Origin of the sequence: Francisella opportunistica (assembly GCF_003347135.1) — a bacterium.
GTDB classification, from domain to species: Bacteria; Pseudomonadota; Gammaproteobacteria; order Francisellales; family Francisellaceae; genus Francisella; species Francisella opportunistica.
In genome coordinates this window covers 1,672,475-1,787,817 of the sequence record NZ_CP022377.1, presented here as the reverse complement: position 1 = coordinate 1,787,817, position 115,343 = coordinate 1,672,475, and the positions used below count along the sequence as shown (strand labels likewise).

The window sequence follows — 115,343 nt, the reverse complement described above, 5'->3', positions numbered from 1 at the left end:
TTTTCTACAAAGATAAATCCTCCATATACAGCCCCAGCATTGTAAGCTTTTTGCGCATTTTCTACAGATGTAAGACCACAAACTTTATTAAATCCATAAACTATCTTTCTAACAGCAAGTTCTAGATTACGCTCAGCCATAATAGAACTACCTATAAGAAAACCATTTACATAATTTCTAAGCTCACGAACTTCCTGATTCTTATAAATACCTGACTCTGAAATAATAATTACTCCTTTAGGTATTTTTGGCGCTAAAAGACGAGTAGTATTTAGATCTATAGATAAATCTCTAAGATTGCGATTATTAATGCCGATAACTTTTGCTTTTAACTTTATCGCTCTTTGAAGTTCTTCTTCATTACTAACCTCTGTGAGTATTCCCATCTCAAGGCGATTAGCTAATTTTGCTAAATTTTTATACTCTTGATCATCAAGTACTGAAAGCATCAGTAATACTGCATCAGCTTGATAATGCCTTGCTAAATATATTTGATACTCATCTATTATAAAATCTTTACAAAGTATAGGTTGTGCAACCTGTTTTCTAACAATTTCTAGATTTGCAAAACTACCCATAAAAAACTCTTCATCTGTAAGTACAGATATAACATTTGCATAGTTTTTGTATACAGTTGCAATTTCATTTAGATCAAAATTTTTACGGATAATCCCTTTAGAAGGTGAGCCTTTTTTACATTCTAAAATAAATACTGCTCTATCAGATTCCAAAGCTTCATAGAAGTTACGGTCTGTTTTAACAATTTCTTTTTTAAAAACATCTAGTGGGAATATTCTTTTCTTGGCAAAAAGCCACTTTCTTTTTGCTTCAACAATTTTTGCTAATATAGTTTCCATTTTGTTAGGGATTTTTTGATTTTATCTAGTATTTTAAACGAAAAAGTACTAAAAGTTGAATTTTTCTGTGTTTTAAACAGCTATATAGTATTACCTAAGATATTCGACATTAACTTCAGCATAATCATTTATTGGATTATACCTATCAAAATCTGCTCTATAAGCTCTCTTTTTAGAGTTATCAGCCCACACTTCTTGCCATTTATCTATTATTGCATCAGGAAGCTCACCAGCTACTCTATATACCTCATGATTAAGCTCAATAATGACAGAATCTAAACCTGTTGGTACCTCAAAAGTTTCTGTTACCTCATAGCCTATCAAAAGAGTATACGGCGCTGTATGATCACCTTCATAATCATAGTAAACAGAGATTATATCTTGAGATAAGTTTTGTTTATTAAGGTATTCTAAAACTTCACTATTAAAGAAGAGCTCCCAAGCCTGCTCAAGTAGGTCTTCTCTATCATTAGAAACCTTTGTTGCCACACCAACTACTTTCATATTTTTATCTTATTAAATAATCTGGTTAGCTAGATGGTATAACAAAAGGCACTATATTACTATATTTCAGATCTATATTTTGCCAAACTTTATTTACCGTTTTATCACGACTACATCTTGTAAGATGGTAACAATATCTTTTAGGGTTTTTATAATGATAATTTTCAGCTTTATGGAAATGTGTAGATGGTAAAATTTGAGTATATATTTTTTATCATACTCTTTAAATACTGTTTGTAGCTCTTTGGTTATTTTCTCAGTAGTCTGTTTCTGCACATCGTTATTAGAGTAAATTGCTGATTAATATTGCTTACCTTTATCACAAATTTGTCCTCTAGAATCAGAGTAGGATCTATGTGACGATAAAAATACTCTACAAGCACTTGATAACTATTTTTTATAGGATCATATATAACTTCAACTAATTCTTTATAGTTTATAATTGCTGCTGCTATTGTTTCCAACCAGCTTATTTCTATTAAAACAATGATTAAATCAACAATCTTAATAAGGCTTTAACAGCTTTCTCAATTATTTTTTATTGTAAATGAGTTTGAAGTTACAAATTGTTACACACCGTAAATATTTTAGATAAATTCGTCTATTAATATTCTAAACATTAAAAGGTTAAAGTTTTTGCCACTAGGCGGTAAATAAGATGATATTAGATGTCGTAAATCAATTAAGTGAAGAAAAAGATAAAAGTTACAAAGTTTTACAAATCCTTAATATTTTAGTTACATCTAGCAATTATCTTATTGCATAGAAACTTCAAAAGAGTTTTTAAACTTAAATATTAACATAAATAAGGGGAGTTAAAATGAAAGTTAACCAAGCAATTCCTAAATCGCGTATTACAATCACGTATGATATGGAGGTTGAGGGAACTAAGAAGAAAAAAGAATTACCTTTTAGACAGTTGTTGGTAGGAGATCTTTCTCTAGGTAATTCAAAAGAAAGAAAACAAGAGCTACCTAATCGCAAGATTTATGAATTAAATAGCCCAAACTTATCTGAAGTAATGGATTCTATGGGTATTAAACTGAATATTAGTGTACCAAACCATATCAAAGAAGGTGGTGAAGATATTCAAGTAGATTTAGATGTAAATTCTATGAAAGTATTTGATCCAAATACGATCGCTCAGCTTATTCCTGAATTAGCATCATTGCTTCAAGCTAAGAAGTTAATTCAAGAGTTTGGCTCTACTATCGACAATAATAGAAAGCTTAGAAACTTACTAAACAATGGTATCAATAATGTACAGGCGTTAGAAAAAATTCAAGAAGAACTTCCTCTTCTTGAAACATATAAATTTAATAAAGATCTTTGATAAATGGGGGATTTTATAATGAGTGAATTTAACGAAACTACATATAAGTGTGCTGATATCCTCTCAGCAGCAGGGTTTGAGCAGAGTGATACTTTTGAGCTTATAACTCAAGATCAATTAAGTAACGATAAATTACAAGCAAGTTATGAATCAAGATTAATGACTGCTTTATCGATATTACTTAGTAATAAAAAAGATGAATCTGTTATTGATAAAAACTTAATTCATCGAGTAACTGAGATGATTGACCGTATGATTAATAAACAAGTATCAGAAGTATTAGCACATCCAGACTTTAGAAAGTTAGAAACTAGTTGGAGATCTGTTCAAGAAGTTGCTAATAGTGTTGATTTCAAAAAGACACACTTATCTATTATCGATGTAGACAAAGATGAGTTAGCAGAAGATTTTGAAAATAATAGTGTAGATGTTTCTGGTAGTGATTTCTTTAAAAAAGTTTATGTAGCTGAATATGATCAATTTGGTGGTGAGCCATATGGTGCTTTGATTGGTTTGTATGATTTTGATAAAACTCAAGAAGATATTGAGTGGCTTACTGTTATGGGTAAGATTGCAGAAGCTTCTCATGCACCATTTATTGCAGCTGCTTCACCGAAATTATTTGGTTGTGAGACATATAATGATTTAAGTGAGATCAAAGATATTGATGGTTTGATGGCACATCCTAGATTTGGGCGCTGGAATGCTTTTCGTAAAACTAGAGCAGCTGGGTATATAGGTCTGACATTGCCTAACTTTATGTTAAGAGCACCTTATGACCCTGTTAATAATCCTGCAGGTAAGGGACCTCTAAATAACTTTAAAGAAGAAGTAAGTTTACTTGCTCCAGATCAAAGTTGTTTATGGGGTAATGCCGCAGTATTATTTGCTAAAAATCTAGCTAGATCATTTGAGATTACAGGTTGGTGCCAATCAATTTGTGGTCCAACAAGTGGTGGAAAAGTTGAGGGATTGCCGATTTATAACTTTAATGAGCGCGATAGTAATGCTTTTGTATTACCTGTGAATTTGTTAATTCCAGACCATAAAGAGTATAGCTTAGCTAAAGCAGGTTTTATTGGTTTGGTTTATGAAAAGAAAACATCAAATGCTTGCTTCTTTAGTGCTCAATCACTAAAAGCTAGCGAAGAATTTGAAGATCATAGTGATAGTGAGAATAGTCAGCTAATTACAAAGCTACCATATACATTTTCGGTTTGTAAGATAGCTCACTATGTTAAATGTATAGCTCGTGATGATATTGGTTCAGAGACAGATGAAACTATTATGAGTAATAAGTTAAATACTTGGATTAGTAAATATGTAACAACTGTGCCAAATCCAAATGCTTTAACAACCTCTTACTATCCATTTAAAGCAGCTAGAGTCAATGTCAGCAAATCTCCTGGGATGGCTGGTTGGTTTAACTGCAATATCGAAGTTCTACCTCATATTAAATTTGAAGGTATGGATGTAACCCTTAAGCTAGACACGAGACTAGCTTAAGAAAAATTAATAATCAAAAAGGAGAATAACTTATGAGACAAGTTGATGATTATGTTGCGATTGATAACGATAGATTAAGTGTTAATCTTAGCTCACTACAGAATGCACAATCTATCAGTCCAGATATAGCAATGGAACCTAAGATACTTCTAGGAAGTAGCTTTGCTGTTAAAGTAGCAGGCAAGAGTATTACATTAACAAAATTTGCAGCAATGTACCCAGGAGGAGCTACAGAACCTAATAAAGATATAGTAGCGACACTTGAGCATCTTTCTGTTGCTAGTGCTACTATTGGTACAATTGGATCTAACTCTATAACTTTTGCTGTGACAGCAGATAGTTATGAGGCTATCACCTCAGCATATAAACAAGCTAGAGCAGGACGTCAAATGTTAACAGTTGAAGTAACAATTGCCACTGATTCTTTGGTTACTGGACAGTTTTATTTTAAACCAGCTTCAGGAAACACTGAGGGTAAGTGGGGAGATATCTTAACTTTCCAAACTGAGGTGACGTTTGTATCCACAAGTGAGCCTGTAATCCAGCTAATAGGTGGAGGTAGTGATAGTTCAAATGCAGTTGGATTAATTACTTTAAATAACATACGTGCTAGCAACAATTTTGATGTTTCACTAACTACAGAAAACTCTAGTGATAGTGCTAAAGTTGTGACATCTATTTTGGCTAATAATACAAGTAATTAAGGATTTTATAATGAGTCAAGTACACTGGAGTATGGGGCAAGTTTTATTGCCTGAACATTTCATCTTACAACAAAAATATATGTATCAATTAAATGGTCATGTAAATAGCGTAATTCATGGTTATGATGACGGTGTACTTGATATTGTTATAGATGAAAAAGCTTTGTCATATAATGTTTTTAAAATAACCGACCTAGCTATATTTATGCCTGGTCCAACCTTTATATCATTAGGATTTAATGCAATATGCAATGCTTATGAATTAGATCCAGAGCAAACCAATGATGGTAAATTAAGCTTATATCTGACCCTAAAAGATAAACCAGATATACAGTTTAAAAATATTAATAATCATGATATTGAGATAGAATATTATGAATTTTTTTTAACTAATACTTTAGTAACTAAAGCAGACTACTCAGTAAAATTATTTGAGTTGATTTATATCGAAGATGAGCAAAAATGGCAAATTGATTCGTATATACCGAAATGTATACTTTTACCACAGATTTTTGCTAACTCATTTTTAGATTCTGCAGCAAATAAGTTATCTAATATGAGAGAAAAGCTTCAGTCAATTTGTATAAACAAGAATTTATATGACAGGTATCAGTCTGTGTATCTCAAATTATCAGAGATAGAGTTTTGGCTCAGTTTACAACAACTTGATAATAAACCTATCAATATACAAAATTTACGAAATTATTTACATCAACTATACCAATGTGTTTTATTGGTATGGCATAACAAAACATCTTTTTATAAAAGCTGTAGACAACCACTGCAAGATTGTAGTAGGCTTTTAGAATTAATAGATAAATATTCAACAATAGAACCAAAAAGACCAAATGTATATACTTTGAGCTATAAGCAAGGTATATATCAAACAGGAATATTAGATGATGAGTTTTTTACATCTGAATCTAAATATCTAATATATCATAGTAATTCAACTGCTATATCGGATAAAAAATTATTAGTTAAAGGTTTTGCACCTTCGAAAGCTGAAAATATCTTATTAAAAGCACTACCTGGTATTGAGTTAAAGGCTGTTGATTCAAAAGTAATCTTGGATAACTTTCCAAATGCTGAGCAAGTTTTTGAAATTATACCATTAGGAGATCAATGGCAAGCTGTAGTTGATGAGAAAGTCTTGTGTCTTAAAGTTAATTTGTTGAACGATGATACATACCAGTTATATTTGAGTTGTATATAAACAAATGAGATTTAATTAGATAAAGTAGCTGAAATTATTATTCTATAAATTGTTAGGTTTTTCCGAGATAAGATTATGTATTTATAATAGGTTACAAGAGAGCTATTCAAAATTAATTCTATTTATTTTTATCACTATTAACCCAGTAGTCATCGATGTTTTCATTTGAAGTAACTAGGGTTGGGAATCCATATAATTTACCATCACTCTCTATGTAAATTAATATCGGATCATTTTCCATATAACACAGAAGTACTTGATATGTTGCTTCATCCTGACCAATTTTTCTTTGTAGATCAAAGTTTAAAGCATTTAGAAGACCTGATTGTTCTATACTTTTAAACTTTATTGTTCCTTGACTTTTTAATGGAGCTTTATAAGATACAGTAAACATAAATATTTTATCTTCATCAACTATTTTCTGTTCTATATTTTTTCCTTCATATTCGATTAAGGCGTCAATAATTGTTTTTTCATTTTCTCTTTTAAGGTATTGAGTTTTAAAAACTGATATTTCACCTTTAGTATAAATACACTTTTCATTATTAAACATCTCAAAATTTAGTTGATTTTCTCCTTTGCTAAAGCAACATAATGGGGTCACTAATAATAAGCTTAGGAAAATATTTCTCATGGATATTATTTTTAATTAAATTTATTTTTTAAATTAAACTAATAAGTTATCTTTGTAAAGAATACGTCTGTTGCGAAATGATAATTTATAATCAACTTGACTAATCTTGTTTTAATAAGCATAGATTTAAGTGGAAATATATTGCTTAAAGAAGTAATGTTAAAAGTTTTATTTGTGTACTGAATTATTCGATTTACTTATCACATGTATATTATATATTATTAGACAGGTTAAAGTTTTTTAGAGATGAATTTTGAAATATCTTTTTAATATTCCTTTTTATAATTAGATTAGTTTTTAGTAATTTATTGCTAATTTGAACAAAATGACTTATTTTTAAAATTAATATATAATTATTTTACGAGGTGTAGGAAACAGAGTAGCATTCAATTTTTACATGTAAACATCTAACTTTTTAATTTAACTTAAAAAACTTTTGATCATCATGATCAGAAATAAAAATAGTAATGATGTTTCTCTAGCAAAGAATAACTGTAGGAATGTATTAAAAGGAAAAAATATGCACATTTTAATAGTTGATGATGACGAAAAAATTTGTTCCATGCTTGAACTTTTTTTTAATAAATATAATTATCAAATACATATAGTACACTCAGGTGAAGATGCTGTAGATCTTTTAAGTACTAGCCATGATAAGTTTGATGTTGTTATCTTAGACATCCATATGCAAGGAATATGCGGTATAGAGACATGTAAGAGAATTAGAACATTCTCTGAGATTCCTGTCTTGATGTTAACCTCGTCTCAGGAGGATATTAATACTATAATTGCATTAGAGGTAGGTGCGGATGACTATATGATTAAGCCTTTTAATCCTATGGTGCTATACTCAAGAATTAAAAACATTATTAAAAGGTCTCATAAACAAGTACCAGCAACAATAAATAAAAAATTCATTAGCTACACCTTTGGTGATTGTATACTTGATACAAGTACACAAACATTAAAACATAAAGCAAAAATGATACCCATAACAACTGGAGTTTACCGGGTTCTTAAATATTTTCTCGAAAACCCAAATATTATTCTTTCGAGAGATATTCTAATGGAGCAAACACAAAATAGATCATTAGAAAATTTTGACAGATCAATTGATATACAGGTCTCAAGATTGAGAAAAATACTTAAGGATATCGGTATAAATGATGTTATAAAGACTATACATGGCTCGGGCTACATGTGGACACTAGCAGTACATCAGAAGAATAGTTAATGAAATCAACTATAAGAATAATATTAAAAAATAAAATTTTCAGGCTATTAATTCTATTAATATTAATATTACTTATCGCACAGATTATTGTAGCAACTTATTCGATAGCAGACCAAAATAGGTTAAATCCTGATAAAACTATCACTAGTATCTCTAGAAATAATATTAGTATGATCAAAATGCTTTCGAATTACCAAGGTGAACTTTTAAATGGAAACATATTTTTTAATTTTAAATTTAATGCTGCTGTAGCATCATTTACACAAAAACCGCTATGTAAAACACAATTAAATCAAAAAGAACTTGAGGAATATTATAATAATAGTGAAAATATTAAGTTTCGTTTATGGTATTGTATCTCTGTTAAGAGTTATAAAGGTAAATGGCTAAACTATATTATTAGGTCAACTTTACCTGAAGAAAAAGTGCTATTATTTGCCAACTTAATAACAGCAATGGTAATAGTTATCATAAGCATATTTTGCTGGGCGCTATTAAAAATAATTATCCCTACTAGAAAGCTAGAAGATAATGTATATGAAGTTGGCATGTCGTTAGTAAAAAAAGAAGTTAGGGCAAGTGGTATCAAAGTGCTAGGTCGGTTTGCTAATTCAATAAATTTTATACAAGAGAGATTATTCAAAGCACTAAATATAAGAACAAAGATGTTATCGATGATTGCTCATGATCTTAAGGCGCCTATTGCACGTTTAAAACTTAGGTATGAGTTAGGTTTGGTCGATTACAAAGATAATTTAGAGGACGTTGAGCTGTTAGAAAAGTTATGTTATCAAATATTATTAGAAGCAAAAGATGACATGTTTGGTCATGAAGTAATCGAAGATATAAATATTAGCTCTTTACTAAAGAATATAATAAATAAATATAACAACATAGATATAAATATAGATGATGATATTTGCTTAAAGGGTCGAAAGCTATCTTTATATAGGGCTTTTGAAAATTTAATTTCAAATGCAAAAAAATATAGTGATAAAGTATCAGTCAATATTGCAAAAAATGATTATTTTGTAGAAATAAATATTAAAGATTATGGAAAAGGAATAAAGGAAAGTGAAATTAAAAATATATTTAGGCCATTTTATCAGGTTAATAGTATGAAAGAAGGCAATGGCCTTGGACTGACTATAGTTCAAGAAATTATCACTAATCATAATGGCTTTATAAGTATAAGCAATCATTATGAGCCTCACGGAGTAATCGTTAATGTTAAACTACCAGTTTAAGAACTTTATTTTAGTATTGATAATAATAACCTTAGAAGTTATATTAGCTATGATTCCTGAACTAATGAATTATCAAAATCTAACTTCTGCAAATACTTATAGGTATTTTAGGTTTTTCTACCTAATCGGTGCTTTATTACCTGTTTTAATATTAATATCATCTATATTGTGTTTTTTTTCTCATAAAAAATTAAATCAGGTTATAAAAACAAGTTTTTTGATCGGTTTCTTTGTTTATTTTATATATGCTGTATCTTTTCATTCCAATTCAGTATTGAAGTTATTTTTTATTGTTTTGGGATTTTCGATATTATATACAAATATGTTTATGCTTTTGTATAAGCTTATTTTAAGAGTAAAAAATAAATTTTTTGCTGCTGGGTTATTCTGTGGCTTTTTCCCTTTATTAAAGCTAGTAATGCTACTGACATCCTCTTTATTAGCTCAAGAAACAGCTTTAAGAGGAAAGATAATATCATACTGTACATCAATTTTATTTATTGGACTATTTATATTATATTCTTTTATCACAAAAGATGAATTAACGGAAAAGCAAGTAAATTATAAAAACTTTTCTATTAGGTTTTTTGTATATTTGATAAATATCTTTAAAAAATATTCTATAGTAAAAATATTTTTTTATTTATTAATCTGTGGAACTATAGACGGGCTTATACAACAGTACCTTTTATATTATGTAGTATTTAGTGATAACGCATATTTTAATGTTTTTTACTTTTTTCAAATTGTAGTGTATGCCATATTATTTTTATCAATAATATTAATATCAGCTTATGTAAATAAGAATAAATATATCTTTATATTTTCATGTTCTAGTATATTACTATTTGTGAACATTATATTTATATTAATTTTTGGAGAAGCCTACTTTTTAAATGAATTTCTTGTTGCTAACTTTACTTGGTATTACTCATTTTTCTTTTTTTTCGTTATTGCTGTATATATAAGTAAACATAATTATTATAAATTTAATATAGTTTTAACTTTAGGATTCGTATCATTTTTATTTGGACTTATTATCTCTGAGTGGGTAAATGTTTGGTTTACAAGTAATTATATAACATTATTATTAGTACTATGTTTAATAACATTCTTGTATATAAGAATAAGAGATAATAGGGAAGAATAAATTATTTAATTAGCTACCATCTATTTATCATATCTAGTTTAAAATCGTCATTATTGCAAACTTTTACAAATAAGAAATATTTCAGTTACCTTTTTGAGTTATTTTCTATACAAGTCTCTAGCTGTGATGCCATGCAGTGAGTAATCCTAAATAAGCTATAGCAAAACAGTTAAGTAGTAATAAATTATAAATCAAAAGATAAGAGGTAAATGTAAAATGGCAGTAGAATTTATAAATCCTAGTGTAGATGTTATTCAACAAGCTATTGATTCATATATATTAAATCAAAACAAAGCAAAACTATCTAACTGGCAATTGCTCCATCACCATGGTGAATCAGGCATAGAAAGAGCGAAAATACTCTCAAAATGGGTATATAGAGCTGCATATTCGGAAGAACAATTACATATTCTTTTATATAATTTCATATATACTAAGTCAACATCTGCAATATCAAATCAGCTATTAAGTATCGCTTATAAAACTCAGCCTAAATCAGTAGATATAAGCACTATTAAAAAAGAAGCAAAAAAACTAACTGAAGGCAATAATACAACTAGTTCACTTAGAACTTATGTGAAAAATGCTCGCGACTCTATCAGTGCAGGTTATAGATATATAAAAGGAACTGGATTTGATAAATTATTTGAAAATAATGATCTAAAAGATAGTCTTTTTACTATAGAAGAATGTGATCTAGGGCAACCACCAACTAAGACGTCTAAAACTTCTGCTCATGATATTAGAATTTATAAGAGTCCTGGCAATTTATTTTTTATGAAACCTTTCGAACTCTCTTCTAAAGAGTATCAAAAGAATATAGATAATGGTATAGCTGAGGTGGTTTATGCACAAATATGGCGTTATTTAATTGGTGAAAGAGCTTCAGAATCAAGGCTTGTTACTAAAAATGATCAAATAATAGGAATTTGTTCAAGAGGTTTAAAGGGCTTTAAAGAATATGGAAAAATGACAGATGATGAGAAACTTAAAACCAAGGGTCTAATATCTATTTTAGTTTTTGTTTACCTACTCATGGAAGATGATTTTCATATTTTTAACTATGGTCAAGCTAATTTTGATGGTGAAACTTATTTTGCAAAAATAGATCACGACTACATAGTTGATAAATGGGATATGCTGAGTAAAGATAGTACTAAATTTCGTATAGCTGAACTATCACGAGTTTTAAGAAGCAAAAATCTAACGGCATTAATTAATTTATTAGCGGCTAATTCTAGGTTTAGTCCAGGTAGTAGTAATACATTTTTGTTAAGAGCCGCACATACAGGCAGAGCAAGTCTAAGTGATCGCAAAAAGACAACAACATCTAATTCTCAGAGTGCTTTTTTTAGGTCTAACTTAGCAACACTTAATAACATTAATGAGTTTAAAAGTATTATTGATACTATTAATCAGCGTTGTAATAATTTACAAGCTAGTTTATTTGTTCCACTTCAAACACAATTAAGTAGTTTTGAAAATTCAAAAGTCAATAATAACAAATCAAAAGTCAGTATTAAAAAAGCTGAAGCAATATTAAATCATTTTATTGAGAGAATGCAAAAATTAAAAAATAGCTTAGATCAGAAAGTAAATAAGTAAGGAATTAAGATGTTAATAAAAGAATATGAATTTGGAACAAAAGAAGATAAGTTTTATTTAGAAACAAATCAAGCTGCTGCCGAGAATATAGATACTAAATATTTATATAAGGATAAAAGTGAAAAGCAAGCAATAGGTGGAAAGAATATGAGAGGGAATACTAATCCTCTTCCTGGTTTATATAAGGACATTAAAGGTAATAGACATTACATTAAGATACCAGGCGATCCTAAAGAAATGTTTTGCGAAATGTTCCATGGAGCACTGGCAAATAATCTTAGATTTAATGGTTATTTGGATGTGGAGAATCCTTATATATCAGCAGCTGATGGAATTGTAGTAAACATAGAAAATAAATCAATGCTAGCATTAAGCGTACCTATTTTATCAGATTTTAAAGAACTTTTTAGATATCTAGGAACTGCAAAAAGTAGCGGAAAAGAAAGAGATAATTGGAAAGAAATAACAAATAGAAGTATTTATAGTAAATTTGTAGAAGAAAGTAAATTATTTCAAAAACCAACTTATAAAGAAGATATGAAAATAACTTTAGCCAAATGTGTGTTACAATCAGTAGCGTTCTTTGGAGATTATAGCCTCCATTCAAGTAACGTTGCATTGTATGGTGAAGAAGGTGCTAAAAAAGTTGCAAAAATCGATGGAGGTGCGGCTTTTAGAAGTTTTGCAAAGAATTCACCTATTAACATTCTATTTCCTTATGAATATGAAGGGCGAGGAGCCCATAATGCTATTCATAAAAATTATGTAGATTATTATATTCGTATTCCAGGATTGAAAGAATATTTACCCATTATAGCCTCTGATTATATCAATACGATTAATGCAAAATTTGGAAAATCAATATCTGAGATAGTTTGTGAAAGCATTCAACAAGTAAAAGAGACATATAAAATGGCAATGGGCCAAAAAGCAGATCCTTTTCAAAATAAAGCTTTCTCTAACTATTTTGGTATGGATTTAAGCATCGATGAAAGGGTTCTATCAAAGCAGATAGAAGGGATAATATACCGTAATATTGAGGGTTTCCAAAGAATAATAAAGGGTAAAAATCATTCCTATTTAGTCAAGAATTATCAAGTTAAAGATATGAATAATTTTTATAGTATTCAACTTACTATTTTGCAATTTATCCTTTCTAGAGGAGCTGATGTAAAATCAAAATCTGGCAAACCTTCAAAAAAAGATAAAATTAAAGACTATTTAATAAATCAATTTAAAATTCCTGGAAATTTTTTACCAAAAGGAGTATTTTTATCTAAATTAGAGTCACTGTGTGCCCCTAGTAACTTGATATCATTTTCTTCAAAAACTGCTGATATCTTATCTTTTAGATTAAGTAGGTTATCTAATAATGATCCTATTAGAATCTATCTTGGGATACCACCAATTAAACAAAAAATCTCTAGCGCAGAATTAATTAGATACATAAAAAAAAGTTTGGGTGAATTAAATAAAAATAAGTTAAATTGTAAAAACTTTAGATAAGTAAAATATATAATTTATAAATAGATATATAATTATAATTTTACCTGTTCAAATTTATACAAATATTTAGTTTATAGATGGAATTTTTGATATAAAGTTATAGTTGTAAATAAGAGTTAGCAAAAATTTATTAGGTTTATGGAAATGAAGCTAGCAGTGTAAATACTAGGGCTTGGCTTTTTATCAGCAACTTTCTGATTTATGAGTACTTATTGAAATAGCAATCTTCAAAATTACAAAATTTTACAAATAGGAAATATCTTAGCTATTTTTAGAGAATATTATCTTCTATAAAGTAACTTTATTGATGTGATCTAGTAATTAAATTTATTTGGCTTGTTGTAAAAGGAAAAAAGAATAAAAAAACAGATCTAAATAGAAATGAATTTTAAAAGATAGTTATTAAATTATGAAAGAAAAATAATGTAACTAGGGAGAATACTTATTATGTTAATTCAATCTGTACCATTATATTGTATTGTTGGAAGCATATTCTTTGGCTCATTTATAGTAATAATAGCAGTTCTTGAATTAAAAAATATCATTCAAGGAATAGTAACTAAATTATCTAATAAGATAATTAAGAAATAGATAAAAGACTAAGAATACCAAAAGTTCTAAAGAAGTAAAAAGAGAAACTATTTCTCTAAATATTTTAACTTATCTGGAACAGATGCCCAATTATCAGCATCTTCACAAGGTTCACACTTTTCTACGATATTTGGCCAAATACCAGCTAGCTCTTTGTTAAGTTCAAGCATTTGCTCTTCATTTTCACTTAAATCATCACTAGATTTTATCGCATTAACAGGACACTCAGGCTCACAAAGAGCGCAGTCAATACACTCATCTGGGTTGATTACTAGCATATTTGGTCCTTCATAGAAACAGTCCACTGGACAAACTTCTACGCAATCACCGTATTTACATTTAATACAACTTTCAGTAACTACAAATGGCATTTTGTTAAATCCTTTCGTTTTTTACTATTTTTTTAAAGAAACCAACAAATTATAGCATAGTTATAAAAAAGGTAAATATTATTCGTTTTGAATAACTTTTATAAACTCTTTATTAGTTTGAAAATTATGTAATCAAGTTTTACGCTTAAATTGATTAGCTAAAATTAGAAATATTTATTAACAAGTGATACTATAAGCTTAATATTTCACTAACTTTTGGGTTAAAAGAATGAAAGCTGAAATTGATCCAAGAAAACTTATTGCTGCAATGACCATATCGGTAGCTATTTTGTTTTTTGCCACATATCTTGTATCTATAGCTGATGGACATAATACATTATGTAATCCTTTCATTTCAGGTTGCTCTGATATTACTCATGCTGGGTTTACTTCATATGAGAAATATATGCTCAAGGCAGTATTAATACCAACAGCAACACTGATGGCGGTGATATTTTTCTTTATCCAGCAATTACTTGTACAAATAAGTGACTATAGCAAAGCAGTAATCAAGCAAGGAAAAGCAATATTATTTTTAGCATCAGTTGGCTGTATTGGCTTGATAATAGGTACTGCTGTGATTGACGGTCAAGATACCCCCATGAATGTACATCTAAAAGCTGTTGCGGTATTTTTTGTGTTGATGAGTGTTTGCCAGGTGTGGTATACGATTATTGAATATAAATACTCAGCTAAGTTAAATAAAATTCCACTGATTTTACGCAGAATAGCAATTTTAATAACAATCGCATTTTCAATATGGTCAGTATTTATGGATCAAACGACAATTAATCATAATATTGTTGAATGGTGGGGTGTTTACGCACTTATTTTTTGGTTTTGGACTTTTTCTATAACTAAAGTTAAGTAGCATTCTCGCTAGCAAATTTAGACTTTTTTGGTTATCTAAATTTATAAATAAAGCATAAGCATGTAAGGTATTTTTTATGTCTATCAAATCATTATTTAATAGTGCTAATCTTGATCAATATATCGATGCTAATTCAGTTAAGTTAGATGCTATTGCCAAAAAACTTTTTGATAAAGCAAATAATGATGAATTAAATCATATGCTTAGTTCACCAAACCAGTTGCAGTTGCTTAGTGTTTTGCTAAAAATAATTAATGCTAAAAGGGTTTTAGAAATAGGAGTTTTTCGCAGTTTTTCTACTTTAGTAATGGCTCAAGCTTTAGCTGATGATGCTAAGATTGAGGCATGTGATATTAGTTATGAGTATCTCAAGCCATATAAGCACTTTTGGCAACAGGCTAGAGTTGAGCATAAAATTAACCTAAATATTGCTCCGGCACTTGAGGCACTAGATAGATTTTTACACCAACAGCAAAAATTTGATTTTGTTTACATCGATGCTGATAAACCAAATTACATAAATTACTATGAAAAAACTTTAGAGTTGATTGATTCCGGGGGAGTATTATTGTGGTAGATAACGTTTTGTGGTCAGTTCGAGTTGCTGATGGGCAAAACAACGAAGAAAGTACACTAGCTATAAGGAAATTAAATAAGTTAATTCATAATGATAAGCGCGTAGAAGCTTGTATAATACCGATTGGAGATGGCATAAATTTGCTTAGAAAGCGCTAGCTTATTTAATAAGTTGAATATGTGCTAGAGCTCGCTTAGAACTTTCTAAAGCTTTGTGAGTATTTTGTGCTTTTGCCAATACAACTCCCATACGGCGTTTACCATGTATTTCTTTTTTGCCAAATATTCTTATATCTACATTTGAGTCAGCTAATGCTTTATCAATGCCGCAAATACTTGCATTAGTTGTATCTCCTTCAAGCAGTATTGCTGCAGAAGCAGACGGCTGTAATGTCTTTATATCAGGTATAGGTAGTCCAAGTATTGCACGAAGATGTAGCTCAAATTCGTTGATATTTTGAGATATAAGTGTCACCATACCTGTATCATGAGGGCGTGGCGAGACTTCATTAAAAAATACTTCATCGCCTTTTATAAACAACTCAACACCAAAAACTCCATAACCGCCCAAGGCATCAGTAATTTCTTTAGCAATTTTTTGTGATTTTGCTAAAGCTGCATCTGACATTGCATGTGGTTGCCAAGAGAAGCGATAATCACCATCTTGTTGAATATGGCCAATAGGATCACAAAATAAAGTAGCAGCTTTATGTCTAACAGTCAAAAGAGTAATTTCATAGTCAAAATCAATAAATTGCTCGATAATGACCCCTTTTGCATGGCCGCGTGAACCACTTTGAGCATAATCCCAAGCTTTTTTAATACTTTTAGAGTCTTTGACTATCGATTGCCCCTTGCCAGATGAGCTCATTACAGGCTTTATTACAAACGGGATTCCAATGGATTGTGTTGCAGATAGATATTGTTGTTCACTATTTGCAAATGCAAACTTTGAAGTTGGCAAATTAAGCTCTTTGGCAGCTAAAGCTCTAATCCCTTGGCGATCCATAGTTAGTTTGGCCGCTTTTGCACATGGAACAATATTAAATCCTTGCGACTCAAGCTTAATTAGACTATCAGTATTTATAGCTTCTATTTCTGGGACAATATATGTTGGAGACTTTGCTAGAACTAGTTTTTCCAGTGCATCAGCATTGAGCATATCTATAACATAACTCTTATCAGCTACTTGCATTGCTGGAGCATTTTTATAGCGATCAACAGCAATAGTCTCGATACCTAGTCTTTGTGCAGCTATAATGAATTCTTTGCCTAGCTCACCTGAGCCAAGCAGCATAATTTTGATATTAGAAATATTCATATTGATGGTTAAAAGAGAATTTGAAGTTAAGAAATATATTAGCAGAAAAAGGCAGTTTATTTATCATTTATAGGATAGAACTCGGCAATTTGTTTACCAAAATCAACTGCATCTATCGTTGTTGGATTCTGGCCAAGAGCCCAAACCATAAAGCCTGAGAAGTTATTATAACTATTAAGCGCAGGACCTTCACTATCACCTGTAGTATATGCTGTTTGTAGCTCTTCTGGTGATACATAGCTATTTTCTGAAGGAGCAAAATCATCACCAATAACTATTTTAGTTTTAGTATTATTAGCAGCTTTTAATGTATCTGCAGCTATCTTCATCGATAATGTTGGAGCCTGATTTGGCCAGCCTGATGCCCTGCGGTTGTTATAGTTTTGTATTAACAAAGCATCAAAGCAGATGCTGCCACCACAAGCATTCATTGGCAGCATATCTTTGAAGATATTGTATCTTCCGCCGGTTGATGTCCAATATATAGAAGCAGGAACTCCAGTGTCAACATATGTTTGTGGAGCAGCTGTTATAAAGAAACCTCTCGGGAATTTGTCTTTCATTTTATCACTATTAGCATATTCACGCATTTTTGCTATTAAGTCTTGCATCTCTTTAGTCCAGCTATCTGTACCTTTAATTGCATCACCCTCAAGGTCAAAATCAAAACCATCCATATTGTTTTCTGCAAGATAATTGACAATATTTTTAGCTAATTCATTATTATCACTTGACAATGAAGGTTGCCAAGTATTATTTGCGCCACCTGTAGATGCTATAACTAAACCATCTTTAGCATGGATTCTTTTAACTGCTTCTGCAAAGTACTCTAGATTAACAGGGTCAAAAAAGCCTGTTACTTGATTTCCAGAGACGCTAACAAATCCTGGAACTATTACATTATAGTAATCAGCAAAATCACTCATTTTCTCTGGTAGTTCAGAGCTTTGCCCCCAAGTCCAAGTACCCCAGTATCCGACCACAGACTTTTCTGGCCAAGCACCAGCTGGTGTATAGCTTACACTGTTACCATCCTTAAACTTACCATCAACGACAGTTAGAGTATTTGCTTCGTAGTTAGTATCATTAAATTTGTAACTATCAGGCTTGATTGTAAACTCACCCTTTGAAGGAAGGCTGATAGTATTACTACCAGCTGTTAATTGTACAGTTTCTTTGTATCCATTAGCATTTGATACTGTAGCTGTAGTTGCGGCTGGATTAGTCCCTTCAGCATAGCTAACATTAAAGTTAACTTGAGTAGGTTTAACAGCTTCAGCTTTGAAATTTATATTTAAATCAATATCATGAGTTTCTTTACTAACTATGATAGGATTAGGTATAATATTATCCGCAATATAAATTTCTGAAGCATCAGAACTTAAAACTTTTTCAGCTGAGACATCATAACTTCCTTTGCCTAGAGTTATAAGCTCAGGGTTAGTTGGATTTACGCTATATAATTCTGAGCCAAGTTTGATATTTAGCTTATTAATAGTTTGAGGTAAGCCTGTTGTTTTAACATGAACATTAGCCTGTACCACAGCTTCACATAGTACCCAACCAGAGTCATCAGCAGGAGATGCACTAGTCCACCAGCTATTAATAAGTTCATAAATGTTTCCATCAAACTTAACAAAAGCCCCCTTACTATAACCTGACCAGAATCCCTCTTGTCCATTAGGAATAAAATCCTTAGTATCAGTTGGTATGGTATCACAGTTTCCAGGTGCTGGTACTGGTTTACTTTTATAAGTTAGATTAATCGAGGTTGTATCTTTTGTCATTGCAAAAGAGTTTGGTGAGATTGGGCCAGTATCTTTACCACTTATACTGATTGTGTAGTTAATAGCCTGAGTATTAGAATATGGTAGAGTTACCTGATTATTATTAACAGTATAAACTTTACTATTACTTGAGAACTCAATTTTTGCATCAGTAGGTAAACTATCGCCAGCTAGATTTACAGAAATAGTTTTTTCAGCTACAGGCTGTGGGCTAGGACCAGGATCTTCACATCCTTCTGTCCAAGCTTCTTGCCATGCTGTACCTTTACCAGGCTCATAAGCCCAAGCTGCTGAAGAAGAGCACCATCCTGGGATATTACACACATAACAAGATCCAGCATTATTGACTTCTTGTCCTTGCTGATAAGTAGTTCCAGCCTTATAATCTAATGCTGAAGCGTAGCTTGTAGCTCCACATGCTGTCATTAATGTAGTTAATAATAACTTTCTATACTTCATATTAATATCTCTAATTAAACATTATGATAATTTGTGATGACTAGCTTATCAGTAGTTAATATCAGAGTAAATTATGAAAAAATAATAGCAGCTATTAATTTTTCATAACTGACTTGTTTATTAATTTTACTTAGAGAATGTAATATTGTCATTAGTGTCAACATCAACAACTATTTTATCTTCAGCCTTAAACTCACCATCTAGAAGCTTAAGAGCTAGAGGGTTTTCTAAGTTGTTTTGGATAGCACGCTTAAGTGGTCTAGCTCCAAATATAGGGTCAAAACCAGCATCAGCTAGTTTATCCATAGCTTTAGATGTAACTTCTAAGCCAATATCTAAATCGGCTAAGCGTTTTTCTAAGCGCTTGATTTGTATCTTAGCTATTTCAGTTATCATTTCTTTATTTAGTGGTTCAAAGACTATAGCGTCATCAACCCTATTTACAAATTCAGGTCTAAAGTGGCTAAGTACCATTTCCATTACAGCAGATTTTACTGTTTCATAGTCTTGACCTTGCATTTCTTGGATTCGATGCGAACCAAGATTTGAGGTCATCACGATTACAGTATTTTTAAAATCTACTGTTCTACCTTGTCCATCAGTCAAGCGACCATCATCAAGCACCTGTAGTAAGATGTTAAATACATCTGCATGAGCTTTCTCAACCTCATCAAGTAGGATTACAGAGTAAGGTCTTCTTCTTACATGCTCTGTCATATAGCCGCCTTGTTCATAACCGACATATCCTGGAGGCGCACCAATTAACCTAGCCACAGAGTGTTTTTCCATAAACTCTGACATATCTACTCTAAGCATTGCATCTTGATCATCAAACAAAAATTCTGCTAAAGCTTTTGTTAGCTCGGTTTTACCTACACCTGTTGGGCCTAAGAACATAAATGAGCCTATAGGTCTATTAGGATCTGATAAGCCAGAGCGAGATCTTCTCACAGCATTAGATACTGCTTTTATCGCTTGATCTTGGCCAATCACTCTCTTATGTAAGAAGCTTTCCATATTTAGTAGTTTTTCTTTTTCACCTTCCATCATCTTAGATACAGGTATACCAGTAGCTTTTGATACTACATCAGCAATTTCATTTTCTGTAACAGATGTTCTTACTAGTTTATTTTCAGAAGATTCAGCCGTTGTAGCTTCTATTTGCTTAATTTGTGCTTCTAACTCTGGTATTTTACCGTACTGTAATTCTGCCATTTTGCTTAAATCACCAGCTCTTTGATATTTTTCAAGCTCAAATTTTGCTTTTTCAAGTTGCTCTTTAAGCTTGCTAGCACCTTGCATTTTAAGCTTCTCAGCTTTCCAAAGCTCTTCTAGTCCTTTATACTCAGAATCTAGTCCTTTTATTTCTTGTTCAAGTATTTCTAAACGTTTTTTAGTAGCCTCATCTTTTTCTTTTTTCAGCTGTTCACGTTGCATTTTAAGCTGAATGATTCTACGGTATAAGCTTTCCATTTTCTCTGGCTTAGAATCAATTTCCATACGAATTAAACTTGCAGCTTCATCAACTAAATCAATAGCTTTATCTGGTAGTTGTCTATCAGTTATATATCGATGTGATAGAGTTGCAGCACTTACGATAGCAGAGTCAGTGATATTTACACCATGATGTAGTTCATATCTTTCTTTTAAGCCTCTAAGTATAGCTATAGTATCTTCAACTGTTGGCTCATCAATTAACACTTTTTGGAATCTTCTTTCTAGTGCTGGATCTTTCTCAACATACTCACGATATTCATCTAAAGTTGTTGCACCAACACATTTTAGTTCGCCTCTAGCTAGAGCAGGCTTAAGCATATTACCAGCATCCATAGAGCCTTCAGATTTACCAGCACCAACCATAGTATGTAATTCATCGATAAATAAAATTACGTTGCCTTCTTGTTTCGCTAGTTCTTTTAGTACAGATTTTAATCTTTCCTCAAAATCACCTCTAAACTTAGCACCTGCTAGTAATGCACCCATATCTAGAGATAGTACCTTTTTACCTTTGATTCCTTCTGGTACTTCATTATTTATGATTCTTTGTGCAAGTCCTTCAACTATAGCTGTTTTACCAACGCCTGGTTCACCAATTAGCACAGGATTGTTCTTTGTTCTTCTTTGCAATACTTGTATAGTTCTGCGAATCTCACTATCCCTACCGATAATTGGATCTATCTTTCCTTTTTTCGCAAGTTCTGTTAGATCTACTGTATATTTGTCTAATGCACCTTTCATATCTTCTTGATTTTGACTACTCACTTTTTCTCCCCCGCGATAATCATCAACTGCTTTAGTAATTTTGTCTTTTGTAATATTAAATTTACTATACAGTCTGGTTAAACTTTTATCCTCTAATGAAGCTAATAAGAAAAGCTCACTTGAGATAAACTCATCTTTATTTTTATTAGCAATTTCTTGCATTTTATGTAGTGTTGCAATTAGCTCTCGAGATGGAGCTATTTTGGGATTACCTTCACCTGCTAATACAGCAACACCATCAACAAGATCATTGACAGCCTTTATAAAGCTTTGGATATTAACTCCGCAAACACTTAATATAGCTGTGGCGACACTATCATTTTGCTCTAATAACGCTTTTAATAAATGGGCTGTGGTAAACTCTGTAGCTTTTTGTTGAAAAGCATAAGATTGAGCTTCAGCTAAAGCTTCTTGTAGTTTTATTGTAAATTTATTTATATCCATTATTTCCCCTTAAGAAAAATTATCTGCTTATATATCTAGGGCCGCTTAATTATTTTTCAAGAAGTTATATAAAAGATTTTAGCCAAATTATATCTTCTTAGAAGATTATTGTTGCAGCACAGCTATAACACACTTAAAATAACTAATCTAAATATTTTTTAAATTTATCAATGAATTTATTAGAAAATACTCTTAGTGGTTGGAGCAAAAAAGAAGTTACATGGCTGTTTAGCTGTATCATGCTAACTACACTAGCGGCTTATTTGAGTGGTAGTAGTTCTTTTATATTGATATATTCTATTGTTGGTATTACAAACTTGATCCTCGCAGCTAAAGGAAAAGTTTTTAATTATGTTTTAGGATTAATTGGTGCACTTATGTATGCGCTTATTTCCTACCAAAATCAAGTTTATGGACAGTTACTTTTAGCACTATTTTTCTTATGTCCGATTCAATTTTATGGTTGGTATAATTGGACTAGACCACATAACAATACCAAAGGGCAACAAATAAAGATAAAAAAACTCACGCAAGCACAGTTTATAAAAATTATCTTTAGCATAGCTGTAGTATCTGCCGTTTATGGTTATTTTGTGCTGCACTTGTATTTTGGTCAGAGCGTTGGCTTATTTGCTGATGCGATCGTAGAAGTCACATCAATAGTTGCATTTATTTTGACTGTTCTTATATATCGTGAGCATTGGCTTTTGTGGTTGACGATAGATGTTTTAACTATTTCAATCTGGATTGATGGAATTGTTGATTCAGTTATAACGATAGCAATTATCCCAGTTATTATTACAAAATTAGTAGCTTTTATAAATGCCATATATGGTTATATTAGTTGGAGGAAAATCTATAAACTTCAAAAAACATCTTAGAAAACCTTTTTAATCAGCTGGAGTAACTTTTTGTACATTTATACTAGTTTGATAAAATATAGTTACAAAACCCTCAAAAGGAACCAATATGTCACTTATAAACATTAGAAAAAAAGAGAAAAAGAATAGGGTGGCTGTACATTTAGAAGTTGATAAAAGTGTACTTGATGAAATGCTGGAGTATTTGAAATGGGCAGAGATAGAGGATGAAGCCCAATTCATAGAAGAGGCTTGCAAATATATATTTCAAGTAGATAAAGACTGGAAAAAATTTAAAAAAGATCATTTTGAAAACACAGGAATAAAGCTTGTAGATAAAAAAGAAACTGAACTTGACGTCGTTAACCAAATGGTTGGTGAAGGTGAAGGTATGGTTAATTTAAAAGATGATAAAAATCTAGGAAAAAAGCTGCAAAGAAAGCTACAAAAGAGTGATAAGTAAACTCTCTATCAGCTTGTTTATATTAATTTGTCATATACTAAAAAAAACCCTTAAGCTAAATTCGTGTGTTGTAGATTTTAATAAGCTTTATACAGCTAACTACATATAAAAATGTCATGCTGAATTTATTTCAGCATCTCATTATAAGTATTGATTTTATTGAGATCCTGAAACGAGTTCAGGATTGTGACAGAATGTACTACTTTTATGCCTAGTAGGTTATATAAGGAGATAAATTTATTTTTCTTTAAGTTAGATTATAGTGGCTGCTTTCATTGCTTTGACAAAATTCTTAAGTTCACTAAGCATTTTAGTCTTATCAGCTAAATTATTTTGAATAATTTTAACAGTAGCAGAGCCTGAGATTGCGCCTGTTGCTCCAGCTTTTATTGCCTGTTGGACTTGGGCAGGTTTAGAAATTCCAAAGCCTAATATCGGTTTAGGAGCATTATATTGTTTGAGTTTCACCAGTACTTCTTCGACCGGCATGTTTGCCGCAGTTTCCGTACCAGTTACTCCAACTCTTGAAAGTAAATAAGTATAGCCACTACCAATTTTAGCTATTTGTTCTAATGTTATTTCATTTGCATCTGGTGGCGCTATGAATATTTGTGCTATACCAACTTTCTCAGCAACCTCACGGAAATCTTTTGACTCATGAGCTGGTATATCAGCTATTAGTATTGAGTCTACACCAGCAGCAAAACACTTATTATAAAATTTCTCTATACCATTTGCATAGACAAGGTTTGCATATAAAAGTAGTCCTATTGGGATAACAGGGTATTTATGTCTAATTTTAGCTAAAATCTCAAAACAATCATCTGGTGTAATACCACTATTTAAAGCTCTAATATTAGCTTCTTGTATAGTTGGTCCATCAGCTAAAGGATCGGAAAAAGGTATGCCTAGCTCTAAAGCATCAGCACCTGATTGAATCAAGGCCTCGATAATCTCAAAAGATAAATCTTTGTTAGGATCACCAATAGTTACAAAAGGGATAAAAGCGCCTTGATTTTTCTTTGCTAAACTTTCAAAAAGGGTTGTGTACCTACTAGTCATTATTAAATCTCTCCCTTTTCTTTTAAAACATCATGCACAGTAAAAATATCTTTGTCACCACGCCCAGAAAGGTTTACTACAAGTATTTGTTGCTTATCAGGGTTATCATAAGCAAGTTTTAAAGCATATGCTAAAGCATGAGATGACTCTAAAGCAGGGATAATTCCTTCTTTTCTACACAAAAGTTTGAAAGCCTCTAAAGCTTCATCATCTGTAGCAGAAACATACTCTGCACGACCTATTGATTGTAGGTAGGCATGTTGTGGGCCAACAGAAGGAAAATCTAAGCCTGCAGATATTGAGTATGATTCTTGTATTTGACCATTATCATCCTGCATTAATGGCGCTTTCATACCAAAAAATATCCCTAGTTTACCATGTTTTAGTGGAGCACCATGTTCACCTGTTTCTATACCTTTACCAGCAGGTTCGACACCTATAAGTTTGACATCTTTTTCAGCGATAAAATCAGCAAACATGCCGATAGCGTTTGAGCCACCGCCAACACAAGCAATTACAGCATCAGGTAATCTGCCTTCTTTAGCAAGGATTTGCGCTTTTGTTTCTTCACCAATCATTCTTTGGAACTCTCTAACAATCGTAGGGAAAGGATGAGGGCCTGCTGCAGTTCCTAATAAATAGTGAGCTTTGCTGTAGTTTGCTGACCAGTCTCTTAGAGCTTCATTACATGCGTCTTTTAGTGTTGCAGAACCACTATGTACTGCAACGACTTCTGCACCCATTAACTTCATTCGAAAGACATTTGGACTTTGACGCGCAACATCTTTAGCACCCATATAAACTCTGCATTTTAGATCTAGCAGTGCACAAGCTAGAGCGGTTGCTACTCCATGCTGTCCAGCACCTGTTTCAGCAATTATCTCTTTTTTGCCCATTCTCTTAGCTAGTAGAGCTTGACCAAGTACTTGGTTAGTTTTGTGAGCCCCACCATGGAGTAGATCTTCGCGTTTTAGGTATAATTTAGTTTTTGTATTTTTGACTATATTTCTTGTTTTTGTAAGAGCAGTGGGGCGGCCAGCATATTCTCCCAAAAGTTCTTTAAACTCTTGCTTAAAAGACTCGTCATTTTGTGCTTTTATAAACTCTTGCTCGAGTTGTTCAAGAGCTGGAACAAGAATTTGAGGAACAAATTGACCACCAAATTCGCCAAAGTATGCATTTAGTTTTGACATTTAAATACTATAATTAAATTTTAATGCATATATTATCGCTAATATTTAACTTAAAGGCTAGGGTAGAAGAGTAGTTGATATCGATATTATTTTAATTCATAAATTTTAGAAAACTTATTTTCTAAATAATCAACATAATATTTAGCATTTAGATATTCACCACAGATATTATTGATAATCTCATCAGCAGGCTTTAGACTACCAAATTGGTGGATATGTTTAGTTAAGAAGTTCAGTATAAGCTCTAGCTTGTTGTGCTTAATAGTATCATTAACATCAAATTCTTTATTCATATAGTGAAATATCTGTGAAGCATACGCGCTTCCAAGAGCATAAGTTGGAAAATATCCAAAAAGTCCCGCTGACCAGTGAACATCTTGTAAGATTCCATTGGAAAAATCACTAGGAATAATGCCTAAATATTGCTGATATTTATCATTCCATAATTTTGGTAAATCATCGATAGCAATATCCTTTTCGAAGATTTCTTTCTCTAACTCAAAGCGTACTAATATATGTAAAGAATATGTCAACTCATCTGCTTCTACACGGATTAAGCTTGGGCTAACTTTGTTTATCGCTTTATAAAACTCTTCTGCACTAGTATCAGCTAAATTTTCTAAGAACAAGCTTTGTAGTTCACTATAGTTGCTATCCCAAAAAGCTTTATTTTTGCCAACTAGGTTTTCATAAAATCTAGATTGTGATTCGTGTATTCCTAAACTAACACCTGTACCCAGAATAGTATCATAGATATTATCGCCTATATTTTGTTCATACATTGCATGACCTGTTTCATGAATAGTACCAAACAAAGAAGATGTGAAAAGATTCTCGATATAGCGCGTAGTCATTCTAACATCATATTTGTTAAAGTTTAAAGTGAAAGGATGAGCACTTTCTTTTAGAACACCGCTATCAAGGTTAAATCCTAGTTGTTTGGCTATTTTATGAGAATATTGCTTTTGTTTACCGATATTATATGGTTTATCAATACAGCTAGTATCAACTTGCTGGGCATTTTTTATTTTTTCTAGAAGTGGAACGATTTTTTCTTTTAAAGAATTAAAAAAAGGCTCTAATTTAGCCACAGTCATACCTTCTTCATAATCATCAAGTACTACATCATATGGATGCTCGTTATAGCCGATTCGCTTGACATACTTCTTCTGGTATTGAATAATTTTATCTAGATATGGTGCAAATTTCTCGAAGTCATTATCATTACGCGCCTCAGTCCAAACATTTTGAGCTTGAGACAAAAGTTTATTATACGCAACATATTCATCTTTAGGTATTTTACTAAGCTTATCTTTTTGTTTGGTTGTCAAATAAACTATCCTTTTATTTATATCACCTAGCTCAGTAAAGTTTTTATTTAAATAATCTAAGCTGGTATTTAGTTCATCACTATTAGTTATTTCATAAACCTTTTCACTAAAAAAGCCAATAACTTCAGATGTTGTATTGATTGAGTTTTTAGGAGCCTGTGTTTCTAGGTCCCAATGCATTAGGGAGATCGCGTGGTTATATTTCTTCTTTTGTGATAGTTTGTCCTGGAGTATCTGAAGCTGTTTTTTGATTTCGCTCATTTTTTATCCTTGCTTGTTGCTTTCTTTCATTAGAAATAGTTCGTCTTAATAGAGTATCATAAATTGGTTTTTGATGATGAATATATGTCAACATAGACGCACTAAAGCAAGTTATCATTAATGGCAGCAATAGATGAAAATTCCAAGTCATTTCCATAACTAAGACAATGCCTGTTAATGGCGCACCTACAGTTGCTGTAAATAGAGCACTCATTCCAGCAACTGCAAAAACCCCAGCTTCAATATGGTACTCAGGAAATAGTTGAGCTACTGATAAACCATAAGCTAGACCAAAAACAGTACCAAGAGCGATCATTGGTGCAAATATTCCACCGGTAACCCCTGTACCATATGAGAAAATAACTCCAGCAAAACGTAATGCAAAAAGCACTAAAAGCATCTTGATTGATAAGTTATAATCAAGAGTATTTGCTATAACAATATAACCACCACCAACCGCATTTGGTGACAGGACAACACCTGTACCAAAAATTATGCAAACAATTATAACTAAAGTCCAATATCTTTTTCTTGGACCTTCAGAGAAGAAGTTAGCAACTTTAATTAGTGATTTATTAAATAGCAGCCCAAAATAACCAAATATAATCCCCAAAACCATGAAAAGCCAAAGAGTATTTTGTGGTACTGAGCTAAAAGTCTCTACACGTATTGCAGGTGGATTGCCCAGGATAGTTCTAGAGATAACAGTACTCATGATACATGCTACAAGAACGCATTTTATCGCTGAGACACTAAATCTAAATTTTCTGTTCATCTCTTCAATTACAAAGATAATCCCAGATAGTGGAGTATTAAAAGCAGCAGCTAGTCCAGCACCAGCACCTGCAGAAATAACCGCATTTGCATACTTTGTAGTGAGCTTGAATCTATCAATAAAAAACTGTGCTAAAGCTGCTGCCATATGAATTGAAGGACCTTCTTTACCTAAACTTAAACCTGAACCTAAAGAAAAAAGCCCACTTACAAACTTTACAGGAACAACTCTTTTACGTAGCTTGCGACAACCTTTTAAAGCACCTTCAACTTCTTGGATACCACTACCACCAGCTTCTTTCGCAAATCTGCTAACGATAAAAATCGAAATCAGCATCATTACTATAGTTAACGTTATCGACAGAGCTATTTCAATAAAAATATTACCATCACTGAAAGAAAAAATAATTTCCTTTATCCTAAAAATGGAATCTAAAAGTAGTTGAAATGCTGTGGCTAAAAGACCAATCATTGTACCTAAAACAGCACCAGATAATACCAACACCCAAATATGTCGATTGTTCTTATAATATGTATCTAATACCTTATTACTCATTATAGATATAAGGGTAGGTTGCAAATTAACACAAATTATACATTTTTGGAAGTTTTAAAAAAGAAAAAGTTAACCAAATTTAGATAAATATTGCTTAAGTGATATTTTTTGTTATCGAGTTTGCTAAATCAGCGGATTTTTTCTCATCACCAAGCGCACCTATACGAATTTTTATCTCTGTAGAGTGGCTATCAACATTACTTAAATCAACACTAATACTTTCACCTTTTTGTGAAGCTTTAATTGTAGCATTTTTAGTATGGTAAGTTTGGCTTATTAGGGTATACTGACTATTCATCTGTATAGTTTTAATTGTTGCATTATATACACTTCTAATATCTCTAGGGACTTTAATTATATAATTACCATTTATATAATATACTGTACCTCCAGCTACCACAGCTGTACCTATCAGAACAGCAGCAACAACACAGCTATTAAGGGAGATAGCAATAATTATAGGTATTATAATTAAAAAGAGTTTTTTGTACATTTCTAAGAAGTTTTGTATACAACGGCTTGGATTTGGTCCATTAATGTTGATGACATTGCTTGGTCACCAAAAGTACCAAACTTGATTGTTACTTTGGTTGCTTGATCTGTTAGTCTTTCAATTTTGACACTAAAGCTTGTGCTATCAATTTTGGTAGCGCCTTCAATATCAGCGTTTTGATTTGTTTGATCAAAACTTTTTGAGACTAAAACAAAATCGTTATTGTCATCAATAGCTTTAAGAGCTGCTTTATAAACAGTCTTATAGTTACCTTTTATATTCATTGAATAATTTCCATCAATATAGGCAACTGTTCCGCCACCCACTGCTACCGCTGCAACAATACAACTATTTAGAATTAGTGCCGAAAAAGAAATTGCAACAGTAGCAAAAGCTTTTTTTAGAAAAGTCATTATAAAACACCTATTTGATTAAACATTTTTCTGAATTTGATCCATTAATGTTGCTGACATTGCTTGGTCACCAAAAGTACCAAACTTAATTGTAACTTTTGAAGCGTTGTCAGTAAGCTTTTCTATTTTAACATAGAAGCTTGTTGAGTCTACTTTAGTACTACCATAAACAACGGCATCTACTGAAGTGATAGATTTTTTAGTAATTACAAAATCATCATTGCTTTGAACTGATTTTAAAGTGGCATTGTAAATATCTTTTACACTACCACTCATATTCATTGAATACTCACCAGAAATATATGCCGCAGTTCCGCCACCTACAGCTGCACCAACAAGTAGCCAACAACTACTTAAAGATAAAGCTGATACTGCTAGCATTAAGACCGTTAATGTTTTTTTGATTTTCATATAATTTCCTCATTACATATCAATATATATGGGTTGATACCATAAGCCATAATATACAGCCTTTAAAACATAGTCAATTACAACACTGAAAAATTTGTTGTAAGAAAATATCAAGTTATTTATAGCCTGAATATGTTCTTAGAATTGTAATTCGATAAACAATAGCTAAAAAGAGGTTATAAGATCATACTTGTATAATTTTTATGATTTTTAAACTATTTTAAATTGTTCGAAGTACTTGGTGTTATCACTTATTACAAAGTATAATGGGATTATGAAACTAAACTTATTATTTAATCACAGATAAAATATGAGTAATATAAACAATGTTTGTTTAGTTGGATATACTATATTGATGATATATATAAATAAAAACTTGCAAAAAGAGGTCTAATATGCCGTTATATCCAGCAGTTGAACCATATAATCGAGAGTTTTTGAAAGTCTCAGATATTCATACTATATACTTTGAAGAATGTGGTAATCCAAATGGTAAGCCGGTTGTATTTATCCATGGGGGTCCAGGTGGAGGCATACAACCAAGCTACCGACAATATTTTAATCCAGAGAGATATAGAATTATTCTTGTAGATCAGCGTGGATGTGGTAAAAGTACTCCATTTGCAGAGCTAAGAGAGAACACAACTTGGCATTTGATTGAAGATTTTGAGCAGATCCGTAAAAGGCTTAGTATTGATAAATGGATGATTTTTGGTGGTTCATGGGGTAGCACGCTAGGATTAGCGTATGCTCAAACCTACCCAGAGGTTGTAACCGAACTTATTCTTAGAGGAATATTTTTAGGTCGTAAGAAAGAAATATCGTGGTTATACCAGTATGGTGCATGTGAGGTCTTTCCAGATAGATGGGAAGATTATATAAGACCTATCGATGAAGAACAAAGAAAAGATTTTATATCAGCATACTATAATATATTAACTGGCAGTGATGAAGAGTTAAAGCAACAAGCAGCTAAGGCTTGGAGTATGTGGGAGGCATCAACTAGTAAACTATATATAGATGAGAAATCTATAGCAAGATATGGCGAAGATAATTTTAGTTTGGCATTTGCAAGGATAGGGTGCCACTATTTCAAAAATAAATTATTCCTAGAAGAAAGCCAATTACTTAAAAACGTAGATAAAATCAAAAACATTCCTGGCATGATAGTCCAAGGACGGTATGATATGGTTTGCCCAGCGACTAGTGCTTGGGATTTACATAAAGTTTGGCCAACAGCAAAACTAGAGATTGTTGCCGATGCTGGACACTCGATAATGGAGCCAGGCATATTAGAAGCTTTAGTTAAAGCAACTGATAAATACGCTGAGTAGTTACAATCAAATCAGCCGATATTTAACTTTGTATTTATATTTTTCACTTATATTTTTGTATTGAGACTTAATTTTTTATTTATTTTTACTTGTTATTGATATGGTTGTGAAGATGATTGCGAAAAACGCGTAAAAAAGTTCAAAAAACTTCAATTTTTTTCGAAAAAGTACTTGCGTTGTTGATAGGTGATGTGTATTATATGTCTTCACCGGCTGACGGATGATGTTAGTTGTTGAGAGGCGAGAGTTTCTAGTTGATATTTAAGAGATATATTATATACAAACACTTTGTTAAAGAATTTGAGTAACAGTAGTTAGAGTCAGAAATTGATTTAAACTGAAGAGTTTGATCCTGGCTCAGATTGAACGCTGGTGGCATGCTTAACACATGCAAGTCGAACGGTAGCAGGACTAGCTTGCTAGTTGCTGACGAGTGGCGGACGGGTGAGTAACGCGTAGGAATCTACCCATTTGAGGGGGATACCAGTTGGAAACGACTGTTAATACCGCATAATATCTGTGGATTAAAGGTGGCCTTTGTGCTGTCGCAGATGGATGAGCCTGCGTTGGATTAGCTAGTTGGTAGGGTAAGGGCCTACCAAGGCTACGATCCATAGCTGATTTGAGAGGATGATCAGCCACATTGGGACTGAGACACGGCCCAAACTCCTACGGGAGGCAGCAGTGGGGAATATTGGACAATGGGGGCAACCCTGATCCAGCAATGCCATGTGTGTGAAGAAGGCTCTAGGGTTGTAAAGCACTTTAGTTGGGGAGGAAAGCCTATGGGTTAATAGCCTGTGGGGAGGACGTTACCCAAAGAATAAGCACCGGCTAACTCCGTGCCAGCAGCCGCGGTAATACGGGGGGTGCAAGCGTTAATCGGAATTACTGGGCGTAAAGGGTCTGTAGGTGGTTTGTTAAGTCAGATGTGAAAGCCCAGGGCTCAACCTTGGAACTGCATTTGATACTGGCAAACTAGAGTATGGTAGAGGAATGGGGAATTTCTGGTGTAGCGGTGAAATGCGTAGAGATCAGAAGGAACACCGATGGCGAAGGCAACATTCTGGACTGATACTGACACTGAGGGACGAAAGCGTGGGGATCAAACAGGATTAGATACCCTGGTAGTCCACGCTGTAAACGATGAGTACTAGCTGTTGGAGTCGGTGTAAAGGCTCTAGTGGCGCAGCTAACGCGATAAGTACTCCGCCTGGGGACTACGGCCGCAAGGCTAAAACTCAAAGGAATTGACGGGGACCCGCACAAGCGGTGGAGCATGTGGTTTAATTCGATGCAACGCGAAGAACCTTACCTGGTCTTGACATCCACAGAACTTTTCAGAGATGAATTGGTGCCTTCGGGAACTGTGTGACAGGTGCTGCACGGCTGTCGTCAGCTCGTGTTGTGAAATGTTGGGTTAAGTCCCGCAACGAGCGCAACCCCTATTGATAGTTACCATCATTAAGTTGGGTACTCTATTGAGACTGCCGCTGACAAGGCGGAGGAAGGTGGGGACGACGTCAAGTCATCATGGCCCTTACGACCAGGGCTACACACGTGCTACAATGGGTATTACAGAGGGCTGCGAAGGAGCGATCTGGAGCGAAACTCAAAAAGGTACTCTTAGTCCGGATTGCAGTCTGCAACTCGACTGCATGAAGTCGGAATCGCTAGTAATCGCAGGTCAGAATACTGCGGTGAATACGTTCCCGGGTCTTGTACACACCGCCCGTCACACCATGGGAGTGGGTTGCTCCAGAAGTAGATAGCTTAACGAAAGGGCGTTTACCACGGAGTGATTCATGACTGGGGTGAAGTCGTAACAAGGTAGCCGTAGGGGAACCTGCGGCTGGATCACCTCCTTAACGGAAATACGAAGAATAAGAAAAAAGCTTTAATTGCTGATCAAGTGATTTAGCATGGTGTTTGTAGATAATATATTTTAGTGTGAATAAGATACGGGTCTGTAGCTCAGTTGGTTAGAGCGCACCCCTGATAAGGGTGAGGTCGGTAGTTCAAGTCTACTCAGACCCACCATTTCAGAAGACTGATGACGGATGACAGAAGACGGAAGTTGATTTATTAAACATATTATGCGTTAAAGCGATTGTGTTTAAAGATTAGCTAGAGTTTTAAGTTTTGACGTTTTAAGTTGGAAGAAATTATTTAAGTTTTAGGAGAGTAGTTGTTCGAAGGATATGAGACGTTTCTGTCATCAGTCCTCCGTCTTCTGTTCTCCGGACACGGGGCCATAGCTCAGCTGGGAGAGCACCTGCTTTGCACGCAGGGGGTCAGCGGTTCGATCCCGCTTGGCTCCACCAATATTTTATTTACATGAAGATAGAGATATTTAACAATTTAGTATAGAAATAGACTTAAGAAAATAAGTGCAAGCGGTGGATGCCTTGGCATTCAGAGGCGATGAAGGACGTGATAATCTGCGATAAGCTTCGGTTAGCTGGTAAATGAGCTATGACCCGGAGATTTCCGAATGGGGGAACCCGGCTAGGATAACCTAGTCACTCACTCGATATAGGGTGTAGGGCGAACGAGGGGAACTGAAACATCTAAGTACCCTTAGGAAGAGAAATCAATTGAGATTCCCGTAGTAGTGGCGAGCGAAGTGGGAAGAGCCTGGTATGATATAGTCTTAATTATAGTAGAACAAGTTGGGAAGCTTGACGATAGAGGGTGATAGTCCCGTATACGAAATAATCGAGATGGAACTAAGCATACGAACAAGTAGGACGGGGCACGTGGAACCTTGTCTGAATATGGGGGGACCATCCTCCAAGGCTAAATACTCCTGAATGACCGATAGTGAACTAGTACCGTGAGGGAAAGGTGAAAAGAACCCTTATAAAGGGAGTGAAATAGAATCTGAAACCGCTTGCATACAAGCAGTAGGAGCATGATTTAGACATGTGACTGCGTACCTTTTGTATAATGGGTCAGCGAGTTACTTTTAGTGGCGAGGATAACTGAATAAGGGATCCGTAGCGAAAGCGAGTTTTAATAGGGCGACTAGTCGCTAGGAGTAGACCCGAAACCGGCGCGATCTATCCATGGCCAGGTTGAAGGTTAGGTAGTACTAACTGGAGGACCGAACCCAATACTGTTGCAAAAGTATGGGATGAGCTGTGGATCGGAGTGAAAGGCTAATCAAGCACGGAGATAGCTGGTTCTCCCCGAAAACTATTTAGGTAGTGCCTCGTGTATAACTCATTGGGGTAAAGCACTGTTTCGACGATGGGGGTTTTACGACCTTACTGACTCGATGCAAACTCAGAATACGATGAAGTTTAATCACGGGAGACACACTGCGGGTGCTAAGGTCCGTAGTGGAAAGGGAAACAGCCCAGACCGCCAACTAAGGTCCCTAAGTCATAGCTAAGTGGGAAACGAAGTGGGAAGGCCCAGACAGCCAGGAGGTTGGCTTAGAAGCAGCCACCCTTTAAAGAAAGCGTAATAGCTCACTGGTCGAGTCGGCCTGCACGTAAGATTTAACGGGGCTAAGCTATGCACCGAAGTTGCGGAATATATTTAGTATATTGGTAGGGGAGCGTTCTGTAAGCCGATGAAGGTGAATTGAGAAGTTTGCTGGAGGTATCAGAAGTGCGAATGCTGACATGAGTAACGTAAAATAAGTGAGATTCTTATTGGCCGAAAACCCAAGGATTCCTACGCAATGTTAATCAACGTAGGGTAAGCCGGCCCCTAAGGCGTAGCTGAAGAGTGAAGTCGATGGGAAACAGGTTAATATTCCTGTGCCGCTTATATGAACGAAGGAGGGACGGAGAAGGTTAGGTAGGCCTGGCGAATGGTTGTCCAGGTGAAAGTATGTAGGTAGAGGTGTTAGGCAAATCCGGCATCTTGTTGATCTGAGATACGAGACGAAGTCAAACTTGTTTGACGAAGCTATTGATACCATGCTTCCAGGAAAAGCTTCTAAGTATATTGTATAAGCGACCGTACTGTAAACCGACACTGGTGGGTAGGTAGAGAATACTAAGGCTATGAGATAACTCTGGTGAAGGAACTAGGCAAAATGACACCGTAACTTTGGAAGAAGGTGTGCCCTTGATGGTGATGAGACTTGCTCTTTGAGCTGTTGGGGGTTGCAGATACCAGGTGGCTGCGACTGTTTATCAAAAACACAGCACTCTGCGAAATCGTAAGATGAAGTATAGGGTGTGACGCCTGCCCGGTGCTGGAAGGTTAATTGAAGGGGTTAGCGCAAGCGAAGCTCTGGATCGAAGCCCCAGTAAACGGCGGCCGTAACTATAACGGTCCTAAGGTAGCGAAATTCCTTGTCGGGTAAGTTCCGACCTGCACGAATGGCGTAACGATGGCCACACTGTCTCCACCAGAGGCTCAGTGAAATTGAAATCGCTGTGAAGATGCAGTGTACCCGCGGTTAGACGGAAAGACCCCGTGAACCTTTACTATAGCTTTGCACTGGACTTTGAATATTTATGTGTAGGATAGGTGGGAGACTAAGAAGCAGCTACGCCAGTAGTTGTGGAGTTGACCTTGAAATACCACCCTTGAATATTTGAAGTTCTAACTCAGGAGAGATTCGAGGACAGTGTATGGTGGGTAGTTTGACTGGGGCGGTCTCCTCCTAAAGAGTAACGGAGGAGTACGAAGGTGCACTCGGTACGGTCGGAAATCGTGCCAAGAGTATAAAGGCAAAAGTGCGCTTGACTGCGAGAGTGACGGCTCGAGCAGGTACGAAAGTAGGTCTTAGTGATCCGGTGGTTCCGAATGGAAGGGCCATCGCTCAACGGATAAAAGGTACTCCGGGGATAACAGGCTGATTCCTCCCAAGAGTTCATATCGACGGAGGAGTTTGGCACCTCGATGTCGGCTCATCACATCCTGGGGCTGAAGCAGGTCCCAAGGGTATGGCTGTTCGCCATTTAAAGTGGTACGCGAGCTGGGTTCAGAACGTCGTGAGACAGTTCGGTCCCTATCTGCCGTGGGCGTTAGAGATTTGAGAAGAGTTGCTCCTAGTACGAGAGGACCGGAGTGAACGAACCACTGGTGTTCCGGTTGTTTCGCCAGAAGCATTGCCGGGTAGCTACGTTCGGACGGGATAAACGCTGAAAGCATCTAAGCGTGAAGCCTCCTTCAAGATTAGATCTCTCTGATGTAAATCGGTAAGGAACGTTGGAGACTACGACGTTGATAGGCTGGGTGTGTAAGTGCAGTAATGTATGAAGCTTACCAGTACTAATGATCCGAGAGACTTAAGTCTATTTCTATGCTGAATTGTTAAATATTTTTATGTCCAAACACAGTTTTGGCGATGATAGCTTGTAGGAACCACCTGAATCCATTCCGAACTCAGAAGTGAAACTACAAAACGCTGATGATAGTCTGGCATTGCCCAGGTGAAAGTAGGTAGTCGCCATTCTTTTGAAATATCAGAAGACTTATCGTGATAAGCAATCTAAAGCTCCTTTACTAGGGGCTTTTGTATTTATGGCTCAACAAAATAGATATATCTTAATTTTCCAGGTAGAATAAGTATATTAAAAACCTTATTATCTATATTTATGAACTTACAAGAAAATGAAAAAATATTATTGGAATTAAAACCTAATAAATTAAGTGTTGGATATTTTTTTATAACTAGGTTTTGGCATAGCTCTTTGGTAATTATACTTATCGCTATTGTGTTCTTTTCTAAATTAAAAAAAGATATTATCTCTTTTAACTTTATTGACGTTATATTGATTACTTCGTCAATTTTGATAATTTACCTTATTTTAGGTTGGGTTTTTATTAAAAAAGTTATTCAAGGTTATAATTATATAATTACAAATCACAGATGTATCCTTAAATATGGTTTCCTATACCTCAATCGAAGAGATATTTCATATTCAAATATTAATGATATAAACCTTAAAGCTAATATAGTTGAAAAATTCTTTGGTCTTGGTTCTGTATATTTGAATGATATAAATACATCTATTAGAGCTAATACTAAAATTTCTAATAATACTTGTAGAATGGAGGGATTAGCGCTTACTGAATGTGAAAGAATTATGGATTTAATTAGTGAAAATATTCAAAGGTATAAGAATAGTAAATAGCTATGCTGATATGTGTTAGTTTTAAAACTTTTGTTTTCTGTTAACTAAAAATAGACTCATAGAATACACTTTTTATAGAAATTTTATATTTATATTTTGATTTTATAATAGAATCTTTATATCTTTAGTACTTATAATCTATTACTATTTTAAAGTAATATAAAAATAACAAAAGAGGTTGATATGATTATTCTTTCAGCATTAGTAATGTTAGGTCTGGCTGCATATATGACTGCTACACTTATATTTCCAGATAAATTTTAACTTATAGGAGTAAGTTATGATTTCTAATTTTGTTTTATTTGTGTTATTTATAGTGACAATTGCTTTGGTAACCAAGCCCTTAGGTAGCTATATATTTAGGGTTTTTAATAATGAGAGAACTTACTTGGATTGGTTGGCAAAACCTTTTCAAACAGTATACTTGTTAGTACTAGGTGAAAGCTTAAGAAAAGAGCAGACAGCAAAAGCTTACTTTTTCAGTTTAGTAAGTTTTTCAGTTATGGCTTTTTTCTTTGTTTTCGTGATATTACTATTACAAGGATTATTACCTTTAAACCCTCAAGAAATTAAGGGTATGAATTTTTCTCAAGCTTTCAATACGGCAATTAGCTTTGTTACTAATACAAACTGGCAAAGCTACAGTGGTGAGACTGGTGTAAGCTATTTCTCACAAATGTTAGCTCTTGCAGTACAAAATTTTGTCTCAGCAGCTGTTGGCTTATGTGTTGCAATTGCACTAATAAGATCTGTAGCAAGGCATGAAGCAACTACAATTGGTAATTTCTGGAATGACCTTGGTAAGGGCATATTTTGGATTTTGCTGCCAGTATCTATAGTGATTGCTATTGTATATATCTTCCAAGGCGTACCACAAAACATAATGGCATATCTGCATATACATACATTAGCAGGCAGTGAGCAAATTATTCCACAAGGACCAATAGCTTCACAAGAAGCTATAAAATCCTTTGGAACTAATGGTGGAGGGTTCTTTAATGCTAACTCTGCGCATCCATATGAGAATCCAACTGTCATAACCAATTATATCCAAATGGTTTCAATCTTTGCTATAGCAGCTGCACTTACTTATACATTTGGTAAGTGGGTTGGTAATACTAAGCAGGGATGGCTGATATTTGGTGTAATGTTAGTATTATTCATAATCTCTTTAATGGTTATGACTATATCTGAATTGCATGGTCTAGATTTTCTTCATAGTAAAGATATCCAGGACATCTATGGTCAGGTTGGTCATCTATCGAATATGGAAGGTAAAGAAAGCCGATTTGGAGTGTTCTACTCTACTTTGTATAATACTGTTTCGACATCTGCATCAGATGGTGGTGTTAATAGTGTAATCGATAGTTATTCACCAATAGCTGGGATGATGGCGATGTTAAATATAGCGATAGGTGAAGTTATATTTGGCGGTGTTGGAGCTGGTTTTTATGGTTTCTTCATGTTTTTGATGTTAGCGGTATTTATTGGTTCATTAATGATAGGTAGAGCACCTAGCTTCTTAGGTAAACGTATAGAGGCTAATGATATGAAATGGACGATGTTCGCTTTATTAATATCTCCATGTTGTGTATTAGTATTTACTGGTCTAGCTGCGGTTGTTCCAACTGTTCATCAAGCATTGACTAATAGCGGTGCACATGGTTTCTCAGAGATATTATATGCATATATTTCAGGAGCTAATAATAACGGAAGTGCTTTTGCTGGACTATCAGCAAATACAGACTATCTTAATATAACAATTGCCTTGAGTATGTTAATCGGTAGATTTGGAATTATATTTGCTGTGCTAATGTTAGCTGGATCACTAGTTAAGAAGAAGCGCAGCTTACAAATGAGTGAAATTAGCTCACTTGATACAACTAGTTTTATCTTTGCAATATTAGTATTTTTTACAATACTATTAATTGGTGGGTTGACAATATTCCCAGCCTTAGGTTTAGGGCCAATATTAGATCAATTAAATCTAAACTTCTTATAGGTGAAAATTATGAGTACAAGAAAATCTCCTAATTTATTGTCAAAAGAGCTTGTAGTTCCTGCTATAAAGAAATCTTTTACAAAATGTGATCCTCGTCAGATGATCAAAAACCCTGTAATGTTTTGTGTTGAAGTAGTTACTATTCTGTGTACATTATATTTAGTCTCAGAAATCATCGAAGTTCAGAATATTGGCTTCACATTACAGGTTGTTATATGGTTATGGTTTACTATTTTATTTGCCAACTTCGCTGAAGGGATTGCAGAAGGTAGAGGTAAGGCCCAAGCAGATACGCTTAAAGCTGCTAAATCTAAACTTTTTGCCTTAAGAATAGAAGAGGATGGTAGTGTCACAAAAGTTGATGCTGAGAGTCTTAAAATAGGTGATAGAGTTATTGTTGAAGCAAATACTCTGATACCTTGTGATGGTGATGTCATAGAGGGTATGGCAACTATTGATGAGTCTGCAATTACAGGTGAATCTGAACCAGTTGTCAAAGAGGCCGGTTCTGATAATTCTGCTGTAACTACTGGTACAAAGGTTCTTTCAGATAGTATCAAAGTAAGAGTTACATCTAACCCAGGTGAGAGTTTCCTTGATAAGATGATAGATCTAGTTGAGGGAGCTAAGCGTCTTAAATCACCAAATGAGATTGCGCTAACTATATTATTATCAGGGTTAACTTTAATCTTTATATTTGCTATCTGCTCTTTATATGGGATGGCGATGTATAGTAATACAGTATTATCAGCAGTAGTTTTAATAGCGTTATTTGTAACACTTATTCCAACTACAATAGCAGGTTTACTTTCAGCAATTGGTATATCTGGTATGGATAGGCTTTTAAAATTTAATGTCGTTGCACTATCTGGAAGAGCTGTTGAATCTTCGGGCAACATTGATTTATTGCTTTTAGATAAAACAGGGACGATAACGCTAGGTAATCGTTTTGCGACCGATTTTATTCCACTAGGAGCAACTTCTCCTGAAGAGTTAGCGTATGCTGCTTGGTTAAGTTCTCTGGTTGATGAGACTCCCGAAGGTAAATCTATAGTTAAGTTAGCAGAGCAGCGTTTTAACTTTAATTCAAAAGATGTAGATATTTCTCAAGCTGAGATTATCCCATTCTCAGCTTATACAAGGATGAGTGGTATTGATTATCAAGGCTTAGAGGTAAGAAAAGGTGCGATATCATCAATAGAAAACTATCTAAAAGATAAGCTTGATAGTGGCTTAGTAAATATGTTTAGAAAAGTTACTGAACAAATATCCGAACAAGGAGGTACTCCTCTAGCAGTTGCTCAAAAAGATAAATTACTAGGTGTGATTCATCTTAAAGATATCATAAAACCGCGAATTAAAGAGCGTTTTGAAGAATTGCGTAAGATGGGTGTACAAACTGTTATGATAACAGGAGATAATCCATTAACAGCGGCTGCGATAGCTGCTGAAGCAGGGGTTGATGATTTTGTTGCTCAAGCTTCTCCTCAAGATAAGCTAGATTTTATAATCAAAGCACAAAAAGAGGGTAAAACAGTAGCAATGTGTGGTGACGGTACAAATGATGCTCCAGCTCTTGCCCAAGCTGATGTTGGTATTGCTATGGCAACAGGTACCTCTGCAGCTAGAGAAGCAGGTAATATGGTTGATCTAGATTCAGATCCGAAGAAGATTATAGAAATAGTCAAAATTGGTAAGCAAATACTAGTAACCAGAGGAGCATTGACAACATTTAGTATAACTAATGATATTGCAAAATATTTTGTGGTGATCCCTGCTTTATTTGTGACTGCTTTTCCTAGCCTTGGTGCGCTTAACTTTATGGGGCTGCATTCATCAACAAGCGCGATACTTTCTGCAGTTATATTTAATGCATTGATTATCATATTTTTGATACCAATGGCTCTAGTTGGTGTAAAAAATGTAGTAGCATCATCGCAGACTTTATTGCGTAGAAATTTACTCTACTACGGTGTCGGTGGTGCAATAGTACCTTTTATAGGTATTAAGCTTATAGATATGCTTATTACAGCTATGCACTTGGTTTAGGTGAGGGGGTTATACTATGAAAAATCTACTTAAATCTTTTATTGCAATGCTTTTCTTTACGGTATTACTTGGTTTGATTTACCCATTTTTTATAATGGCGCTAGGCTATACTTTTGCAAATAACCAAGCTACAGGATCTCAGACTTACTATAATGGTAAGCTAGTAGGGTCTGAGTTGATTGGACAGAATATGCCAGCTAATTTGTTTCAAACTAGACCTTCGGCATCGGAATATAATCCGCTAGCTACAGGTGGTACTAATTATGCAGTTAATAACCAAAAACAATTGCAAGATGTCCAACAAAGAATAAAAGATCTACAAGCTAAATATGGTACTAAGCCTATCCCTGCAGATTTGGTTTTTGCATCAGGTAGTGGAGTTGATCCTGATATAAGCCTACAGTCTGCAATGTATCAGGCAACATATGTAGCAAAGCAAAATAATATTTCTCTTGAGCAAGTAACTAAGTTGATACAAGCTAATACAAAAAAACATGCGTTCAATGTTGACACAGTTAATGTTTTAAACTTGAACATTGATGTTATGAAGCTTATTAATAAAGAGAAATAATTATCAAGTATTAGGTACAAGTAACTAATTAGTTAGTTTTCTGTTATAATCTTATCCTCGAGATATTTTTCATTGTTTGCAAAAAATTCTTATTGGGGTTTCAATGGATAATCAACAAAAAGTAGATGCTCTACTAAATTTAGCTAATAAAAGCCAAGAGTCTAAAAAAGGTAAGTTAAAGATCTTTCTTGGTTATGCTCCTGGCGTCGGTAAAAGTTATGCGATGCTTAATAATGCTCGAGCTTTACAGAAAGATAATAAAGATGTTGTGGTTGGATTACTTGTAAGTCATGGCAGAGCTGATACACAAGCGCTACTAGAGGGACTTGAGATTATGCCTCTTAAGAAAGTAACTTATCGTGGCAGAGTATTCGAGGAGCTAGATATCGATGCAATAAAAGCTAGAAGACCTGATGTTGTGATTATTGATGAACTGCCTCATTCAAATTTGCCGACATCACGAAATAAGAAAAGGTACATCGATATTGAAGAACTTCTTGATGAGGGTATCTCGGTTTATACAGCAATTAATATTCAACATATTGCCAGCTTATCTTATGAGGTTACGCAACTTACACAAGCTAATGTAAATGAGATTGTCCCAAATGATTTCATCCAATCAGCTGATGAGCTGGTTGTAGTTGATGTAAGTCCAGAAGAGCTAATTAAAAGACTTAAGCAAGGTAAGGTATATAAAAGTGATGCAATTGATAGAGCATTAGAAAGGTATTTTCAATATACAAATCTAACTATACTTAGAGATTATACTTTTAGGATGGCTGCTAATCATGTCGGTCAAGATATCCAGCAGTATAGGAAACTCTACCAACATGGTAGTGCTATAGCAACCTCACCATATGTACTAGTATGTTGTGGCTATGATGAAGCAACTCCTAGCTTGCTACGCAAGGGTAAGCTCTTAGCAACGACACTAAATGCTAGGTTAATAGCAGTTTTTGTACAAAAACCTAATAAAGTTGCAACTAAGCTTAATTTTAGTGTTATTAGACGCTATAAAATGTTGGCAAGTAGTCTTGGTTATAATATTGATCATATTCTTGGTGACAAGCTTTCAGATAGTATATTAGAGTATGCAAGAACAATAGGTGCAACTGATTTAGTAATTGGTAAATCGATACGTTCAAAATGGAAAGATAAGCTTTTTGGTTCTGTCGTATACGATATTATCCGTAATAATAATGGTATGCAAGTACATATTGTTTCGATAAATAAAAAAGAGCACAAGATTCAGGAGCAGCCACGCCATAGTAAAATTAAGCCAAAAGATCTGGTTGTTGATGTAATAAAATCTGCATTAATAACAGCAGTTTCGGGTATATTTATATTTTTTAGTCTTAGTATTGCAGGACTAGTTTCACAAACTTTATGTTTTCTGATGGTTTTAGCGGCCTGTGCTTATAGATATGGTTTGATACCATCGATAATATCTTCATTGGTTGGACTCATTTTGTATATCTATCTCTACTTAGAGCCAAATTTTGTTTTTCATATTTCTAGCTTAGCAGGGATAATTACATTTACTTTCTTTATGACTATAGTTATATTCTCTAGTCATGTGATCCTAAGAACCAAAAGAGCTTTTACTCTCTTAAAAGAGCGTGAAAATAATATCTCAGTGCTATATCGCTTTACAAAAATGTTTAATGAAAAGAGTTTAGACAAAGATCTACGCTCAGTATTTTTGCCTGCTTTGGAGGAATATTTTAAGTGTGATTTTGTTTTTCTAAGTGTTTCAGGTAGTGAGCTTGACTCAGCAGCTTTTCCACAGCATCCAAATTTTAATCAAAAAGAATTAGCTGCTGCTAAATGGAGTTTTAAATATAAAGATAGCTGCGGGAAAGGTACTAATACTTTTGCTGGTCTAGACTGGGCAGTAGAGCCACTAGTAATAGAAAATCGCGTGCTAGGAGTGATAGCAATATATTTAAGTTCTGAATTAGCAGTGGAGCGCATAACTACGGATAGTGTTATTTTAAGTAGTATGCTTTCACATATCTCACATATTCTTTTGAAAAGAAATCTCGAAAAAGAAGAAAAAAAATCTCTGCTTCTTGATGAGCAAAGACGCTTACAAAAATCGATGTTATCTTCAGTTTCACATGATCTTAAAACCCCGTTAGCTTCTATAATGGGGGCATTAAGTAGTATTAAGTCTTATAAGGATTCGTTTAACCCAGAGCAGCAGGGTGAGTTGTTAGATTTAGCTCTAACAGAGTCAAAAAGGCTTGATAGCTATATTGATAATATAATTCAAATGCTCAAGGTTGATTCAGGGAAGCTTTCATTAAATAGCCAAATTGTCAACAGTAATCTTTTCCTTACAGAAATAAAAGAAACTTGCGCAAGAGTATATAATAAGCAGAAGTTTAAATTTATAGTACCTAAGGAGCCATTTGATATTGAGCTTGATCCAGTTTTATTTCAACAGGTAATTCTTAATCTGATTGATAATGCAGTTAAATTTACCTGTGACTTTGAAAAAGAGATTATAATTACTCTTAAGAGAAAAAAAGCAGCATTCTGTCTTTTTGAAGTTCAAGATAAAGGCATTGGCTTAAGAGAGTCAGATATGGAAAAAATATTTACAATATTCCATAGAATTGAAAAAAGAGATAGTTATACTCATGGTAATGGTTTAGGTTTGGCTATATGTAAGGGTATAGTAGCGGCACATAATGGTAAGATAAGAGTGTATAGTGATGGCGAGGGTAAAGGCAGTGTTTTCAAAATCACGCTACCTTTAAAGTCAAGTGTGAAATAGTTTTCAAACAATCACAATATAACTAAATTTAATATAGATAGGATGATAAAAAAAATACTAATAGTAGAGGATGAGCCACAGATTAAAAGACTTTTAGAAAAAACTTTTTTAGTTCTAGGCTACGATGTTGAGATTGTCGCTACAGCTGGTAATGCGACAAAGCTTTTAGGAGAGTATCATCCAGATGTTGTTATTCTTGATCTTGGACTTCCTGACCAAGATGGTCAAGAATGGCTAAAATCCACACGCAGACATAATGAGATTCCTATAATAGTGGTTTCAGCGCGTAATGACACCGAAGAGGTTGTAAAAGCACTCGAGAATGGTGCTAATGACTATATCAAAAAGCCTTTTGATATGCTTGAGCTTATTGCTAGAGTCAAAAGGCAACTAAATCCTCTGCTAAAAAAACAAACTGAAGCTGATAATATTTATACTTTTGCAAATCTAAAGATAGATCTTAATGATCATAAGGTTAGTTTGAATAATCAAGATATTCATTTATCAAAAAAAGAGTTTTTGATTTTAGCTTGTCTAGTAAGTCATGCTGGTAAGTTAGTGATGCAAAATACTATTCTAAAAGAAGTTTGGGGTGAATGCTATGGCGATGGTGCACAGTATTTAAGGGTATATATTGGTCAATTAAGGAAAAAATTATCTGCTTGTAAAAAACAACCTTTAATAATCACAGAAAACGCTATAGGTTATCGCTTTGCTGTCTCTGATTAAGTTTTATGAAATATGAGATTGATCGAAAGTTTAATATTTTTATTTGTGTGATTCTAAGATCAAATTTGTAGAATGACATTTTCTCTCTTATTAGCTTATAATTGTGCTATAAATTTAACGATCTTAGACTGAAGTTTTTACCTAACAATATAACTCTTGGTAATTTAAATAATATGACTAAAAAACCTATCTTAGCCTTCCTCCTATTTGCAATTATTAAAATAACCTTTGTTAATATCTTATAAGCTATATTTATAAATTATTAATTCGTCTTTTTTAGGTCCTGATATCTGCCACTTAAGTTTAATTTGATCTGTAAAAATTTCTATAATAGCAGAATATAGATCATCAATACAAACATGAACTTGCTGGTTTTGCCATAAATTATCATCTATGCGTATTAGATCAAAAAGTTTGACAAGGTTATTATAACCAAAGCGCGCATGAGATAGGCTTATGAGATTACTATCAATACTTTGCCAGATATATTCATTAGAGATATTTAAAACTTTGTCGGAGATATTAAGTTTTAAAGAGCCGCTTTCTTTGAAACATATACTATTATTATTCTGTTGTACTGTAACAGTTCCGTGACCATAACCCTTCCAGCCAGTTAGGGATTTTTCACCACATTTAGAACTAAACTCAAAGTATTTTACTTGGAGTAATTTTGAAAATAAATCCATAGCAATTAATAGTGGTTTTAATTAAGGTTATTATAGGAAAATTTCGTTATGGAAGTCAGCATTATTTGCTTAGTTGTTAAAATAGCGTTATTATTCATAGCGTTTAGCAAAAAATATAATTGATATATGAATTCTAGATCTATTGGTTCAGTTTTTTTGATAATAGGTACGACAATTGGTGCAGGTATGCTATCGCTACCTTTGATAGTTGCATCGTGTGGCTTTACAATGGCAATAATCCTTTTAATATTATCTTGGAGTGTGATGTATATAACCGCGCTTAAACTACTAAGTGTTTGTGCTAAGTATCCGTTAGGTGTCAATTTTACATCGATGATGCAATCACAAGTATCAAAAGGATATTTGATATTTTTTAGTATTATTTATTTGTTATTGTTGTACTCTTTAATGTCTGCATACACCACACAAGGCTCATCTCTTGTAAGTGCTATAACTAGCCTAGATAATTCTAATAAAACTCAAGTTGGGTTATCTGCTATTATCTTTACACTAATTTTTGGTGCACTAATGTTTAGCTACAGAGTCAGTGACTATGCAAATAGATTTTTTGTGTTAGTTAAATTTTTATTTTTTGCGATCGCTGTGGTTATTATGTTGTTTTATATAAATCCACAATACTTAAGTAGACCGCCTCTTAGCTTATCAGCGTTTATTTTTGCTTGGCCGACTTTATTACCATCATTTGGGTTTCATAATATAATTCCAGTTATTTATGAATATCAAAAAGGTGATATTAACAAGATTAAAAAAAGTATTCTTATTGGCAGTCTAAGTGTGCTGCTGATTTATATTATCTGGATACTTTTGGCTTTAGCACTTATTCCACAGCAAGGGTTACATAGCTATCAAAACATATTTAGCTCTGGTAATAATACTCCAGCAGGGTTGGCAGCAGAGATTAGAGAGGTGTCAGGTTCTGGGCTTTTAGAGGTTGGGCTAAATACATTTATTCATATAGCGATTATTACATCTTTTATTGGTGTTGGTATTTCATTAATGCATTATATTCGCGATTTGTTTACACGTTATGATAGACAAATAGGTAATCTAGCTTTGGGCTTGGTATGTTTTATCCCGCCACTGATTTTTACTGTCTTTTATCCGCGTGGTTTTATTTTAGCTTTACAATATGCAGCAATATTTGCAGTGATAATATTTGTTTATACGCCCTCGTTCCTAAGTAGAAAATTCGATCTTAAAGTCTCCTATTCAAACCTGTATGTGATATCTATGGGTAGCATTGTAATATTTTTCGAGATTTTTAATTTGTGTTTTGATATTAATCCTTTTAGTGGCTTTTAAATAGTCGATGATAATTTGAGCTAGAACATATATAATGTATGATTAGCATTTTTATAATATAAGATTTTAGTAATATGAGATTTGTAGATGAAGTAGTAATTAAGCTTCAAGCAGGAAAAGGTGGCAATGGTTGTGTTAGCTTTCGTCGTGAAAAATATGTTCCACGTGGGGGCCCTGATGGTGGTGATGGTGGTAATGGTGGCAGTATTTATCTAAAAGCTGATGAAAATGTAAATACCCTGATTGATTACCGTTATAAGAGAGAATATTATGCTGAAAATGGTCGTCCTGGTGAGGGGCGTAATTGCTATGGTAAAGCTGGCGAAGATTTATATCTAATAGTGCCTGTTGGTACTAGTGTTTTTGATATAGATACAAATAAAAAAACCGGCGAAGTGCTACAACATGGACAAACTTTTAAGCTAGTCTCAGGTGGGAAAAGAGGTATTGGTAATACACACTTTAAAAGTAGTACAAACCAAGCACCGAGAAAGTTCACTTTGGGTGAAGAAGGTGAGTACAAAGAGGTTCGTTTAGAGCTTAATCTATTAGCAGATGTTGCTTTGTTAGGTTTGCCAAATGCCGGTAAGTCAACCCTAATTCGCTCAGTATCTGCAGCAACACCAAAAGTTGCTGATTATCCATTTACAACAATGTATCCTCATTTAGGGGTTGTCAAAGTTGGTGTAGATAGTTTTGTGATGGCAGATATCCCAGGAGTAATTGAGGGAGCTGCTGAAGGCGCTGGACTTGGCCTTAGGTTTTTAAAGCACCTAACTCGAGCTAGATGTGTATTGCATGTTGTTGATATTTGTCCGTTTAATGAGTCTGATCCTGTTGAGAATTATTTTGCTGTCGAGAAAGAGCTGGAAAAGTATAGTCAAGAGTTATTTGATAAGCCAAGGTTTTTAGTTATCAACAAAATTGATTTACTTACGGATAAAGTAGAAGAAAAATGCCAAGAGTTCGTTGAGCAGGTAGGTTATCAAGGTAATTACTATACAATAGCAGCAGCTATGAAAAAAGGAACAGATGAGTTAGCTAAAAAACTTAATGAGTTTTTACAAAAGCAAGAGTAAATATAGATGAAAATAAAAAATCTTATATTTGGTTCACCAATTCCTAATGCAAAACAACAAGAGCAAAAAATAGGTTTGTTTGCTGGTTTTGCAATACTTTCTTCAAATGCGTTATCCTCTGTATCTTATGCTACCGGAGAGGTATTTATAGTTTTGGCAACCGCCGGAGCAGCAGCTGTTACGCAATACTCGATTGAAGTAGCGTTAATGGTGATATTGCTGATATTATTGATGGGTTTTTCGTATGCTCAAGTTATACGCGCTCATCCAGAGGGTGGCGGTTCATACTCAATAGTTAAAACACACTTTAATGAAAAGCTTTTGCTATTAACTTCGGCATCCCTTATTATTGATTATATTCTTACAGTGGCAGTTTCTGTTTCTACAGCAGCCGTGGCGATTAGTTCGGCTTTGCCTGCTTTAGATGATTATAGTGTTAGATTAGCTTTAGGTCTTTTGGCACTTCTGATGATTATAAACCTTCGGGGGATTAAATCTACAGCAAAAATTTTTATCTGGCCAACATATATGTTTATTGTTTCGATCATTATCTTGATAATTGTAGGAATATATCAGTATAGTCATAACTTTTTACCAACATTTGCATATACGCAGAATCAAATTGATCATATGCAAGCTTCAATGGGTGTTTTGAGTATAACTCTTGTATTGCGTGCTTTTTCATCAGGTAGTGCTGCGTTAACAGGTATTGAATCATATGCAAATGGAGTTTCAGCTTACAAATCTCCAATCTTAGCCAAATCAATAATTGGTTTGTTATTGATGACATTCTTATCCATATTGATGTTTGCTGGAGTTACTTTTATTGCTGCAAAAACAAAAATATTACCAGGCTTTTCAGAAAGTGTCCTATCGCAAGTTGCGCATCAAGTTTTAGGCAATGGCTTTTTATATTATTTTTTACAAGCATCTACATGTTTGATTCTACTTATGGCTGCAAACACCTGTTTTACTGGCTTTCCTGTTTTAGCTTCGATTATGAGTAAGGATAACTACCTTCCTGAGCAGCTTCAGCGTGTCGGTGATAGATTTGCATTTAGAAATGGCATTATAATGCTAACTATCTTATCAGCAATTTTGGTTGTGATATTTGATGCAAAAGTCAGCCGCTTGATACCATTATATGCTTTTGGTGTTTTTATTGCATTTACACTTTGTCAAGCAGGTTTGGTTAAGTATTGGTATAGAAATAAGCGTACATATAGAAGCTGGGGGATTAGAGCGTTTATAAATGCATTTGGCTGTGTTGCTACATTTGTAGTATTAATTACAATTGTTGAGAGTAAGTTTTTTGAGGGAGTTTGGATTGTAATAATTGCGATAGCAATTATCATGTATGGCCTATATGGAATAAAAACACATTATATAAGAAGAGAGCATAATCTAGCATTAAGTGTTGATGAGGCAGTTGTAAATGCTTGTGTACATGAAAATCTTAAGCCAAAAATAATTCTATTAGTCTCACGTATTCACCGTGGTACAATAGAGGCACTAAGTTTAGCAAGAAACTTATCTGATGATATAACCCCAGTTTTTGTTTCGGCAAATCAGCAAAAAATTGAAAAAATCAAAATCGAGTGGAAAAACTTGGCTTTCAAAGAAAAACTCTTGATAATGCGACCTGTATATAACTCATTTATAACTCCAGTATTACAAATTTTGCGTAAAAATGATCTAAGAGACCCAGAACGAGGTTATTCTGTGGTAATAATTCCAGAAGTTGTAAATACAAAATGGTGGCACTTTTTGTTACATAACCAAAATTCGCGTATGGTTAAATTAGCTATAGCAGCAATGGATAAAAAAGATGACAAAACTGCTACTAGAGTAGTGATATCAGTTCCATATAAAGCAGAATAGATGAGAGATTTTTTTAGAAATTACTGGCTGGTATCTAGAGATTTTTGGAGGTCTAAAGCAGGCTTAATAGCTTTACTAATCTTGGCTATATGTGTAGTGTTTGAGTTTACTAGTGTTGGTTTAAGTGTTTATTTAAACCATTGGTATGTTGCCTTCTACAATGCTGTAGAGCAATATGACAAGCAAATACTATTACGACAACTAATAATATTTGCTGGAATTACTTCAGCTATGTTGTTAAATAGCTTTTTGGCGTACTTCTGTGGTCAGTATCTGGTAATTTTTATGCGTAAACCAATGACTGAGAACTATGTTAGTAATTGGCTTAATTCTAAAAGTTATCTAAGTTGTGCCACTATTTATGATAATCCTGAGGAACGCATTAGTTACGATATACAGCAGCTTATTGTTCTCTCAAAGAACATGTTTTTGACAATTATCCACAGTGTCTCAACATTAGCTTCTTTCTCTTTTATTTTGTGGGGATTGTCAGGGGTATTATCCTTGTCGTTATATGGTTATGATTTTAATATCTATGGTTATCTTTTTTGGGTTGCGATATTTTTAGGAATAATAAATGTCTGGGCTGTTTTTAGGGTGGGTAAGCCTTTAAAAGAGCTTTTATATAGCCAGCAGAAATATGAAGCAGACTTTAGATATGGACTATCTGTAGTTAGAAACAATAAAAACTCCATTTATGATAATAAGTCTGAAAAAAGAGAATATGTTCTATCAAGAAAGAATTTTAATAAGGTTGTTGATAATTTTTATAAGGTTACATTCCGTAAGGCAAAAATAGATATCGTTAGAAGTTTTTTTGTGCAAATATATTCTTTGGCAGGAATAATTCTCGCATTACCACGCTATTTTGCTAAAAGCATTAGTTTTGGACAAATTATGCAGGTGCAGTCAGCGTTTTACAGTGTCATTTCTCCAATGTTATTTCTGGTTTTTTGGTATGAGAATTTAGCTGAGTTAAGAACTAATGTTAGTAGGCTTTCTGAACTTAAGAAATCAACGCAAACTTCACAACAGCAGGATAACAATAGAATAATAGATTACCAGCATCAAGCTTTAATAACTCTACAAAATATAACTATAATTAAACAAGATGGAATTTTGCTTAAAAATATAACTTTCTCATTAGACAAAGGAGAAGGGCTATTTATCCATGGGCGAATAGGTATAGGTAAAACGAGTTTACTAAGAGTTGTAAATGGCCATAGTAATAATTTTGTTGGTAAAATAATCTTTAACAAAGTACCTAGGATAATTTTTTTACCACAGCTCCCATATTTCCCTAAGGATGATTTTAAAAGAGCAGTGTTTTATCCACATTTTGCTAATATTCCAACGGATATTGAATTCAAAGCTATACTTGATTCCTTGGATATAGGCTATTTGGCTAAATTTATAAACTCTATCCATGAGTGGAAGAATATCCTATCTTCTGGGGAACAGCAGAAGCTACGACTTTGTAAAATATTTACTAAAGATTATGATTTGATTTTACTTGATGAGGCAACTTCTAATATAGATGCAAAAGCAGAGAAAAAAATCTATCAGCTACTTAAAGATAAAGGTCTAGCTTATATTTCAGTTAGTCATAATGACAGAGTCAAAGCATATCATGATAAAGTTATCGAACTTACTAGTGATTGATTAAAAGATGGACAATAATACTAGCAAAGTAGCCTAGAGCAATAGCCCAAGTCCATTTTAGATGTCCGACAAAAGTATATTTACCTTTAGATTTACCCATTACGGCAACACCAGCAGCAGATCCAATAGCCAATAAACTACCGCCAACACCAGCGGTAAGTGTGATTAACAGCCATTGAGCATGTTCCATAGTCGGATTCATGCTTAATACCGCAAACATAACAGGGATGTTATCAATAATAGCTGAGAGTATACCAATTATAGTATTTGCTTGAGTATGCGCTGAAAATAAAGTTGGAGCTATCGACTGCATATCTGAGTAGATATATTGAGAAGCAATACCTAAGTAGCCAAGCGCAGCAAGGCCTTGTACGGAGACTAAAATGCCATAAAAGAATAGTAAAGTATCCCATTCTGCTTCTTTAACTTTATCGAAAATATCAAAAGCATGTGGTGGCATTTTATGACCTTGTGGATTTTTATTTTCATGAGCTATTTTTAGACCATAGAAGTAGTTATATATCATTACATAGCCAAAACCTGTCATCATTCCTAGCGATGGTGGGAGATGAAGCATATGTTCAAATGATACAGCTGTAGCTATTGTCAGGATAAATAATATTATTACTGGAATAGCGCCGCGCTTAAGTTCAATCTTTTCTTCGATGATTGACTGAGTTTCCATTTTTGGTATAAAAAAACTCATAATAATAGCAGGAACCAAGAAGTTGACAAGGGAAGGTAAAAATATTGCAAAGAATTCAGTAAACTTGATAACTCCTGTTTGCCAAACCATAAGCGTGGTAATATCACCAAATGGTGAAAACGCACCACCAGCATTTGCTGCAACTACGACATTCACACAAGCCATGGTTATAAACTTTTTATTATCTTTACCGATAGATATCACAACAGTACTCATAACTAAAGCCGTAGTTAAGTTATCAGCAACAGCCGATAAGAAAAATGCAATTATACCGGTAAGCCAAAAAGTTGCTAAATAGCCAAAACCAGCGCGTAAAAGAGAACTTTTTAGTTTGGCAAAGACATTTCTATCTTCCATTAAATTGATATATGCCATAGCAACCAATAAGAAAAGTAACAGCTCACCATACTCTGTCATAATATGGTTGAAATTACTATGAACAATATTATCAGCACCCACAGACTCACCAACAATAGCTACTAGAATCCAGATTATCCCAGCAGCAATAATTACAGGTTTTGATTTGTTTAGTTTAGTAAAATCCTCTGACATCACCAGTAGGTAAGCTAAAATAAATACTACAATAGCCGCTATTGCTAAAGGGTGGTTAACCGCATTAACACTGATGGCACTTAGTGTTTCTTTATCTTTTGCAAATGACAGTATTGGTAGCAGGATGATTGATAAAAATAGTATAATATTTTTGTACATTATATTTGGATAAAACTATTTGAATAACAGCTATTATAACATTCTCAGTTATAGAGTTAATAAAAATAAGCCAAGCTTATAGCTTTATCAAACTAAGTGTACTAAATCAGTAACATATTTATAATATTCTGTTATAATAATCTGCTATTTAATAATAAAATAAAGAGGTGTTTCTTATGTGGAAATATTCTCCATTAAAGACTATTCTTATCTTAGGTCCTATGGTTTTTGCTTTTGCATTAGCTATGGATGTATATATGCCTGTTCTACCTGATATGCGTGAAGCTCTACATACAACTCAGCAGATGGTGCAAGTGACATTATCTTTATTTTTGATCGTGACAGGTGTCGGGCAGCTTTTCTTGGGACCTTTATCTGACCAGCTTGGTAGATTTAGAGTTATTCTATTATCTGCAATATTGTTTGTTATAGGCTCTGTTCTTTGTGCTTTATCGAGTAATATAGAGTTTTTGATAGCTTCTAGAGTAGTGCAGGGGTTAGGCTGCTGTGGTTTGTCTGTTTGTGCTTTTGCAATTATTCGCGATGCCTTTTCAGGTAAAACAAGCTCGATGGTCTATAGTTTTATAAATGCGATTATATCAGTCTCTCCTATTATAGGACCTTTAATAGGCGTGCAACTGGCTATCCATTTTCATTGGCAATCAGCATTTGTATTCCTTACAGGGTTAGCAATTGTAGCATTTTTGATAGTGGTGATATTTGTCAAAGAGAGTTTGCCTGTCGAAAGGCGTAAAAAAATGTCTTGGAATGTCTTTGCAAGATATCTATATGTAGCAAAATCGCTACAATTTTGGGCATATTCATTAGCAGCTGTATCTGGAATGTCTTCGTTTTTTATACTATTTTCGATGACACCGTATATTATCAATTATTTAGGTTATCCAATATCTGAGATATATGTGGTATTTGGTTCAGCAGGATTAGCATTTTTGATAGGTTCTTTATTCGCAGGCATTATAGTTAATGCGTTAGGTGTTTACAAAACAGCTTTGTTAGGAGTTGCATGTGTTTTTGCTGCAGGTATCTTATCATTAAGTATTTATGAAATATGGGGATTAAGCTTGTGGGGATTTTTTGCTCCATGTTTTTTAGCAACATTTGGTTGTGCACTTACTGCAGGTACTGGAGCAAGTGGTAGTATGGAACCTTTTTATGAAATAGCAGGTGTTGCTGCAGCGTTATTTGGAACTATGGAGTTTGCTATTAGTGGAGTTATAGGAAGTATAGCAATGTTATTTCCAGCTACTAGCTCTCTGCCAATTGCAATTACAATGATTATTATGTCAATTTTATGTTTTGTATTATTGTTTTTGATAAAGGATAAAAGCAAATAGTAGATAAAATTATTAATCAATCTTGAATTTTAAGCAACAAGTATTCTAGACACTCTGGGTTTTATTTTTAATCATTAAAGCAAACTTCATATCTTCAGCTGTAACATTATCAAACTTTATCTTAGCTTGATAGCCGCTACCTTTTGCTTCTTCCAGATGTTTGCCATCCTTACCTTGCATATTATCTAGGATAATTTCACGGCTACCAGATGGTAACATTAGTTCAATACTATCACCAATCTTGATTTTGTTGCGGACATTGACATCAGCGTAACCAGTATGTTCATCAAAGTTTGTGATTTCACCAACAAATTGTTGTGTAGAGCTACGTGAATCAGAATTATCATATTTTTGGTACTCATCATGAACATGGCGACGATAGAAGCCTTCTGTATAACCTCTGTGTGCAAGACCTTCAAGCTTATCCATTAGTTTCATATCAAAAGGTTTACCGGCTAGAGCATCTTTGATTGCTTGGTCATAAAGTTGAGCTGTTCTTGCTGCATAGAAGAATGATTTAGTTCGTCCCTCAATTTTAAAGCAGTCAATTCCTATTTTTATCATAGTTTCTACATGTTGTATTGCACGCAGGTCCTTTGAGTTCATAATATAAGTGCCATGCTCATCCTCAAACATGGGGTTATATTGACCAGGCTCTTTATCATTTTCTATCAAGACAACTTTATCAGATGGTGTTCCAATACCTAAAGTAGATTGTGTTTGTACTGGTTCAAAATCACCCCATTCGTTTTGTTTTGCTTCGGCAACTTTATAGCTATTACGACAAGCGTTATTACAAACACCTTGGTTAGGATCTCTATGGCTATAATATCCTGAGAGTAAACATCTGCCAGAGTAAGCCATACAAAGGGAGCCGTGAACAAATGTTTCAATCTCCATATCTGGACAATGCTCTTTAATCTCGGCAATCTCTTTTAGTGATAACTCTCTTGAAAGCACAACACGCTTAATACCAAATTTTTGCCAGAATCTAACAGTTTGATAATTTACTGTATTTGCTTGTACTGATAGATGTATCTCTTGATCTGGGAAATGTTCCCTAACAAGCATTATCATTCCTGGATCAGACATAATCATCGCATCAGGCTTAAGAGCTATTACTGGAGTTATATCTTTTATGTAAGTTTTAATTTTTGCATTATGCGGTGCGATATTATTTGCAAGCATTATCTTTTTGCCTTGAGCGTGAGCTTCAGTAATTGCTGTCTCAAGAGTTTCTAGTTTTGAAAACTCATTATTTCTTGCTCTTAGACTATATCTGGGCTGGCCGATATATACAGCATCTGCTCCATATGCAAAAGCATAGCGCATCGCCTTTAGTGTACCTGCAGGAGATAGTAATTCAGGTCTTTTCATTTGTATTTATATCCTTTGATTTAGTATTTGTTAATTTAATTTTTAGAAGATGATTGATTTACTTTAAATATTTTAACTTTTTATTGTTTGTCTATAAAGATTTATTTTTTAATCAAATTAAACAAAAAAGCAAAGGTCTTGAGGATATTACAATTATTAAAATAAGTTAGTATAAGGGCTTTATAATCCATAGCGAGTTATGTGAGCACTCAAGCTGGTAAAGATATAAGCCAACAGGTTTTGGGTTAGTCCAATTGCAACAGCTGTTATTTATTTTCTATTAGAAAGCAGCTTATAAATAATAACTCAAAGCAAAAAGTAGTAAGGTTCCTTTTGCTGTGGTATTATGATATTATCTTTTGTCTAAATAGTAGATGAAATTTACTTCTTAAATTTAATAGGATCTAATATGAATTTTGAGCTTGCTAGAGAAAATATGGTAAAGCAACAAGTTCTTACGGAAGGACTTTCTTTAGATGGTGTTGCTAAAGTTATGGCAGATATTCCTAGAGAAATTTTTTTACCGAGAGAGCTTCAAAGTTTAGCTTATTGCGACACAAATTTAGTCATAGGCGAAAAAGAATTAAGAAGCCCAATGTTTACAGCTAAGCTTATAGAGGCATTAGCTATCAAAGCTAGTGATAATGTCTTAAAGCTTGGTTTGGAAAGTGGTTATACTGTAGCCTTAATAGCTAAGCTATGTAAGAGTGTTGAGCTTGTTGATTATGATGAGCAAAGACTAGCTTTAGCAAGACGTCAATTGGCAAACATTGATATATATAACGTTGAGTTTAACAGTGCCGAACACATAACTAATATTATCAAAAATGCTAAAAAATATAATTGTATATATATAGCAAATGTTCTCACAGATGATGAAATTGATGAGTCTTTATTAGGTCTTCTTGAGACCGGAGGTAGGCTAATATTTGTTGTCAGAACAGCTATATGTGATAAAGCTTACTTGATAACTAAAACACCAAAACAAACTTACGAAAAAAGTTTTCTTTTTAATACATACAATAAGTAAAGAGTATTATGAAAAGGTTAACATTATACCTCTTAGGTTTTTTTGGTTTTTGTCTAGCTTTAGCTAAAGTAAATACCCCTATTCCTGAGTATAACTATGCAGGAAGACCTATAGGTACTGATGTTGCTGAAAATCCGTATAGTGTCGAAAAACAATACGCCAAAGCTGATCAGATTAAACAAGGTAATAGATTCTATAACCTTAAAAAAGCTGATGAAGTTGCGATGGTCGGTGATACTGAGGATAAATACTATAGTTTAGTTGATATCTATAAACTAGCTGCTGAACATAACGCTGATTATCAAGCAGCAAGATCAACTTTTGCGGCAAATGTTGAGACTGTACCGACAGCATTAGGTGCATTATTACCACAGATTGATTTTAATTATAACCTTAGAAGAGACTTGTATAATCAGTTCGGCGGTAGAGTTAATGACACTGCAAATGTGGTAAATTTTAGTGGTTCTCAGGTTCTCTTTGATTGGAGTAAATGGAAGACATATACCCAAGCAACATATTTGCAAAAATCATATGCAATGATTTATGCTAAAGCTGAACAGACGCTTATAACTAATACGGTTACTGCATATTTTGAGCTGCTAAGAGCAGAACAGGCACTACAATTTCAGTTTGCTAACGAAGCTTGGAACAAAAAGTTATATTTGACACAGAAGTATCAGTATAACTCGGGTATGGTTTCGTATGCTGATTTTAAAACTACAGATGCACAATACCGTCAAGCAATCGCTGATAGAGTTAATGCCCAAAGAAATTTTATTAATGCAAAAGCTGTGATGGCTAAACTTATTGGTAAACGTATAAGTTCGATTTTATATATATCAAAAGATACTGAGTTTGGTAATCCGGTCCCTAATGACATTAACTATTGGTTAAATACAGCTGATAAGTATAATCTAGATATTGCACAGAAAAAATTTGAATACGAAGCAGCACAACAGGGTGTTGGTATTCAATGGGGTAACTTTTTCCCTAAAGCTAATTTAACCGGTGGCATAATGATGTCTCGTAATGCTCTTTCTGGTTCACCAGCACAAATAGCTGAGATCCCAACTAAATATGATGTTGCTAATATCGGTGGCGAGGTTAGTTGGAATTTATTAAGAGGCGGTTCTGATTATGCGCAACTTAAGCAGGCTAGTTATGATAGCCAAGCGGCCAACTACGCTTTACTACAAACTAAGAGGGAAGTTTATGCTAGTACAGTAGAGGCGTTTCAAACTGTTGTCCTTGATGCAGTTAGAATTGAAGCTTTTAGAAAATCTGTATATTCAGGTATAGCTTCTGTAAAAGCGATATTAGAAGGCTTTGAAGCAGGTACCCAAACAATCGTTGACTTGCTTAACCGTCAGACAATACTTGTCCAAGCACAGTTATCATTTGCAGATGCTATATTTAACTATGTTGAAGATTATGTTAATTTAAAACAGTTACAAGGAAGCTTAACATACAAAGATGTTGAATACATAAATAGTATTTTAGGAACCACAGATATAATATCGCAGATTGCGACGGAGTAATTAGTTTGATGTCTCAAGTCTCGGCTTTTATTTTAGATTTTGAGAAATATAAAGCTGAGCACCTTAAATTATGGCTTTCTAGCAGAAATATAGATTTACCTCGCCTTACAAGCAAGCAAAAAATATTTTCGCAGTTTATTCGCTATTTTGTTTTAGAAGAGTTTTATCATATTGCATCACCAGTTTTTATAAATCAGCATGCTAAACCTTATCTAAAAGATAACGCTGTTTTTTTTAATATTAGTCATACACTGACAAAGCTTATAATTGCCGTTGCTGATCAAGAGATTGGTGTAGATATTGAAAAGATATCAGCTAGACGAAACATTGTTAGGATCGCACAGCGTTACTTTAGTGAATTAGAATGCTACGAGTTAACTATTAGTGATAATCCACCTCAGGATTTCTATACTTTATGGACACTCAAAGAATCTCAAGTAAAAAGAAATTCACTTGGAATAGCAAAAGGCTTGAGCAGTGCTAATTTCAGCAAAATCAATAACTCATGGCTTAGTAATAGTTATCCAAGCGATTTTGTGTCATTTTCATATGATGAATCAATAGTTTCAATATGTTGTAAGAATATTGTCGCTACGAAAATCAACCTATTTGAGATAGTAGATTTTAAATTTAAGCAGATACAGTTCTAGGGAGGAGATTATGGCACTAAATGCAACTAAAGACTATAGTTTGTTTGATATGGCTGAGGAAATCTGTGCTAAAGGTTGGCAAATAGTGGCTTACACAATGCCAATGAATAGCCAAGAGCTAGTGGTTATGCGCGTGCTAGTCAGAAGAGGCTTTAGCTATGACTTGGCACAATTGATGATTAAAGATTTAGTCGCGGTGATTGGTTCATTAGAGGAAAAGACAAAAGCATTAAAAAGGAGTAGTTTTGCGCATTAGCGTTTTAGATAATTTTGATTAATTTATCGTGTTAAATATTGTTATAATATTGTTTGTTAATAATTAATTTATAATAAGAGTAGTCGGTAGCTTATGTGTGGAGTAATTGGAGTCGCTGGACCAGATCAGGTTAGTTATGCGTTATTTTATGGTTTAAGTCTTTTGCAACATAGAGGTCAAGACGCTGCAGGTATTGCAACTATGGATCAAGGACACTTTTTTATCCGTAAGAATACAGGGCTAGTAAGTGATGTGTTTACAGATGAGAAATTAGAGAAATCAAAAGGCAATATGGGTATTGGTCATGTAAGGTATCCTACTGCAGGTAGTTTAGGCGCTGCTGATAGCCAACCCTTTTATGTAAATAACCCTCATGGTATAGTCTTTGCGCATAATGGTAATCTGACTAATGTTCCAGAGCTTGCACAGATGCTTCATGATATCGAAAGACGCCATCTTAATACAAGTTCGGATTCTGAATTATTACTCAACTTTTTTGCTTGTGGTATGAATAAATCAAAAGGTTCTGCAACTCCAGAGGCTGTTTATAAAGCATGTGAGTTCGTCTTTGAACATGTCAAAGGTGGTTACGCTTGCACAGCGATGATAGCAGATTTTGGTTTAATTGCTTTTAGAGATCCTTATGGTATTCGTCCACTTGTGCTTGGCTTTAAAGAGTACGATAATGGCGATAAAGCCTATATGGTTGCTAGTGAGAGCGTTGCTTTAGATATTTCGGGATTTAAGGTATTGCGTGATGTTGAGCCTGGTGAGGTGATAATAATTACTGAAGACAGAAAAGTTCACTCTGAAGTCTGTGCAAAAAAACCAGTACTAGCACCGTGTTTATTTGAATATGTCTACTTTGCTCGACCAGATAGTATTATGAATGGTGTAAGTGTTTATCAAGCGCGTGTTGATGCTGGTAAAGTTTTAAGCAAGAGAATCAAAGATGCATGGAAAGATAAGGATATCGATATTGTTATCCCAGTACCAGAGACAGGTAGAGCCTCTGCACAAGAGATTGCGACAGCACTAGGTGTCGAGTATCGTGAAGGCTTTGTTAAGAACCGCTATGTTGGTAGAACATTTATTATGCCTGAATCAGTTGATAGAAAGAATTTTGTCAGAAGAAAACTAAACCCTATTCCAGCAGAGTTTAAGGATAAAAATGTTCTACTTGTCGATGACTCTATTGTGCGTGGTACAACATCAAAGCGTATTATTGAGATGATTAGAGATTTAGGTGCTAAATCTGTTTATCTTGCTTCGGTATCTCCGGCAGTTCGTTATCCAAATGTTTATGGTATTGATATGCCAGTTAAGTCAGATTTAATTGCTCATGGTAAGACCCTAGAAGAGATTCGTCAGTGGATTGGTGTAGATGGGTTGATATATTTACCATTAGAGGATCTAAAAGAAATTATTCAAAAACAAAATCCTAAGATTAGAGAGTTTGAGGATAGTGTTTTCTCTGGTAATTATATTACAGGTGATGTTGATGACGCTTATCTAGATGCGTTAGAGAAACATCGAAAAGAGTTAAAAGAATTAGAAAAAAAATATAAAGGGTTTGATAGCTAATGATTAGAATTTATGAAGGTTTAAGTGCATTATCTCCTTTTAGAAGAGAAAAGATTTTAGCAGCTGCTAAAAAAATATCTAGTAAGGTTGAGTCAATAGCAGCGCAATATATCCATGTTGTTGAAATTGATCAGGAGCTTAACAATAAGCAAGAGCAGATTATTAAATCTCTACTTAACTACAATAGAGAGTATGGCTTAGCGCAACCAAAAGGACATACTTTTATCACAGCACCAAGAGTTGGTACGATTTCACCATGGTCATCAAAAGCAACTGATATTATCCGTAATACTGGAATTAATACTGTTAAGAGAGTAGAGCGTGCGATTGTATTTGGTATTGAGGGTCAGGTATCAGTACAAGAATTACAAGCTATGCAAAATCTTGTCTATGATCGTATGGTTGAAGAAATTTTTTCATCAAAAGAGGATTTACAACGACTATTTGAAACTAGAACTCCTAAAGCATTAGAATTTGTCAATATCTTAGAAAATGGTCAGCAGGCTATCAAGGATGCTGATAAAAAGCTTGGTCTAGCACTTAGTGAGCAAGAGATAGCATATCTAACAACTGAATATACTAAGCTAGGCAGAAATCCAACAGATACAGAGTTGTATATGTTTGCGCAAGCTAACTCAGAGCATTGTAGGCATAAAATCTTCAATGCTAAGTGGACAATCGATGGCCAAGAGCAAGATAAATCATTGTTTAAGATGATTCGAAATACAACCGAGAAATCTCCACAAGGAGTACTCTCTGCTTACAAGGATAATGCTGCTGTGATAGAGGGCACAACAGCGCAAAGGTTCTACTCAAATACGCAAACAGGCATTTATAACTTCCACCAAGAAGAAGTTGATATCTTGATGAAAGTTGAGACACATAATCACCCAACAGCTATTGCACCATTTAGTGGTTCAGCAACTGGCGTTGGTGGCGAGATTCGTGATGAGGGCGCAACAGGTCTTGGAGCTAAACCAAAGGCAGGTTTGACAGGTTTTACAGTTTCAAATCTAAATATTCCAGGTTTTGAACAAGCTTGGGAAACAAACAAGTACGGTAAGCCTAATCATATCGTGACATCATTACAGATAATGCTTGAAGCACCTATCGGGGGAGCACATTACTCAAATGAATTTGGCCGTCCAAATCTAAATGGTTATTTCCGTACTTTTGAGCAAGAGGCAAATACCTCTAGAGGTAAAGAGATGTTTGGCTACCATAAGCCAATTATGATTGCTGGTGGTATGGGTAATATCAAAAGAATGCATGTTGAAAAAGGCGATATCAAAGTTGGTGCTAAGCTAATCTGTCTTGGTGGTCCAGCAATGCGGATTGGTCTAGGTGGTGGTGCAGCATCGTCAGTAGTTTCATCGGAGGCAAACTCAGAGCTAGACTTTGCTTCAGTACAGCGTGATAATGCCGAGATGGAGCGCCGTTGCCAAGAGGTAATTGATAGGTGTTGGCAAATGGCAGAGAAAAACCCAATTACCTTTATCCATGATGTTGGTGCTGGTGGGATTTCAAACGCCTTTCCAGAGCTTGTCAAAGATGGTGGGGTTGGTGGTCACTTTGAGCTTAGAAAAGTAAATGTTGGTGAAGAGGGACTTTCTCCATTAGAAATTTGGTCAAATGAGTCTCAAGAAAGATATGTATTATCAGTTGAGCCAGAGAATCTTGAGCTTTTTGCGCAGCTTTGTCAACGCGAGAGATGTCCATTTGCTATAGTTGGTGAGGCTATTTCAGAAAAACATATCACACTTAATGATGAGTATTTTGATAATAAGCCAGTTGATTTACCAATGGGGTTATTATTTGGTAATACTCCGCAAATGCATATTGATGTCAAAACGGTCAAAGTTGAGCAAGATGCTTTTGATACAAGTACTCTCAAGCTTGATGATGCAATTGAGCGAGTGCTAAAAGTACCGGCTGTAGCTTCTAAATCTTTTCTTATCACAATTGGTGATAGAAGTATCAGCGGTATGGTAGCGCGTGATCAGATGGTTGGCCCATGGCAAGTACCAGTGTCTGACTGTGCTGTAACCACTGCTACTGTCGATAGCCAAGCCGGTGAAGCTATGGCAATGGGTGAGAAAACACCAGTAGCTACAATAAATGCTGCTGCTTCAGGTAGACTAGCAATCGCAGAAGCAGTGACAAATTTACTAGCTGCTGATATTGAAAAGTTAAGCGATATTCGCCTTTCAGCGAATTGGATGGTTGCTGCAAACCAAGGTGATGAAAACCAAAAGTTATACGAAACTGTCAAAGCAGTCGGTATGGAATTTGCCCCAGAGCTTGGCATTGCAATACCAGTCGGTAAAGACTCAATGTCGATGAAAACTAAATGGGCTGACAATGGGCAAGAAAAATCTGTAACATCACCATTATCATTAGTGATTTCAGGTTTCTCACCTGTAGCTAATGCACGTAAGACTCTTACACCAGTTTTAGCTGATAGTAGTGATACAACTCTTTTACATATTGATTTATCAAATGGAGCTGGTAGATTAGGTGCTTCATGTTTAGCACAAGCTTATAGCCAGATTGGTAATGTAGCTCCTGATGTTGAGCCAAGTAAGCTAAAAGTATTGTTTGAAAATATCACTAAGCTCAAAGCACAAAACAAAATCCTCGCATATCATGATGTCTCTGATGGTGGTGTTTTTGCTACTTTAGTAGAGATGTCTTTTGCTGGACGTAAAGGTTTAGATATTCAGCTACAAACTCAAAAAGCTTCTCTCATTTCGGACTCCGATCCGGAATCTCAATCTATACTAGAAAAACTCTTCGCGGAAGAAATCGGTGTTGTAATCCAAGTAAGAAATAATGATATTGCATTAGTTGAAGCGCTATTTAAAGATAAGCAAATCCACCTGTGTGCAATAGCTAAGCTAAATTCTAGTGATGAGATAAATATTTTTGTAAATGCTGAAAAAATATACTCAAATATGCGTGTAAACTTACAAAGGTGGTGGGCAGAGACTTCTTACCAGATCCAGTCAATTCGTGATAATAGCGAATGTGCTAAACAAGAGTTTGATAGTATCCTAAATGCTACTGATAAAGGTATCCATGTTGAGGCTACATTTGATATTGAGGAAGATATCACAGCGAAGTTTATCAATGTTGAGAAGCCAAAAGTTGCAATCCTAAGAGAGCAAGGTGTCAACGGCCAAGTTGAAATGGCAGCAGCATTTACTACAGCTGGCTTTGAGGCTCATGATGTGCATATGTCAGACTTACATGCTGGTAGAATTACACTTGATGATTTTAAAGTTTTAGTCACTTGTGGTGGTTTCTCATATGGTGATGTTTTGGGTGCTGGCGGTGGCTGGGCGAAAAATATTCTCTTTACAGATAGGCTAAAAGATGAGTTCAGTCACTTCTTTGGTCGTGATGATACATTGGCACTTGGTGTATGTAATGGTTGTCAAATGCTTGCACAGCTTAAATCACTAATCAAAGGTGCTGAAAACTGGCCGATATTTATCAAGAATAAATCAGAGCAGTTTGAGGCTAGAGTTTCTATGGTTGAGATTCAAGAATCTGACTCTATTTGGTTTGCTGATATGGCAGGCACAAAAGCGCCAATAGCTGTAGCCCATGGCGAGGGTCGTCCACTATTTGAAAATGAGACGCAACAACAAGCTATGCTGTCAAGCTCACAAATAGCTCTTAAATATATTGATGGGCAAGGCAAAGCTACAGAGATGTATCCATACAATCCAAATGGTGCAATAGCTGGTCTAACAGCTGTAACAGCATTAGGTGGTCGTGTACTTGCGATGATGCCACATCCGGAGCGTGTTTATAGAGCGATTACAAACTCATATATCCCAGCAGAGTATGATGAGTATTCTGTATGGATGAGAATGTTTAGAAATGCTAGGAAGTGGGTTGGGTAAGTGTTAAAGTTATCAAATTGGCTATGAGAAAGTTAAAACCATGACTGCGAATCTCTCAATAATGAGTATAAGTAAATCTATTTACTATCGTGCAGTAAATGCTAAGAAAATTGAAAACCTTTAACTCAAAATTGAAACCGCCAAATTTTATTCATTCACCTCATGATGATCCTATAAATAACCCCATTCTTCTTTATATTTAACATATGTTTTATTCATCTTCCAGTTAACATAGCTATAGTTGCCAGATTACGACAGAATCAATAACTTTACTACAGCTAACTACATATAAAAATGTCATGCTGAATTTATTTCAGCGTTTCACTATAAGTATTGATTTTATTGAGGTCCTGAAACGAGTTCAGGATTGTGACAGAATGTACTACTTTTATGCCTAGGAGGCTATAAATCAAGTTTGGTATTAGGCTTATTTCTTGTATCTTTAGGTAAATTGCCATTTAAATCATTCTTGAATACTTCTTACACTTATGTTGAATTTTTTTGATAGCTTTAGAAAGTTCATTTCTTCTGCTTTAAGTTTTAATATTTTCTTAATAAAATGATGAGAATATGACCTAAAATAAAATTAGTAACTACTTTTATACATATAACTATAAAATGAACTTAAAAATATTACTTTTACTGCGAATGGCGCTGCTAAATCCGCTGATTAAATTGCTAATGGTTATAAAATATTATAAACTACTCCTAGTGTATGAAATATATATTAATAAATATTATAGTTTAAATAACAGGTAATATAATTTTCTTTTAAATAAAGAAAAGGAAGTTTGAGAAAATGAAAAAATTATTATTATGGTTCATACTAATTACTGGGGTTGTTTTTGCTAATGATGAACTAAATTTTAATATTAAATTGCATAATAATACTCAAGAAGGGAATTTTTATATGTTAAAAAAACCTAGATTTATTTCAGATAATATTAGTTGTCCTCAAAAAGGATCCTGGATAGAAGAATATGAAGGATTTTGGTCAGAACAAAAGAAGTGGATACGAGGAGGCAGTATTCAATGTGTTTTTACTGCAAATGTTCCTTTAATTTCGACATATTTACCAGACTCTTTCGATTTACTATGGCCTGCATTATCGCTGCATACAAGGGTAGATGATACTAGTTTATATTTCGTGGTTCAGAAGAAAACAAATAGTAAACTAGGAAATAAACAAGATAATAATGTCACAGTAAAATATCATCCACTAATTTCTAATGGTATTAATACTGGAGTCGGCAAGCTAAATAACAAAGTATTAAAAGGTAAGTTTAAACTTAGAGACTCAAAAGGAAGTAGCTTAGGTGATTATAGGAATATGGTGGTATCGACAAATAAAAACGTTTCATTTAAGACGGCTTTGCGTTGGCCTGACCCTGAGAATGATGATATATTAAAAGAAATGATCTCTAGCCATACTTCTGAAGATAATTCAATAGTTATTTCTGAACTTGTAATTAGTGATGATATTCAAAATGCCGCTTTTATAGATCCAATTAATTGGGGTGTAAAAAAAATAGTAACTGTACATGTGCTTTTAAATGAAAAAATTTTTGGTAAATTTATTCAAGATATTTCTCAAATCGAAGCTTGTAGTGATGATTTAGATTTACTAAGAGATTTTGAGATAATTGGTACCCCAGCAAACACTAATGATAATAAGGATAATAGTTTTCTAGAAAATTATGTGGCTAGTCAAGATGCTATTCCAGCTATTCGTGAGGGCTTAGAATTATATAGAAAAGAAATTAATTTAAAAGGAAGAACGGCTATAAACAATTTTGAATTGAAACTATCAGCTTCACAATCTGAGCTTGCAGCTCAAGCATTGAAAAACTTCTATATATTTGATTTACCGGGTATTGAAGAGGGAGCTCAAGAGAAGAAAGTAGAAGAAGCACTATACTTAAATATAGGAAAATTCTTAGATGAGCTTGGGCCAGGATTTGCTTTTATGGGTCGCCAATGCCAATATCATTTAGAAATTGGAAAACAAGATTTTTATATAGATTTATTATTTTATCACTGCAAGCTACATTGTTTTGTTGTTATTGAACTGAAAGATAAAAAGTTTGGGCCTGAAGATGTTGGTAATATGAATCTTTGTTTATCAGCTGTAGATGATCAGATGAAACAAGCTGATGATAATCCATCAATAGGACTAATTCTATGTAAAACAAAGGATAATGTAGTTGCAAAATATGCATTAGAAGGTGTATCTAAACCGATCGGAGTGTCTGAATATAAATTAAGAAAATAGTGTATCAGAAAATGTCAGCTAATTGAAAGAAAATAGTTGGTAAAATAAGCTTATAAGTATTATAGAATAAAGTTTAAAAGAATTATTAACAAATGTCTGTAAAAAAAACTAAAACTAAATTGTCACTCTAAACTAACTCAAAAATATGGTAAACAAAATGAGTTATAAAGATACAGATGTAGAGCATACAACATGTGAGCTTCACAGACATGGTTTCAACTTTCTCATAGCTAATTCAACAGCGTAAACATGATCTTGTATATGCTCTTTTTAGGAACATATAAACTAAATTATCAAGCCAGTATTATTATAACAAATAACTCAATTAAATTAGTAAAATCACGCTGGCGTATTATTTATAAATATGTTGACAATATCATTCTATTTGAGAAAATTAAACTATATTTAAGTTGAATCAAATAGTTCATGATGTATCGTCACGTTTGTAGCTTGGCTGAGTTTTAGCTTAGATAAGCTAGGTGTGCTTGCGGATGTTTTATTGAATAGGGTAGTAAAATGATAAAAAGATATGATGTGGCAGAAATCTCAAAGATTTGGGCAGATGAGAATAAATATGCAAAAATGCTAGAGGTTGAGCTTGCGATTTTAGAGGCACTTGAAGATAGAATGGTACCTAAAGGTACAGCTGCAGAAATTCGTGCAAAAGCACAAATTAGACCAGGAAGGGTTGATGAGATTGAGAGGGTGACAAAGCATGATATCATCGCTTTTTGTACTTCTATTGCTGAGCAGTTTACAGCTGAAACAGGCAAATTTTTTCACTTTGGTGTTACATCATCAGATATTATTGATTCAGCTCTTAGTTTACAAATTCGTGAGTCTATGGAACATGTTGTCAAGGATCTAGAAGCTCTTTGTGATTCATTACTTGCAAAAGCTCAAGAGACGAAAGAAATTATCACTATGGGTAGAAGTCATGGGATGTTTGCTGAACCTATGAGTTTTGGGCAAAAGTTTTTAGGTGCTTATGTTGAATTTAAACGTAGACTAAAAGATCTAAAAGATTTTCAAAAAGATGGACTTACAGTTCAATTCTCAGGTGCTGTTGGTAACTATTGTATTTTAACTACGGAAGATGAGAAAAAAGCTGCAGACCTTTTAGGTTTACCAGTGGAGGAAGTTTCTACACAGGTTATTCCTAGAGATAGAATCGCTAAGCTAATTTCAATTCATGGGCTTATCGCTGCTGCTATTGAGAGATTAGCTGTAGAGATTAGGCATTTACATCGCAGTGATGTTTTTGAGGTCTATGAGGGCTTCTCTGAAGGGCAAAAAGGTTCATCAACTATGCCACATAAAAAAAATCCAATTTCTACAGAAAACCTAACAGGTATGGCAAGAATGCTGCGATCTCATGTTTCAATAGCTCTAGAGAATTGCGTATTATGGCATGAGCGAGATATTTCTCACTCTTCAGCAGAGCGTTTTTATCTACCAGATAACTTCGGTATCATGGTATATGCTTTACGCAGAATGAAAAATACTATTGATAATCTAGTGATACAACAAGACATTATCGAAGATAGAGTTAGAAGTACTAGTGCTTATTTATCAAGTTTTTACCTGCACTTTTTAGTAGCAAATACACCATTTATGCGTGAAGATTGTTATAAGATTGTTCAGCAAGTTGCTTTTGATCTTAAGCAAGGAGAATCTTTCTCTAAGAAATTACAAAAAGTTATGCAAGATGAGCATAAAATTAGTTTGGATATTCCAGAGATGGATTTTGAGGGTATTAAGAATACTTATCTAAAAGAGATCGATCATGTTTTTGAGCGATCTATCAAAATTTAGAAAATAATGAGAAAACTATCAATAGAATAGTGCTACTGTGTTGTCTTAATTAATACCACATACCACAATATTTGCCGCATCTAAGCTTCCGGCAGATATCATTAGCAATTTATTTATGTATGATGTAGCTAAATATTTGTGTGCTAACAGCTGTAATATCGCTAAAGAGCAGTTGTCTAAAGATGTTAAGTTTTATGTTACTTTTGGATTTAAACGGGTGTATTTGTCCTCAGCTAGCAAAAAAATTAAGGTAGTACAGTGGCATGAGTTATGGAGTGTCGATGGTTGTGGACAAAATTACAGTTTTCCAATTACTTTTACAGGTGATGGTGTTGGGGGGACTTACTGGAGTATTCTAAAGCTAATATTACTAAACTTACAAAATCTTAATAGTATAAACATATCAGAAGTAGACATTAAAAAAATCTATATTATACTGAAAAGGTATAAATCTAAAGGCTTTGTATCTTATAATGTTATATAAACAAATAAAAGCGGTTTTAAAAATACCTAAACATACTGTATATACTCTGGTTATATACAGTATATTGTTAGGTTTTTTATCTCTTACTATCCCTGTTTCAGTGCAGACGCTGGTAAACCTAGTTGGTATAAATCTATCGATAAGACCCATTATATCATTGATAACAATTTTGTTTATTTTATTAACTGCGGCTTTTTTTGTTAGGGTCTTTCAGCTAAAGCTTATTGAAGATATTCAAAGAAAAGTTTTTGTTGAAACTGTGCTAAGAATAATATCGTCTATTTACAGAGTTGATTTTAATGATTTAATAAAAATTAATGTCAGAGAGAAAATCAATAGAGCTTTTGAGCTGAAGTTTTTACAAAAGTCGGTTTCGGTTATATTTATAATTCTGCTTGATATATTCTTACAGACAGTTTTCTGTGTGATTATTTTAGCGTTTTATCATCCAATGTTTTTGGTCTTTGATATATTGTTGATTACATGTATTGTATTAGTTATTTTTATCCCGATGAGAGCTGGCTATGAAGCGGGTTTAAGAGAATCAAACAGTATCTATGATATAGTTTATTGGCTTGAAGAGAGAACAGCCGAGTTTTTATCATTTAGACAGCGACCAGAAGAAAGCTCAATCAAAAAAGCAGATGCTAAATTATGTAACTATTTAGATGCTAGGGCAAATTTTTTTAGCGTCGTGTTTAGGCAACATATTTATATTGGCTTAACATATATCTTTATCAATATCTTGCTTTTAGGTATTGGTAGTTATTTGATAATTAATGGCCAGCTATCAATTGGCCAACTTATTGCTGCTGAAATACTTGTAAATACTGTGCTATTAGGTTTATTGAAGTTTAGTCAATACTTGTATGATTGTTATGGTTTTATGGTGGCAATACGTAAGATTTTAGACCTTTTAGAGATTTCTAAAAAAGATCAGCCAACGTCGGAGCATAGAATTGCCAAATTAGAAAATAAAGTAAACTCATTAGAGATAACACTATCAAAATCTCAAAAAACTAAATTTGACTATACTCAAAACCACTTTAATAATCTCTGCTTGACAACACACGAAGCACAAAGATTATTAAATGCTTTTTGTGATGATAATTCAGAAGGGATTGTTAAGATAAATAATGTTTGTCTAAGCAACTATAGCAAAGAAGAGATTTTTAACAAGATTCATATAGCTAGTGGTATAGAAATTGTCGCAGGTATGGTACTAGACAATTTATGCGAAAATGACTTTTCTCAAGAGAAATTAAAGTATTTGAGTGAGTTGCTGGATGCTTTTGGTATTAGCTTCCTTGAGAAGTATTTTGACAAGGAGATTGATTCACAGACTATAAAATATAATCTAGAATTTGACACTATGGTTGTACTTAAGATGAATCTGATAAGGGCTATACTAAAACAGCCTAAGTTGCTAATTCTAATTGATTCATATGGCTTAACTAATAGAAGTAATATGACAATTACGCAGATCTTGCAAAAGATAGCAGTGCCAACGTTAATTATATCAATTCAGAAGGAGGCTTTCGATGCAGTTAAAATCGTATGAGATGCTAAAGAAAGATCCTAGTTTTAAGAAGATAATTTTTTTAGTGTTATTAAGTGTCATTGTAATCGGTGTTATCTTGGCGATAATTCCATGGCAGCAAACAATCGATGGCTATGGTGATGTTACAACCCTTTCACCATCTGAACGCCAACAGAATATATCTGCACCAATTGGAGGTAGATTAGGTAAGTGGTATGTCTTTGAGGGTGACTCGGTCAAAAAAGATGATCCAATCGTTGAGGTTTTGGATTTAGATCCAGAAGTTGTCTCGCGATTAGAAGAAGAAAAAGCAGCCATTGAGCTGGGAATAAAATCTGTAAAACTAGCGATAAAAAATGCGAAAAATAATATCGACAGGCATAAGTATCTTGTCGATAAGGGCGCTAGTACACAAAGAGTATATGAACAAGCTCAACTAGAGATGGTAAATTATACCAAGGATTTAGCTAAGGCAAATGTCGATTTAGCCAAGGTCAAAGTACAAATCGCGCGTCAGCAGAGTCGTTTGGTCAAGGCTCCTACAGATGGTGTGATAGTTGATCGTATTCATGGTCTAGGTGGTGTGATTGTCAAAGATACTGATGTATTAGCAACAATTGTCCCTGATAGTAAATCGCGTATTGTCGAGTTGTGGATAAATAGTATGGATGTGCCACTTGTTAAGGTTGGTGACAAAGTAATGTTACAATTTGAAGGTTGGCCAGCGGTACAGTTTAGCGGATGGCCACAAGTTGCTATCGGTACTTTTGAAGGTGAGGTTATATTTATATCGCCACAAAATAATGCTCAAGGTCAGTTTAAAATCTTTGTCAAACAAAGTGGTAAGAGAGAGTGGCCATCTCCTGATGTATTAAGGTTGGGAACAAAAGTACATGGTTGGGTATTGCTTAATAATGTTAGCTTAGGTTATGAGTTATGGCGTAGATATAATGGTTTTCCAATCAATCTAAACAGTAGTCAGTTACGCATAGGTATCAAAAAGAGCCAACCAGTTGAAAAACCAGCAACTATAAAAGAACAAGTACAAAAACAACCCTCAAATATAAAATAGCGATTGTATATCTTTCTTTATCTTAATGAGTATTCTATAATCTAGTGGGTATTTGTTTCGAACAATTTATTTTAGGTGTTTAAATGGATAAAAAATTAGTAAAACATATTGCTAAGCTATCTTGTTTTGATTTGACTGAAGAGCAGTTAGAGCAGTATACCAAAGATCTTACCAATATCTGTAAGGTTCTAGATACAGTCAAAGATTTCGATGCGCAGGGAGTCCAGCCATTGATATCTCCTATTAGCGTTGATTTTAAATTTCGTGAAGATATACCTCAAGATCAAGATAACCGCGCAAGTTTTGATAAGTTTGCATGTGAAGTTGTTGATGATTACTTTATGGTGCCACAGGTTGTTAAATAGGGTGAGCAATGTCATATATTAAGAAATTAAGAGCTAGATTAAATAGTGGTGAAATAAGCGCTGTTGAACTAACTAAAGAGTATCTAGCAAAAATAAAACAGCAAGATAAGAATATAAATTCTGTGATCACGCTATGTGAGGTAGAGGCGCTCAAAGAGGCAGAAGCGGCAGATAATATAATATCTCAAGGTAAACAAACACTGTTAACAGGTATCCCTATTCTACATAAGGACCTTTTTTGTACTAAGGGTATAAAAACTACAGCTGCTTCTAAGATGTTAGATAATTTTATTGCACCATATGATTCAACAGTAACAAAAAACTGTAAAGATCAAGGTATGATTACTCTAGGTAAGCTTAATATGGATGAGTTTGCGATGGGCTCAACTAATGAGTATAGTTACTATGGTGCTGTTAGTAACCCTTGGGATTTAGATAGGGTGCCTGGAGGCTCATCGGGTGGTTCAGCTGCGGCAGTTGCCGCAGGCTTTGCTCCAGTAAGTACAGGTTCAGATACTGGCGGATCTGTAAGACAACCTGCGAGTTTTTGTGGTCTTACAGCAATGAAGCCTACTTATGGTAGTACATCAAGATTTGGTATGGTAGCCTTTGCATCATCTTTTGATCAAGCAGGAATTTTTGCCCACTATGCTGAAGATGTCGCAATTATGCTAGATGCAATTGCTGGGAAGTGTCAATTTGACTCTACTTGCGTTGGTGTTAAACAAAACCATTTTACCCAAGATCTACAAAAAGATATCGCAGGTAAGGTAATTGGTGTTGATGAAAGTTTAATCAAGGACTTGCCAGAGCAAATCCAACAAGCTGTAGCAACAACACTTGGAAACTTTGAGAAGTTAGGAGCCAAGATAAAATCTGTAAAAGTTCCAGATCTAAAAGAAGCACTATCAACTTATTATATTATTACTCCAGCTGAAGCAGCAGCAAATTTAGCTAGATATGATGGCGTTAGATATGGTTACCGTAATCCAGAAGCTAAAAATTTAGATGAGTTATATAAAAAATCGCGAACTGATGGTTTTGGTGCAGAAGTTAAGCGTAGAATTATGATTGGTAACTATGTTTTAGCGTCAAGTCAGTATGATTCTTATTATAATAAGGCTCAACAGTTGCGTAAAGTAATGACAGATCAAATCAATCAAATATTTACTCAAGTTGATGCTATCTTTATGCCAGCATCACCAAGTGAAGCATTTAAGAAGGGTGATAAGCTGGATCCAGTCTCAGCTTATTTATCAGATATTTATACTATTCCTGCTAACATCTCAGGTTTGCCAGCTATTGCATTTCCTATTGGTTTTGCAAATAGTTTACCAGTTGGTGGGCAGCTTATGGCTAAAGCATTTAACGATAATATCTTGACTCAGATAGTAGTACAGTATCAAAGGCATTATGGTATCGAAGAATTTATTTTAGAACAAGTGAGGATTTAATAGTGAATTGGGAAATGGTGATAGGGCTAGAAGTCCATATTCAGTTAAGTACTAAATCTAAGCTGTTTTCGACTTCTGCAACAAAATATGGGCAGCATCAAAACACCCAAGCGTCATTTTTGGACTTGGGTTTGCCTGGAACATTGCCGGTAGTAAACAAAGAAGCAATCCGTAAAGCAGTAATATTTGGTCTAGCTGTAGATGCTAAGATTTCAAAAGACAGTTTTTTTGCGCGAAAAAATTATTTTTATCCAGATTTACCGAAAGGATATCAAATCAGCCAATCAACTAATCCAATAGTTCAAGAAGGTAGATTAGAGATTGAAACTTCAATGGGGATAAAAACTATCAGAATAGAACGCGCACATTTAGAAGAAGATGCAGGTAAATCTGTTCATGGCTATGTTGCTGGTGAGACTGGCCTGGACTACAATCGTGCTGGCACACCACTTTTAGAGATTGTGACATACCCTGATTTTAGATCAGCTGAAGAAGTTGTTGCTTACCTAAAAAAACTTCATCAATTAGTTAAACATCTAGGGATCTGTGATGGTAACATGCAAGAAGGTTCATTTAGATGTGATGTCAACTTGTCTATCAGACCACAGGGGCAAGCTGAGTTTGGTACGCGTGCTGAGCTTAAAAATATAAACTCATTTAGGTTTATTGATAAGGCTATCGAGTATGAGTATGCTCGTCAAGTTGCTGTATTAGAGTCAGGAGGCGAAGTTGTCCAAGAAACACGTCTTTATGATGCAGATGCTAATGAGACGCGTTCAATGCGTGCTAAAGAGGATGCTTTTGATTATCGTTATTTTCCAGATCCAGATTTACTGCCTTTGGTGATAACTGATGAGTATATTGAAAGTATCAAAAAGCAAATGCCACTTAAACCAGAAGAGCGTGAAGCAATATATCAAGAGCATTTGGCAGAACAAGAAGTACAATTCTTATTATCAAACCTAGAAATTGCTGATTACTATGATCAAGTTGCGACAAAGATTGGTTATAAACCAGCCTACAATTGGGTAACAGTAGATTTATTAGCAACTTTAAATAAGCTAGGAAAAGAGTTCTGTAGTGATATCCTACCAGCTGAGATTTTACTAGAAATCATTTCTAATGTACAAAAAGATCTCATATCTCAAGCTAATGCCAAGAAAGTAATAGCAGGATATATTGATGCGCCTGGTGCGGTTGAAGCTATTATTGAAAAGCTTGGTTTAAAGCAAGTATCTGATGAGAGTATGATTCGTGAGCTAGTTCAAGGTATAATTGCTGCTAATCCTCAGCAAGCAGCTGACTTTAAAGCTGGTAAAACTAAGCTTATGAGCTTTTTTGTAGGCCAGGCTATGAAAGCAAGTAAAGGTAAAGCAAACCCTAAGCAAGTTAATCAGATAGTTCAGGAAGAGCTAAATAAATAAAACAGGAAAATATAATGAATACAAATAAATTTTACTATGAACTTATGAAGCTAAATGTTTTAAGTAGTAGCTATGTCGATGACAGTTATAAAGCTGCTTGGCAAGGGAATGTCTACCCTTTTTTTCATGATAGCAAATACGAGTTTCATTATGAGGTAGCTAAGTACTTTGATAGAGCTGATGAGAAAACCATTGATAAGCTATGCTCTTTACTAGATGATTATGTTGATGAAAGAGCAGACTTTACTAATTTTGAAGCAAAAGTGGAAAAAATTGTCGGTAAAGGCAATGTTTACTATGTTCTAAATTATATTTTTAGAGCTGGTCAATATAAAAAGCTTTTAGCAAATATTAAGCTAAATAAAATTCATTTTAGTCAACATTTTATCGATCGTTTTGAAGCTGGCGGATATTTGGATTAGACAAATCCCTAGCTTACTATTCTAAGAATCTCAATCTCCATAATAATCAAACCTAAAGATATACTACATATCCACAGTAATTGTATTCATATGCTTGCTATTATTATAGTTGTTGGTAAGAGTATTCCGGCCCAAAGAGAATATTATAGCTAAATACAGATAAAAGTAGTATGCCGTTTTTTATTTACTTATGTCCTACTCACATCATTTTATAAATAAGATATTAAAACTCAAAACAGAAGGAATGAGTTTTCTAAAGCTATCAAAAAAATTCAACGTACAGCTAACTACATATAAAAATGTCATGCTGAATTTATTTCAGCGTTTCACTATAAGTATTGATTTTATTGAGATCCTGAAACGAGTCCAGGATGAAAGAATGTACTACTTTTATGCCTAGTAGGCTATAAATACTCTGTAGAAGAATGTTATATGTACTAGTTTTATATGGATTTAGCTATACAAAAATAAAGTTGGTAGGTTAGAGTAGAAATCTTGAGTTTAGAGATTTCAGAAAAAGTCGTTTTGATAAGCTTAATAAGACTTAAAGTTTTATTAATGTTCTATGGTGTTTTAGAAGTGGCTTTGAGTTGTGGGGAGTGATTTATTCAAAGTGTACAAAAGTTATTTTTCGCGACATGACTTACACTTGACATATATATTAAGGCTATGATCAATCATTTCAGCACCAAATGATTCGACAATTTGCTTTTGCAGAGCTTCAATTTCTGGGCTGTAGAATTCTTGTATCATGTTGCACTTGATACAGATTATATGATCATGATGACCGCCTTGATTTAACTCATACATTACTTGCTCATTATCAAGTTTTAAGCGATTTATTATCCCTGCTGACTCAAACTGATTAAGTACTCTATAAACTGTGGCGATTCCTGTCGAGCTACCCTGTGCTTTAAGTTTAGAAAAAACCTCATCAGGACTGAGATGTTTATTTTTGTTTTTTTCAAACAATTTAAGTATCTCAACACGAGGTTGCGTCACTTTGAAACCGAATTCCTTTAAGTCAAGATTTTTCGAACTCATCTTTTTTTCAGATAATTTTATAAGTTTTAATATAAAGATTATTCGAAAAGCTTAGGTATGTAAAGATTTTAGACAAGGAGTTTTGAGTGGTTAAATATTTTCTAACAATATTTGCTTACTTTAGCCAATCAATAAGTATAAATAACTCATCGACTTTGTACTTAGGGTCTAATTATGCTATTATTACCGCACTAATTGTTTTTATCATCGTTTTTTCTATGAGTACAAGTGTTTATGAGCAATTCGCACCTATACTGATATTCCTAATTATAGCTTTTGGTTTAGGTGCTGCTTTTGCAATTATTGGTAAAGTCTTATCAGTAATAGTAGGTGCAAATAATCCTACTAAAACTAAGGGTGAAACATTTGAGTGTGGTTTCCCGACTTTTGGTGAAGCAAGAGAGAAGTTTGATGTACGTTTTTATTTGATTGCAGTATTGTTTTTGGTTTTTGACTTAGAGTTAGCATTTATTATCCCGTGGGGAATAAATTTAAGAGCTAGTGCTGTAATGCCAGCTATTTCAAATCACGCATTTTTTGCGATGATTATATTTTTAGGGGTACTATTCTTAGGCTTAGTATATGCCTGGAAGAAAGGAGCTTTAGAGTGGGAATAGGTAACGAAAATAAAGGTTTTATAACCGCAAGTGCAGATGCGCTTATAAACTGGGTACGTACAGGATCTTTATGGCCAGTAACAACTGGTTTAGCTTGCTGTGCTGTAGAAATGATGCATGCAGGTGCTGCTAGATATGATTTGGATAGGTTTGGTATAGTGTTTAGACCTTCTCCAAGGCAGTCTGATGTGCTTATTGTTGCTGGTACTCTTTGTAATAAAATGGCTCCAGCACTGCGCCAAGTGTATGATCAAATGCCTGAGCCTAAATGGGTAATATCTATGGGGTCTTGTGCAAATGGCGGTGGCTACTATCATTATTCGTACTCGGTGGTGAGAGGTTGTGATAGGATTGTGCCTGTTGATATATATGTGCCAGGCTGTCCGCCGACTGCTGAGGCTTTAGTTTACGGTATTATACAGCTGCAGAATAAGATTATTAGAAAAGATACTATAGCGAGGAAGTGATCATGAATGCTAAATTACAAGATCATTTTGATAATATAATGAAGTTTTTGAGTAGTTTTGGTGTTGAAAGTTGTATAGCTTATGGTGAGATAACAGTTGCTATCAAGGATCAGCGCGATATCCATTTGATATTAAAAAAACTTAAAAAAGAGTATCTTTTTGAGCAGCTTACAGATGTAACAGCTGTTGATTATCTAACTTATGGTCAGGCAGACTGGCAGGTTGGTAAGGTTGTCTCACAAACAGGTTTTTCTAGAGGGCGTCAGCAAGACTTCAAAACTGCCAATGTTAATAATAGATTTGAAATTATTTATCAGCTACTAAGCATGGCAAATAATGTCAGAGTTAGAGTGAAGTGTAAATTAAAAGATGCGCAGATTATTTTAGTTGATTCTGTCAGTGATTTGTGGCCATCAGCGAATTGGGCTGAAAGAGAAGTGTACGATATGTTTGGGATTTACTTTAATAATCATCCTGACCTAAGACGAGTGCTTACAGATTATGGTTTTGTTGGACATCCTTTGAGAAAAGATTTTCCACAAACTGGCTATGTTGAAATGCGTTATGATGAGAATCTTGGTCGAGTTGTGTACGAACCGGTAGAGATTGATGACAGGGTTAATACACCAAGAGTGATTCGTAACTAAAATATAACTATGAGTTTATAGTAATGGCAGAGTATAAAAACTATACACTAAATTTTGGGCCGGTTCATCCTGCAGCGCATGGTGTTCTTAGGCTTATTTTAGAGCTTGATGGTGAAAATGTTGTGCGAGCTGATCCACATGTTGGTTTGTTGCATAGGGGTACCGAAAAGCTTGCTGAATTTAAACCATATAATCAAAGTATTGGTTATATGGACAGGCTTGATTATGTCTCGATGATGTGTAATGAGCATGCCTATGTAATGGCGATTGAGAAGCTTTTGCAGTTAGAGGTTCCAGAGAGAGCCAAGTATATTCGCGTAATGTTCGCTGAGATGACTCGGATTTTAAATCATCTGCTATGGGTTGCTGCTTGTGGTATTGATCTTGGTGCAATGACGGTATTTTTATATGCTTTTAGAGTCAGAGAAGATTTATTTGACTGCTATGAGGCCGTATCTGGTGCACGTATGCATGCGGCATATTTTAGACCTGGTGGCGTCGCTAGAGACTTGCCAACACAAATGCCACAGTACCAAAAGACTAGATTTACTAGTAAGAGAAAGGCAAAGAAGCTGAATGAGCCAAGACAAGGGAGTATGCTTGATTTCTTAGATCATTTTGTTGTTGATTTTGAGAAGTCTTTAGATGAGATTGATACTCTTTTAACTGAGAATAGACTTTGGAAACAGAGAAATGTAGATATCGGTACGGTAAGTGCTGAGAGAGCTAAAGAGCTTGGCTTTACTGGTCCAATGCTAAGAGGAAGTGGTGTAGCCTGGGATCTTAGGAAAACTCAACCCTACGAAGTATATGATAAGTTAGAGTTTGATATTCCAATTGGTGCAAATGGTGACTGTTACGATAGGTATCTTGTCAGAATGGCTGAGATGCGTGAGTCAAATAAGCTTATCAAGCAATGCGTTGATTGGCTTAGAGCTAATCCGGGACCTGTGTTATCAGACAATCATAAGATTGCACCTCCTAAGAGAAATGCGATGAAAAATAATATGGAAGAGCTTATACATCATTTTAAACTCTTCTCAGAAGGTTATTGTACTCCTGAGGGTGAGGTTTATGTTGGTACTGAGCATCCAAAGGGTGAGTTTGGGGTGTATATCAAATCAGATGGTGCAAATAAACCTTATAGATTAAAGATGAGAGCTCCAGGGTTTGCACATATTAGTGCGATGGATGAATTATTGTCAGGACATATGTTAGCAGATACTCCAGCTATTATCTCAACAATAGATGTTGTGTTTGGTGATGTAGATAGATAGAGGAAAAAGATGTCTTTAGTAGATTTAATATCGCCACAAGCGAGAGAAGATATTGACAGAGTTTTAAGTAAGTTTCCTACCGATCAGCGTAGATCAGCAATATTAGAAGGCTTGCATATTTTACAAGATCAAAATGGTGGGTATTTGACCGATAATTTACAAACTGCTCTGGCAGAGTACCTGCAAGTTAGTAAAGTTGATGTCTATGAGGTTGCGACATTTTATTGTATGTATGACCTAAAGCCAGTTGGGAGACATAAGTTAAATCTGTGTACAAATGTCTCATGTATGCTAAATGGTGCTTATGAAATTTTAGCGCATATAGAGAAAAAACTTGGTATTAAGCCTGGAGAAACTACTAAGGATGGCCGTATAACCTTGAAAGAAGTTGAGTGTCAAGGTGCGTGTTGTGGTTCACCTATGCTTGAGGTGGATAAGGTTTTTTATGAAAATCTAACTATAGAAAAAGTGAATCAAATTATTGATTCTTTGGAGTAGTTATAAATGGCAAATGAAGTTTGTTTTCGTACCCTGCATTTAGATAACCCATATAGTTTGGAATCTTACCTATCTGTAGGTGGTTATTCGTGTTGGAATAAAATATTGACAGAAAAAATACCACCTGAGCAAATTATCGAAGAGCTCAAGGTTTCTGGGCTTAGAGGTCGCGGTGGTGCTGGTTTTCCTACAGGTTTGAAATGGAGTTTTATGCCACGTAATGCTCCAGGACAGAAGTATGTTGTATGTAATTCAGATGAAGGTGAGCCAGGTACATGCAAAGATAGAGAGATCCTTAGAAATAATCCACATCAGTTAATAGAAGGCATGGCTATAGCAGGTTATGTGGTTGGTGCTACAGCGGGCTATAACTATACAAGAGGTGAGTTTTATGAGCCAATAGCTAGATTTGAAGATGCATTGATTGAGGCATACCAGGCTGGTCTTTTGGGTTCTAATATTAAATCATCAGGAATTTCTTTTGATTTATATTCATCTACTGGCGCTGGTGCTTATATTTGCGGAGAAGAAACAGCTCTTTTAAATTCTTTAGAGGGTAAAAAGGGGCGTCCGAGATTTAAGCCACCTTTTCCTGCATTTAAGGGTTTGTATGACAAGCCGACAAATATAAATAATACAGAAACTTATGCTTCAGTGCCGGCAATATTGCAGCATGGTGGAGAATGGTTTAAAACACTAGGTACTGAGAAGAGTGGTGGCACTAAGTTGTTTTGTGTTTCTGGGCATGTGCAGAAGCAGAGAGTTGTTGAAATAGGTTTGGGTATGCCGTTTAAAGAGCTTTTAGATATGTGTGGCGGTGTTCGCAATGGTAATAAGCTTAAGGCAGTAATCCCTGGTGGAAGCTCATCAAAAATCTTAACAGCTAAAGAGATGATGGCTGTTACTATGGATTATGAGTCGATAGCAGCAGCAGGTTCAATGCTTGGTTCAGGGGCAGTGGTAGTGCTAGATGAAACTACTTGTATAGTTAGGACATTAGCAAGATTAGCAGATTTTTATTATGAAGAATCTTGTGGTCAGTGTACACCTTGTAGAGAGGGTACTGGCTGGTTAGCGCGAACTTTACATAGGATTGTCGCGGGTGAAGGAAGACCTGAAGATATAGATACTTTAGTTAGAGTAGCAACAAATATAGAAGGTAATACTATTTGTGGTTTAGGTGATGCAGCTGCATGGCCAGTCCAGAGTTATATAGATAAATTTAGAGACGAATTTGTTTATATGATCGAGAACAATGGTAGAAGTATAGTGGATCAATAGTTGATTGGAGTAGTTCTGTGTCAGACAATAAAGAATCCAAGAAGGTAAATATAGAGATTGATGGTAAAAATTATCAAGCCTTACCAAATCAATCAATAATTGAAGTGGCAGATGCAAACGGTATATATATTCCGAGATTTTGCTACCATAAAAAATTATCTGTAGCTGCAAACTGTAGAATGTGTTTGGTAGATGTAGATGGTGCCAGACGTGCCTCGCCAGCATGTGCAACACCAGTTATGGATGGTATGAAAGTTAAGACTCGTTCAGAGAAAGCGTTACAAATGCAAAAAGATGTCATGGAGTTTTTACTTATAAATCATCCATTAGATTGTCCTATCTGTGACCAAGGTGGTGAGTGTGAATTGCAGGATATTGCGATGGGCTATGGTAATACAACCTCAGAATACCTTGAGTCTAAGAGAACTGTCGAAGATCCTGAGCTGGGCCCTTTAGTTGCTACTGATATGACAAGGTGTATTTTATGTACGCGTTGTGTACGTTTTGGTGAAGAAGTTGCTGGCGCCAAGGAATTGGGAGTTATGGGTAGAGGCGATCACTCTGCTATTAGTACTTATATTTCTGGCGAGATGGTTGACTCTGAGATCTCAGGTAATATTATAGATCTTTGTCCTGTTGGCGCTTTGACATCAAAACCATTTAGATTTAAAGCTAGGGCATGGGAATTAAAACAGTTTCCAACTCTATCAGCAGGCGATGCTCTGGCAACCGAGATTAACGCGCATATTTATCAAAATAAACTTGTTAGAGTAGTCCCAAGAGAGAGTAAGATTACAGGTGCTTGGATAGCTGATAGAGATAGATTTGAATACACTGGTTTATACAGTCAAGATAGAATTGAACAGCCAATGATTAAGAAAGCGGGTGGTTGGATTGAAGTATCTTGGGAAGAGGCATTAGATTTTGTTAAAGTAGCTATACAAAAAACTAAAGAGAAAGATGGCGCTGAGGCGATCTCTGCTATTGTATCTGAGACTGCAACTTCAGAAGAAATGTACTTGATGAAGAAGTTATTAGCAGCTGTAGGCTCAAATAATATCGATGGTCGTGTTAGACAATATGCTGATATTCCAGGTATTAGTGCCGGTAAAGGACTAAGCTGTTCATTAGAGGATATTAGTGAAAGTGATTTTATTCTTGTTTTTGGTTCTAATATCAGAAAAGAATATCCACTGGTAAATATTGCGATCAAAGATGCGGTTGAGAAGAATGCTGCTAAAGCTGTTGCTTGGAATATCTGTGACTATAACTTTAATTATGATATTAAGCAGGTAAGGTTAGCTGCTGATAACATTCAATATATTGCATTGTCTTTACTTAAGGCTATTTTTGTTAGAGCAAACCTATCTTATGGTGATCTTGATGAAATTCTAAGAAAGGTTGATCCAGCTGCAGAGGTTAGAGATGTTGCTGATAAAATAGTAGCGGCAAAAGCACCAAAAATAATTATCGGTCAAGATATTGTCAACACAAGTGGTTTTGAAACGGTTTTTAGTATTTTAGATGTATTAGAAAAAGTTACTAGTGTAAGAGGTGGTGTATTAGCAAGTAATGTCAACTCCGTTGCTGCTGATAGAATATTTAGTTCTTCTAAAGCTAAATTTAGCACATATAAGTGTTTAAATGGTCAAACAAATACCAAATTGCTTTTGACAGCGCATACGGAGTTAGCTAAAGACAGCTTGTATGGTGAGCAAAAGCTTAGAAATGCATTAGAGAATATTGATATTGTGGTAAGCTTTACAGCATTTGCTGATAAATTTACTAAAGAAACTGCAGATATTATTTTACCAATAGCTACTCACTATGAAACTAGTGGAAGCTTTGTTGATTTATTTGGCAATAAAAAAGAGTTTAAGCAAGTAGTTAAACCATATGCTGGTAATAAAGAGTTATGGAGAGTTCTAAGAGTGCTAGGCAATCTGTTAGAATTAGAAGGTTTCGAGTATAACTCTATTGCAGAGGTTGCTAATGATACTTATGCTACACGAGCTAGAGTCGGATTCAATCATGTTACACAGATTCTCAATGCTAATCTTGGTTACCAAAAAGAAGTAGCGTTTGTGGCTTCAAACCCAATGTATAGTACAACTAGTTTGCTTAGAAGAGCTGAACCATTACAAAAAACTGCTGATGCTAAACGTTTTGCCGGTGTGAGAATCTCACAAGAATTAGCAGATGAAATAGGTTTAAAAGGTCACTCAGGAATTATTAAGATTTATAATATTGATAATGAAATAAATCCTGAAGTAGTTGTTGATCCAAGCTTACAGGCTAAAAATATTATGCTGCCAAGAGCGTTGTTTAAGGACTTTTTGAGCGGTGATAATATTAGTACCAAGCTAGTAGAGGAGGGGGAGATAATATGCTAGGGTATATTTTATGGACATCTCTTTATGTATTGTTGATAATCATTCCTTTGATACTAGTTGTTGCATACTATACATATGCAGAGCGTAAAGTTATTGGTTATATGCAAGATAGAATCGGCCCAAATAGAGTAGGTTCTTTTGGTTTGCTGCAACCTATATTTGATGCGCTTAAGCTTTTTCTTAAAGAGATTATAGTGCCGACAAATTCAAATAGATATTTGTTCTTTATTGCACCAATTTTAGCTTTTGCACCAGCATATGCTGCTTGGGCAGTGATTCCTTTTTCAAAGGGGGTCGTTCTGTCTGACATGAATTTAGGGCTACTGTATATATTAGCAATGACTTCATTTTCTATATATGGGGTAGTAATTGCTGGCTGGGCATCAAATAGTAAATATTCACTATTTGGTGCACTAAGAGCTGGTGCTCAGGTTATTTCCTATGAGTTGGCGATGGGCTTTGCTATCGTTGGAGTTGTTATAGCAGCAGGGTCTATGGGGATAACAGGAATTATTGAAGCTCAAACTGGTGGAATTTGGCACTGGTATTTTATTCCGCTATTCCCTTTGTTTATTGTTTATTTTATTGCTGGTATAGCTGAAACAAACAGAGCTCCTTTTGATGTTGTTGAGGGCGAGTCTGAGATAGTTGCCGGACATCATATAGAATATACTGGATCAAGGTTTGCATTATTTTTCTTGGCTGAATATGCAAATATGATTTTAATTAGTATCCTAACATCAATAATGTTTTTAGGTGGTTGGAATTCTCCATTTCAAACTACTGCATTAGAGTCTATATTTAGTTTTGTACCAGGTGTGATATGGTTATTTGCTAAAACCGGTATATTTATGTTTATGTTCTTGTGGGTGAGAGCTACATACCCTAGATATAGATATGATCAAATCATGCGTTTAGGTTGGAAGATATTTATACCTCTAACATTTGTATGGGTTGTTATTGTTGCTTGCATGGTTAGATTTGGTGTAGGACCTTGGTGGTAAAAGGGATAGTATCATGAGAAATATAACAGATTTTTTAAAGACTTTTCTGCTTTGGGAACTCCTAAAAGGATTAAAAGTAACAGGTAAGCATTTTTTTACACGTAAGGTTACAGTACAGTATCCAGATGAAAAAACGCCTATATCAAATAGATTTAGAGGTCTGCATGCGTTAAGACGCTATGAGAATGGTGAGGAGAGATGTATCGCATGTAAATTATGCGAAGTTGTTTGTCCGGCATTAGCAATTACAATTAACTCAACGGAAAGAGAAGATGGTACACGAAGAACTTCAAGCTATGAGATAGATTTATTTAAGTGTATTTTCTGTGGCTACTGTGAAGAATCTTGTCCGGTTGATTCTATTGTTGAGACAAATATTTTAGAATACCACTTTGAGGAACGTGGTGAAAATATTATGACAAAAGCTAAACTTCTTGCTATAGGTGATAAATATGAAGCGCAAATAGCTGCTGATAGATTGCAAGATAAGGAATTTAGGTAGGAAAATGGTTGTAACAGATATTTTATTTTATGCATTTGCATCACTGGCTATCATTTCTGCTTTAGTACTGGTTTTGGCAAATAACCCAGTAAATTCTGTAATAGCAATGATTTTTACATTCGTATTTACAGCGGCAGTATGGATAATTTTACAGCAAGTATACTTAGCATTATTGCTTATTGTTGTTTATGTCGGTGCGGTGTTAGTAATGTTCTTATTTGTAGTCTTTATGCTAGATTTGCATGTTGAAGAACAAGGTCGAGTTGGTAGATTTTTCTATGCTCTAGCTGCTGTGGTTGTTTGTGCTATATTTGCTACAGTTATAAGCTATGCAGCGACAAATGTTTTTGCAGGAGCTAAGATGCAAGGAGGAGTGGGTGGACTTAAGCTTATTGGTCTAACCATGTTTAGTAACGCTAACTTGTATGTGTTTGAGCTTGTTGATTTTATCTTATTGGCAGCTATGACTGCAGCGATAACGCTAACATTAAGAGCTAAGCGTAAAGGAAACAAAACAGTTAATCCAGCTCAGCAAGTTAAAGTCAGAGCAAAAGATCGTCTAACTATGGTCAAAATGCCAAGTAATAATGAGGGCGCTAAAGATGAATAGTATTTCAGTCTCAGTCACACACGGGCTGATTTTTAGTACACTTTTATTTGTGATAAGTGTTGCTGGTATAATTATAAACAGAAGAAATATACTTATACTATTGATGTCGATAGAATTAATGCTTCTAGCAGTCAATACTAACTTTTTAATATTTGCTAATATGCATCATCAGGCAATGGGTGGGGTTTTTGTATTTTTTATAATGGCAGTAGCAGCTGCTGAAACAGCAATCGGCTTAGCAATTGTTGTGGCAATATTTAGAAAACGCAAAACTATTGATTTAAGTAAACTTAATACACTAAGAGGTTAAGAGCAAACTATGGTAATAAACACTCAAGTAGCAGCTGTACTTATCGCAGTTATAGTTTTAGCGCCTCTATTAGGTGCTTTGATTGCTGGGTTTAGTGGTAAATCTATAAAAAATGCTGGTGTTAACTTTTTCACAATTTCTCTATGTGGCTTGTCTTTTGTCCTTAGTGTAATTTTAGCTTATGGTGTCTTTAGCGGCGCTGAAGTTTACTCAGTTAGCTTTTATCAGTGGGCGCCAATCTCAAATATGTTTGCCTTTGATGTTGGTTTTACGGTAAATAAGATCACTGTATATATGATGTTGATAGTAACATTTGTATCAACTCTAGTGCATATTTACTCGATTGGATATATGAAAGGCGAAGAAGGTTATGCAAGATTCTTTGCATACATTTCAGGCTTTACTTTCGCAATGCTTTGTTTGGTAATGGGAAATAATTTCTTACTATTATTCTTTGGTTGGGAAGGTGTGGGCTTATTCTCATACTTACTAATTGGCTTTTATTTCAACAGAGATAAGGCAAATGTCGCAAGCTTAAGAGCTTTTATAGTAAATAGAATTGGTGATTTGGGCTTCTTGTTAGGCATAGGTGCGGTTATTTTATATACAAGATCAATCGATTACACCACAGTTTTTGCAGCATTACCAGATATTGATAATACTCAGGCTATACACTTTTTAGGTATGAGCTTTAGCCCAGTTACGCTAATGTGCTCACTATTATTTATCGGAGCAATGGGTAAATCTGCTCAGTTTCCTTTACATTCATGGTTAGAAGGTTCGATGGAAGGTCCTACCCCAATTTCGGCGCTAATCCACGCAGCAACAATGGTCACAGCTGGGGTATTTATGGTTGCGAGACTTTCCCCAATGTTTGTGCTGTCACCAGCGGCTCTGAGCTTTGTGTTAATTATCGGCGCTATAACATGCTTATTTATGGGTCTGATTGCGATTGTCCAAACAGATATTAAGAGAGTTATTGCATATTGTACGCTATCGCAGCTAGGTTATATGATGGTAGCACAGGGCGCTGGTGCGTTCTCAATAGGGATGTTCCATCTAATGACACACGCGATGTTCAAGGCGTTGTTATTCTTGGCGGCAGGTTCAGTTATTGTCGCAATGCATCATGAGCAAGATATGCGTAGAATGGGTGGGCTAAGAAAATATATGCCAGTTACATACTTATGTATGCTTATAGGTGCGTGGGCGCTTGCAGCTTTACCGCCTTTCTCAGGTTTTTTCTCAAAAGACTTAATTATTGAAGCAGCTCAAGCTACTACAGTATATGGACATAAGTTTGCCTACTATATGGTTTTAGCTTGTGCATTTGTGACTTCATTTTATATTTTTAGAATGTTCTTTATGGTCTTTCATGGTAAAGAAAGAATGTCGGATGAAGAAAGATCACATCTTAAAGAATCACCGCTAAGTATATTAATACCTTTGATATTATTAGCTATACCTTCAGTGTTTGTTGGAGAGTATTTCTTTAGCAGTATTTTGTCTCAAGATCATGGTTTATTTGGTAACACTATAAGCCCATTTATACAAGCTGGTCTTGGATGGGAATCAGTGACTGCTCATTTAGCTAATGAGCCTGCTACAGTGAGCTCGATGGCTTTTATCAAGCATTCTGTAACAACCTTACCTTTCTGGTTAGCTTTAAGTGCTTTAGCTTTAGCGTATGTTTTATATGTATGGCTACCGGTAATTCCAAGACTATTTGCAAATGCAAAATCAGGATTTGGAATAATTTATCATATCTTAGTTAAGAAGTACTTTATCGATGCTTTGTATGATGTGGTATTTGTTAATATCTTCTTAGCAATTAGTAATTTCTTATGGAAAGTTGTAGATATCTTTATTATTGATAAGACAGTTGTAAATGGGACATCTAGCTTGATATATCATACAGGTGATAGTTTCAGAAAAATTCAAAGAGGATATTTGTTTGACTATGCATTTGTGATGATGGTTGGTGTGTTATTGTTTATGATTTTGCTAATTTCAGTTTAGGCAAGTTAGAGGATAAATTTGTATTATGAATTTAGGTAATTACTTATTAAGTTTAATAATCTGGCTTCCAATAGTTGGAGGTTTTGTTGTTTTAGCGACAAGAACCAAAGAATTACATGGAGATGCGGCTCGTTGGGTAGCGTTAGTTTTTAGCTGTTTGACTCTAGCTTTATGTATACCTTTAGTTACATCTTTTGACTATAGTAGCTCAGCGATGCAGCTTCAAGAATCAGTAAAATGGTTTAAAGTTTTTGGTATGCATGACATTTACTATAGTTTAGGAGTTGATGGATTTTCTGTTTTATTTATAGTTTTGACATCTTTTGCCACATTGGTAATTGTTTTAGCAGCTTGGACATCTATCAAAACTAAAGTTAGACAATACATGGCAATATTTTTGATCACATGTGGTTTAACTAATGGTGTATTCTGTGCAACTGATTCGATACTTTTTTATGTTTTCTGGGAAGCATTACTAATCCCTACTTGCCTTGGTATTGGTATTTGGGGTGGTAAACACAAAGCATATGCTGCAGTTAAATATTTTATGTATACATTTTTTGGATCGGTGTTTTTATTGGCGGCTATTCTGTATATTCAAACAAGAGTTGCTGCTTCACCGACACACTTTTTAGTAAATCAAGATACTTATTCTATTCAGAACTTTATCGCTTGGGCAACTCAGTCACAAGACTTTATAGATTCGATTAAGTTTACTCTAACAGCACAATGGTTAGTGTTTGGAGCATTTTTCTTAGCATTTGCTGTTAAGATTCCAATGTGGCCATTCCACTCATGGTTACCAGATGCTCATTCAGAGGCGCCTGCTGGAGGTTCTGTTATTCTTGCTGCTCTTATGCTTAAGTTAGGGGCATATGGTTTTTTAAGATTTGCAATCCCGATGTTACCGGAGGTAACGGCTTCACTTGAGTATGTGCTGATTGCGATGTCTCTGATAGCTATCGTTTACGTTGGGATTGTTGCAGTTGCACAGACTGATGTTAAAAGGCTAATTGCATATTCATCAATTTCACACATGGGGCTAGTTACCCTTGGTTTATTCTCAATATTTATATTAAAAAATGCTGATCCAGTCCTTGGAACAACTCATGCACAATTGGCTTTACAAGGTGCAGTTTTCCAAATGATTGCACATGCATTCTCATCAGGTGGTATGTTCATTGGTATTGGCTACTTGTATTTAAGAATGCATACAAGAGAGATATCTGATTTTTCAGGAGTAGCTAAGACTATGCCGATATTTGCAACATTCTTTTTACTTTTCTGTATGGCGAATGTTGGTTTACCTGGTACGAGCGGATTTGTTGGTGAATTTATGATCTTATTGGCAGTATTTCAATACTCTCCATTAATAGCATTGATTGCAGGATTAACTCTTGTGATAGCGCCAATTTATACTTTATGGATGTATAAGCGTGTTTTCTTTGGCGAAGTTGTATCTACACAAGTAGCAAGCTTGACTGATTTAAATAGAATGGAGCTATTTGTATTTATATTATTAGCGGTACCGACTTTATTATTTGGTTTCTATCCAGAGCCAATTTTGCAGCTTTCAGCAGCGGCATCGGCACATATCGTTGGTTTATCTCTATAAGGTGGTGTTTTGAGTATGAGTTTATCAATCCTTTATATTTTACCAGAAATATTATTAGCAATTGGTGTAATAGTGGTGATGTTTTCTGGACTTTTTTTACATGGTAAAATTAGAAACATTAACTATATATTTTTCCAAGTATTTACGCTACTTGCTTTGATAGCGACTTTTGCTAAAGAATATCTAATTCAGACTAGTAGCTCTGTGTTTGAAGGTCAGGTTGTATTTAGTGGCTTTGCGTATACTTTACAACTGGTGATACTTGTTTTAGCTGTTTTTGTCGCGCTGTATTCAAGAGATTATGTCAAAGATAGAAAGATATCAGATGGTGATTTCTATACACTATTAATGTTATGTGTTCTTGGTGCGATGGTTTTAACAGCTGCTCATAGTTTGGTTACAATATATGTTGGTCTAGAACTATTATCATTACCAATGTATGCATTAATTGCAATCTACAGAGACTCAGGTAAGGGTCTTGAAGCTGCTATTAAATACTTTGTCTTAGGTGCAATTGCTTCAGCTTTATTATTATTTGGGATGTCATTTGTGTATGGTATGACTGGAGAGCTTGATATTACAGATATTGCAAATACTTTATCACAGGGTAACTTCACAGGATTGCAGCAGCAGTTCTTACTTGTATGCTTGATAATGATGATAGCTACATTCTTATTTAAGCTTGGTGCTTTTCCTTTCCATATGTGGTTACCAGATGTTTATCAAGGAGCCCCAAACTCGGTAGCAAATATCGTTGCAACTATTCCAAAAGTTGCTGCTTTTGCGATGCTTGTGAATATTTTATTTGTAGGCTTTCCATCACTTAAAGATTCTTGGATATATTTATTTAGAGTTATAGGTATATTATCAATATTCTTTGGTAGTTTAGTAGCTTTATCACAAACTAATGTTAAGCGACTTTTAGGTTACTCAACAGTTTCACAAATAGGTTTTGTCCTATTGGCAACAACATTAAATCCTCAAGGATATGCCTTAACAGCTGCAAGTTTCTATGTGATAGTATATGTATTTACAACTTTGGCAGTATTTGGTGTACTTACAACTATTTCGGTCGGTGGTTATGAAGTGCAAGAACTTAATGACCTAAAAGGCTTTAATACCAAAGATTCATGGTTGGCATTTATTTTACTGATTGTGTTGTTCTCAATGGCGGGTATCCCTCCATTTGGTGGCTTTATTGCTAAGTTATTTGTTGTGATAGGGTTAATTAATGATGGCAACTATTTCTTAGCGTGTTTTGTATTGCTTATGGCAGTAATAGCATCATTTTACTATGTGCATGTTATCAAGACAATGTACTTTGATGAGCCAGAGAATGATCAAACTGTTAAGCCACCATTGGCATCGCTAATAGCATTAAGTGTTAATGGCTTGGTACTTTTATTCTTAGGTATCATGCCTATGCTCCTTTTAGGTATTCTTACACAAGTTACTAATGTGATATAATCATTAATAGTTTATTGCCTATTGTTGTTATAACTTTTATACTTGTTATTAGAAACAATTAAATTTTATGTCTGATGAAAGAAATTCTAGGTCCCCTTAATGATGTAATTAAAAATTCAAAAGAAAGTATTATTAATAAAAGCCTGAAAAAGCTTGATGTCGTAAGTAGGGAGGAATTTGAAGTACAGAAGAAAATTCTATTTAAAACTCGCCAAAAGCTTGAGCAAATAGAGGCTAAACTCGATAAGCTTTTAGCTGAGAAAAAATAAAATGTCTTTAGCAGTTCTAAAGAGTCGAGCACAACTTGGTATTGAAGCCCCTCTTGTCTCAATAGAGGTGCATTTATCAAATGGCTTGCCAGGCTTATCAATAGTTGGATTACCAGAGGCAGCTGTCAAAGAAAGTAAAGATCGTGTAAGAAGTGCGATCATTAATACAGGTTTTAATTTTCCTAATAAGCGTATCACGATCAATCTTGCACCAGCTGATTTGCCTAAAAGTAGTGGTAGATTTGATTTGCCAATAGCGTTAGGTATTTTGTATGCCTCTGGACAAGTGAATATTGTCAAAGATATCGCTGAATATGAGTTTGCTGGTGAGTTATCTTTGAGCGGTGAGCTAAGAAAAATATCTAGCGCCATACCGATGGCTATTAAATGTGTTGAGGAAGATAAAAAACTTATTGTGCCAATACAAAATGATAAAGAGATTGGTTTAGTTGAGTCAGTTCAAGCCTACAGCTTTGATAGCTTAAATAGCGTTATAGAGTTTTTATCAGGAACTGAAAAAGAGCCAATAAAGCCAAATATAGAGGTTGACTTTAGTAAGCTATACCAAGATTTAGAAGATGTCAAAGGACAATATCAAGCCAAAAGAGCATTAGAGATTGCTGCGGCTGGTGGTCACAATATCCTTTTAGTAGGTCCTCCTGGTACCGGCAAGACAATGTTGGCAAGTAGACTAAATTCAATTTTACCAACGTTAGATAAGAAAGAAGCGCTCTCATCAGCAATGATTGCATCAATCAAAGGGGAATCAGGAATCGCTGAAAGTTTTTATAAAAGACCATTTCGTCATCCACATCACACTTCCTCTGGAGTATCTTTAGTTGGCGGCGGCAGTAATCCAATGCCTGGTGAGATTTCTTTAGCACACAATGGTGTACTTTTTCTTGATGAGTTGCCAGAATTCGATCGTAAAGTCTTAGAAGTCTTGCGTGAGCCTTTAGAAACTGGTAGTGTGAATATCTCTAGGGCTAAGTGCCAGGTTGAATATCCGGCAAATTTTCAGTTAATAGCGGCGATGAATCCATGCCCATGCGGCTATTTAGGCTCACAATTTAAAGAATGTACTGACTCAATCCAAGCGATTAGAAGGTATCAAAGTAAACTATCAGGGCCGCTTTTAGATAGGATAGATCTTCATGTTGAAGTTCTTGAACTTTCAAAAGAGGATCTGACAAATCAGCAGCTAAGAGGTGAGAAAAGCGGCATAGTTAGGGAGCGAGTTAAAAAAGCCCGCCAGCTACAAATCTCTAGACAAGATAAGATTAACTCAATGTTATCTAGTAAAGAGCTTGATAGAGTTTGTAATCTTAATGATGAAACGAGAAAAATGCTTACATTAGCTATAGAAAAGCTTGGACTATCTGCAAGAGGGTATTATAAAATACTCAAAGTTGCTAGAACGATAGCAGATCTTAATAATACTGAGAATATTGATAAATTAGCAATTCAAGAAGCTATTAGTTATAGAAAAATGGATAAGTTTATTAAATGATTGTTACATGATTTACTAAATATGGTCTAGTGGTTGCGCTGCTTACTGCGTAAACTGTAGTAACATACTTCTTGCATAACAAAAAAGTATGCAAAATCAACTAGCGCTACGCTACCGCAATAATGAAAAAATGGAAAATAAAAACTTGCTATGCTTAAACAGTTTTATTTTCTATAATGGAGTTATCGATATTGTTAACCGCTAATGGGCTAAAATTATAAAAAGGTATTTTTTAGATATGAGAGAATTATTTTTAGATGCTTTTAAGCATGAGAAGTTAGAAAAGCCACCTGTTTGGATAATGCGTCAAGCTGGTAGATACCTGCCAGAGTATCGTGCGGTTAGGGCAAAATTTGATAATTTTATGGATATGTGTCGTAATGCTGAAGCCTGCTGTGAAGTAGCACTTCATCCACTCCAAAGATATGATCTTGATGCAGCGATTGTTTTTTCAGATATTCTGACAATTCCGGAAGCTATGGGAATGGATCTTAAGTTTATCAAAGGTACTGGGCCGGTATTTTCTGAGCCAATACAGTCGCAAAAAGATCTAGTTAAGCTAAAGTCAGTTGAAGAAATTGTAGGCTCTTTGGACTATGTTTATAATGCTGTCAAAACTACTAGTTCAGCAATAAATGTACCTTTAATAGGCTTTACTGGAAGTCCTTGGACTTTAGCTGCATATATGATTGAAGGTTCAGGATCAAAGCAATTTAATAAATTGCGTAAGATGATGTATGCAGATCCAAAATTAATGCATACCTTATTACAGCGTTTGGCAGATATAACAATTATCTATTTGCTTGAGCAAGTTAAAGCAGGGGCGAGCTCTTTGATGATATTTGATACTTGGGGTGGCATACTGCCTTTAGAGCATTATAAAGATTTTTCTCTTAAGTATATGGATTATATTGCTAAAAATGTTAAGCAAAAAGTCAATGTGCCAGTAGTTTTCTTTACTAAGAGCGGCGCAAACTTCTTTGAAGAGTTAAAGAATAGATCTTGTGATGGAGTTGGAGTTGACTGGAGTGTTACATTAAAACAGGCGCGACATAGGATAGGTGTTGGTAAAGTTTTACAAGGAAATTTTGATCCAGCATTTTTATACGGTAGTAAAGAAAGTATTAGAGCGACTGTTAAAGCTAACGTTGAATTTATCCAGTCAGACAAGCTAAATAACTATATTGTTAACTTAGGTCATGGTATCTATCCTGATATAGATCCTGATAATGTTAAAGTTATGATTGATGCGGTTAGGGAGTTTAGTGTTTAAAAAAAATATTTTAAAAATGAGTATCGAATAAAAAACTTGACTTCAATAAAAATGTTGATATTATTAATACCATAGACGCGGGGTGGAGCAGCTTGGTAGCTCGTCGGGCTCATAACCCGAAGGTCGTAGGTTCAAATCCTGCCCCCGCTACCAACAGGAATTTTTTTATAAAGGCCCTTTAAGGGCCTTTTTGCTATCTGCAGAGTATGCGAAATCTAAGGGGTGAAAATGTTACTAGATGATTTATATGAGATAGTAGAACCCATTACAGCTGATCTAGGCTATATTTTATGGGGAATTGAGGTTGTAGGAAGCGGTAAACCTACCATACGTATTTTTATTGATCATGAGAATGGTGTTTCAGTTGATGATTGTCAAATAGTTAGTAAAGAAATAAGTGCAATTTTCGATGTTGAGAATCCAATTTCAGGCAAATATGTGCTTGAAGTCTCTTCTCCAGGGATGAATCGCCAAATTTTTAATATAATTCAGGCACAAGCTTTAGTAGGTTTTAATGTAAAGGCAGTTACTCTAGCACCAGTTGAGTCACAAACAAAGTTTAAGGGTGTGCTAGAGAGAATAGAAGGTAATAATGTTATTCTGAAGCTGGAAGATGGTAAGGAGATAAGTTTTGATTTTGATGAGCTTAAAAAGCTAAGAGTATCGCCAGATTTTAGTTAGATAGGGGAAATTAGATATGAGCAAAGAATTATTGTTAGTATTAGAAACTGTAGCAAATGAAAAAGATATATCAAAAGATCTTTTATTTGAGGCTATGGAAGAGGCTTTGGCTATTATAACTAAGAAAGAGCTTGATGAGCATATGAATATCGAAGTTAAAATCGATAGAGTTACTGGTGATTTTAAGGCTGATAGAGTTTGGCATATTGTTTCTGAAGATGAAGATTTAATTGATTATTCAAAAGAGCTTTATGAAGATGTTGCTCAAGAAAAAGGCTATAATGTAAAGGCTGGTGATGTTATACGTGAACCTGTAGAAGTCAAAGAATACGGGCGTATAGCTGCAACAATGGCTAAGCAAATTCTAATGAAAAAAATCAAGAATTTTGAAAGAGAAAAGTCAGCTAGATTCTATCAAAATAAAATTGGTGATATTGTTTACGGTGAAATAAAACGCGCTACTTATGAAATTTTGGTTATTGATTTAGGTAATAATGCTGAGGGGATCTTACCTAAAAAAGATCTTATAGCTAGAGAAAGATATCGTGTCGGTGATAGGATAAGAGCTTGTGTTGAGGGTGTTGAATGCGATGAGTCTGGTAAGCCAAACACGGTTATGTTAAGTCGCTCAAGCAATACAATGCTTAAAGCTTTATTTAAGCTTGAAGTGCCAGAAGTTGAAGAAGAGCTTATTAACATAGTAAATGTGGTTCGTGAGCCTGGCTTTAGATCTAAAGTAACTGTTAAAAGTAATGATCAAAGAATAGACCCTTGTGGTGCTTGTGTTGGTGTGAGAGGCTCTAGAATACATTCTATAATGAATGAGCTAAATGGTGAGAAAGTTGATGTTATACTTTGGAATGAGGATATAGTTCAGTATGCTATTAACTCCTTATCACCTGTAGATGCTGCAGATATCTTAGAAGTAAATGTTGATGAAGAAACTAACTCGATGGATATTGTTGTTAAGCAAGAAAGCTTATCTAAAGCAATCGGTAAAAATGGTGTGAACGTAAGATTGGCAAGCGCACTGATTGGTTGGAAGATTAATGTTCTATCAGATGCTGAGCAAGAAGAAAAGCAAATGTCTATAGTAGAGAAGTTTGTTGAAGCTTTGGATATAGATCATGATTTTGCATTAGTTTTGATTGAAGAAGGTATAGAAACTCTTGAAGATTTGGCATATTTAGATAGAGCAGAGCTTTTAGAAATTGAAGGTTTTGATGAAGAGGTCGTCGATGAACTTCAAGAGAGAGCCAAAACAGTTATTTTATCTCAAGCTTTAGGTGGTAAAAAACCAGCACAAGATTTGCTTAATATGCAAGGTATGAGTAGAGATTTAGCTGAGCAGCTAGCGCAGAATAATATAGTTACTATGGAAGATCTAGCAGAGCTGTCTGTAGATGAGTTGCTTGATATTGTACTTATGGATGAAGAGCAAGCAATAGATTTAATTATGCAAGCAAGAGCTCCTTGGTTTGAATAAGAAAAGTACATATCAGAAATAGTACAAAGGAGAGGGAAATGGCAGAGATTACAGTTGGGCAGTTAGCACAGCAAACAAATAAAGAAGTAGATGCACTACTAAAACAGCTTAAATCTTTTGGTATTGAGAAGTCTAGTGAGAAAGATACATTAACTCCAGCAGAAATGAAAACACTTCTAGAGAAGATTAATAATACCAAAAATACCGTGACTAGAAAGAAAGTAACTTCAGTTAAGCTTGATGGTAAACATAAGATAAATGTTTCAGTCAAAAGAAAAAGACGAATTGCTAAGAGAGTAGAAGAACAAGAACCTGCCACAGTAGAACAGGTACAAGAGCTTGAAACCTCAACTCAAGATTCTCAGTTAATAGAAGCTGTAAAAGAACAAGGTGTAATGCAAAATAGTATTGAACAGGCTGTTGAAAACGAAGTGGTTGAGCAGCGTCAAGATGAAATAAAAAGAACGGTTATAAAAGGTGGTGGTTTTAAGATAACTGCAATGCCGGAAATTAAGGTTGAGGAAGTTACCGCTGAGAATGATGAAGATACAGCAGCGAACAATAAACAAGTCAAGAAAAAATCTGCTAAGAAAGTTTTCTCTGAAGCTACTAATACTAATACAAAGTATAAACGAGAAGAAGAAGAGAAAAAATCTAAAGTAAAGAAAGCTGGAGGCAAAGGTTTCAAAAAAGCTAATCCAAGACAGCTTTCACAACTTGCTGGTGATATGGAGTCATTTGATGAGTTTGGAGCTAAGAAAGGTAAACTAAAAGCACCAAAAGTCAAAAAACAAGAATTTACAAAACCAGTTGAGAATACGGTCAGGACTGTAGAAATTCACGAAGGTATTACTGTAAGTGAACTGGCGCAAAAAATGGCGGTTAAAGGTGCTGAAATCGTTAAAGTACTATTTAATATGGGTGTGATGGCGACAATTAATCAATCGCTAGATCAAGATACGGCAATTTTGATTGTTGAAGAGAAGGGGCATAAATATACGCTACACAATGAAAATGCTCTTGAAGAAGCGGTAACAACAGTTGATAGAAGCTTATACAAGAAAATTTCTCGAGCTCCAGTTGTAACTATAATGGGACATGTTGACCATGGTAAGACATCATTGCTAGACTATATTCGTAAAACACGAGTAGTTGCGGGTGAAGCTGGTGGTATAACACAGCATATTGGCGCATATTCTGTTAAGACAGATAAAGGTTCTATTACATTCTTAGATACTCCAGGCCATGAAGCTTTTACTTCAATGCGTGCACGTGGTGCTAAGAGTACAGATATCGTAATTTTAGTTGTTGCTGCTGATGATGGTGTTATGCCTCAAACTGAAGAAGCAATTCAGCATGCTAAAGCAGCAAGAGTTCCAATTGTTGTTGCGGTAAATAAAATTGATAAGCCAGAAGCTGATCCTGATAAAGTAATTGGTGAACTTGCGCAAAGGGATGTAATCCCAGAATCATGGGGTGGTGATGTAATGTTTGTAAACGTTTCTGCTAAGACTGGTGAAGGTGTTGCTGATCTATTAGATGCGGTACTTTTACAATCAGAAGTTCTAGAATTAGAGGCATTTGCTGAGGGCTTAGCTGAAGGTGTCGTAATTGAGTCACGTCTAGAAAAAGGTCGTGGTCCAGTCGCAACTGTACTTGTGCAAAATGGTAACCTTAAACAAGGTGATAATATCTTATGTGGTACCGAATACGGTAGAGTAAGGGCTATGCATAATGATCTTGGTAAAAAGATAAAAGCAGCCGGCCCAGCTACTCCTGTGGAGATACTTGGTTTATCAGGTGTGCCAGCAGCTGGTGATGAGATGGTTGTGATTGAAAATGAGAAGAAAGCAAAAGAACTTGCAGCTCAACGCTCACAGAAACAAAAAGAAGCTAAAATTGCTCAAGAACAAGCACTTAAACTATCAAACATGTTTAATAACATGGGTAAAGAAGGTGAACAGCAAGTACTTAAGATTATCCTTAAAGGCGATGTACAAGGTTCTGTTGAGGCAATTAGAGAGTCATTGCTTAAACTTTCAACAGATGAGGTTAAGGTTGATATAATTGCAAGCGGTATAGGAGCGATTACATCTTCAGATGTGACTTTGGCTGTGGCTTCAACGGCGGTTGTTATAGGTTTTAATGTCCGTGCTGATAATGCAGCTAAGAAACTTGCAGAAACTGATGGTGTAGAATTCCGTTATTACAACATTATTTATGATTTAATAGATGATGTTAAAAAAGCAATGTCTGGTTTACTTTCTCCAGAAATGAAAGAGCAGATTATTGGTATCGCTGAGGTTAGAGAAGTTTATCGTTCATCTAAATTTGGCTCAATTGCTGGATGTATGGTTGTAGAGGGCGTGGTCAAGCGCACTAATCCTATCCGTGTCTTGCGTAATAATGTTGTTATTTACGAAGGTACACTAGAGTCGCTTAAAAGATTCAAAGACGATGCTAGTGAAGTCAAAAAAGGCTTGGAGTGTGGTATTGGTGTCAAAAACTACAATGATGTCCGTGAGGGCGACCAAATAGAGGTGTTTGAGGTTATCGAGGTTGCTAAGGAGTTGTAATTATGGCTGCAGAGGGTAGAGTACAAAGAGTTGCAAGTGAGCTTCAGAAAGTTATATCTTTATTACTGCGTACTAGAATAAAAGATACTAAGCTGGCTAGTGCAACTATTACAGAAGTTGATCTTTCTAAGGATCTATCTTATGCAAAAGTATATTATACCTGCTTAGCTGTTGAGGAAGCTGAATATATTGACAAGGCATTTGAAAAATCAAAAGGTTTCTTTAGAGCATCTATAGCTAAGTCATTAAGCTTACGAATTGTTCCAAACCTTAAGTTTATTTATGACACTTCGCTTGATTACGGTATGCAAATGGAAGAAAAAATCCAGCAAGCACTCGATGCTGATTCAAAAATCATCAAGCAAGAAGATAAATCGTTACAAGAAAACTATAAACACAACGATAAAGAAACTAAAGCTGAGAAGTTAAGGTAGGTAGCTTATGAGTAAGCTTACTATTATTCGTGGATTTAATGATGTACTGCCGCTAGATAGTTATAAATGGCAATTCTTAGAAACAAAAATAAAATTCATACTTGATAGATATAACTACAGTGAAACAAGGCTACCTGTTGTTGAGAAAAGTGAGCTGTTTCATAGAATTGTCGGTGAAAACTCTGATATAGTTTCAAAAGAGACTTATGATTTTCAAGACCGCAATGGTGATAGTCTCACGCTACGTCCAGAAGGAACGGCTGGTTGTGTTAGAATGGTTATTGAAAATAACTTAGCTAATCGAGGACAGACGCAGAAACTATGGTATTGTGGTCCTATGTTTCGCTATGAGCGTCCACAAAAAGGTCGCTACAGACAATTTTATCAGCTTGGAGTTGAAGCTTATGGTTTCGATGGTATAGCTATTGACTTAGAAATTCTTGCTATTACATGGAGTCTTTTCAAAGAGCTTGGAATTTCTGAGTATGTAACTTTAGAATTAAATAGTCTTGGTTCGAGCATTAATAGACAAGAGTATACTCATTCACTAATTGAATATCTAAAACCATATCATACTGAGCTTGATGAAGACTCTATCAAGAGATTGGATAAGAATCCTCTAAGAATATTAGATTCTAAGGTAGAGAAGACACAACAAATCTTAGCAAACGCACCTAAGCTTATTGATTTTATAGACCAAGATTTGCGATTGAGATTTAAGCAAACTTGTCAATGTTTAGATGCTTTAGGTGTTGCGTATAAGTTAAATCAAAACCTTGTCAGAGGTTTGGATTATTATAGTGGCTTGGTTTTTGAATGGACTACTGATAAGCTTGGCTCACAGAGTGCGATCTGTGCAGGTGGTCGTTACGATAGTCTAATAGAGGATCTTGGTGGTCAAAAAACAGCTGCGATAGGTTTTGCTATAGGCATGGAGCGCTTGCTAATATTATTAGAAGATTTAGGTAAATTGCCTAGACAAGTCAACAATTGTGATGTGTTTTTTGTATTAGACAGTAATCAGCTTCATCGGTCTCTAGTTATAGTTGAGAATATTCGTCAAGAGCTTCCTAAGCTTAGAATAGATATGGATCTGAAATTTGGCAGCTTTAAATCACAATTCAAGAAAGCTGATAAATCTGGAGCTAAAGTTGCTATAATAATTGGACAAGATGAGTTAGATAAAGGCTTTGCTGGTATAAAATACCTTCAGCAAGACAAAGAACAACAACAAGTTGCTTTTAATGATTTGATTAATTTTTTAGAAAGATAGAGGTATATGAAATTACATAATATAAAAGGTTATGCATGGATTGTAGTTGGGTTAAGCTCATTTCTACTAATCGATAAATATATAATGAATGTTTCTCCTAGCTTGATTGCCAATGAGCTAATGAGTAGTTTTTCAATAAATGCTACTGAAATGAGCGCAATGATCTCACTATTTTTATGGTCTGTAGTGTTTTGCCAGTTCTTTGTTGCAGGACCTATTATTGATAAGCTAGGATTTAGAAAAGTAAGTTTTTTCTCATTGATCTTGTCTGCGTTGGGTCTATTATTATTTGTATTATCTGCAGATATCCATAGTTTTGCATTAGGTTGTATCTCAAGACTAATGATAGGTATTGGGGCTTCATTTGCAACAGTTGGCTATATTAAAGCAGCTGCAGTATGGTTTGATCCACGCAAGTTTGCTTTTGTGTGTAGCTTTTTGATGACAGCAGCAATGACTGGAGCTTTGCTAGGTCAAGTACCACTTGTTTATCTAATAGAGCTTACAGGTTCGTGGCATAGAGCATTAATTAGTTATGCTTGTTTTAGTATTGTTATAGCACTTTTATATTTAGCTTTAGTCAGAGACTATAATCCTGATGCTTCATACGCAAATCAAATAAAAGGTAATACTGGAACACTTGCTGGAATAAAGAAAGTCCTTTTAAATAAAAATAATTGGTATCTTACTTTATATACTGGCCTTACTTTTACCACAATAGATGTTTTTGGTGGAATTTGGGGTAATAACTATTTTAGAGAGTTATATAGTATCACAGCAAAAGATGCATCATATATTGTTTCGATGATGTTCTTAGGACTTGCGATTGGTTCACCTATAATTGGTAAGCTTTCTGAGAAATTTGATAATAGAGTTGGGATTATGGTGATTTTTCATATTATTGCGACAATTTCCCTAGCCGTAGTTCTACAATTTAAACTTACACCACCAATTTCTGGGGTTTTACTATTTATTTTTGGTTTTTGCTTAGGTGTATATATGCTAGCTTTTGCAATTGGTAACCGTATAAATCCAGTGGTAGTTGCTGCAACAGTAGCTGCCTTGATAAATACTGGTGAGCCTTTATTAGGTGCTTTATCTGATCCACTAATAGGTCATTTATTAGATTTGACATGGACGGGCCAGTATATAGATGCACAAAACCATATTAGTACTATAGTTTCAGAAGGAGCGCATAGATATTTTCATATAAATGCTTATCATCATGCTTTTTTAATCCTTGTGTTTAGCATGATTGTATCATTTTTCTTGCTGATTTTAGTAAAAGATAAAGAAATCAAATAAAAATGAAACTCGAAAATATTTATCTTCAAAAAGTTCATGAACTTGGCTTAAGGGTGGATTCTTTACAACTTGAAGCTATTAGGCGGTTGCAAGAAATAATAGAACAAATTGATTCAAAAAAAAAATCTAAATTTAGATTGTTTAAGAAAACTTTTTACCCTTGTATCAAAGGTTTATATATGTGGGGGGGGGTAGGTCGTGGTAAGACCTTTATAATGGATATCTTTTATAATAACCTCACAATAAAGAATAAAAAAAGACAACACTTTTCACACTTTATGAAAAACATTCATACGCAATTGAGAAAATATCAGGGGGGAAAAAACCCAATTTCAAAAGTTGCTTATGACATGGCGAAACAAACACAAGTTATATGTTTTGATGAATTCTTTGTTGAAGATATTGCTGATGCTATGATTTTAGGTAGCATTTTTACCGAGTTATTTAAGTTTGGTGTAGTGCTGGTAGCAACCTCAAATATAGAGCCAGAAAAACTTTATAAAAATGGTTTGCAACGCGAATTGTTCTTACCTGCTATCGATATTTTAATTAAAAATGTTGCTGTACTAAATTTAGATTCCGGGGTTGATTATAGGTTTAGTTTGCCTATAGAGTATCTAAATTACCTATATCCATATAATGAACACAATCGTAAAAATTTCTTTGATAAATTCTTTCTTAGAAATATTCATTTTGATAAGGATTTCAGTATACGAGTTTTAGCTAGGGATATTCCAACCATATTGTTAAGTCATAGAGATATTTGTTTTGACTTTAAGGTTATTTGTGGCGATGGTAGAAGTGCTAATGATTATATTGAAATTTGTCATAGATATGAACAGCTTTTTATCTATAATTTAGTAGGTTTTGGTTCTTATAATGAGGATATGGCAAGACGCTTTATTGCATTGATAGATGAGTTTTATGATCAGAATAAAAAGGTTGTAATTCTTGCTGATTGTGATTTTAAGGACTTATATAATGGTGAAAGACTTAAGTTTGAGTTTCAACGGACTATAAGCCGATTAAATGATATGCAGAACTCAAGGTTTGGAGTTATAGATGAATAAGGTTGAGCTTATTGAGGTTTCAGATGATATTATAGAACAGCGTATTGACAATTTTTTGTTAAGCAGATTTTCTCGTTTACCTAAATCTTTAATTTATCGATGGATCCGTAAAGGTGAACTGCGTGTAAATAAAAAAAGAGTCAAGCAGACATCGCGTGTAAGAGCGGGAGATATTGTCAGAGTGCCGCCATTTAATTTAGAAGAAGATGCTAAGCCAATAAAAGTTTCACAGTCTCATCTGGATTTCTTAGAACAGCGTATCCTTTATGAGAACGATGACTATATAATAGTTGATAAACCATCAGGCATGGCAGTACATGGAGGTTCTGGAGTTAATTCAGGATTGGTTGAGCGTCTAAGGCAGCTACGTCCTAAAGTTAGGCGTTTGGATCTAGTACATAGGCTTGATAAAGAAACTTCAGGTTGTGTGCTTTTAGCAAAGAAGCATAGTTTATTGGTGTATTTCTTTGAAAAATTCAAGCAGCGCAAAGTCAATAAGGTTTACTATGCAATAGTTCATGGCCACTGGGATAAAAAAATCACCACAATAGCTTTACCCTTAAAAAGAACAGAAACTAAAGATGGTCAAAGATTTGTCAAAGTTGATAATAAAGAGGGAAAGCAGGCTTTAACTAGGATTGTATCAGTTAGGCATTTACAAGGTGGCTATAGTCTACTTGAAATAAAGCTAGAAACAGGTAGAACTCATCAAATTAGGGTGCATACAAAAGCAATGGGTCATCCTATTGTGGCAGATAAGAAATATGGCTTTGCTAGTAAAGATGAATTATTGTTAGACAAAGGGGATGATAAGTTATTATTGCATGCAGTTAAGTTAGAGTTCTATGATGAAAAGCAACAAAGGCAAATATCAGTCACAGCAAATTTGGATTCTAGATTTGAGAAATTTATCCAAAATTAGAATCAGTCTTTTTTATCTTTTATCATGACTAATATTACAAGCGAAGCAATCATACTTGCAACTAAAGTTGTAAATGCAAAATGGTATGAGTTTAACTCAAAGTACTTAATATCAGCAGAGTTTGTATATTGAGAGACGATTTCTCCAGTTTTATTTATGTACTTGCCAGTCCATGACCAATCTAGAAAATATCCGATAAGTGGATCAAATATTGCGCCTAAAATTGGCTCACCTGTATTTATGAAAGCAGCTACTGTTGCGGTTATAATTATAGGATTTATACGGTTTCCTATAGCAAATGAAAGCATATAAATCCCCAAACATAGACCAAAGATGAACAATAGTATTGCCGATATCGTTGCGCTTGTTTTTGTTAATAAAACAAAGCTAAGTGCGATAGTACCAATTATGTGGAAAAATATCATCACTCCCTTTCTACTATCAAGAATTTCAGATAATTTACCGATAATTGGTGAGCCAATAGCCATGCCGATAAAAATCATTGAGATTATACTAGCAGCTTCTTCTCTTGATATATGATATGCCTCTCTGAAATAAGCATTACCCCAGAAACCAGCAAAAGCATCAACTGCTGTAAAGCTTAATCCGACATAAAATGTTAAGAGCCAGTTGTTTTTATTTTTGATGACCTCTTTTAGAGCATCCAAAGTTTTTAATTGATTACTAGATGAACTAGCTTCTGGTTGCTTAGGGTTAAAGTCACGTACAACGATATAGTAAACCACAGCAATTAGCAAGCTAGCTACCGAGAATAGCAGCATAGCCATCTTCCAATCACTACAGAGTGTTATCAGGTAAGCTAAAGGAGCTTGAGCACATAACGCGCCAATCATTGCTGCAGTAGCAAGAAAACTTGCAGCAAAAGCAAATTTGCGTGGCTCAAACCATACTGAAACAGCCTTAAGATAAGATATCGTAGCAAAGGATACACCTAAACCAGTAGTTATTCTCGCAATGTAGGCCATACTTAGACTACCTAAGTTTGCTGCAACAACGAATAATATAACACCAGTAGCAGAAATGGTGATTGAAATAGGGCTAATTAGTCTAAAGCCAAATTTATCGATAATTGGTCCAGCTAGAAAGAGTTGGCAGATAATGATAGACCAGAAAAACGCTGAACCTAATGCTCCTGTTTGCGTAGCGTTAGTACCAAAGCTAGACATCATATCATCAGTAATTAAACTTGGAAATACTTGCATTACGTATTTATCAAATAGTAAAAACGAACTAAGTATTATTATTATCCATGCGTAGCCACGTATATTATATATCCTTTGTTCCATATGTCATTAGTTAAGATGATGAGAAATTTAATTTTATGTTCCAAAGTTTTATAAATCAAGGGTTAAAGCTTTTTCTTTGCTAATATGGGCTTTTTTGGTATGATAAAGGGGGTGTTTTGATTGATGAGATTCAGTAATGTTAGCAAATATTAGGATTGATACCAAAAAATTTATCTTGCTTCAATTAGTATTAACATTATTTGGTTATACTATTATTTTAATATTGTATGGTCATATTTATGCTAATTCGTTTTTAATAGGTTCATTAACAATGTTTTTAGCTAATTTTGTGTTTTTTTTCAGGTTACTTATAAATAAGCAGTTCAGTCCTTGGGTCGAAATAGCAATATTTTATCTCAGCGAGCTTTTGAAACTAAGCATTGTAGCACTGCTAACAATATTGCTAGCAATTTACGTAAAACCGAAATTATTTTCTTACATTTTTGGTTTAGTTTTGTTACAATTAGCTGTGTGTTTTGTGCCTATCTTGTTCAAAAAGATCAGATAGGTTTATTTAAGTGGTTATACAAAAGTAGAAATATATACATACTGGTGGAATAAAATAATGGCAAATACAGAGGCAGGCTCTCAAGTAGCTACTGAATATGTACAGCACCACTTGCATCACTGGCAAGTAAGCTTAGGTGAAGGTTCTTTTTGGCAGCTTAATGTTGATTCACTATTAGTGAGTGTTATATTAGGAGTTGTATTTATATTAGCTATGTTTTTAGCAGCTAGAAAAGCTAATTCGGGCGTTCCAGGCAAGTTTCAGAATATGATTGAAGCTATTTGGGAGTGGATGGATGGTATGGTTGCTGAGAACTATCATCATAAAAGAGACTTTGTTACACCATTAGCGCTTACTATTTTTGTTTGGGTGGTGCTGATGAATTTTATGGATTTACTTCCAGTCGATCTTTTTGGTTGGATAATTAGTTTCTTTACTACTAGCCATGAGGCTTACTTCAGGGTTGTGCCTACTGCTGACCCTAATGTTACTTTTGCTATGTCAATTGCTGTTTTCTTCCTAGTAATTTTTTATAATCTTAAGGCAAAAGGTTTTGGACTGGTTAAAGAAGTGTTGAGCTCACCTTTTGGTATTTGGTTATTTCCTTTAAATATCTTTTTTAGACTGGTTGATGAAATAGTTAAGCCAGTTTCACTGTCGCTGCGTTTGTTTGGTAATATTTTTGCTGGAGAACTTATATTTATTCTTATAGCTTTGTTGCCGTGGTGGTTTCAGTGGACTCTTGGTGGTATATGGGCAATATTCCATATCTTAATCGTTTTGATACAGGCTTTTGTGTTTATGATGCTAACTGTTGTCTATTTAAACATGGCGCAGGAAGCTCACTAAGTTTAAACTAACCTAAAATAAATCTTTAATAAACAGGAGAAATAAAAAATGAATATGTCTTTACAGGTTTTAGGAAACTTAAATGGTTTGACAGCAGTTGCAGTAGCTTTACTGATATCTTTACCAGCTTTAGGTACAGCGATAGGTTTTGGTGTTTTAGGCGGTAAGTATCTTGAAGGTGTTGCACGCCAGCCTGAGCTAGGTGGAATGCTACTTGGTCGTATGTTTATTGTTGCGGCTTTCGTTGACGCATTTGCTGCTATCTCAATAGCGATTGGTTTCTTAGTTCTTTATGCAAATCCTCTAGCGATTCCTGGCTTAGCTGAAGCGGCTCAGAAAGTAATCGGTGCATAATAAATAATAAAATCATAAGTTTCATTATCTAAAGGATAAGTAGATGGATATTAATATAACTCTAATAGGGCAAATGATAACATTTGCAATCTTTGTTGGATTTACAATGAAGTTTGTATGGCCCCCGCTACGTAAAGCTTTAGAAGAGCGTAGAGAAAAGATTGCTGAAGGTCTAGCATCTGCTGATAGAGCATCTAGAGAACTAGAGGTTGCTAAAAGACAGTCTGCAGAGGTTTTGCGTGAAGCTAAGGCTAAGGCAACCGAAATAGTTGAAAATGCTTATGTAAGAGCTCATAAAGTTGATGAGCAAGCAAAAGAAGAAGCTATTGCGGCTGCTGATAAGATTAAAAGCATGGCTATGGCTGAAATAGAGCAAGAGAAGATTAAAGCGAAAGAGCAACTTAAGCAAGAGCTTGTTAGTCTAGCTATGGCAGCTGCTAGCAAAATCATATCAGTAAATGTTGATGAGAAAGCTAGTAAAAAAGTTTTAGAAGACTTTGTAGAAAAAGTATAACTTTTAATAAGGTAAACACATGACAAATATAAGTGTGATTGCGAAGCCATATGCCAAAGCAGCATTTGAGTTTGCAAATGAACATAACCTACTACAACAATGGTCTAAGTTGCTTCAAACATTTTCTGAGTTAATCAAAGATGGCTCTGTGGCTGCAATTATATCTAGTCCTACTATATCTCAGATCGAGGTTATAGATGCTCTAAAAAAACAATTAGATGAAAACTTTTTTAATTTTCTTGCTTTGATAGCTGAAAATAAAAAGTTATCAATAATGCCAGAAATAGCAAATCAATTTGAGACTATTAAAAATATCCATAACAACATTAGAGTGGCTGATGTTACTTTAGCTTATGCTACAGATAAAAACGTCTTGGATAGCTTGAAAGCTAGTTTGGAGAGGAAATTTAGCTGCACTATTGATATGCATATAAATATCGATCCAGCGATAGTTGGTGGAGCAGTGGTAAAGGTTGGAGATACAGTTATTGATAATTCAGTATCTGGCCATTTAGAGAAATTAAAAAGTATTTTGTTATCATAAATTATAGGAAGTGAGCTTATGCAACTAAGTCCATCAGAAATAAGTGGTTTAATAAAACAAAGAATCGAAAAATTTGATAATTCAGTTGAACTGAAGTCAGAAGGTACAATCGTCAGTGTTGCTGATGGTATTGTTACTATTTATGGTTTGAATGATGTCGCAGCTGGTGAAATGATTAAGCTACCAGGAGATGTGTATGGTCTAGCTCTTAACTTAAATACAGATTCGGTCGGTGCTGTAGTTTTGGGTGAATATGAGCATATCAAAGAAGGTGATAAAGCATATTGTACAGGTAGAATTTTAGAAGTACCAGTTGGTGAAGCTCTTTTAGGTAGGGTTGTTGATGCTTTAGGTAACTCTATAGACGGTAAAGGTGAGGTGGCAACTGATCTAACTTCGCCTATTGAAAAAATCGCTCCTGGCGTAATTTGGAGAAAATCAGTAGATCAAGCATTACAAACAGGTATTAAATCAATTGACTCAATGGTACCAATTGGTAGAGGTCAAAGAGAGCTTATCATTGGTGATAGACAGATCGGCAAAACCGCAATTGCTGTTGATACGATTATTAACCAAAAGGGTACAGGTGTTAAATGTATCTATGTTGCTATTGGTCAGAAGGCATCTACAATTGCAAATATTGTAAGACAGCTTGAAGAGCATGGAGCAATGGAGCATACGATTATTGTTGCAGCGACAGCTTCTGATTCTGCAGCATTACAATATATCGCACCATATGCTGGTTGTTCTATGGGTGAGTATTTTAGAGATCGTGGCCAAGATGCGCTTATCGTTTACGATGATTTAACTAAGCAAGCATGGGCTTACAGACAGATCTCACTACTACTAAGAAGACCGCCTGGGCGTGAAGCTTATCCTGGTGATGTATTTTATCTTCACTCAAGACTGCTAGAAAGAGCAGCTAGAGTAAATGAAGAATATGTAGAGAAATTTACTAACGGTGAAGTTAAGGGCAAAACTGGTTCATTAACAGCATTACCAATCATTGAAACACAAGCTGGTGATATATCAGCATTCGTTCCTACGAATGTTATCTCAATCACCGATGGTCAGATATTCCTAGAGACAGATTTATTTAACTCTGGTTTAAGACCAGCGATTAACCCTGGTAACTCTGTTTCGCGTGTCGGTGGTGCAGCACAAACTAAGATTATTAAGAAACTTGGTGGTGGTATCCGTTTAGCGCTTGCACAATTTAGAGAGTTGGAAGCATTCTCACAATTTGCATCAGACTTAGATGAAGCAACTCGTGCACAGTTAAATAGAGGTCAAAGAGTAACAGAATTACTAAAACAAAAGCAGTTCTCAACTTTATCTGTGGCTTTAATGGCATTATCGCTTTATGCTGCTGATAATGGTTATTTAGACAGCTTGGAAGTTTCAGAGGTGATACCTTTTGAATCTGCTTTACATGCACTAGCAGAAACTAAGTATGCAGATGTGATTGCAGAAATTAATGAAACAGGTAAGTATGACGTAGAGATTGCTGATAAGTTAAAAACTATTGTTGAAGACTGCAAAGCAAATCAAGCTTGGTAATAGGAGTATAGACGATGTCTAATGCTAGAGAAATACGTTCCAAAGTGCAAAGTGTCAAGAACACGCAAAAAATCACAGGCGCAATGGAATTAGTTGCTGCTAGTAAAATGAGAGGTGCAATTGTTAAAATGAATAATGTGCGCCCTTATGTTGAAAGCGCAAACACTATTATCAAAAATGTCACAGCTGCAAGTATTGATTATCCTAATCCTTATTTGTTTGATAGAGAGGTAAAAAGAGTTGGTTACATAGTCACATCTACAGACAGGGGTCTTTGTGGTGGTCTTAATATCAATCTTTTCAAACATGTCTTGAAAAGTATTAAGAACAATATCGAAGATAGGATTGGAGTCGATGTATGTGTGATTGGCACAAAAGCTGAAAATTTCTTTGCAAAATTGAAAGATGTCAATGTTGTAGCAACAGCTCATTATAATGATAAAGACAAAGAAGGTAGTTTTAGAGCTATTGGTGGTGCAGTTAAAGTGATGCTAGATAAGTTTATAGTAGGCGAGATTGATAGGTTATATATGAGTAGTAATCAATTCGTAAGCACAATTAAACAAAGACCTAGATTACAAACATTGCTACCAATTCAAGATATCTTCTTAGCAGAAGAAATAAAATCAAATAAAGAGAAGGCATCTAAAGGTCATTGGGATTATATTTATGAGAGAGATATAGAAGAAGTTTTAAATGCTTTATGTATCAGATATATTGAAGCTCAAGTCAGAGGTGCAATATTAGAAAATGCAGCATGTGAGCAAGCTGCTCGTATGATAGCTATGAAAAATGCAACTGATAATGCTAGTGATATAATTGATCAGTTGAAATTAGATTACAATAAAGTAAGACAAGCTATGATTACGCAAGAGCTTGCAGAAATTTGTTCAGGTGCGGCAGCAGTTTAGGAGAGGTAAATGAGTACAGGTAAAATTATTCAAGTAATTGGTGCTGTTATTGATGTGGAGTTTGCTCGAGATAACACACCGAAAGTATATGATGCTTTAAATGTAGTAGAAACTGGTCTAGTGCTAGAAGTACAACAACAGATCGGTGATGGTGTAGTTCGTACTATTGCTATGGGCTCTAGTGATGGTCTTAAACGTGGTATGGAAGTTAAAAATACAAATGCACCTATTTCTGTCCCAGTTGGCCATGGTACACTTGGGCGTATCATGAATGTATTGGGTGAGCCAATAGATGAGGCTGGGCCAATTGAATATACTGAGAAAAGATCTATCCACCAAGCTCCTCCTGCATATGATGAGTTAGCTTTAAGTACGGAAATACTAGAAACAGGGATTAAAGTAGTAGATCTTATCTGCCCATTTGCTAAAGGTGGTAAGGTAGGTTTATTCGGTGGTGCTGGTGTTGGTAAAACTGTAACAATGATGGAACTTATCAATAATATTGCAAAAGAGCATAGTGGTTATTCTGTATTTGCAGGTGTTGGTGAGAGAACTCGTGAAGGTAATGATTTTTACTATGAAATGAAAGACTCTAATGTATTAGATAAAGTGTCATTAGTGTATGGCCAGATGAATGAGCCGCCTGGTAACAGACTAAGAGTAGCTCTTAGTGGTTTGACTATTGCTGAAGGTTTTCGTGATGAGAAACGTGATGTATTAATGTTTATCGATAACATCTATCGTTATACATTAGCAGGTACAGAAGTATCAGCACTACTTGGTCGTATGCCGTCTGCTGTGGGTTATCAGCCAACGCTAGCAGCAGAGATGGGCGCTTTACAAGAGCGTATTACATCTACTAAGACAGGATCTATTACTTCTGTTCAGGCTGTATACGTACCAGCAGATGACTTAACTGATCCTTCACCAGCTACAACTTTCTCGCACTTAGATGCAACGATTGTACTATCACGTCAGATTGCTGAGCTTGGTATTTATCCTGCAGTTGATCCTCTAGATTCAACTTCTAGACAGCTAGATCCATTAGTCGTAGGTCAAGAACATTATGAAACAGCTCGTGCAGTACAGAAAGTACTTCAAAGGTACAAAGAGTTGAAAGACATTATTGCTATTTTAGGTATGGATGAATTATCTGATGAGGATAAGAAAATTGTTGATAGAGCTCGTAAAATTCAGAGATTTTTATCACAGCCATTCCATGTAGCAGAGGTATTTACTGGTAACCCTGGTAAGTTCGTATCACTTAAAGATACTGTAGCAAGTTTTAAAGCTATAGTTAACGGTGAATATGATCATCTACCAGAGCAAGCTTTCTATATGGTTGGTTCTATACAAGAAGCTATCGAGAAAGCAAAAACTCTCTAATAGGGTATTGATATGACAAAAAAATATCTAAAAGTTGATGTTGTTAGTCCTCAAGGTTCAGTTTTTAAAGGTGAAGCTGATATGGTGAGTCTGCGTGGCTCTGCTGGTGAAATGGGGATAGCATATGGTCATACTGAACTATTATCTACTTTACCAGCTGGTGTAGTAAATGTCAGAAAAGATCAGCATACTGATGTATTATATGTATCAGGTGGTATAGTAGAGGTCACTCCAACTCGCGTAACTATTATGGTTGATGATATGGAGAGAGCTGAGAACCTTAATCAGGCAGAAGCAGAGAAAGCAAGAGCAAGAGCAAAAGAAGTTCTTAAAAACCCTGATGCTTCGAAGCTTGATATAGAAGCAGCTAACAAAAGACTAAAAGAGGCAGATGCTCGTCTTAAAGCACTTAATTCTTCAAAAGGTCTGTATTATTCAAAAGACGAATAATTATATTACCTTAATAAGTAACAACACTGTCTTATTGATACAAATAAGTTATCTAAACAAATTAATCTAAAAAAATCAAAATAAATTATTAGTGATTGATTAGGTTCCATGAACAAAAAAATTGAATAAAGCAGTTAAGTATATTTAAATAGTTTTGTGAAACAAAAAAACATACTTAACATATATGGAATATTACATATCAGAAACAAATTGGTCAACTATTTTAACTTTTCTAACAGCTCAAAAAGGATTGCATACAAAAGATGTAGTTAAGCTTAGAAGATTCATAGAAGCAGTGTTTTTTATCTTAAAAACAGGAGCTCAGTGGAAATATCTTCACAAGGATTATGGTAATAGTAGAGCCATCCATAAGCGTTATAAATACTGGGCTGACAAAGGTGTTTGGAATAATCTAATGACTTATGTTTCAGACATTGATTCACAACAGTTCATGATAGATTCACTATCTGTTAAAGCACATGCGTGTGCTAGTGGTTATGAGATAAATGGTAATGAAATCAATGCTTTGGGTAGAAGTGTGGGTGGCTTAACAACAAAGATTCATACTCTTACAGATGCTTTAGGAAATCCCGTTAGATTTATAATAACTGCTGGTAATGTCCATGATATTGTACCCTCACAACAACTCTTAGAAGGAATAACAAATGCTTATATTCTTGCTGATAAGGCATATTTCTCTGAAGAAAATATAAAATTCCTTGAGGAAAATAAAAATAAACCAGTCATTCCTGCTAGAGAAAACTATACCAAAGGCCATAATGTTGACTGGCATATTTATAAGGAAAGACATTTGATAGAGAACTTTTTCTCTAAAATTAAGCATTTTAGAAGGGTTTTCTCTAGGTTTGATAAGACTTGTTCTGCTTTCCTCGGCTTTATAGCATTAGCAAGCACCTTTATTTGGCTTAGATGATTTTTTTGTTCATGGAACCTAATTTATACTTACTCAATTAATTAAAATGCTTTAAATTTAGAGCTATTATTATGATATCAAGATAAAATTATTTATAATTTATAAGATATAATATTTTGGTCTTTATTGGTAAATGAGAAAATTTTTTATACAGCTTATAATACTTGCTTTAATGCTACCTCTAATGCTAGAAGCTGCACCACTAGCTAATTTAAGCTCAGATTCAAACAGTTCTGAAACATTATTACCGAACAGAATAATTGCAGGATTCCTCGATATTCGTACTCCTGGTTCGACAACAAGAGTTGATATGCAAAGGGCCAAAAAAGATGGCTATAATGTGATGATAGTCGCCTATGGGGAGGTTTATGCTAATGATATAGGTTTTTATACAACTTCTATAACTTCTACACAGACTATAATAGATAAAATCCGTGAAGCCAAAAAAGCTGGAATGAAAGTATTATTAGCTGTTGGTGGAAGTCCTAACACTTTTCATCCTGGTGTTAAGCAAGGAGCTACGGATCCAAAAATTTTTGGTAATGATTTTACAGATGCACAGATAGAAGTTTTAGCTAGTAATATAGTTAAATTTTTAAATAAAAATGATATTGACGGAATTGTATATAGTATCAAGAAATTTACAGCAGCGGATTTTATTGCCAAGCTTTCTGCAGAGATAAAAAAAACCGATGCAAAAATAATAATTGCTGCTGAGCCCGAGGTTAATAATTATAAGTTAATTACAACAGGTGTTAGTAATGATTATGACAAGGCCATTGAGGATGGCGATATAGATTATCTTTTTATACAAGAATATGATGCTTTCCCTGCATATGAACCGAGTTTTATTTCTGAGAGTTATCCAAAGATTATTGAGAATACCCATATTCCACTTAAGACAAAAATTTTGATAACAGAGCCAACAAATGCTGTTTCTGGCGGGACAAATACTATTTATCATCCACAAGGAAATGCGACAAAATCATTATCAACTGAGCAAGCAGTAAAATTAATGTTACCGCAACTTGAGAAACTAAAATTTAAACCAAGGTTTGCTGGTGTTGCTGGTTGGTCATTGAATACAGATTACGCTGCTGATCTATATGGAGATTCTTCGCATAATGCTGGAGCATTTGCAAAAGGGCTTAGTGAGTGCATTTATAAGAATGCTTGTATTGAAATAGATAATAAAATACAGGGCCCAGTCGTTGCTGGGATTTTACCGCTGTGGGGTAAAAATAGCTCTTATAATATTTCTGGTCAACAGGTAAATACTACTCCAATAAGCATATCAATGCCAAAAGATAAAG

The 115,343-nt window shown here is 34.6% G+C and carries 93 protein-coding genes, 3 tRNA genes, 3 rRNA genes and 4 pseudogenes (2 of these 103 running past the window's edge); 83 read left to right on the top strand and 20 right to left on the bottom strand.

What is annotated here, in order from left to right; all coding sequences use genetic code 11:
• The 3 genes and pseudogenes from trpCF to CGC45_RS08710 form a co-directional block, all read right to left on the bottom strand.
• Positions 1–857, bottom strand: the 5' portion of a protein-coding gene (gene trpCF / locus CGC45_RS08720; protein ID WP_071629890.1) for a bifunctional indole-3-glycerol-phosphate synthase TrpC/phosphoribosylanthranilate isomerase TrpF. Its footprint begins 505 nt before the window's first position; only the first 857 of its 1,362 coding nucleotides appear in the window; it begins with the start codon at positions 855–857; its stop codon lies beyond the left edge, outside the window.
• A 90-nt stretch (positions 858–947) separates the two neighbouring features.
• Positions 948–1,361 carry a GyrI-like domain-containing protein gene (locus CGC45_RS08715; protein WP_071629889.1) on the bottom strand — a complete coding sequence of 138 codons (414 nt, stop codon included), beginning with the start codon at positions 1,359–1,361 and terminating at the stop codon, positions 948–950.
• A gap of 25 nt (positions 1,362–1,386) precedes the next feature.
• Positions 1,387–1,822 (bottom strand): annotated as a pseudogene (locus CGC45_RS08710) (peptide-methionine (S)-S-oxide reductase); the annotation flags it as partial.
• A 359-nt stretch (positions 1,823–2,181) separates the two neighbouring features.
• On the opposite strand from CGC45_RS08710, the gene tssB reads away from it, so the two are divergent.
• Genes tssB through tssK form a run of 4 tightly spaced genes read left to right on the top strand, consistent with a single transcriptional unit; the run spans position 2,182 to position 6,120 of the window.
• A complete protein-coding gene (gene tssB, locus CGC45_RS08705) occupies positions 2,182–2,694 on the top strand; it encodes a type VI secretion system contractile sheath small subunit (protein WP_071629887.1) in 513 nt (170 codons plus the stop codon).
• An 18-nt stretch (positions 2,695–2,712) separates the two neighbouring features.
• Positions 2,713–4,200, top strand: a complete 1,488-nt coding sequence (gene tssC / locus CGC45_RS08700; protein ID WP_232310095.1) for a type VI secretion system contractile sheath large subunit — start codon at positions 2,713–2,715, stop codon at positions 4,198–4,200.
• A gap of 32 nt (positions 4,201–4,232) precedes the next feature.
• Complete coding sequence (locus CGC45_RS08695; protein WP_071629885.1) at positions 4,233–4,904, top strand: hypothetical protein; 672 nt, start codon at positions 4,233–4,235, stop codon at positions 4,902–4,904.
• A gap of 10 nt (positions 4,905–4,914) precedes the next feature.
• The gene (gene tssK, locus CGC45_RS08690) at positions 4,915–6,120 is read left to right on the top strand and encodes a type VI secretion system baseplate subunit TssK (protein WP_071629884.1); all 1,206 of its coding nucleotides are present in this window, start codon (positions 4,915–4,917) and stop codon (positions 6,118–6,120) included.
• Positions 6,121–6,238: 118 nt separating this feature from the next.
• Here tssK and CGC45_RS08685 read toward each other — a convergent pair whose 3' ends face one another.
• Complete coding sequence (locus tag CGC45_RS08685; protein ID WP_157092990.1) at positions 6,239–6,754, bottom strand: hypothetical protein; 516 nt, start codon at positions 6,752–6,754, stop codon at positions 6,239–6,241.
• A 445-nt stretch (positions 6,755–7,199) separates the two neighbouring features.
• Between CGC45_RS08685 and CGC45_RS08680 the strand changes: the two genes are divergently transcribed.
• The 5 genes from CGC45_RS08680 to CGC45_RS09050 all read left to right on the top strand — a co-directional run bounded on the left by CGC45_RS08680 (position 7,200) and on the right by CGC45_RS09050 (position 13,496).
• Positions 7,200–7,988, top strand: coding sequence for a response regulator (locus CGC45_RS08680; protein WP_084387456.1), 789 nt, complete (start codon positions 7,200–7,202; stop codon positions 7,986–7,988).
• Positions 7,988–9,235, top strand: coding sequence for a sensor histidine kinase (locus tag CGC45_RS08675; RefSeq protein WP_071629882.1), 1,248 nt, complete (start codon positions 7,988–7,990; stop codon positions 9,233–9,235). The genes CGC45_RS08680 and CGC45_RS08675 overlap by 1 nt, the downstream gene beginning before the upstream one ends.
• 64 nt (positions 9,236–9,299) lie before the next feature.
• Positions 9,300–10,385, top strand: a complete 1,086-nt coding sequence (locus CGC45_RS08670; RefSeq protein ID WP_157092989.1) for a hypothetical protein — start codon at positions 9,300–9,302, stop codon at positions 10,383–10,385.
• A gap of 216 nt (positions 10,386–10,601) precedes the next feature.
• On the top strand, positions 10,602–11,990 hold the full coding sequence (locus tag CGC45_RS08665) for a hypothetical protein (protein WP_071629880.1): 1,389 nt from the start codon (positions 10,602–10,604) through the stop codon (positions 11,988–11,990).
• Positions 11,991–11,999: 9 nt separating this feature from the next.
• A complete protein-coding gene (locus CGC45_RS09050; protein ID WP_071629879.1) occupies positions 12,000–13,496 on the top strand; it encodes a hypothetical protein in 1,497 nt (498 codons plus the stop codon).
• A gap of 638 nt (positions 13,497–14,134) precedes the next feature.
• On the opposite strand, the gene fdxA is transcribed toward CGC45_RS09050, so the two are convergent.
• Positions 14,135–14,458, bottom strand: coding sequence for a ferredoxin FdxA (gene fdxA / locus CGC45_RS08650; protein WP_071629878.1), 324 nt, complete (start codon positions 14,456–14,458; stop codon positions 14,135–14,137).
• Positions 14,459–14,687: 229 nt separating this feature from the next.
• Here fdxA and CGC45_RS08645 point away from each other — a divergent pair, with 229 nt between their 5' ends.
• Both CGC45_RS08645 and CGC45_RS08640 read left to right on the top strand, forming a co-directional pair.
• Entirely contained in the window at positions 14,688–15,329 is a 642-nt protein-coding gene (locus tag CGC45_RS08645; RefSeq protein ID WP_071629877.1) for a Frag1/DRAM/Sfk1 family protein, read from the top strand.
• Positions 15,330–15,405: 76 nt separating this feature from the next.
• Positions 15,406–16,064 (top strand): annotated as a pseudogene (locus tag CGC45_RS08640) (O-methyltransferase).
• 1 nt (position 16,065) lies between these two features.
• Here the strand turns inward: CGC45_RS08640 and purT are convergent.
• From purT to clpB, 3 genes are all read right to left on the bottom strand, one after another.
• Positions 16,066–17,226, bottom strand: a complete 1,161-nt coding sequence (gene purT, locus CGC45_RS08635) for a formate-dependent phosphoribosylglycinamide formyltransferase (protein WP_071629876.1) — start codon at positions 17,224–17,226, stop codon at positions 16,066–16,068.
• A 56-nt stretch (positions 17,227–17,282) separates the two neighbouring features.
• Positions 17,283–19,472, bottom strand: coding sequence for a glycosyl hydrolase family 18 protein (locus tag CGC45_RS08630; RefSeq protein WP_071629875.1), 2,190 nt, complete (start codon positions 19,470–19,472; stop codon positions 17,283–17,285).
• Between the two features lie 126 nt (positions 19,473–19,598).
• Positions 19,599–22,178 (bottom strand): ATP-dependent chaperone ClpB, encoded by a 2,580-nt coding sequence (gene clpB, locus CGC45_RS08620; protein WP_071629874.1) that lies wholly within the window; start codon positions 22,176–22,178, stop codon positions 19,599–19,601.
• Between the two features lie 170 nt (positions 22,179–22,348).
• Between clpB and pnuC the strand changes: the two genes are divergently transcribed.
• Both pnuC and CGC45_RS08610 read left to right on the top strand, forming a co-directional pair.
• Positions 22,349–23,059 carry a nicotinamide riboside transporter PnuC gene (gene pnuC / locus CGC45_RS08615; RefSeq protein WP_071629873.1) on the top strand — a complete coding sequence of 237 codons (711 nt, stop codon included), beginning with the start codon at positions 22,349–22,351 and terminating at the stop codon, positions 23,057–23,059.
• A gap of 88 nt (positions 23,060–23,147) precedes the next feature.
• The gene (locus CGC45_RS08610; RefSeq protein WP_071629872.1) at positions 23,148–23,501 is read left to right on the top strand and encodes a hypothetical protein; all 354 of its coding nucleotides are present in this window, start codon (positions 23,148–23,150) and stop codon (positions 23,499–23,501) included.
• A 252-nt stretch (positions 23,502–23,753) separates the two neighbouring features.
• Here CGC45_RS08610 and trpA read toward each other — a convergent pair whose 3' ends face one another.
• The 7 genes from trpA to CGC45_RS08575 all read right to left on the bottom strand — a co-directional run bounded on the left by trpA (position 23,754) and on the right by CGC45_RS08575 (position 29,995).
• Entirely contained in the window at positions 23,754–24,563 is an 810-nt protein-coding gene (gene trpA, locus CGC45_RS08605) for a tryptophan synthase subunit alpha (RefSeq protein WP_071629871.1), read from the bottom strand.
• 2 nt (positions 24,564–24,565) lie between these two features.
• Entirely contained in the window at positions 24,566–25,756 is a 1,191-nt protein-coding gene (gene trpB / locus CGC45_RS08600; protein ID WP_071629870.1) for a tryptophan synthase subunit beta, read from the bottom strand.
• Between the two features lie 86 nt (positions 25,757–25,842).
• Positions 25,843–27,348 carry a carboxypeptidase M32 gene (locus tag CGC45_RS08595; RefSeq protein ID WP_071629869.1) on the bottom strand — a complete coding sequence of 502 codons (1,506 nt, stop codon included), beginning with the start codon at positions 27,346–27,348 and terminating at the stop codon, positions 25,843–25,845.
• Positions 27,284–28,678 (bottom strand): H(+)/Cl(-) exchange transporter ClcA, encoded by a 1,395-nt coding sequence (gene clcA, locus CGC45_RS08590; protein ID WP_071629868.1) that lies wholly within the window; start codon positions 28,676–28,678, stop codon positions 27,284–27,286. Before clcA ends, CGC45_RS08595 begins: the two co-directional genes overlap by 65 nt.
• 94 nt (positions 28,679–28,772) lie before the next feature.
• On the bottom strand, positions 28,773–29,171 hold the full coding sequence (locus CGC45_RS08585) for a DUF3568 family protein (protein WP_071629867.1): 399 nt from the start codon (positions 29,169–29,171) through the stop codon (positions 28,773–28,775).
• Positions 29,172–29,173: 2 nt separating this feature from the next.
• Complete coding sequence (locus CGC45_RS08580) at positions 29,174–29,584, bottom strand: DUF3568 domain-containing protein (RefSeq protein WP_071629866.1); 411 nt, start codon at positions 29,582–29,584, stop codon at positions 29,174–29,176.
• Between the two features lie 18 nt (positions 29,585–29,602).
• The gene (locus CGC45_RS08575) at positions 29,603–29,995 is read right to left on the bottom strand and encodes a DUF3568 domain-containing protein (RefSeq protein ID WP_071629865.1); all 393 of its coding nucleotides are present in this window, start codon (positions 29,993–29,995) and stop codon (positions 29,603–29,605) included.
• A 395-nt stretch (positions 29,996–30,390) separates the two neighbouring features.
• Between CGC45_RS08575 and pip the strand changes: the two genes are divergently transcribed.
• From pip to CGC45_RS08515, 12 genes are all read left to right on the top strand, one after another.
• The gene (pip, locus tag CGC45_RS08570; protein ID WP_071629864.1) at positions 30,391–31,329 is read left to right on the top strand and encodes a prolyl aminopeptidase; all 939 of its coding nucleotides are present in this window, start codon (positions 30,391–30,393) and stop codon (positions 31,327–31,329) included.
• Between the two features lie 334 nt (positions 31,330–31,663).
• Positions 31,664–33,197 (top strand): 16S ribosomal RNA (locus CGC45_RS08565).
• A gap of 95 nt (positions 33,198–33,292) precedes the next feature.
• A tRNA-Ile gene (locus CGC45_RS08560) sits at positions 33,293–33,369 on the top strand.
• A gap of 208 nt (positions 33,370–33,577) precedes the next feature.
• Positions 33,578–33,653: transfer RNA gene (locus tag CGC45_RS08555), tRNA-Ala, on the top strand.
• Positions 33,654–33,705: 52 nt separating this feature from the next.
• A 23S ribosomal RNA gene (locus CGC45_RS08550) occupies positions 33,706–36,592 on the top strand.
• A gap of 44 nt (positions 36,593–36,636) precedes the next feature.
• Positions 36,637–36,751, top strand: a 5S ribosomal RNA gene (gene rrf / locus CGC45_RS08545).
• Together the 16S, 23S and 5S rRNA genes with 2 tRNA genes alongside form the textbook arrangement of a ribosomal RNA operon.
• A gap of 142 nt (positions 36,752–36,893) precedes the next feature.
• Positions 36,894–37,433: a PH domain-containing protein gene (locus CGC45_RS08540; protein ID WP_071629863.1), complete on the top strand. Its 540-nt coding sequence runs from the start codon at positions 36,894–36,896 to the stop codon at positions 37,431–37,433.
• Positions 37,434–37,713: 280 nt separating this feature from the next.
• Positions 37,714–39,435 (top strand): potassium-transporting ATPase subunit KdpA, encoded by a 1,722-nt coding sequence (gene kdpA, locus CGC45_RS08535; RefSeq protein ID WP_071629862.1) that lies wholly within the window; start codon positions 37,714–37,716, stop codon positions 39,433–39,435.
• Positions 39,436–39,444: 9 nt separating this feature from the next.
• Positions 39,445–41,484 (top strand): potassium-transporting ATPase subunit KdpB, encoded by a 2,040-nt coding sequence (kdpB, locus tag CGC45_RS08530; protein ID WP_071629861.1) that lies wholly within the window; start codon positions 39,445–39,447, stop codon positions 41,482–41,484.
• A 16-nt stretch (positions 41,485–41,500) separates the two neighbouring features.
• Positions 41,501–42,055, top strand: a complete 555-nt coding sequence (locus CGC45_RS08525; RefSeq protein WP_071629860.1) for a potassium-transporting ATPase subunit C — start codon at positions 41,501–41,503, stop codon at positions 42,053–42,055.
• Between the two features lie 103 nt (positions 42,056–42,158).
• On the top strand, positions 42,159–44,837 hold the full coding sequence (locus CGC45_RS08520; RefSeq protein WP_071629859.1) for an ATP-binding protein: 2,679 nt from the start codon (positions 42,159–42,161) through the stop codon (positions 44,835–44,837).
• A gap of 42 nt (positions 44,838–44,879) precedes the next feature.
• Complete coding sequence (locus CGC45_RS08515) at positions 44,880–45,566, top strand: response regulator transcription factor (protein ID WP_071629858.1); 687 nt, start codon at positions 44,880–44,882, stop codon at positions 45,564–45,566.
• A gap of 239 nt (positions 45,567–45,805) precedes the next feature.
• Here the strand turns inward: CGC45_RS08515 and CGC45_RS08510 are convergent, their stop codons facing one another.
• Positions 45,806–46,252 (bottom strand): DUF6314 family protein, encoded by a 447-nt coding sequence (locus CGC45_RS08510; protein ID WP_071629857.1) that lies wholly within the window; start codon positions 46,250–46,252, stop codon positions 45,806–45,808.
• A gap of 126 nt (positions 46,253–46,378) precedes the next feature.
• Here CGC45_RS08510 and CGC45_RS08505 point away from each other — a divergent pair, with 126 nt between their 5' ends.
• The 4 genes from CGC45_RS08505 (at position 46,379) to CGC45_RS08490 (ending at position 52,197) form a co-directional block, all read left to right on the top strand.
• On the top strand, positions 46,379–47,575 hold the full coding sequence (locus CGC45_RS08505; protein WP_071629856.1) for an amino acid permease: 1,197 nt from the start codon (positions 46,379–46,381) through the stop codon (positions 47,573–47,575).
• 74 nt (positions 47,576–47,649) lie between these two features.
• Positions 47,650–48,654, top strand: a complete 1,005-nt coding sequence (cgtA, locus tag CGC45_RS08500; protein ID WP_071629855.1) for an Obg family GTPase CgtA — start codon at positions 47,650–47,652, stop codon at positions 48,652–48,654.
• A 6-nt stretch (positions 48,655–48,660) separates the two neighbouring features.
• Positions 48,661–50,535, top strand: a complete 1,875-nt coding sequence (locus tag CGC45_RS08495; RefSeq protein WP_071629854.1) for an APC family permease — start codon at positions 48,661–48,663, stop codon at positions 50,533–50,535.
• Complete coding sequence (locus CGC45_RS08490) at positions 50,536–52,197, top strand: ABC transporter ATP-binding protein/permease (RefSeq protein ID WP_071629853.1); 1,662 nt, start codon at positions 50,536–50,538, stop codon at positions 52,195–52,197.
• Here CGC45_RS08490 and nhaD read toward each other — a convergent pair.
• On the bottom strand, positions 52,187–53,614 hold the full coding sequence (gene nhaD / locus CGC45_RS08485) for a sodium:proton antiporter NhaD (RefSeq protein WP_071629852.1): 1,428 nt from the start codon (positions 53,612–53,614) through the stop codon (positions 52,187–52,189). The two genes, CGC45_RS08490 and nhaD, sit on opposite strands and share 11 nt — an antisense overlap.
• 176 nt (positions 53,615–53,790) lie before the next feature.
• On the opposite strand from nhaD, the gene CGC45_RS08480 reads away from it, so the two are divergent.
• Positions 53,791–54,969 (top strand): multidrug effflux MFS transporter, encoded by a 1,179-nt coding sequence (locus CGC45_RS08480; protein ID WP_071629851.1) that lies wholly within the window; start codon positions 53,791–53,793, stop codon positions 54,967–54,969.
• A gap of 45 nt (positions 54,970–55,014) precedes the next feature.
• On the opposite strand, the gene trhP is transcribed toward CGC45_RS08480, so the two are convergent.
• Positions 55,015–56,346 carry a prephenate-dependent tRNA uridine(34) hydroxylase TrhP gene (gene trhP, locus CGC45_RS08475; RefSeq protein WP_071629850.1) on the bottom strand — a complete coding sequence of 444 codons (1,332 nt, stop codon included), beginning with the start codon at positions 56,344–56,346 and terminating at the stop codon, positions 55,015–55,017.
• Positions 56,347–56,755: 409 nt separating this feature from the next.
• Between trhP and CGC45_RS08470 the strand changes: the two genes are divergently transcribed.
• The 16 genes and pseudogenes from CGC45_RS08470 (at position 56,756) to CGC45_RS08400 (ending at position 76,163) form a co-directional block, all read left to right on the top strand.
• Entirely contained in the window at positions 56,756–57,376 is a 621-nt protein-coding gene (locus tag CGC45_RS08470; protein ID WP_071629849.1) for a protein-L-isoaspartate O-methyltransferase family protein, read from the top strand.
• A gap of 8 nt (positions 57,377–57,384) precedes the next feature.
• A complete protein-coding gene (gene tolC, locus CGC45_RS08465; protein WP_071629848.1) occupies positions 57,385–58,914 on the top strand; it encodes an outer membrane channel protein TolC in 1,530 nt (509 codons plus the stop codon).
• A gap of 8 nt (positions 58,915–58,922) precedes the next feature.
• Positions 58,923–59,564 (top strand): 4'-phosphopantetheinyl transferase family protein, encoded by a 642-nt coding sequence (locus tag CGC45_RS08460; protein WP_071629847.1) that lies wholly within the window; start codon positions 58,923–58,925, stop codon positions 59,562–59,564.
• Between the two features lie 13 nt (positions 59,565–59,577).
• Positions 59,578–59,820 (top strand): annotated as a pseudogene (locus CGC45_RS08455) (glutamate decarboxylase); the annotation flags it as partial.
• Between the two features lie 93 nt (positions 59,821–59,913).
• Positions 59,914–61,404: an amidophosphoribosyltransferase gene (gene purF / locus CGC45_RS08450; protein ID WP_071629846.1), complete on the top strand. Its 1,491-nt coding sequence runs from the start codon at positions 59,914–59,916 to the stop codon at positions 61,402–61,404.
• A complete protein-coding gene (gene purL, locus CGC45_RS08445; RefSeq protein WP_071629845.1) occupies positions 61,404–65,315 on the top strand; it encodes a phosphoribosylformylglycinamidine synthase in 3,912 nt (1,303 codons plus the stop codon). The genes purF and purL overlap by 1 nt, the downstream gene beginning before the upstream one ends.
• A gap of 799 nt (positions 65,316–66,114) precedes the next feature.
• Positions 66,115–67,077: pseudogene (locus tag CGC45_RS09470) on the top strand (hypothetical protein); the annotation flags it as partial.
• 36 nt (positions 67,078–67,113) lie between these two features.
• Positions 67,114–67,587 (top strand): PDDEXK nuclease domain-containing protein, encoded by a 474-nt coding sequence (locus CGC45_RS09465; RefSeq protein ID WP_306669153.1) that lies wholly within the window; start codon positions 67,114–67,116, stop codon positions 67,585–67,587.
• Positions 67,588–68,103: 516 nt separating this feature from the next.
• Positions 68,104–69,402 carry an adenylosuccinate lyase gene (purB, locus tag CGC45_RS08435; protein ID WP_071629843.1) on the top strand — a complete coding sequence of 433 codons (1,299 nt, stop codon included), beginning with the start codon at positions 68,104–68,106 and terminating at the stop codon, positions 69,400–69,402.
• Positions 69,403–69,517: 115 nt separating this feature from the next.
• The gene (locus tag CGC45_RS08430; RefSeq protein WP_071629842.1) at positions 69,518–69,886 is read left to right on the top strand and encodes a hypothetical protein; all 369 of its coding nucleotides are present in this window, start codon (positions 69,518–69,520) and stop codon (positions 69,884–69,886) included.
• Positions 69,876–71,447, top strand: coding sequence for an ATP-binding cassette domain-containing protein (locus CGC45_RS08425; protein WP_114702128.1), 1,572 nt, complete (start codon positions 69,876–69,878; stop codon positions 71,445–71,447). The genes CGC45_RS08430 and CGC45_RS08425 overlap by 11 nt, the downstream gene beginning before the upstream one ends.
• Entirely contained in the window at positions 71,428–72,498 is a 1,071-nt protein-coding gene (locus CGC45_RS08420; protein ID WP_071629840.1) for an HlyD family secretion protein, read from the top strand. The genes CGC45_RS08425 and CGC45_RS08420 overlap by 20 nt, the downstream gene beginning before the upstream one ends.
• An 83-nt stretch (positions 72,499–72,581) precedes the next feature.
• Positions 72,582–72,863: an Asp-tRNA(Asn)/Glu-tRNA(Gln) amidotransferase subunit GatC gene (gatC, locus tag CGC45_RS08415; protein ID WP_071629839.1), complete on the top strand. Its 282-nt coding sequence runs from the start codon at positions 72,582–72,584 to the stop codon at positions 72,861–72,863.
• Between the two features lie 8 nt (positions 72,864–72,871).
• A complete protein-coding gene (gatA, locus tag CGC45_RS08410) occupies positions 72,872–74,317 on the top strand; it encodes an Asp-tRNA(Asn)/Glu-tRNA(Gln) amidotransferase subunit GatA (protein WP_071629838.1) in 1,446 nt (481 codons plus the stop codon).
• 2 nt (positions 74,318–74,319) lie between these two features.
• Entirely contained in the window at positions 74,320–75,741 is a 1,422-nt protein-coding gene (gene gatB / locus CGC45_RS08405) for an Asp-tRNA(Asn)/Glu-tRNA(Gln) amidotransferase subunit GatB (protein ID WP_071629837.1), read from the top strand.
• A gap of 14 nt (positions 75,742–75,755) precedes the next feature.
• Entirely contained in the window at positions 75,756–76,163 is a 408-nt protein-coding gene (locus CGC45_RS08400; RefSeq protein WP_071629836.1) for a hypothetical protein, read from the top strand.
• A gap of 624 nt (positions 76,164–76,787) precedes the next feature.
• On the opposite strand, the gene CGC45_RS08395 is transcribed toward CGC45_RS08400, so the two are convergent.
• A complete protein-coding gene (locus tag CGC45_RS08395; RefSeq protein WP_071629835.1) occupies positions 76,788–77,207 on the bottom strand; it encodes a Fur family transcriptional regulator in 420 nt (139 codons plus the stop codon).
• 218 nt (positions 77,208–77,425) lie between these two features.
• Between CGC45_RS08395 and ndhC the strand changes: the two genes are divergently transcribed.
• The 26 genes from ndhC to CGC45_RS08265 all read left to right on the top strand — a co-directional run bounded on the left by ndhC (position 77,426) and on the right by CGC45_RS08265 (position 104,713).
• Positions 77,426–77,824, top strand: a complete 399-nt coding sequence (gene ndhC / locus CGC45_RS08390) for an NADH-quinone oxidoreductase subunit A (RefSeq protein WP_071629991.1) — start codon at positions 77,426–77,428, stop codon at positions 77,822–77,824.
• Positions 77,815–78,291, top strand: coding sequence for a NuoB/complex I 20 kDa subunit family protein (locus tag CGC45_RS08385; RefSeq protein ID WP_071629834.1), 477 nt, complete (start codon positions 77,815–77,817; stop codon positions 78,289–78,291). Before ndhC ends, CGC45_RS08385 begins: the two co-directional genes overlap by 10 nt.
• A gap of 2 nt (positions 78,292–78,293) precedes the next feature.
• On the top strand, positions 78,294–78,938 hold the full coding sequence (locus tag CGC45_RS08380) for an NADH-quinone oxidoreductase subunit C (RefSeq protein WP_071629833.1): 645 nt from the start codon (positions 78,294–78,296) through the stop codon (positions 78,936–78,938).
• Between the two features lie 23 nt (positions 78,939–78,961).
• On the top strand, positions 78,962–80,215 hold the full coding sequence (locus tag CGC45_RS08375; protein ID WP_071629832.1) for an NADH-quinone oxidoreductase subunit D: 1,254 nt from the start codon (positions 78,962–78,964) through the stop codon (positions 80,213–80,215).
• 9 nt (positions 80,216–80,224) lie between these two features.
• Positions 80,225–80,713: an NADH-quinone oxidoreductase subunit NuoE family protein gene (locus tag CGC45_RS08370; RefSeq protein ID WP_071629831.1), complete on the top strand. Its 489-nt coding sequence runs from the start codon at positions 80,225–80,227 to the stop codon at positions 80,711–80,713.
• A 6-nt stretch (positions 80,714–80,719) separates the two neighbouring features.
• Positions 80,720–81,994: an NADH-quinone oxidoreductase subunit NuoF gene (gene nuoF / locus CGC45_RS08365; protein ID WP_071629830.1), complete on the top strand. Its 1,275-nt coding sequence runs from the start codon at positions 80,720–80,722 to the stop codon at positions 81,992–81,994.
• Between the two features lie 17 nt (positions 81,995–82,011).
• Entirely contained in the window at positions 82,012–84,387 is a 2,376-nt protein-coding gene (gene nuoG, locus CGC45_RS08360; protein ID WP_071629829.1) for an NADH-quinone oxidoreductase subunit NuoG, read from the top strand.
• Positions 84,381–85,391, top strand: a complete 1,011-nt coding sequence (gene nuoH, locus CGC45_RS08355) for an NADH-quinone oxidoreductase subunit NuoH (protein ID WP_071629828.1) — start codon at positions 84,381–84,383, stop codon at positions 85,389–85,391. Before nuoG ends, nuoH begins: the two co-directional genes overlap by 7 nt.
• A 13-nt stretch (positions 85,392–85,404) precedes the next feature.
• Positions 85,405–85,893, top strand: coding sequence for an NADH-quinone oxidoreductase subunit NuoI (nuoI, locus tag CGC45_RS08350; RefSeq protein WP_071629827.1), 489 nt, complete (start codon positions 85,405–85,407; stop codon positions 85,891–85,893).
• Between the two features lie 4 nt (positions 85,894–85,897).
• The gene (locus tag CGC45_RS08345; protein WP_071629826.1) at positions 85,898–86,503 is read left to right on the top strand and encodes an NADH-quinone oxidoreductase subunit J; all 606 of its coding nucleotides are present in this window, start codon (positions 85,898–85,900) and stop codon (positions 86,501–86,503) included.
• The gene (nuoK, locus tag CGC45_RS08340) at positions 86,481–86,813 is read left to right on the top strand and encodes an NADH-quinone oxidoreductase subunit NuoK (RefSeq protein WP_080555395.1); all 333 of its coding nucleotides are present in this window, start codon (positions 86,481–86,483) and stop codon (positions 86,811–86,813) included. Before CGC45_RS08345 ends, nuoK begins: the two co-directional genes overlap by 23 nt.
• A 9-nt stretch (positions 86,814–86,822) precedes the next feature.
• Positions 86,823–88,832: an NADH-quinone oxidoreductase subunit L gene (gene nuoL, locus CGC45_RS08335; protein WP_071629825.1), complete on the top strand. Its 2,010-nt coding sequence runs from the start codon at positions 86,823–86,825 to the stop codon at positions 88,830–88,832.
• 25 nt (positions 88,833–88,857) lie between these two features.
• Positions 88,858–90,447, top strand: a complete 1,590-nt coding sequence (locus CGC45_RS08330; protein WP_071629824.1) for a complex I subunit 4 family protein — start codon at positions 88,858–88,860, stop codon at positions 90,445–90,447.
• Positions 90,448–90,462: 15 nt separating this feature from the next.
• Positions 90,463–91,914: an NADH-quinone oxidoreductase subunit N gene (locus tag CGC45_RS08325; RefSeq protein WP_114702126.1), complete on the top strand. Its 1,452-nt coding sequence runs from the start codon at positions 90,463–90,465 to the stop codon at positions 91,912–91,914.
• Positions 91,915–91,988: 74 nt separating this feature from the next.
• Positions 91,989–92,183 (top strand): accessory factor UbiK family protein, encoded by a 195-nt coding sequence (locus tag CGC45_RS08320; protein WP_071629822.1) that lies wholly within the window; start codon positions 91,989–91,991, stop codon positions 92,181–92,183.
• Between the two features lies 1 nt (position 92,184).
• Positions 92,185–93,693: a YifB family Mg chelatase-like AAA ATPase gene (locus CGC45_RS08315; RefSeq protein ID WP_071629821.1), complete on the top strand. Its 1,509-nt coding sequence runs from the start codon at positions 92,185–92,187 to the stop codon at positions 93,691–93,693.
• A 238-nt stretch (positions 93,694–93,931) separates the two neighbouring features.
• Positions 93,932–94,966 carry a uroporphyrinogen decarboxylase gene (hemE, locus tag CGC45_RS08310; RefSeq protein WP_071629820.1) on the top strand — a complete coding sequence of 345 codons (1,035 nt, stop codon included), beginning with the start codon at positions 93,932–93,934 and terminating at the stop codon, positions 94,964–94,966.
• Positions 94,967–95,042: 76 nt separating this feature from the next.
• A tRNA-Met gene (locus tag CGC45_RS08305) sits at positions 95,043–95,119 on the top strand.
• A 75-nt stretch (positions 95,120–95,194) separates the two neighbouring features.
• A complete protein-coding gene (gene rimP / locus CGC45_RS08300; protein WP_071629819.1) occupies positions 95,195–95,647 on the top strand; it encodes a ribosome maturation factor RimP in 453 nt (150 codons plus the stop codon).
• Between the two features lie 16 nt (positions 95,648–95,663).
• Positions 95,664–97,133 (top strand): transcription termination factor NusA, encoded by a 1,470-nt coding sequence (nusA, locus tag CGC45_RS08295; RefSeq protein ID WP_071629818.1) that lies wholly within the window; start codon positions 95,664–95,666, stop codon positions 97,131–97,133.
• 38 nt (positions 97,134–97,171) lie between these two features.
• Positions 97,172–99,709: a translation initiation factor IF-2 gene (gene infB, locus CGC45_RS08290; protein ID WP_071629817.1), complete on the top strand. Its 2,538-nt coding sequence runs from the start codon at positions 97,172–97,174 to the stop codon at positions 99,707–99,709.
• A 2-nt stretch (positions 99,710–99,711) separates the two neighbouring features.
• Positions 99,712–100,143 (top strand): 30S ribosome-binding factor RbfA, encoded by a 432-nt coding sequence (gene rbfA, locus CGC45_RS08285; protein WP_071629816.1) that lies wholly within the window; start codon positions 99,712–99,714, stop codon positions 100,141–100,143.
• 7 nt (positions 100,144–100,150) lie between these two features.
• Positions 100,151–101,416, top strand: coding sequence for a histidine--tRNA ligase (gene hisS / locus CGC45_RS08280; protein WP_071629815.1), 1,266 nt, complete (start codon positions 100,151–100,153; stop codon positions 101,414–101,416).
• 6 nt (positions 101,417–101,422) lie between these two features.
• A complete protein-coding gene (locus tag CGC45_RS08275) occupies positions 101,423–102,721 on the top strand; it encodes an MFS transporter (RefSeq protein ID WP_071629814.1) in 1,299 nt (432 codons plus the stop codon).
• A 2-nt stretch (positions 102,722–102,723) separates the two neighbouring features.
• Entirely contained in the window at positions 102,724–103,791 is a 1,068-nt protein-coding gene (gene zapE / locus CGC45_RS08270) for a cell division protein ZapE (protein ID WP_071629813.1), read from the top strand.
• Positions 103,784–104,713, top strand: coding sequence for an RluA family pseudouridine synthase (locus CGC45_RS08265; protein WP_071629812.1), 930 nt, complete (start codon positions 103,784–103,786; stop codon positions 104,711–104,713). The genes zapE and CGC45_RS08265 overlap by 8 nt, the downstream gene beginning before the upstream one ends.
• Positions 104,714–104,715: 2 nt before the next feature.
• Here the strand turns inward: CGC45_RS08265 and CGC45_RS08260 are convergent, their stop codons facing one another.
• On the bottom strand, positions 104,716–106,020 hold the full coding sequence (locus CGC45_RS08260) for an MFS transporter (RefSeq protein ID WP_071629811.1): 1,305 nt from the start codon (positions 106,018–106,020) through the stop codon (positions 104,716–104,718).
• Between the two features lie 136 nt (positions 106,021–106,156).
• Between CGC45_RS08260 and CGC45_RS08255 the strand changes: the two genes are divergently transcribed.
• From CGC45_RS08255 to CGC45_RS08205, 11 genes are all read left to right on the top strand, one after another.
• Positions 106,157–106,528, top strand: coding sequence for an ATP synthase subunit I (locus tag CGC45_RS08255; protein WP_071629810.1), 372 nt, complete (start codon positions 106,157–106,159; stop codon positions 106,526–106,528).
• A 57-nt stretch (positions 106,529–106,585) separates the two neighbouring features.
• Positions 106,586–107,377, top strand: a complete 792-nt coding sequence (atpB, locus tag CGC45_RS08250) for a F0F1 ATP synthase subunit A (protein ID WP_071629809.1) — start codon at positions 106,586–106,588, stop codon at positions 107,375–107,377.
• A 48-nt stretch (positions 107,378–107,425) separates the two neighbouring features.
• Positions 107,426–107,731, top strand: coding sequence for a F0F1 ATP synthase subunit B (locus CGC45_RS08245; RefSeq protein WP_071629808.1), 306 nt, complete (start codon positions 107,426–107,428; stop codon positions 107,729–107,731).
• A gap of 43 nt (positions 107,732–107,774) precedes the next feature.
• Positions 107,775–108,245, top strand: coding sequence for a F0F1 ATP synthase subunit B (locus CGC45_RS08240; RefSeq protein WP_071629807.1), 471 nt, complete (start codon positions 107,775–107,777; stop codon positions 108,243–108,245).
• Between the two features lie 19 nt (positions 108,246–108,264).
• Positions 108,265–108,789: a F0F1 ATP synthase subunit delta gene (locus CGC45_RS08235; protein WP_071629806.1), complete on the top strand. Its 525-nt coding sequence runs from the start codon at positions 108,265–108,267 to the stop codon at positions 108,787–108,789.
• 18 nt (positions 108,790–108,807) lie between these two features.
• Positions 108,808–110,349, top strand: coding sequence for a F0F1 ATP synthase subunit alpha (atpA, locus tag CGC45_RS08230; RefSeq protein ID WP_071629805.1), 1,542 nt, complete (start codon positions 108,808–108,810; stop codon positions 110,347–110,349).
• Positions 110,350–110,363: 14 nt separating this feature from the next.
• On the top strand, positions 110,364–111,260 hold the full coding sequence (locus tag CGC45_RS08225; RefSeq protein ID WP_071629804.1) for a F0F1 ATP synthase subunit gamma: 897 nt from the start codon (positions 110,364–110,366) through the stop codon (positions 111,258–111,260).
• 9 nt (positions 111,261–111,269) lie between these two features.
• Positions 111,270–112,646 carry a F0F1 ATP synthase subunit beta gene (gene atpD, locus CGC45_RS08220; RefSeq protein WP_071629803.1) on the top strand — a complete coding sequence of 459 codons (1,377 nt, stop codon included), beginning with the start codon at positions 111,270–111,272 and terminating at the stop codon, positions 112,644–112,646.
• A gap of 12 nt (positions 112,647–112,658) precedes the next feature.
• Entirely contained in the window at positions 112,659–113,096 is a 438-nt protein-coding gene (locus CGC45_RS08215) for a F0F1 ATP synthase subunit epsilon (protein WP_071629802.1), read from the top strand.
• Positions 113,097–113,280: 184 nt separating this feature from the next.
• Positions 113,281–114,030, top strand: a complete 750-nt coding sequence (locus CGC45_RS08210; RefSeq protein WP_071629399.1) for an IS5 family transposase — start codon at positions 113,281–113,283, stop codon at positions 114,028–114,030.
• A 133-nt stretch (positions 114,031–114,163) separates the two neighbouring features.
• Positions 114,164–115,343 carry the beginning of a glycosyl hydrolase family 18 protein gene (locus tag CGC45_RS08205; RefSeq protein WP_071629801.1) on the top strand. It continues 1,670 nt past the right edge of the window, so the window shows 1,180 of its 2,850 coding nt (coding positions 1–1,180); it begins with the start codon at positions 114,164–114,166; its stop codon lies beyond the right edge, outside the window.

Excerpts from the sequence above, each read along its gene's own strand:
- CGC45_RS08480 (WP_071629851.1), top strand. The coding sequence starts at position 53,791 with ATGTGGAAATATTCTCCATTAAAGACTATTCTTATCTTAGGTCCTATG.
- CGC45_RS08425 (WP_114702128.1), top strand. The coding sequence starts at position 69,876 with ATGTTATATAAACAAATAAAAGCGGTTTTAAAAATACCTAAACATACT.
- purB (WP_071629843.1), top strand. The coding sequence starts at position 68,104 with ATGATAAAAAGATATGATGTGGCAGAAATCTCAAAGATTTGGGCAGAT.
- nuoI (WP_071629827.1), top strand. The coding sequence starts at position 85,405 with ATGAGAAATATAACAGATTTTTTAAAGACTTTTCTGCTTTGGGAACTC.
- CGC45_RS08325 (WP_114702126.1), top strand. The coding sequence starts at position 90,463 with ATGAGTTTATCAATCCTTTATATTTTACCAGAAATATTATTAGCAATT.
- fdxA (WP_071629878.1), bottom strand. The coding sequence starts at position 14,458 with ATGCCATTTGTAGTTACTGAAAGTTGTATTAAATGTAAATACGGTGAT.
- CGC45_RS09050 (WP_071629879.1), top strand. The coding sequence starts at position 12,000 with ATGTTAATAAAAGAATATGAATTTGGAACAAAAGAAGATAAGTTTTAT.
- zapE (WP_071629813.1), top strand. The coding sequence starts at position 102,724 with ATGAAACTCGAAAATATTTATCTTCAAAAAGTTCATGAACTTGGCTTA.
- CGC45_RS08240 (WP_071629807.1), top strand. The coding sequence starts at position 107,775 with ATGGATATTAATATAACTCTAATAGGGCAAATGATAACATTTGCAATC.
- CGC45_RS08510 (WP_071629857.1), bottom strand. The coding sequence starts at position 46,252 with ATGGATTTATTTTCAAAATTACTCCAAGTAAAATACTTTGAGTTTAGT.
- nhaD (WP_071629852.1), bottom strand. The coding sequence starts at position 53,614 with ATGTACAAAAATATTATACTATTTTTATCAATCATCCTGCTACCAATA.
- pip (WP_071629864.1), top strand. The coding sequence starts at position 30,391 with ATGCCGTTATATCCAGCAGTTGAACCATATAATCGAGAGTTTTTGAAA.
- CGC45_RS08520 (WP_071629859.1), top strand. The coding sequence starts at position 42,159 with ATGGATAATCAACAAAAAGTAGATGCTCTACTAAATTTAGCTAATAAA.
- tolC (WP_071629848.1), top strand. The coding sequence starts at position 57,385 with ATGAAAAGGTTAACATTATACCTCTTAGGTTTTTTTGGTTTTTGTCTA.
- CGC45_RS08215 (WP_071629802.1), top strand. The coding sequence starts at position 112,659 with ATGACAAAAAAATATCTAAAAGTTGATGTTGTTAGTCCTCAAGGTTCA.
- CGC45_RS08320 (WP_071629822.1), top strand. The coding sequence starts at position 91,989 with ATGAAAGAAATTCTAGGTCCCCTTAATGATGTAATTAAAAATTCAAAA.
- CGC45_RS08400 (WP_071629836.1), top strand. The coding sequence starts at position 75,756 with ATGAATACAAATAAATTTTACTATGAACTTATGAAGCTAAATGTTTTA.
- ndhC (WP_071629991.1), top strand. The coding sequence starts at position 77,426 with ATGAGTACAAGTGTTTATGAGCAATTCGCACCTATACTGATATTCCTA.
- CGC45_RS08665 (WP_071629880.1), top strand. The coding sequence starts at position 10,602 with ATGGCAGTAGAATTTATAAATCCTAGTGTAGATGTTATTCAACAAGCT.
- kdpB (WP_071629861.1), top strand. The coding sequence starts at position 39,445 with ATGAGTACAAGAAAATCTCCTAATTTATTGTCAAAAGAGCTTGTAGTT.
- clpB (WP_071629874.1), bottom strand. The coding sequence starts at position 22,178 with ATGGATATAAATAAATTTACAATAAAACTACAAGAAGCTTTAGCTGAA.
- purT (WP_071629876.1), bottom strand. The coding sequence starts at position 17,226 with ATGAATATTTCTAATATCAAAATTATGCTGCTTGGCTCAGGTGAGCTA.
- nuoL (WP_071629825.1), top strand. The coding sequence starts at position 86,823 with ATGGTAATAAACACTCAAGTAGCAGCTGTACTTATCGCAGTTATAGTT.
- CGC45_RS08525 (WP_071629860.1), top strand. The coding sequence starts at position 41,501 with ATGAAAAATCTACTTAAATCTTTTATTGCAATGCTTTTCTTTACGGTA.
- CGC45_RS08680 (WP_084387456.1), top strand. The coding sequence starts at position 7,200 with ATGATCAGAAATAAAAATAGTAATGATGTTTCTCTAGCAAAGAATAAC.
- CGC45_RS08210 (WP_071629399.1), top strand. The coding sequence starts at position 113,281 with ATGGAATATTACATATCAGAAACAAATTGGTCAACTATTTTAACTTTT.
- CGC45_RS08330 (WP_071629824.1), top strand. The coding sequence starts at position 88,858 with ATGAATTTAGGTAATTACTTATTAAGTTTAATAATCTGGCTTCCAATA.
- CGC45_RS08225 (WP_071629804.1), top strand. The coding sequence starts at position 110,364 with ATGTCTAATGCTAGAGAAATACGTTCCAAAGTGCAAAGTGTCAAGAAC.
- CGC45_RS08370 (WP_071629831.1), top strand. The coding sequence starts at position 80,225 with ATGTCTTTAGTAGATTTAATATCGCCACAAGCGAGAGAAGATATTGAC.
- infB (WP_071629817.1), top strand. The coding sequence starts at position 97,172 with ATGGCAGAGATTACAGTTGGGCAGTTAGCACAGCAAACAAATAAAGAA.
- hemE (WP_071629820.1), top strand. The coding sequence starts at position 93,932 with ATGAGAGAATTATTTTTAGATGCTTTTAAGCATGAGAAGTTAGAAAAG.
- CGC45_RS08695 (WP_071629885.1), top strand. The coding sequence starts at position 4,233 with ATGAGACAAGTTGATGATTATGTTGCGATTGATAACGATAGATTAAGT.
- atpA (WP_071629805.1), top strand. The coding sequence starts at position 108,808 with ATGCAACTAAGTCCATCAGAAATAAGTGGTTTAATAAAACAAAGAATC.
- cgtA (WP_071629855.1), top strand. The coding sequence starts at position 47,650 with ATGAGATTTGTAGATGAAGTAGTAATTAAGCTTCAAGCAGGAAAAGGT.
- CGC45_RS08515 (WP_071629858.1), top strand. The coding sequence starts at position 44,880 with ATGATAAAAAAAATACTAATAGTAGAGGATGAGCCACAGATTAAAAGA.
- CGC45_RS08645 (WP_071629877.1), top strand. The coding sequence starts at position 14,688 with ATGAAAGCTGAAATTGATCCAAGAAAACTTATTGCTGCAATGACCATA.
- hisS (WP_071629815.1), top strand. The coding sequence starts at position 100,151 with ATGAGTAAGCTTACTATTATTCGTGGATTTAATGATGTACTGCCGCTA.
- CGC45_RS08505 (WP_071629856.1), top strand. The coding sequence starts at position 46,379 with ATGAATTCTAGATCTATTGGTTCAGTTTTTTTGATAATAGGTACGACA.
- CGC45_RS08255 (WP_071629810.1), top strand. The coding sequence starts at position 106,157 with ATGTTAGCAAATATTAGGATTGATACCAAAAAATTTATCTTGCTTCAA.
- CGC45_RS08580 (WP_071629866.1), bottom strand. The coding sequence starts at position 29,584 with ATGACTTTTCTAAAAAAAGCTTTTGCTACTGTTGCAATTTCTTTTTCG.
- CGC45_RS08235 (WP_071629806.1), top strand. The coding sequence starts at position 108,265 with ATGACAAATATAAGTGTGATTGCGAAGCCATATGCCAAAGCAGCATTT.
- purF (WP_071629846.1), top strand. The coding sequence starts at position 59,914 with ATGTGTGGAGTAATTGGAGTCGCTGGACCAGATCAGGTTAGTTATGCG.
- trpB (WP_071629870.1), bottom strand. The coding sequence starts at position 25,756 with ATGTCAAAACTAAATGCATACTTTGGCGAATTTGGTGGTCAATTTGTT.
- tssK (WP_071629884.1), top strand. The coding sequence starts at position 4,915 with ATGAGTCAAGTACACTGGAGTATGGGGCAAGTTTTATTGCCTGAACAT.
- CGC45_RS08495 (WP_071629854.1), top strand. The coding sequence starts at position 48,661 with ATGAAAATAAAAAATCTTATATTTGGTTCACCAATTCCTAATGCAAAA.
- nusA (WP_071629818.1), top strand. The coding sequence starts at position 95,664 with ATGAGCAAAGAATTATTGTTAGTATTAGAAACTGTAGCAAATGAAAAA.
- trpA (WP_071629871.1), bottom strand. The coding sequence starts at position 24,563 with ATGACTAGTAGGTACACAACCCTTTTTGAAAGTTTAGCAAAGAAAAAT.
- nuoF (WP_071629830.1), top strand. The coding sequence starts at position 80,720 with ATGGCAAATGAAGTTTGTTTTCGTACCCTGCATTTAGATAACCCATAT.
- CGC45_RS08630 (WP_071629875.1), bottom strand. The coding sequence starts at position 19,472 with ATGAAGTATAGAAAGTTATTATTAACTACATTAATGACAGCATGTGGA.
- tssC (WP_232310095.1), top strand. The coding sequence starts at position 2,713 with ATGAGTGAATTTAACGAAACTACATATAAGTGTGCTGATATCCTCTCA.
- nuoK (WP_080555395.1), top strand. The coding sequence starts at position 86,481 with ATGAGGGCGCTAAAGATGAATAGTATTTCAGTCTCAGTCACACACGGG.
- gatA (WP_071629838.1), top strand. The coding sequence starts at position 72,872 with ATGTCATATATTAAGAAATTAAGAGCTAGATTAAATAGTGGTGAAATA.
- purL (WP_071629845.1), top strand. The coding sequence starts at position 61,404 with ATGATTAGAATTTATGAAGGTTTAAGTGCATTATCTCCTTTTAGAAGA.
- CGC45_RS08675 (WP_071629882.1), top strand. The coding sequence starts at position 7,988 with ATGAAATCAACTATAAGAATAATATTAAAAAATAAAATTTTCAGGCTA.
- CGC45_RS08575 (WP_071629865.1), bottom strand. The coding sequence starts at position 29,995 with ATGAAAATCAAAAAAACATTAACGGTCTTAATGCTAGCAGTATCAGCT.
- CGC45_RS08265 (WP_071629812.1), top strand. The coding sequence starts at position 103,784 with ATGAATAAGGTTGAGCTTATTGAGGTTTCAGATGATATTATAGAACAG.
- clcA (WP_071629868.1), bottom strand. The coding sequence starts at position 28,678 with ATGAGTAATAAGGTATTAGATACATATTATAAGAACAATCGACATATT.
- tssB (WP_071629887.1), top strand. The coding sequence starts at position 2,182 with ATGAAAGTTAACCAAGCAATTCCTAAATCGCGTATTACAATCACGTAT.
- kdpA (WP_071629862.1), top strand. The coding sequence starts at position 37,714 with ATGATTTCTAATTTTGTTTTATTTGTGTTATTTATAGTGACAATTGCT.
- CGC45_RS08540 (WP_071629863.1), top strand. The coding sequence starts at position 36,894 with ATGAACTTACAAGAAAATGAAAAAATATTATTGGAATTAAAACCTAAT.
- CGC45_RS08380 (WP_071629833.1), top strand. The coding sequence starts at position 78,294 with ATGAATGCTAAATTACAAGATCATTTTGATAATATAATGAAGTTTTTG.
- CGC45_RS08715 (WP_071629889.1), bottom strand. The coding sequence starts at position 1,361 with ATGAAAGTAGTTGGTGTGGCAACAAAGGTTTCTAATGATAGAGAAGAC.
- CGC45_RS08460 (WP_071629847.1), top strand. The coding sequence starts at position 58,923 with ATGTCTCAAGTCTCGGCTTTTATTTTAGATTTTGAGAAATATAAAGCT.
- trhP (WP_071629850.1), bottom strand. The coding sequence starts at position 56,346 with ATGAAAAGACCTGAATTACTATCTCCTGCAGGTACACTAAAGGCGATG.
- CGC45_RS08275 (WP_071629814.1), top strand. The coding sequence starts at position 101,423 with ATGAAATTACATAATATAAAAGGTTATGCATGGATTGTAGTTGGGTTA.
- CGC45_RS08315 (WP_071629821.1), top strand. The coding sequence starts at position 92,185 with ATGTCTTTAGCAGTTCTAAAGAGTCGAGCACAACTTGGTATTGAAGCC.
- gatC (WP_071629839.1), top strand. The coding sequence starts at position 72,582 with ATGGATAAAAAATTAGTAAAACATATTGCTAAGCTATCTTGTTTTGAT.
- rbfA (WP_071629816.1), top strand. The coding sequence starts at position 99,712 with ATGGCTGCAGAGGGTAGAGTACAAAGAGTTGCAAGTGAGCTTCAGAAA.
- CGC45_RS08490 (WP_071629853.1), top strand. The coding sequence starts at position 50,536 with ATGAGAGATTTTTTTAGAAATTACTGGCTGGTATCTAGAGATTTTTGG.
- CGC45_RS08685 (WP_157092990.1), bottom strand. The coding sequence starts at position 6,754 with ATGAGAAATATTTTCCTAAGCTTATTATTAGTGACCCCATTATGTTGC.
- CGC45_RS08245 (WP_071629808.1), top strand. The coding sequence starts at position 107,426 with ATGAATATGTCTTTACAGGTTTTAGGAAACTTAAATGGTTTGACAGCA.
- CGC45_RS08595 (WP_071629869.1), bottom strand. The coding sequence starts at position 27,348 with ATGAGCGAAATCAAAAAACAGCTTCAGATACTCCAGGACAAACTATCA.
- CGC45_RS08395 (WP_071629835.1), bottom strand. The coding sequence starts at position 77,207 with ATGAGTTCGAAAAATCTTGACTTAAAGGAATTCGGTTTCAAAGTGACG.
- nuoH (WP_071629828.1), top strand. The coding sequence starts at position 84,381 with ATGCTAGGGTATATTTTATGGACATCTCTTTATGTATTGTTGATAATC.
- CGC45_RS08670 (WP_157092989.1), top strand. The coding sequence starts at position 9,300 with ATGAATTATCAAAATCTAACTTCTGCAAATACTTATAGGTATTTTAGG.
- CGC45_RS08610 (WP_071629872.1), top strand. The coding sequence starts at position 23,148 with ATGTCACTTATAAACATTAGAAAAAAAGAGAAAAAGAATAGGGTGGCT.
- CGC45_RS08260 (WP_071629811.1), bottom strand. The coding sequence starts at position 106,020 with ATGGAACAAAGGATATATAATATACGTGGCTACGCATGGATAATAATA.
- CGC45_RS08585 (WP_071629867.1), bottom strand. The coding sequence starts at position 29,171 with ATGTACAAAAAACTCTTTTTAATTATAATACCTATAATTATTGCTATC.
- CGC45_RS08430 (WP_071629842.1), top strand. The coding sequence starts at position 69,518 with ATGTATGATGTAGCTAAATATTTGTGTGCTAACAGCTGTAATATCGCT.
- atpB (WP_071629809.1), top strand. The coding sequence starts at position 106,586 with ATGGCAAATACAGAGGCAGGCTCTCAAGTAGCTACTGAATATGTACAG.
- atpD (WP_071629803.1), top strand. The coding sequence starts at position 111,270 with ATGAGTACAGGTAAAATTATTCAAGTAATTGGTGCTGTTATTGATGTG.
- CGC45_RS08375 (WP_071629832.1), top strand. The coding sequence starts at position 78,962 with ATGGCAGAGTATAAAAACTATACACTAAATTTTGGGCCGGTTCATCCT.
- rimP (WP_071629819.1), top strand. The coding sequence starts at position 95,195 with ATGTTACTAGATGATTTATATGAGATAGTAGAACCCATTACAGCTGAT.
- CGC45_RS08345 (WP_071629826.1), top strand. The coding sequence starts at position 85,898 with ATGGTTGTAACAGATATTTTATTTTATGCATTTGCATCACTGGCTATC.
- CGC45_RS08470 (WP_071629849.1), top strand. The coding sequence starts at position 56,756 with ATGAATTTTGAGCTTGCTAGAGAAAATATGGTAAAGCAACAAGTTCTT.
- CGC45_RS08420 (WP_071629840.1), top strand. The coding sequence starts at position 71,428 with ATGCAGTTAAAATCGTATGAGATGCTAAAGAAAGATCCTAGTTTTAAG.
- pnuC (WP_071629873.1), top strand. The coding sequence starts at position 22,349 with ATGAATTTATTAGAAAATACTCTTAGTGGTTGGAGCAAAAAAGAAGTT.